The sequence below is a fragment of the Bacteroides sp. AM23-12 genome (genome assembly GCF_003434395.1).
GTDB lineage: Bacteria > Bacteroidota > Bacteroidia > Bacteroidales > Bacteroidaceae > Bacteroides > Bacteroides thetaiotaomicron.
In genome coordinates this window covers 173,015-288,357 of the sequence record NZ_QTLF01000003.1, presented here as the reverse complement: position 1 = coordinate 288,357, position 115,343 = coordinate 173,015, and the positions used below count along the sequence as shown (strand labels likewise).

The 115,343-nt window shown below is 43.7% G+C and carries 64 protein-coding genes (2 of these 64 running past the window's edge); 28 read left to right on the top strand and 36 right to left on the bottom strand.

The window, feature by feature from the left end:
• The 8 genes from DW640_RS04880 to DW640_RS04845 form a co-directional block, all read left to right on the top strand.
• Positions 1-1,377 carry the 3' portion of a zinc-dependent metalloprotease gene (locus tag DW640_RS04880; RefSeq protein ID WP_117577517.1) on the top strand. 1,206 nt of this gene lie to the left of the window's left edge, so 1,377 of the gene's 2,583 nt are visible here — the last part of the coding sequence; its start codon lies beyond the left edge, outside the window; the stop codon is at positions 1,375-1,377.
• Positions 1,378-1,385: 8 nt separating this feature from the next.
• Positions 1,386-3,992, top strand: coding sequence for a zinc-dependent metalloprotease (locus tag DW640_RS04875; protein ID WP_117577516.1), 2,607 nt, complete (start codon positions 1,386-1,388; stop codon positions 3,990-3,992).
• Between the two features lie 262 nt (positions 3,993-4,254).
• Positions 4,255-4,824: an RNA polymerase sigma-70 factor gene (locus tag DW640_RS04870; RefSeq protein ID WP_011108735.1), complete on the top strand. Its 570-nt coding sequence runs from the start codon at positions 4,255-4,257 to the stop codon at positions 4,822-4,824.
• 198 nt (positions 4,825-5,022) lie between these two features.
• Complete coding sequence (locus DW640_RS04865; protein WP_117577477.1) at positions 5,023-6,207, top strand: FecR family protein; 1,185 nt, start codon at positions 5,023-5,025, stop codon at positions 6,205-6,207.
• Positions 6,208-6,240: 33 nt separating this feature from the next.
• Complete coding sequence (locus DW640_RS04860) at positions 6,241-9,789, top strand: TonB-dependent receptor (protein ID WP_011108737.1); 3,549 nt, start codon at positions 6,241-6,243, stop codon at positions 9,787-9,789.
• A 12-nt stretch (positions 9,790-9,801) separates the two neighbouring features.
• Entirely contained in the window at positions 9,802-11,268 is a 1,467-nt protein-coding gene (locus DW640_RS04855; RefSeq protein ID WP_016269236.1) for a RagB/SusD family nutrient uptake outer membrane protein, read from the top strand.
• Positions 11,269-11,274: 6 nt separating this feature from the next.
• Positions 11,275-12,174 (top strand): hypothetical protein, encoded by a 900-nt coding sequence (locus DW640_RS04850; protein ID WP_008762888.1) that lies wholly within the window; start codon positions 11,275-11,277, stop codon positions 12,172-12,174.
• 19 nt (positions 12,175-12,193) lie between these two features.
• A complete protein-coding gene (locus DW640_RS04845; RefSeq protein WP_008767505.1) occupies positions 12,194-14,743 on the top strand; it encodes a zinc-dependent metalloprotease in 2,550 nt (849 codons plus the stop codon).
• A 93-nt stretch (positions 14,744-14,836) separates the two neighbouring features.
• On the opposite strand, the gene ybeY is transcribed toward DW640_RS04845, so the two are convergent.
• Positions 14,837-15,250 (bottom strand): rRNA maturation RNase YbeY, encoded by a 414-nt coding sequence (gene ybeY / locus DW640_RS04840; protein WP_117577475.1) that lies wholly within the window; start codon positions 15,248-15,250, stop codon positions 14,837-14,839.
• 15 nt (positions 15,251-15,265) lie between these two features.
• Positions 15,266-16,498 (bottom strand): nucleoside recognition domain-containing protein, encoded by a 1,233-nt coding sequence (locus DW640_RS04835; RefSeq protein WP_022471721.1) that lies wholly within the window; start codon positions 16,496-16,498, stop codon positions 15,266-15,268.
• A 611-nt stretch (positions 16,499-17,109) separates the two neighbouring features.
• Here DW640_RS04835 and ruvB point away from each other — a divergent pair.
• The 5 genes from ruvB (at position 17,110) to DW640_RS04810 (ending at position 24,045) form a co-directional block, all read left to right on the top strand.
• Positions 17,110-18,141 carry a Holliday junction branch migration DNA helicase RuvB gene (gene ruvB / locus DW640_RS04830; RefSeq protein ID WP_008762892.1) on the top strand — a complete coding sequence of 344 codons (1,032 nt, stop codon included), beginning with the start codon at positions 17,110-17,112 and terminating at the stop codon, positions 18,139-18,141.
• Positions 18,142-18,247: 106 nt separating this feature from the next.
• Complete coding sequence (locus DW640_RS04825) at positions 18,248-19,015, top strand: dienelactone hydrolase family protein (RefSeq protein ID WP_022471720.1); 768 nt, start codon at positions 18,248-18,250, stop codon at positions 19,013-19,015.
• A gap of 35 nt (positions 19,016-19,050) precedes the next feature.
• Positions 19,051-20,499: a lipopolysaccharide biosynthesis protein gene (locus DW640_RS04820; RefSeq protein ID WP_055219223.1), complete on the top strand. Its 1,449-nt coding sequence runs from the start codon at positions 19,051-19,053 to the stop codon at positions 20,497-20,499.
• A gap of 2 nt (positions 20,500-20,501) precedes the next feature.
• Positions 20,502-21,857 carry a TIGR00341 family protein gene (locus DW640_RS04815; protein WP_008762895.1) on the top strand — a complete coding sequence of 452 codons (1,356 nt, stop codon included), beginning with the start codon at positions 20,502-20,504 and terminating at the stop codon, positions 21,855-21,857.
• A 46-nt stretch (positions 21,858-21,903) separates the two neighbouring features.
• The gene (locus DW640_RS04810; protein WP_117577473.1) at positions 21,904-24,045 is read left to right on the top strand and encodes a S46 family peptidase; all 2,142 of its coding nucleotides are present in this window, start codon (positions 21,904-21,906) and stop codon (positions 24,043-24,045) included.
• A 31-nt stretch (positions 24,046-24,076) separates the two neighbouring features.
• On the opposite strand, the gene DW640_RS04805 is transcribed toward DW640_RS04810, so the two are convergent.
• On the bottom strand, positions 24,077-24,943 hold the full coding sequence (locus DW640_RS04805; RefSeq protein ID WP_016269238.1) for a DMT family transporter: 867 nt from the start codon (positions 24,941-24,943) through the stop codon (positions 24,077-24,079).
• A 283-nt stretch (positions 24,944-25,226) separates the two neighbouring features.
• Here DW640_RS04805 and DW640_RS04800 point away from each other — a divergent pair, with 283 nt between their 5' ends.
• Positions 25,227-27,431 carry a S41 family peptidase gene (locus DW640_RS04800; RefSeq protein ID WP_229109609.1) on the top strand — a complete coding sequence of 735 codons (2,205 nt, stop codon included), beginning with the start codon at positions 25,227-25,229 and terminating at the stop codon, positions 27,429-27,431.
• 92 nt (positions 27,432-27,523) lie between these two features.
• Here the strand turns inward: DW640_RS04800 and DW640_RS04795 are convergent, their stop codons facing one another.
• Complete coding sequence (locus tag DW640_RS04795; RefSeq protein WP_117577472.1) at positions 27,524-29,299, bottom strand: glycoside hydrolase family 2 protein; 1,776 nt, start codon at positions 29,297-29,299, stop codon at positions 27,524-27,526.
• Between the two features lie 267 nt (positions 29,300-29,566).
• On the opposite strand from DW640_RS04795, the gene DW640_RS04790 reads away from it, so the two are divergent.
• Positions 29,567-33,832 (top strand): glycoside hydrolase family 2 TIM barrel-domain containing protein, encoded by a 4,266-nt coding sequence (locus tag DW640_RS04790; protein WP_117577470.1) that lies wholly within the window; start codon positions 29,567-29,569, stop codon positions 33,830-33,832.
• 102 nt (positions 33,833-33,934) lie between these two features.
• Here the strand turns inward: DW640_RS04790 and DW640_RS04785 are convergent, their stop codons facing one another.
• From DW640_RS04785 to DW640_RS04745, 9 genes are all read right to left on the bottom strand, one after another.
• Positions 33,935-35,887 (bottom strand): glycoside hydrolase family 97 protein, encoded by a 1,953-nt coding sequence (locus tag DW640_RS04785; protein WP_117577468.1) that lies wholly within the window; start codon positions 35,885-35,887, stop codon positions 33,935-33,937.
• Between the two features lie 267 nt (positions 35,888-36,154).
• Positions 36,155-38,395: a GH92 family glycosyl hydrolase gene (locus DW640_RS04780; RefSeq protein WP_022471716.1), complete on the bottom strand. Its 2,241-nt coding sequence runs from the start codon at positions 38,393-38,395 to the stop codon at positions 36,155-36,157.
• A gap of 27 nt (positions 38,396-38,422) precedes the next feature.
• Positions 38,423-39,967: a glycoside hydrolase family 76 protein gene (locus DW640_RS04775; protein WP_055229120.1), complete on the bottom strand. Its 1,545-nt coding sequence runs from the start codon at positions 39,965-39,967 to the stop codon at positions 38,423-38,425.
• Between the two features lie 13 nt (positions 39,968-39,980).
• Entirely contained in the window at positions 39,981-40,985 is a 1,005-nt protein-coding gene (locus DW640_RS04770) for a DUF4973 domain-containing protein (protein ID WP_055229119.1), read from the bottom strand.
• A 19-nt stretch (positions 40,986-41,004) separates the two neighbouring features.
• Entirely contained in the window at positions 41,005-43,035 is a 2,031-nt protein-coding gene (locus tag DW640_RS04765) for a RagB/SusD family nutrient uptake outer membrane protein (protein ID WP_117577466.1), read from the bottom strand.
• Between the two features lie 11 nt (positions 43,036-43,046).
• Complete coding sequence (locus tag DW640_RS04760) at positions 43,047-46,136, bottom strand: TonB-dependent receptor (protein WP_117577464.1); 3,090 nt, start codon at positions 46,134-46,136, stop codon at positions 43,047-43,049.
• A 19-nt stretch (positions 46,137-46,155) separates the two neighbouring features.
• Complete coding sequence (locus tag DW640_RS04755; RefSeq protein ID WP_062695848.1) at positions 46,156-47,574, bottom strand: IPT/TIG domain-containing protein; 1,419 nt, start codon at positions 47,572-47,574, stop codon at positions 46,156-46,158.
• Positions 47,575-47,647: 73 nt separating this feature from the next.
• Positions 47,648-49,801 (bottom strand): TIM-barrel domain-containing protein, encoded by a 2,154-nt coding sequence (locus DW640_RS04750; RefSeq protein ID WP_178309540.1) that lies wholly within the window; start codon positions 49,799-49,801, stop codon positions 47,648-47,650.
• 37 nt (positions 49,802-49,838) lie between these two features.
• Positions 49,839-51,026: a glycoside hydrolase family 76 protein gene (locus tag DW640_RS04745; protein WP_022471709.1), complete on the bottom strand. Its 1,188-nt coding sequence runs from the start codon at positions 51,024-51,026 to the stop codon at positions 49,839-49,841.
• A 369-nt stretch (positions 51,027-51,395) separates the two neighbouring features.
• On the opposite strand from DW640_RS04745, the gene DW640_RS04740 reads away from it, so the two are divergent.
• Positions 51,396-55,496, top strand: a complete 4,101-nt coding sequence (locus DW640_RS04740; protein WP_016269244.1) for a two-component regulator propeller domain-containing protein — start codon at positions 51,396-51,398, stop codon at positions 55,494-55,496.
• A 486-nt stretch (positions 55,497-55,982) separates the two neighbouring features.
• Here the strand turns inward: DW640_RS04740 and DW640_RS04735 are convergent, their stop codons facing one another.
• From DW640_RS04735 to DW640_RS04715, 5 genes are all read right to left on the bottom strand, one after another.
• Complete coding sequence (locus DW640_RS04735; protein WP_008762906.1) at positions 55,983-57,926, bottom strand: DEAD/DEAH box helicase; 1,944 nt, start codon at positions 57,924-57,926, stop codon at positions 55,983-55,985.
• Between the two features lie 111 nt (positions 57,927-58,037).
• A complete protein-coding gene (locus DW640_RS04730; RefSeq protein WP_117577462.1) occupies positions 58,038-59,108 on the bottom strand; it encodes a tyrosine-protein phosphatase in 1,071 nt (356 codons plus the stop codon).
• Between the two features lie 118 nt (positions 59,109-59,226).
• Positions 59,227-60,153 (bottom strand): carbohydrate kinase, encoded by a 927-nt coding sequence (locus tag DW640_RS04725; protein ID WP_117577460.1) that lies wholly within the window; start codon positions 60,151-60,153, stop codon positions 59,227-59,229.
• The gene (locus tag DW640_RS04720; protein ID WP_008762908.1) at positions 60,141-60,746 is read right to left on the bottom strand and encodes an SIS domain-containing protein; all 606 of its coding nucleotides are present in this window, start codon (positions 60,744-60,746) and stop codon (positions 60,141-60,143) included. Before DW640_RS04720 ends, DW640_RS04725 begins: the two co-directional genes overlap by 13 nt.
• 4 nt (positions 60,747-60,750) lie before the next feature.
• The gene (locus tag DW640_RS04715; RefSeq protein ID WP_008762909.1) at positions 60,751-61,284 is read right to left on the bottom strand and encodes a TIGR00730 family Rossman fold protein; all 534 of its coding nucleotides are present in this window, start codon (positions 61,282-61,284) and stop codon (positions 60,751-60,753) included.
• A 105-nt stretch (positions 61,285-61,389) separates the two neighbouring features.
• On the opposite strand from DW640_RS04715, the gene DW640_RS04710 reads away from it, so the two are divergent.
• The 8 genes from DW640_RS04710 (at position 61,390) to DW640_RS04670 (ending at position 75,855) form a co-directional block, all read left to right on the top strand.
• Positions 61,390-62,610, top strand: a complete 1,221-nt coding sequence (locus DW640_RS04710; RefSeq protein WP_016269249.1) for a pitrilysin family protein — start codon at positions 61,390-61,392, stop codon at positions 62,608-62,610.
• A 48-nt stretch (positions 62,611-62,658) separates the two neighbouring features.
• Positions 62,659-64,299 carry a DUF6377 domain-containing protein gene (locus DW640_RS04705; protein WP_117577458.1) on the top strand — a complete coding sequence of 547 codons (1,641 nt, stop codon included), beginning with the start codon at positions 62,659-62,661 and terminating at the stop codon, positions 64,297-64,299.
• A 209-nt stretch (positions 64,300-64,508) separates the two neighbouring features.
• Entirely contained in the window at positions 64,509-67,514 is a 3,006-nt protein-coding gene (locus DW640_RS04700; RefSeq protein WP_011108758.1) for a TonB-dependent receptor, read from the top strand.
• Positions 67,514-69,049 carry a RagB/SusD family nutrient uptake outer membrane protein gene (locus DW640_RS04695; RefSeq protein ID WP_008767524.1) on the top strand — a complete coding sequence of 512 codons (1,536 nt, stop codon included), beginning with the start codon at positions 67,514-67,516 and terminating at the stop codon, positions 69,047-69,049. Before DW640_RS04700 ends, DW640_RS04695 begins: the two co-directional genes overlap by 1 nt.
• A gap of 58 nt (positions 69,050-69,107) precedes the next feature.
• Positions 69,108-70,598, top strand: a complete 1,491-nt coding sequence (locus DW640_RS04690) for a glycoside hydrolase family 30 beta sandwich domain-containing protein (RefSeq protein WP_008762914.1) — start codon at positions 69,108-69,110, stop codon at positions 70,596-70,598.
• A gap of 22 nt (positions 70,599-70,620) precedes the next feature.
• On the top strand, positions 70,621-72,624 hold the full coding sequence (locus tag DW640_RS04685) for a DUF5125 domain-containing protein (protein WP_008767526.1): 2,004 nt from the start codon (positions 70,621-70,623) through the stop codon (positions 72,622-72,624).
• A 17-nt stretch (positions 72,625-72,641) separates the two neighbouring features.
• Positions 72,642-74,936 (top strand): glycoside hydrolase family 3 C-terminal domain-containing protein, encoded by a 2,295-nt coding sequence (locus DW640_RS04680; protein WP_117577456.1) that lies wholly within the window; start codon positions 72,642-72,644, stop codon positions 74,934-74,936.
• 466 nt (positions 74,937-75,402) lie between these two features.
• Positions 75,403-75,855: a hypothetical protein gene (locus DW640_RS04670; RefSeq protein ID WP_055229113.1), complete on the top strand. Its 453-nt coding sequence runs from the start codon at positions 75,403-75,405 to the stop codon at positions 75,853-75,855.
• Positions 75,856-76,362: 507 nt separating this feature from the next.
• On the opposite strand, the gene DW640_RS04665 is transcribed toward DW640_RS04670, so the two are convergent.
• The 4 genes from DW640_RS04665 to dapB are packed head-to-tail and all read right to left on the bottom strand — an operon-like array spanning position 76,363 to position 80,295.
• A complete protein-coding gene (locus tag DW640_RS04665) occupies positions 76,363-76,992 on the bottom strand; it encodes a WbqC family protein (protein WP_008762919.1) in 630 nt (209 codons plus the stop codon).
• Between the two features lie 42 nt (positions 76,993-77,034).
• Positions 77,035-77,973: a signal peptidase I gene (gene lepB, locus DW640_RS04660; RefSeq protein ID WP_054959237.1), complete on the bottom strand. Its 939-nt coding sequence runs from the start codon at positions 77,971-77,973 to the stop codon at positions 77,035-77,037.
• A gap of 42 nt (positions 77,974-78,015) precedes the next feature.
• Positions 78,016-79,497, bottom strand: a complete 1,482-nt coding sequence (gene lepB / locus DW640_RS04655) for a signal peptidase I (protein ID WP_008767531.1) — start codon at positions 79,495-79,497, stop codon at positions 78,016-78,018.
• Between the two features lie 33 nt (positions 79,498-79,530).
• Positions 79,531-80,295, bottom strand: a complete 765-nt coding sequence (gene dapB, locus DW640_RS04650) for a 4-hydroxy-tetrahydrodipicolinate reductase (protein ID WP_008762922.1) — start codon at positions 80,293-80,295, stop codon at positions 79,531-79,533.
• 83 nt (positions 80,296-80,378) lie between these two features.
• On the opposite strand from dapB, the gene DW640_RS04645 reads away from it, so the two are divergent.
• Positions 80,379-81,662 (top strand): DUF2851 family protein, encoded by a 1,284-nt coding sequence (locus DW640_RS04645; protein ID WP_016269258.1) that lies wholly within the window; start codon positions 80,379-80,381, stop codon positions 81,660-81,662.
• A gap of 5 nt (positions 81,663-81,667) precedes the next feature.
• Here DW640_RS04645 and DW640_RS04640 read toward each other — a convergent pair whose 3' ends face one another.
• The gene (locus DW640_RS04640; RefSeq protein ID WP_113747979.1) at positions 81,668-84,280 is read right to left on the bottom strand and encodes a TlpA family protein disulfide reductase; all 2,613 of its coding nucleotides are present in this window, start codon (positions 84,278-84,280) and stop codon (positions 81,668-81,670) included.
• Between the two features lie 183 nt (positions 84,281-84,463).
• Here DW640_RS04640 and DW640_RS04635 point away from each other — a divergent pair, with 183 nt between their 5' ends.
• The gene (locus DW640_RS04635) at positions 84,464-85,021 is read left to right on the top strand and encodes a hypothetical protein (RefSeq protein ID WP_008762925.1); all 558 of its coding nucleotides are present in this window, start codon (positions 84,464-84,466) and stop codon (positions 85,019-85,021) included.
• A 197-nt stretch (positions 85,022-85,218) separates the two neighbouring features.
• A complete protein-coding gene (locus DW640_RS04630; protein ID WP_199610229.1) occupies positions 85,219-88,296 on the top strand; it encodes a chondroitinase family polysaccharide lyase in 3,078 nt (1,025 codons plus the stop codon).
• Positions 88,297-89,056: 760 nt separating this feature from the next.
• On the opposite strand, the gene DW640_RS04625 is transcribed toward DW640_RS04630, so the two are convergent.
• The 9 genes from DW640_RS04625 to DW640_RS04585 form a co-directional block, all read right to left on the bottom strand.
• Positions 89,057-90,319 carry a DcaP family trimeric outer membrane transporter gene (locus DW640_RS04625; RefSeq protein ID WP_072066440.1) on the bottom strand — a complete coding sequence of 421 codons (1,263 nt, stop codon included), beginning with the start codon at positions 90,317-90,319 and terminating at the stop codon, positions 89,057-89,059.
• A gap of 54 nt (positions 90,320-90,373) precedes the next feature.
• A complete protein-coding gene (locus DW640_RS04620) occupies positions 90,374-91,318 on the bottom strand; it encodes a tRNA-dihydrouridine synthase family protein (RefSeq protein ID WP_113747978.1) in 945 nt (314 codons plus the stop codon).
• A 144-nt stretch (positions 91,319-91,462) separates the two neighbouring features.
• On the bottom strand, positions 91,463-94,069 hold the full coding sequence (locus DW640_RS04615; RefSeq protein WP_117577454.1) for a DUF4955 domain-containing protein: 2,607 nt from the start codon (positions 94,067-94,069) through the stop codon (positions 91,463-91,465).
• Between the two features lie 13 nt (positions 94,070-94,082).
• A complete protein-coding gene (locus DW640_RS04610; RefSeq protein ID WP_016269264.1) occupies positions 94,083-96,020 on the bottom strand; it encodes a PL29 family lyase N-terminal domain-containing protein in 1,938 nt (645 codons plus the stop codon).
• Positions 96,021-96,058: 38 nt separating this feature from the next.
• Positions 96,059-97,102, bottom strand: coding sequence for a DUF5017 domain-containing protein (locus tag DW640_RS04605; protein WP_011108772.1), 1,044 nt, complete (start codon positions 97,100-97,102; stop codon positions 96,059-96,061).
• Positions 97,103-97,135: 33 nt separating this feature from the next.
• The gene (locus tag DW640_RS04600; RefSeq protein WP_117577453.1) at positions 97,136-98,854 is read right to left on the bottom strand and encodes a RagB/SusD family nutrient uptake outer membrane protein; all 1,719 of its coding nucleotides are present in this window, start codon (positions 98,852-98,854) and stop codon (positions 97,136-97,138) included.
• A 40-nt stretch (positions 98,855-98,894) separates the two neighbouring features.
• Positions 98,895-102,056, bottom strand: coding sequence for a TonB-dependent receptor (locus DW640_RS04595; RefSeq protein WP_050581224.1), 3,162 nt, complete (start codon positions 102,054-102,056; stop codon positions 98,895-98,897).
• A gap of 159 nt (positions 102,057-102,215) precedes the next feature.
• The gene (locus DW640_RS04590) at positions 102,216-103,751 is read right to left on the bottom strand and encodes an arylsulfatase (protein ID WP_008767544.1); all 1,536 of its coding nucleotides are present in this window, start codon (positions 103,749-103,751) and stop codon (positions 102,216-102,218) included.
• Between the two features lie 233 nt (positions 103,752-103,984).
• On the bottom strand, positions 103,985-108,049 hold the full coding sequence (locus tag DW640_RS04585; protein WP_074857673.1) for a two-component regulator propeller domain-containing protein: 4,065 nt from the start codon (positions 108,047-108,049) through the stop codon (positions 103,985-103,987).
• Between the two features lie 111 nt (positions 108,050-108,160).
• Between DW640_RS04585 and DW640_RS04580 the strand changes: the two genes are divergently transcribed.
• Entirely contained in the window at positions 108,161-108,802 is a 642-nt protein-coding gene (locus tag DW640_RS04580; RefSeq protein WP_008762936.1) for a carbohydrate-binding family 9-like protein, read from the top strand.
• A gap of 60 nt (positions 108,803-108,862) precedes the next feature.
• Here the strand turns inward: DW640_RS04580 and lpxA are convergent, their stop codons facing one another.
• The 4 genes in view from lpxA to DW640_RS04560 are tightly spaced (at most 18 nt apart) and all read right to left on the bottom strand, a layout consistent with a single transcriptional unit that may run on beyond the window.
• Positions 108,863-109,633, bottom strand: coding sequence for an acyl-ACP--UDP-N-acetylglucosamine O-acyltransferase (lpxA, locus tag DW640_RS04575; protein WP_117577451.1), 771 nt, complete (start codon positions 109,631-109,633; stop codon positions 108,863-108,865).
• An 18-nt stretch (positions 109,634-109,651) separates the two neighbouring features.
• Complete coding sequence (locus DW640_RS04570) at positions 109,652-111,037, bottom strand: efflux transporter outer membrane subunit (protein WP_022471689.1); 1,386 nt, start codon at positions 111,035-111,037, stop codon at positions 109,652-109,654.
• A gap of 11 nt (positions 111,038-111,048) precedes the next feature.
• Complete coding sequence (locus DW640_RS04565; RefSeq protein ID WP_008767547.1) at positions 111,049-114,264, bottom strand: efflux RND transporter permease subunit; 3,216 nt, start codon at positions 114,262-114,264, stop codon at positions 111,049-111,051.
• A gap of 16 nt (positions 114,265-114,280) precedes the next feature.
• Positions 114,281-115,343, bottom strand: the 3' portion of a protein-coding gene (locus DW640_RS04560) for an efflux RND transporter periplasmic adaptor subunit (RefSeq protein ID WP_008762940.1). It continues 113 nt past the right edge of the window; the window shows 1,063 of its 1,176 coding nt (coding positions 114-1,176); its start codon lies beyond the right edge, outside the window — the gene reads right to left on this strand; the stop codon is at positions 114,281-114,283.

Sequence of the window (115,343 nt, the reverse complement as noted above, 5' to 3'; positions counted from 1 at the left end):
GCCCCTGCTGATGAGGAAGTGCGTGATGTTGTTTTGCGTGAAGACTTACTGGGAGATTGTATCGCTTATGTGCTCTCGCATGAGGTAGGACACACATTGTCATTGATGCACAATATGGCAGGTTCTTCTTCTATCCCTGTGGAATCTTTGCGTGATCCGAAGTTTACTCAGGAGTTTGGTACGACTTACTCTATTATGGACTATGCCCGTAACAATTATATTGCTCAACCGGGTGATAAAGAGAGAGGCGTGCGTTTGACTCCTCCGGAACTGGGAGCGTATGATTATTACGCTATCGCCTGGTTGTATTCACCGATCTTTGAGGCTAAAACGGCAGAGGAAGAAATTCCTATCTTGGATAAATGGATCAGTGAGAAGTCTGGAGATGTTAAATATCGCTATGGTAAACAACAATTCAGACGTCGTTTTGACCCAAGTTCAGTAGAGGAAGACTTGGGAGATGACCCGGTGAAAGCTTCTGAATATGGACGTCGCAACTTGCAATATCTGTTAAAGCATATCAATGATTGGGTAGCGGATAAGGATAAGGATTTTGAGTTCCGCACGGCTGTTTATGACGAAATTGTATATGCTTACGTACGTTATTTGACTTTCGTTTTGGGAGATATCGGTGGTATTTATCTGAACGAACGCTATGACGGTGATCAGCGTCCAAGCTTTAAAACTGTATCGAAGCAACAACAAAAAAAGGCTCTGAATTTCTTATTGAATGAACTGAAGGACCTTTCGTGGCTGGATGCACGCGAAACACTGAAAGAATTCCCTATCCGTACTTCTGTGGCCATGCAGATGGAAGATGCAATTATTGATGGTATCTTGTCTCGTTGTGGTGCGGTGGCTATCTGTTCGGGTAAGGCGACATCAGCTCCTTATACTCAGAAAGAATATCTTGCCGATATAGAACGTTTTGTATGGGCTCCTACCCGCGCCGGAAGAACCTTGACAGAAACAGAAATGCGTTTGCAGATGAATTATCTGACGAAGCTGATTGAAGGTTCGGTTGCAGGGGTTGCAAAGAATGCTACCCGTAAAGGTATCGCAGATATGTATGCTCACATTGAAGTGCCCGAATGGCTGAAAACTGCTTCGCGCGAACGTTTCGGAATCATCTCGGAGGAATTTATGGGATGTTTTAATAACAAGCCTCGTGAGATGCAGGCTGCCCGTTTGGAGGAAATCAGTGGATTTGATGATGATGTAGATCTGAAAGCACCGATCGAACCGATGGAACATATATACTACGGTGAGTTGAAGAAGGTTCGTAGTCTGGTTGCAGCAAGTGCTTCTACCGGTTCGGCTGATACACAACGCCACTACCGCTTATTGTTGTACAAAATTGACCAGGCATTAAAATGATAGGAAGTATGAGAAATAGATATAGTAAGATACTTTGTTTATTGCTTCTTTTTGCATGTTGCCTGCCACAGGAAGGAAATGCTTTCTGGCCTTTTAAAAAGAAGAAAAAAGAAGATAAGAAGGAAAATCTGACACCATATCAGAAGCTGTTCAAGAATAAGAAAGTTCAGACAGCACACGGGCTGATGACTATTCATAAGGTGGAAGGGAAAGTGTATGTGGAGTTCCCGGTTGCCATGTTAGGCCGTGAGATGCTGTTTGCTTCTTCTATTGAAAATACGAGTGACGGTGGTGAAGGAGCTCCCGGACAGTTAGGGGGTACCGATGTACGTTTCCGTTTTGAGATGATCGATTCAACTCTTGTGGCACGTATGCCTTTATTGAGTAAGCCGGTAAATACCAGTGGTGATGCTTATATCGCACGTGCGTTGGACAATGCGCATAATCCGGGTATTTTCAAAAGCTTTAAGGTATTGGCTTGCACTCCGGATAGTTCTGCACTTGTGGTAGATATGAAGGGATTATTTTTGGAGGGATCTGCTTTTACCAAACCTTTCCCTTCGACATCGGCTAACGGATACTATGGATTCGTGTCGCGCGATCATTCTCTGCAATCGGATAAATCTGCTATTTTGGGTGTATCGGCTTCAGAAAATCATATAAGTGTACGTGAAGAGTTGTCATATACTGTCGACCATACGCTGATGGGAGCATACAAAATGTACAAAGACGTACCTTTGACAGCGGTCGTCACTAAAATGCTTTGTATTCTGCCCGAGGAGCCGATGACTCCTCGCCTGGCTGACTCACGTTTGGGATTGACTACACAATTGAAAAGTGATTATTCAGGGGCAACTCAGGAAGTGAAGAGTATACGCTATGCAAAACGTTGGCGTATCGAGCCTTCCGACTCTGCTGCCTATCGCCGTGGCGAGCTGGTTCGGCCAGTCAAACAACTGGTGTTCTATATCGACAGTCTGATGCCTGTCAAATGGAATCCGTATATCAAGGCTGGTGCGGAATCGTGGAATAAGGCATTTGAGAAGATCGGCTTTAAAGATGTTATTTGTGTGAAAGAATTCCCGAAGAATGACACATTGTTCAATGCAAACAGCTTTGACTGTATGACAATACGTTATTCGGCTTCTTGGCTGAATTCGGCACAGACAACGATACACTCAGATACACGTACCGGTGAAATATTGAACGCGTCTATTCTGATTAATGCAAATATGATCAGTGTTCAGTATGCTGACCGTATAGGGGCCACTGTTGCTATTGATCCTCGTGTGCGTACTACTGTTTTCCCGCAGGAGATACAGGGTGAGTTGATTCAGGCTGCTATTGCTCAGGCTGTAGGAACCGGATTGGGACTTACAATGAACTGGGGAGCTTCCTGTGCTTATCCGGTGGATTCGTTGCGTTCGGCAAGCTTTACTCAAAAGTATGGTCTCGCTTCTTCTGTTATGGGAGGCGTAATCATTAATGACGTAGCTACGGAGGAGGATGTTCGTAATGGAGTGTGTCTGGTTAATGCAAAGCCTGGTCCATATGACGAACTGGTGATTAAATATTTATATCAACCTATCTATGCTTCTTCATTGCAGGAAGAAAAAGAGACATTGGATAGCTGGATTCGTGAACATACGGGAGATCCATATTATGCTTATATACGTAATCAGTCACGTTTTGATTCTGATCCTCGTAATAGTCGCGGAAGTCTGGGAGATGACCATTTGAAATCATTCGACTATATGCTTCCTAATGTTCGCAAAGGATTTGAGAACTATTATAGTTGGTTTGCCAAGGAAGACCGTGATTTTTTAATGCGCAGACGTGTACACTCTGCCCTTAGTGAAAGACTGAGCGGGCGTATTTATGCAATACTGAGTTATATTGGCGGTATTTACTTGAATGATATTCGCGAGAAGGATGCGATACCAAGTTACTCAATGGTAGATCGTGAGAAACAGAAAGCAGCTTTGAGTAAAGCATTGGAACTGGCAAAGAATCTGGATTGGGTGGACGATACCGCTCATTTGAATGAATTTGAAATTTCAGATAAGAAGGCTGACCGTTTACGTTTGGATATCTTTAATGGTATTTTCGGACGTCTGCCTTATGTCGAGGTTTGTACAGAACGCTTCCCGGGTGCAGCATATACTGCTTCGGAATATCTGGATGATATCTATGGAATTGTTTGGGAAGGTGTCTTGAAGCATCGTCCGTTGGAGAATTTCGAGAGAGCACTACAGACAGCGTTTCTGGAAAGTATTATTTCAACATCGACAGCAACTGCGCCTATTGGTAGTTTCAAAGCCTCAAAAACAGGATTTGCGGCTACAGGCAAACCGGGGATCAATCTGGCTGCTTTGAGAAATGGCGGAAAGGTGGATATGAAGATGCATTCATTGCAGAATGCAGAAGAAGTAGCAGGCTTCTCTTCAATTCCGCCGATCTATACCAACCAGACAAAAATAGCTGCTTACTATTTTGACTTGTTGATGCGTACGAAAGACATGCTCAAGAAAGCAATTTCGACGGCTCCTGAGGCAGATCGTTCTCATTATGACCTGTTGATCTACCGCATCAATAAAGCAACGGAAATTGAATAAATCTCTATTACATAAACTCTCTCTTAATTAATTTGTCTCTATGAAAACAATATTGTAAGAGATGTTTTTAAAGATTTCTTCTATGCAATATTGAGCATTTTTCACCCGGGTTTACATTGTCGAATGTAAATCCGGGTGAATCTTTTATAGGCGGATATCTTTTGGAAAGTACCATACAACTAGATTGTCCGAAAGAAAAATATCAGTCTTTCTGTATAGAACATTATTATTTAATTTGTATTTTTGGCGCAAAACTCCCGAAATGACTAACAATGAGATTTCCATAGAACAAATTAATAAGTTGGATGCGGCTGCTTTCCGACTGCTTTATAAGAACTATTATAAAGCATTGGTTTGCTATGCAATAACAATTGTCGGAGATTCAGAATCTGCAGAAGATATTGTCCAGGAGTTATTCTCCACTATTTGGGAGAAAAAGATGTTTTTCCGGTCTCTGGCTTCATTCAGGGTTTATCTGTATAACTCTGTCAGAAATGCTTCCTTGGATTATTTGAAACATAAGGATGTGGAAGGCAACTATCTTCAGAAGATGCTTGATAGTCATTCCACTACATTTAGGATGGAAGAGGAGGAAGAGGGCTTCTTTAGTGAAGAAGTCTATCGCCAGCTTCTTCAGACAATTGATGCGCTGCCGGATCGATGTAGGGAAGTTTTTTTGATGTATATGGAAGGCAAGAAGAACGAGGAGATTGCCACTGCACTCCATGTTTCTCTTGAAACTGTGAAGACTCAAAAGAAGAGAGCAATGTCCTTCCTTAGAAAAAAATTAGGCTCCTATCATTTTCTATTATTACAAATGTTACTTCCCTAAAAAGAAGCATAACACTCAATCCGCTTTACTTGTTAACACCTGTTTGCAATGAACAAAATGTTCGTTGTTTTTCTTGATTATTATACAAAAAGAACGGTCTTCTAAATAAATAAAGTATCTTTTGAATAAAAAAACTTCAGAATCCTGTCCCTCATTTTTTCTCCTTAGTCGTCTTTACTATAAATAACCTGAAATAATATGATAAAGCGTAAAAGAAGTATAAATTCTATTATCCATGATCAGTTGCTGGGATACGCTTCGGAAGAAGATAAAAAACAGTTGCAGTCATGGCTTGATAGTTCTCGAGAAAATAGAGAGAACTATGATCGTCTGATGCGTGAGGCTTGTTTGATTGACAGGTATAAACAGTTTGCCCAGGTAGATGAAGCACGTGCTTGGGAAAGGTTTCAGAAAAAGCATTTCTCTATTCGCTCTGCTCGTTGGATCAAAATAGGACGCTATGCTGCAATCTTCTTATTGCCGATAATCGGTTTTGCAATATGGTTTTGGACTTTGAGGCTGATGGATTCTCAGCCGGTGATTTCGGATGAAGTTCGTATTGCTATGATCCGGTCGGAGAAGATGGGTAAACAAAAGGCAACACTGGTTCTGGCAAATGGACAGAAGATGGATTTAAAATCAGTGCCTGCTAAGCCTTTACAGGATTCGGTGGAACAAGTGCCTGTTGCTCAGCCGTCTGTCCCTGAGACTGATGTGAACGAATCGGAAGAGGTCTCTGTTGTAGAAAATAATAAGTTGAGTACTTATGATGACAGTGAATTTTGGATGACGTTTGAAGACGGGACCAGAGTGCATCTGAATTATAATACGACATTAAAATATCCACCACATTTTGGTACTACCACTCGCACGGTCTATTTGGATGGGGAGGCCTATTTTCAGGTAGCCAAGGATAGCAAGCGTCCTTTCCGTGTCATTACGGCGAATGGAGTGGTCAAGCAGTACGGGACAACTTTCAATGTAAATACACATGTGCCCGGAATAACGAAAGTAGTGCTGGTGAAAGGTTCTGTAAGTGTGCTTCCTAATCAGGGAGGGGAATATAAAATAAAACCGGGGGAATTGGCGGTTCTTCAGGCTGATACGCAAGATGTACAAATTAGCGTAGTGGATATCGAGCCGTATATCGCATGGAACAGTGGACGTTTTGTTTTTGATAATTGTTCTTTGGAGAGTCTGATGAATGTAATATCACGTTGGTACAACAAAGATGTCGTATTCGAATCGGAAGATACCAAGAAGATACGTTTTACAGGAGATATTGATCGCTACGGCTCAATAGAGCCCATATTGAAAGCGATACAGCGGGTGACTCATCTGGAAATGGAAATACAGGGGAAGACCATAATTATAAAGAAATAAACATATTAACTACTATTAAAAAAGGAGGACGACATGCAAAAAAAGAGAGCTCGAGAACGCATTATCATGTTTCTCTGTATTATTTCCTTGTTGTTTACACCGGTGTTGGCTGCATCGCAATCTAATGCAATGAGGGTATCCTTAGATCTTAAATCTGCAACAGTTAAAGAATTTTTTGATGCTGTAAAAGTACAGACTGGCCTGAACTTTATTTATAGTACGGAGCAAGTGAAGAATATGCCTCGTATCACTATTCAGAGCAATAGTCAGCCTATCAGTGAGGTGTTGAACAAAGTGCTGGCAAATACCGGATACAGTTATGAGATAGAAGGAAATATTGTAACCATTGTATATCAGCAACCTAAAGAGAATGTCCGCACGGCTACGGGCGTTGTGGTTGATGAGGGAGGGTTGCCCTTGCCGGGAGCTTATATAAAACTCTCTAAAACGGAACATTCGACGATAACTGATAATGAAGGTAAGTTTTCTATTAATTTATTCCATCAGAAAGAGCCTGTCCTGATTGTCTCGTATTTGGGAATGATTGTACAGGAAGTAAAAGTTGCCGGTACTAAACCTATGACAATCGTGATGAAATCGGATGTAAAGTCAATCGATGAAGTTGTAGTAACAGGTTATCAGGAGATTGACAGACGGAAGTTGGCAAGCTCCATATCCTCTATAAAGGGAGCTGATCTGATTGGTGGGGAGTATCTGTCTATCGACAAAATGTTGCAGGGACGCCTGCCGGGTGTTGCCGTGATGAATATGTCATCTACTCCGGGAGCTGCTCCTAAGATTAGAATCAGGGGATCTTCCTCTATTACAGGAAATAGAGAACCGGTATGGGTAGTCGATGGAATTATTCTGGAAGAACCTGTCAATATCTCTACAGAGGAGTTGAACAGTCCGGATAAGATAAATCTGATCGGAAATGCCATCGGTTCGGTCAATCCGGAAGATATTGAACGTGTGGATATTCTGAAAGATGCCAGTGCTACTGCTATCTATGGTATCAAAGCGGCCAATGGAGTTATTGTGGTCACTACCAAGCAAGGAAAAAGCCAGAAACCGAGTATCTCGTATACCGCTACATTGGGGATAACAGCTCCTCCTACTTACGATAAAATGTTTCGGATGAATTCTGCCGACAGAATTGATATGTCTATCGAAATGCAGGAGAGGGGATTATCTTTCGGAAGTTACAAACCTTCGGATATTGGCTATGAAGGAGCATTGCAACATCTGTGGAATAAGGATATTACCTATCAGGAATTCTTAAACCAGGTGAAGACCCTGAAAGGATTAAATACCGACTGGTATGACTTGCTGTTCCGTACAGCATTTACACATCAGCATTCGGTATCCATTACAGGTGGAAATGACCGGAGTAATTATTATATGTCCATGGGATATGCGAATAATAACAGTGTGACGATAGGGGAAGGGTTAGAGCGCTATAACGTACTGGCTAAAATAAATACCAGAATTAACCGGAATATACATTTGGGATTAAAGGTTAGCGGTTCGCTTTCCAAAGCCGAACATCCTCATACTTCCATTGATGTGTATGAGTATGCTTATAATACTTCACGGGCTATTCCACTTCGGACAGCTTCTAATGAGTTGTATTTTTATGCGAATGAGGCTGGACGTAACGGAGTATTGTCTTACAATATCATGAACGAACTGAATCATACAGGAAACAAGAATGATAATTCCGCTATAGATGTAGCTGTCAATCTGGATTGGAAGGTTGCTTCATGGATGAGATTTTCATCTATATTAGGACTGTCCAGAAGCAACGTGACACAAGAAAACTGGGGTGATGAACAATCATATTATATTTCTTCTATGCGACAAAGTCCCTATGGGAAGATGTTGCCGAATCCCATTGAAGATTCTGAATTTGCAGAAAGATATTGTCTGCTTCCGTTTGGAGGAGAGTTGATGACGACCAATACACGTAATACTTCTTATACATGGAGAAATAGCCTGTCTTTGATGCAAAGTTTCGGAAAACATGAAGTTTCCGGAAGCATCGGACAAGAGGTCAGATCTTCAAAATATGACGGATTAAGCTCTACGCAATATGGTTATTTGCCCGAAAGAGGTAAAAAGTTTGTTGATATTGACCCGACAGTCTGGAAAAGATACGGTGCTTTGGTAAAGAGTCATCCGGATGTGGTGACCGATACAAAGAATAATGTGATTTCATTATATGCTACGGCTGCTTATGTTTATGACAGTCGCTATATTCTGAACTTCAATATACGTACTGACGGTTCTAATAAGTTCGGTCAGAGCAAGAGCGTTCGTTTTCTGCCAATATGGTCAGTGTCTACACGATGGAATGTTATCAATGAGAAGTTTATGAAGAACGTCGATTTCCTGAATGATCTGGCAATTCGTGCCTCATACGGTATACAAGGTAACGTGCATCCGGATCAGACCCCTAACTTGATTGCTAGTTTGGGGACATTGGAGTCAATGCCACAGGAGTATATTTCAACATTGTATAAGCTGCCGAATAATAAACTGAAGTGGGAAAAAACCAATTCGTATAATATTGCAATCGACTGGGCATTCTGGAATAACAGAATCTATGGATCGCTTGATGTATATTACAAAAAGGGAGTAGATCAGGTGGTTACGAAAAACGTAGCTCCTTCTACAGGTGCGTCAAGTGTCTCCATTAATGATGGTGATGTTGAGAATAAAGGTTGGGATTTGGCTGTTTCTTTTGTTCCGATTCAGACCCGGGACTGGATGTGGAGTTTATCATTCAATACAGGTAAAAACTACAATAAAGTGTTGAATGCCGGGAACTCAGCGATCACTTGGCAAGACTATATTGCAGGAACATTAGTGAGCAATGGCAATGCGATAAATAGTTTCTATTCTTATAAATTTGATAAGCTGGATGATCAGGGTTTTCCTACATTTAAGGATATTAATGAGAAAGATGAAGAAGGAAATGCTGTGGTTCATTCTTTGCAGGAGATGTATGACCGTGCTTTTGTTCTTTCCGGAAAACGTGAACCCGATCTGACCGGTGGATTCTCTACTTATTTAAAATATAAGAATATTACATTTAATGCGTTGTTCTCATTCAGCTTTGGCAATAAAATGCGCTTGAATGATTTGTATGAGTCCTCCGGACAGCGGCTTCCTTATCCGGACCAGAATATGTCCAGTGAATTTGTGAATCGTTGGAGAGAGCCGGGTGATGAAGACAGGACCATTATACCGGTTTTATCGGATAAGAGTTTGCAGATCAACGATAAGGATGTGACCTATCGTATTGCGGATAATGGATGGGATATGTATAATAAGAGTGATATCCGTGTAGTTTCAGGCAGTTTCCTCAGATGCCGTTCGATGTCTATTCGCTATGATTTTAAACGTGAATGGTTGAAACCTGTCTATCTGAAAGGAGCAAGTGTCAGCTTTGATATGGGTAATGTATTTGTCATTAAAGATAAAGCGCTGAAGGGCAGAGATCCTGAACAGATTGGATTTGGCTCAAGAAGTATACCACCGCAGCGTTCTTACTCACTTCGCTTTAATATTACTCTTTAATAATGAATGATGATGAAAAAGTACAATTTATATATCATATTGTTTATCTGCACATTATCGTCGTGCAGTGACTTTTTGGAAGAAAGTTCACAAGATTTGATGATACCCAGATCGGTGAAGGATTACAAGGAACTGTTCTTCGGTGAGGTAATGAAAACGAATGAAAAAGACATACCTCATCCTTATCTGGAATATATGACAGACGATGTGAAAGACCAATGTTACTATGGAACCAGACCACAAGTCATTTCTAATGATTTCAGAGAATATGTTTGGGCATATTATACGTGGCAGGGAAACCCGGAAGTGGGAATTTCAAATGAACTTACGCCGGATGTTGCATGGACAGTCTATTATCATAAGATATTGATGACTAATATCATACTGGACCAGCTTTATACCATGAACGGGACGGATATGGAACGTCAGGATTTAGCAGGTGAAGCTTATTTCATGCGGGCTTTCTCGTATTTTATGCTTGCTAATTTGTATGGAAAGCCTTATCATCCTGCAACGGCAAATGAAGACTTATGTGTACCGCTCAATAAAGAAATCGGCTTATCAGATAAGATGATGAAGCGGGCCACGAATGCAGCTGTTTATGCCCAAATGGAAGAAGACATTAATAAGGCTATCCAGTGTTTTAAGGCTATAGGAGGTGAGAAAACTATTTTCCGTCCTAACTTGCCGAGTGCTTATCTATTGGCATCACGTATTGCTCTTTTTCAGGAGAAATATGATGAGACCATTCTTTATTGTGACTCGGTCTTTAAGGTCGCGACTCAGCCACTTTACAAACTTCAGGAAAAAAAGGACCACTATTTCTTTTCTCTTGCTAACAAAGAAATCTTGTTATCCTACGGACTTACATCACTTGAGACGCATATGAAAGAAGATTTCAGGTATACGGGGAACTTGGTGGTTTCTGATGATTTACTAGCGCTATATTCGGAAGATGATTTGCGTCTTACGAATTATTTCAAGAATACAATCGGCAACCAGACCAGACCTACTAACAAACAGTATAGTGTCTATACACCTATTAAGTGGACTAAAAATTCTGCTACAGTCTATGCCAACGCCTTGCGTATTTCGGAAGCTTATCTGAATCGTGCTGAGGCTTTTGCTGAACTTGGCAATACGAACAAGGCTCTTGCTGACTTAAATGAGCTCCGTGAAAATCGTATGAAACCGGGAACTCCGCCGTTAGCTGTTGATGAAGACGGAATTGTAGCAACCGTACGTAAGGAACGCCGTAGAGAACTGGCGTTTGAAGGATTCCGCTGGTTTGATTTGCGCAGATATGGCTGCCCTCCTCTTACGCATACTTACAGTTCAAAGGAGAACGAGGGAGCAGGGGATGTCTTCGAACTGAAAGAGAAAGGCTCATACGTGTTGCCGATTCCTAAGAGCGAAAGAGAGAGAAATACGGAAATAGAAATATTCGACCGTCCGAATAGTGAACCTGTTAATAATTGATCGATTATGAAGAAACTTATATTATTAATTTGTATGTTGGCAGGTATGTCTTCTTGTTATCATGAAGATGCGTTAATCGTTCCTGAGCAACCGGATAAATATAACATTTTGACAGATGACCCGTCAGATCCGACACAGCATTTTATATACCAGTTTTATCAGAAATATCAGACTGTGATTATAACTAATCCGACTGAGGCTGATTATAAATTCAACTTTACAGCGAATAACGGAATTAAAATAACTGCTCCCGAACAAAAGCAGGAGATTATTGATGAAGGGATTGAGTTTTTGCAAAAGGTATTATTGAATTTGTACTCGGATAGTTTTTTAAAGAAGAATTTACCTTTTTCTATATTGTTATCTGAAGAGGTCCGGATGGCCTCTTATGGTGAGACAACCATCATGAATTGCTATGCTAGTAGCAGCTTTATAGCCTTAGGTAATGTATCATCTTCTCTGAAAACAATGACCGATGAGGAGTTTGTGAAAATCAGAGCAGATGTGAATGCCAGCTTTTGGGCAAAGTATATGTCGGAAGTCAGAGGATTGTTTACTATTTCAGATGCTTTTTATGAAGCTAGTGAAGAAGTTGAACCGAAATTGTACGACCCGAACTGGTATCGTTTTAAAGGAACGGACCCTAATGAAATCGATTTTTATAAGTATGGGGTGATTACTTATTCTGAGAACTCCTATATTGATGAAGATTGGCCGGATTTTAATTCCATTTATGCTCCTTTAAAGAGTGAAGACCTTGCGCAATGGATGAATTTCGTCTTTGAGAAAACTCCTGCCGAGATTCAGGAAATCTGCGATAAATATCCGGTAATGAAGAAGAAGTATGATGTGATTCGGGAAGCTATGCTTGAAAACGGATTCGATCTGTCCAAACTGGAACTATAGAACTTAAAAACAGCATGATATGAACAAAATTTTCACCTTATTACTTGTAGGAGCATTAACTGCCGGAGCGGTAACTGCTAATGCCGAAAGTCAGATTTTTAAAAAGAAAAAGAAGAAAGCAAAAGCGGAAACAGAGCAGCCGGCGGCAAAAGATTCCACAAAGAGTAGTATGACCGAATACAAAAAACTACTGAAAGGAGCCAAGACGATTGATGGCATGTTTAAGGTACACATCGTTAAGGATAAGTATTATTTCGAAATACCTAAAGACTTGATGGGACGCGATTTTATGATTGCGTCCAGAGTATCGAGTACCAGTAACAATAAAGATATAGCTGCCGGACAAATGCCACGCAATCCGGTACTGGTAACTTTCTCGGCAGATAAAAAGAAAATCTACATGCACAAAAAGATGGTGCGCAATTTGTGTGACACCACTTCCAATATGTATGCTGCTTTTCAGCGCAACTTCTCAGACCCTATTTGGGAAGCATATAAGATAGAAAGTCTTTCACCGGACTCTTCAGCATATGTCATCGATATGAGTTCGCTTTTCATAACGGATGTACCCGAATTCAGCCCGTTTCGTTCGGAAAATATAATGGATGTATTGATGAAGAGAAAAGCACTGAAGGGAAGTCTTGCTTCTTCCAAATCGACTATTCTGGGAATGAAGTGTTTTCCGCTGAATATAAACATCAAGACGCTGATGAGTTATACTGTTGACGGAGGACCGTTCACTGTAACCATGACGCGTAATATTATTTTGCTGCCGGAGGAAATTATGCGTCCTCGTTATGGAGACTCGCGTATCGGTTATTTTGATGAAAGCAAGCGGTTTTATACTGAAAAGAAAGATGGTTTGCAAGAACTGACTTACATCAACCGATGGGATTTGCAACCAAAACCAGAAGACTTGGAACGTTATAAGCAAGGTGAATTGGTGGAACCTCAGAAGCCGATTGTATATTACGTTGATACTGCTATCCCCGACAAGTGGAGAGATTACATAAAGAAAGGAATAGAAGACTGGCAGGTTGCGTTTGAGGAAATTGGATTTAAGAATGCGATTGTAGCGAAAGACTATCCGAAGGATGATCCGAACTTTGATCCGGATGATATTCGTTATAGCTGCTACCGAATGATTACCACTCCGATACAAAATTCAATGGGACCTTCCTGTGCCGATCCTCGTTCGGGTGAAATCATTCAGGGTGACGTCTTGTTTTATTCAAATATCATTAAGTTGTTGCATAACTGGCGGTTTGTTCAGACTGCTACTGTTGACCCCAAAGTGCGCAAGGCTGTGTTTGATGACGAGACGATGGGAAGCTCGTTACGTTATGTAGCAGCGCATGAGATCGGACATACCCTGGGACTGATGCATAACTTTGGTGCATCTTATTCGTATCCGGTAGATTCGCTCCGTTCGGCCACTTTCACTCAGAAGTATGGTACAACTCCGTCCATCATGGACTATACGCGCTATAATTATGTAGCTCAGCCGGAAGACAAAGGAGTTGCTCTGACTCCTCCGCTTTTGGGTGTATATGATAAGTTTGCCATCAAATGGGGATATAAACCTATATTTGATGCGGCATCTCCTGAAGATGAGAAAGCTACTTTAAACAAGTGGATCAAAGAGAAAGAGAATGATCCGATGTACAAATACGGTCCGCAGCCTTTTATTAATGAGGTCGATCCTTCTTGTAAATCTGAGGATTTGGGTGATAATGCCGTGAAGGCAGGAAGATATGGCTTAAAGAATCTGAAACTTATCATGAAAAACCTGCCGGAATGGACCTATGAAGATGATCATCAATATGAACGCTTGACGGAATCATATCAGGAAGTGATTATGCAGATGCAACGCTACTTACTGCATGCCATGGTGTCCATCGGTGGAATTTATTTTGATGAGCCGAGACGGGACAGCGAAAAGCCTGTTATCCGTTTTGTGCCGAAAGCTGAACAGAAGGAGGCATTGAAGTTTATTATGGAAACTATGATGGAACTACCCGAATGGGTACTTGACAAGAAGGTGATTGAGTATACCGGTCCGACTTATTCGCCAAGTACTTTGCAGTCAATCATTATGAATCGTTTGTTCTTCACATACATTACATCCAGTCTTGTTTTGTATGAGGAGTTATATCCCAAACAGGCTTATACTTTTGCTGAATATATGGATGATATTTATGATTTTGTGTGGAAGAAAACTATATCCGGTGCCCGGTTGAATATGTACGACCGTAACCTGCAAATTACTTATGTGGAAAAGTTGTTGAAAGAAGGAGGAATGCTGAAACAAAAATCTTCTCCATTCTCATTTAAAGACTTGAATGAAGTTGAGAAACAACTGCTTACGGATAATGTCGATTGGACGAAAGCCGGCTTTGAACTCAACCCGCTCGGAAGTGTGGATATGGTTAAGAATCCGGCTATTTATCAGAAGGTAATGGATAGCTATAGTTTGCTGCGAAGCAAAGTAAATACGGGTGATGCTACTACCCGGGCACATTATCAAAGTCTTGTCTTTAAAATAAAGCAAGCGTTAACGGAACAATAACTATCTCTCTTAGATACTTGGGGGCACCTCGTCGCAGTGATTGTGGCGGGGTGCTAATTTTATCCGGTCAATGGCTTTTTATTGCATCGCCAACTATCGCATTGCCAACGCCTTATTCTCCGCCTCTTCCATGATTTCCCTTTCCCCGAGACCTTTGTCATTGATACCGCAGAGATGAAGAATACCATGAATAATAACCCGGTGTAGTTCATCATCATAAGCTGCCCCGAATTGCTCGGCATTGGTGCGTATCGTATCCAGGCTGATAAACAGGTCGCCCGACAGACGATCACCTTCGCAATAATCGAAAGTAATGATATCCGTGTAATAATCGTGTTGCAGATATTGTCGGTTTACCTCCAGAATCTTTTCATCGGAGCAGAAGATATAAGCGATTTCACCGAGTCTTTTTCCATAAGAGGCAGCTACATTCTTTATCCATTCTGTTGTTTCCCGTTTTTTGATATCAGGCATCTTGACGCCTTCGGTTTGATAAGTTACAGCCATAATTGAGTCTATGATTTAAAAGAAAAATAAATAACTGATTAAGATGGCGGCTATAATACCGGAGAAGTCTGCAATCAAGCCGCAGGTGACTGCATTCCGGGTTTTACTGATTCCGACGCTGCCGAAGTAAACGGCAAGGATATAGAAAGTGGTGTCCGAAGCTCCGCGTACTACGCAACTCATTCGGCCTACAAACGAATCCGGTCCCATCTCTTTCATCGTGTCAATCATCAGCCCATTGGCACCGCTACCGCTGAGAGACTTCATCAGCGCTGTCGGCAATGCTCCCACAAAACTGGTATCCACTCCGCACAGATCGACTACATAACCAATGCCTCCCACAAGGAAATCCATCGCTCCCGAAGTACGGAATACGGCAATGCCTACAAGGAAGGCAACCAGATATGGAATGATTCGTACGGCTGTCGTGAAGCCTTCTTTGGCACCTTCTACAAAAGAATCATATACGTTAATCTTCTTCCGGACGCCTGTCAGAATAAACAGAATGATCACCCCGAACAGAAGAATATTTGCTATCAGCGTAGAGTAAGTACCCATTTCCTCACGCGAAATATTCAGAAACAGATAAATCAATCCGGAGAAGAAAAGGCAGATAACGCCCATCAATATCAGGATAGGCTTATTGATCAGATTGATCTTCTGGGCGATACTGACGGCTATGACGCCGACCAGAGTCGAGATAAAAGTACTCAGCAGGATAGGGATAAACACATCCGTAGGTTGGGCAGCCCCCATTTGCGCACGGTATACCATGATACTGATCGGGATGATGATGAGGCCGGAAGTGTTGATTACCAGAAACATGATCATCGGATTGGAAGCCGTATCTTTCTTCGGATTCAGTTCTTGCAGTTCTTTCATCGCTTTGAGTCCCAATGGGGTGGCAGCATTGTCGAGTCCGAGCATGTTGGCGGACATATTCATAAAGATGGAACCCAATACCGGATGCCCTTTGGGAATGTCCGGAAACAGGCGGCAGAGTACCGGACTCAGAAAGCGGGCGAGTGCATTGATCAGTCCGCTGTTCTCTCCGATTTTCATGATACCGAGCCAGAGGGCCAGTACTCCGGTCAGTCCCAGAGATATCTCGAAAGCGGTTTTCGAAGAGTCGAAAGTTGAGTTCATGATAGCTGTAAATATCTCCGTGTCTCCCAGAAAAATTACTTTTATCAGGGCGATAATGAAGGCGATAACGAAGAATGCTATCCAGATATAATTTAGAACCATAGTCGATTGCGTGTATATAGATGGTGCAAAAGTAGTTATTACGTTTTAAAAAAACTAATTGTTTTCGGGCAAAAGAGTAGAAGACCGAAACCGGTCTTGTGTACTTTTTCACTCTATTCTTCAATAGAATGATGCGTTATTTTAAAAAAAAGGGGTAAATACGGCACTTTTTAGGGATAATAGGCTTTTATGGTCATTAAATAACAGGGGGAAGCGGAAAGTAGCTAATTGTTATTGTGTTTATACACAGCCAAATGTAGGTTACTATATTCTCAGAGTATTCTCACCGCAATGAGAAAAAATTCTCACCACAGTGAGAAAAAATACTCATGCCTATGAGAATATTTTCTCATCGAAGTGAGAAGATTTTCTCATCACGGTGAGAATACTTTGGGAATTGAATCTATCAGAAAGTTATGCTTATGATCAGGGGATGAAGTTACTTAAAGAAGGCTGAATGGCATCTTGTCATTGTATCAATTTTGAGATTTATTCTTCATTATTCCTCTTGGAAAAGAGAAATGGATAGTGGGCGGAGGTTTTTATTATTCTTTCTTATATCGAAAATGAATGGATTTCTCTATCTTTGTCTCCTACATTTCAAGAAGAAAATGGAACAAGAAGATTTTAACATACGCGAACATCAGCTGACTTCACGGGAGCGGGATTTTGAAAATGCGCTCCGTCCGTTAAGCTTTGAAGACTTTAGCGGGCAGGATAAGGTGGTGGAAAACCTTCGCATCTTTGTGAAGGCGGCACGTCTGCGTGGCGAAGCACTCGACCACGTTCTGCTGCACGGGCCTCCCGGATTGGGTAAAACAACGCTTTCCAATATTATAGCTAACGAATTGGGAGTAGGCTTTAAAGTAACCTCCGGTCCGGTGCTCGACAAACCGGGCGATCTGGCAGGAGTTTTGACCAGCCTCGAACCGAACGACGTGCTCTTTATCGATGAAATTCACCGTTTATCGCCGGTGGTAGAGGAATATCTCTATTCGGCCATGGAAGATTACCGGATAGATATCATGATTGATAAGGGACCTTCGGCACGTAGCATTCAGATTGACCTGAATCCGTTTACGCTGGTCGGTGCAACTACCCGTAGCGGATTGCTGACGGCTCCACTTCGTGCCCGTTTTGGTATTAATCTGCATTTAGAGTACTATGACGATGATATTCTGAGTAATATCATCCGACGTTCAGCATCCATACTGGACGTGCCTTGTTCGGTGCGGGCGGCATCGGAGATTGCATCCCGAAGTCGTGGTACGCCCCGTATTGCCAATGCTTTGCTTCGTCGCGTACGCGATTTTGCACAGGTGAAAGGTTCCGGCTCTATCGATACGGAAATAGCTCAGTTTGCGCTGGAAGCGTTGAATATCGACAAGTATGGTTTGGATGAGATAGACAACAAGATACTTTGCACCATCATAGACAAGTTTAAAGGCGGTCCTGTCGGTCTGACAACCATTGCTACCGCTTTGGGCGAAGATGCGGGCACTATTGAGGAAGTGTATGAACCTTTCCTGATCAAGGAAGGTTTTATGAAACGGACTCCTCGTGGACGTGAAGTGACGGAACTTGCCTATAAGCATTTGGGAAGGAGCCTCTATAGCAGTCAGAAAACCTTGTTTAATGACTGATAGTTTGATCTGACGGCTGTCGGTATGGAGAGTGTTGGCGACAATTAAAAGCAGGCTTTTTGAGGAATGTTTAAACAGATAACTGATTTTATTGAATGATTGGAGTATGAAGCAGTGGAGTATCTTACTTGTATTTCTCTCTTTGAGTCTGTCATTATCAGCTCAACAAGGTTATGAGAAGGACGTATTTGTCTCTTCCACAGGAGATTCTTTGCCTTACCGGATGATTCGTCCCGAGTCAATGAAGGCGGGGAAGAAATATCCGCTGGTCCTGTTCCTGCATGGAGCCGGTGAGCGTGGAAATGACAATGAAAGACAACTGACGCATGGCGGACAGATGTTTCTGAATCCTGTCAACAGAGAGAAATATCCGGCTTTCGTACTTGTTCCTCAATGTCCGGCAGGTAGCTACTGGGCTTATACGGAACGTCCGAAATCACTGTTTCCGGCAGATATGCCTGCAGGACAGGAGATGAGTTCTCTTACCCGGACTCTCAAACAATTGCTGGATACTTATCTGGCCATGCCCGAAGTCGATAAAAAACGGATATATATTGTCGGATTGTCGATGGGAGCGATGGGGACGTATGATTTGGTGGTCCGTTATCCGGAGATTTTTGCGGCTGCCGTTCCCATTTGCGGATCGGTGAATCCGGACCGTTTGCCGGTTGCCAAAGAAGTGAAGTTCCGTATATTTCATGGGGATGCCGATGATGTGGTAACAGTTGAAGGGTCGCGTGAAGCGTACAAAGCACTGAAAGCTGCTGGAGCAAAGGTGGAATATATCGAATTCCCCGGTTGCAATCATGGCAGCTGGAATCCTGCATTTAATTATCCGGGTTTCATGGAGTGGCTGTTCAAACAAAAGAAATAATATTATTCATTGATAATAAAGAGATCTAAATAAACATGGCAGAACTAAAGTCATTGGCAAAGGACACTGCGATTTATGGTGCCAGCAGTATTATTGGTAAGTTTCTGAACTATTTTCTGGTACCGATTTATACTTTTTCACTTCCTGCTGCTTCCGGAGGATATGGAGTGATCACCAAGATGTATGCTATTGTGGCGTTATTGCTCGTGGTGCTAACCTTCGGAATGGAAACCGGCTTTTTCCGTTTTGCCAATAAAGGAGATGACGATCCGAAGAAGGTATATTCTGTTTCGTTATTGATGGTAGGGGGCGTATCGCTCCTGTTTTTGCTGTTGTGTCTGGTCTTCCTCAATCCTATTGCAGGGCTGATGGGATATAGTGAACATCCATGGTATCTGGGCATGATGCTGATTGTACTGGCTATGGATGCCATTCAGGCTATTCCGTTTGCTTATCTTCGTTATAAGAAACGTCCTATCAAGTTTGCCGGACTGAAACTCTTATTTATATTTGTCAGTATCTTGCTGAATATCCTTTATTTTGTTGTCATGAAAGGCGATGACGTAGGGGTAGCCTTTCTTATTAATCTGATCTGTTCTTTTGTTGTAATGCTCGGGCTGATACCTGAATTCCGTGAATTCCGCTATTGTCCTGACCGTTTGCTGATGAAGCGGATGTTATATTATTCATTCCCTATTCTGATATTAGGGGTGGCAGGCATTGTGAATCAGGTTGGAGACAAGATTATTTTTCCTTTTGTCTACCCCGATAAGGTGGAAGCGGATGTACAGTTGGGCATTTACAGTGCAGCTACTAAGATAGCCATGATAATGGCAATGATCACGCAGGCTTTCCGCTTCGCATACGAGCCTTTTGTCTTTGGCAAAAGTAAGGATAAGGATAATAAGCGAATCTATGCGCAGGCAATGAAGTTCTTCATCATCTTTACGCTGCTGGCTTTCCTGGCAGTCATGTTTTATCTGGATATTTTACGTTATATCATAGCAGAAGACTATTGGGAGGGACTCAAGGTAGTTCCCATCGTGATGATTGCGGAGATGTTTATGGGGATTTATTTTAATCTCTCGTTTTGGTATAAACTGACGGATGACACCAGATGGGGGGCATATTTCTCCATTATAGCCTGTCTGACTGTTGTTCTGATGAATATCTTCCTGATTCCTGTATATGGGTATGTAGCTTGCGCATGGGCGGGTTTTACCGGATATGCCATAGCTATGTTGCTTTCTTATTTTGTCGGTCAGAAGAAATATCCTATTGCTTATGATCTGCGTGGAATAGGTTGTTATGTAGGCTTAGCTATTATTCTGTATCTGATTGGTGAATGGACGCCGATTCATAATACAGTCTTGCTTCTTGCATTCCGCACAGTCCTTCTGCTACTATTTATTGCTTATATTATCAAACGGGACCTGCCTCTGAGTCAGATTCCTGTTATTAACCGGATTATAAAAAAGAAATGACTATGAAGACAGATGAACGGAATAAGTTTGCGATCAAGTCGTTCCTGGGTGAATACCTGGACTTGAAAAAGGATAAAGACAATGAAATGGAAACCGTTGACTCTATCCGAAAAGGAGTAGAATTCAAAGGAGCCAATTTGTGGATTCTTATTTTTGCTATCTTTATGGCTTCACTGGGATTGAATGTCAACTCTACGGCAGTGATTATCGGTGCCATGTTGATTTCACCGTTGATGGGACCTATCATGGGTGTCGGACTTTCTGTCGGTTTGAATGATTTCGAACTGATGAAACGTTCTTTGAAGAGCTTCCTCATCACGACTGCTTTCAGTGTGACGACGGCAACCATCTTCTTTCTTTTCACTCCTATTGCCGAAGCACAATCGGAGCTGTTGGCGCGTACTTCGCCTACGATTTATGACGTATTCATCGCACTTTTCGGTGGTTTGGCGGGAGTTGTCGCCCTGTCTACCAAAGAGAAGGGAAATGTGATTCCGGGAGTTGCCATTGCTACGGCGTTGATGCCTCCCCTTTGTACGGCAGGTTACGGCCTGGCATCGGGCAATCTGGTTTATTTTCTGGGTGCTTTCTACCTCTACTTTATCAACTCCGTATTTATCAGTCTGGCTACCTTCATCGGTGTGCGGGTGATGCACTTCCAGCGTAAGGAATTTGTGGATAAGGCACGCGAGAAGATGGTGCGTAAATACATCATTCTGATTGTTGTGCTGACGATGTGCCCGGCTGTTTATCTGACGTTTGGCATTATTAAAAGTACTTTTTATGAGACGGCAGCCAACCGGTTTATCAATGAGCAGTTGAACTTTGAGAATACGCAGGTACTTGATAAGAAGATCAGTTATGAGCATAAAGACATCCGCGTGGTTCTGATCGGTCCCGAAGTTCCGGATGCTTCGATATCCATTGCCCGTAGCAAACTCAAAGAATACAAGCTGGAAGAAACAAAGCTGACTGTACTGCAAGGGATGAATAATGAAGCGGTAGATGTCTCTTCCATTCGTGCCATGGTGATGGAGGACTTTTATAAAAACAGCGAACAACGCCTGCAGGAACAGCAGAAAAAGATAACCCGACTGGAAGAAAACCTCGCTCAATATAAAGAGTACGATACGATGGGGCGTACTTTAGTGCCCGAATTGAAGGTGCTTTATCCTTCCATCACTTCGCTTTCTATCGCCCACTCGCTGGAAACACGGGTAGACTCGATGAAAACGGATACAGTGACACTGGCTGTTTTGAAATTTGGCAAACATCCGTCAGTTGCCGAGAAGGAGAAAATCAGCGCATGGCTGAAAGCACGGGTGGGAGCGAAGAAGTTGAGGCTCATTACCGAATAATGGCCCCCGGATTGATCATAGAATATATAAATCTAAAAATAATAGCATGAAACTCAGACTAACCGCAATGATTCTCCTCTCCCTTTGCCTGTCACAGGCATTTGCTGACGAGGGAATGTGGCTATTGGGGAACCTTCGCAAGAACAAACAGGCGGAACGGGTGATGAAGGAACTCGGTTTGCAGATGCCTGTAAATAAACTGTATAATCCGAAGAAACCGGCTTTGGCAAATGCCGTTGTCAGTTTCGGTGGATTCTGTTCGGGAGTGGTGGTTTCCGAAGATGGTCTGGTATTTACCAATCATCACTGTGGTTTCAGCAGTATCCAGCAGCATTCTTCCGTAGAACATGATTATCTGAAGGATGGTTTTGTAGCCCGCAACCTTGGTGAAGAACTGCCGAATCCCGAATTATATGTCCGTTTCCTTCTTCGTACGGAGGATGTGACCAAGCGTGTGCTCTCGGCTGCCAAACATGCTCATACGGAAAGTGAACGTCGCGTAGTTGTCGACTCTGTCATGAATGTAATCGGCATGGAGGTATCAGAGAAGGACTCTACGCTGACGGGAATTGTCGATGCGTATTACGCCGGAAACGAGTTCTGGCTTTCTGTCTACCGTGATTTTAATGATGTCCGGTTGGTTTTTGCTCCTCCTTCTTCAGTCGGCAAGTTCGGGTGGGACACGGACAACTGGATGTGGCCTCGCCATACAGGTGACTTCAGCGTTTTCCGTATTTATGCCAACAAACAGAACGGACCGGCGGATTATTCACCTGAGAACGTCCCTTATCATCCGGAATACGTAGCTCCTATTTCATTGGATGGATATAAAGAAGGCTCTTTCTGTATGACTCTCGGCTATCCGGGCAGTACGGAGCGCTATCTCTCTTCGTATGGGATCGAAGAAATGATGAACGGCATTAATCAGGCAATGATCGATGTGCGCGGGGTAAAACAGGCTATTTGGAAGCGGGAAATGGATCGCCATCCGGATATCCGTATCAAGTATGCTTCTAAATACGATGAAAGTTCCAACTACTGGAAAAACAGCATAGGAATGAATAAAGCCATCCGGCACCTGAAAGTGCTGGAAAAGAAGCGCGCAGCAGAAGCAGCCCTCCGGGACTGGATTCAGTCTCATCCGGAAGAAAGGGAGAAACTGATTCGTCTGTTCTCTTCTCTGGAACTGAATTATAATAATCGTAGGGAAACAAACCGTGCCCTTGCTTATTTCGGGGAGTCGTTCATTAATGGTCCCGAATTGGTTCAATTGGCACTCGAAATACTGAATTTCGATTTTGAGGCCGAAGAGAAGTTGGTCGTTACCCGCATGAAAAAGTTACTGGAGAAATACGATAACCTGAATCTGTCTATTGATAAGGAAGTATTTGCGGCCATGCTCAAAGAATACCGGTCCAAAGTGGATAAGAAATACCTTCCGGCGATGTATCTGCAAATAGACACCTTGTATAACGGAAATGTCCAGACTTATGTAGACTCTTTGTATGCTATCTCTCAAATCACTTCTCCGAAGGGTCTGAAGCGCTTCCTTGAACGTGACACGACCTATAATCTCATCGAGGACCCTGCCATTTCTTTAAGCCTCGACCTGATAGTGAAATACTATGAGATGAATCAGAGCGTCTCGGAGGCTTCCGAACAAATAGAGCAGGATGAACGCCTGTTCAATGCCGCTATGCGTCGTATGTATGCCGACCGTAACTTCTATCCTGATGCTAATTCCACCATGCGCCTTAGTTTTGGTACAGTCTGCGGATATTCTCCTTTTGACGGGGCTACCTTCAGTTATTATACGACAGTAAAAGGCATTTTCGAGAAAGTAAAGGAACACGCAGGCGATATTGACTTTGCTGTTCAACCGGATCTTCTGGCTTTACTCTCTTCCGGTGATTTCGGTAGATATGCCGATGAAAAGGGAGATATGAACGTTTGTTTTATCTCGAATAATGATATTACGGGAGGAAACTCCGGCAGTGCCATGTTCAATGCGAAAGGGGAATTGCTTGGTCTTGCTTTTGACGGTAATTGGGAAGCGATGAGCAGTGATATCGTATTTGAACCGGACTTGCAGCGTTGTATCGGAGTAGATGTCCGCTATATGCTTTTCATTATGGAAAAGTATGGAAAGGCTGCTAATCTTATTGAAGAACTGAAATTAACCCGCTGAAACGGAAAACAATCTTATAAGAAGGCTGCTCTTATCGTTTCAGTATAATTACCATTACAGCAACGATAATCAGTGCAATGCCTACGCCAATACTTGTGGTGAATGCTTCTCCAAAGAGGAAGATGCCTACACATACGGCAGTTACCGGCTCCATAGCTCCCAATACAGAGGTGAGTGTGGAGCCGATGCTTTTTACTGCTCTGACCAGTGCAAGATTAGAAACGACGGTCGGGATCAATGCCAGCAAGATTAGATTTCCGGCAGTATGCCATTCTCTGATAGGCTGAAGATGGCTGATACTGCTGGTTCCGATAAAGAGAAAGATTCCTCCGAAAAGAAAGACATAGAAAGTGAGCAGTAATCCTTTCATCCGGCCGATCTTTAACTGGCTCATTGTGACAAGGTACAGTGCATATCCCAATGCTGATAAAAGAACGATGAAAAGGCCGAAAAATGAGAAACTTCCTGTCTCTGTATTTCCACCGGATAAGAAGTAGACACCTATCACGGCAGAGGCGATGGCGGCTATCCGCCAACCGGACTTTTTTTCTTTGAAGAATAGCATCATGACCAGGGTAGTCAGTACCGGATACATGAAGTGAATGGTGGTGGCTACACCGCTTGCCATAAACTTATATCCCCAGAACAGGAAGACGGCAGACATCAGATAAAGTATCGCAAGCAGGAGCAGGGAAGGAATGTCCCGTCTGCTGATTCGAAAGGATTGCCCGTTGATCAGTAGAATCCCGCCTAATGCCATACACGCAAACAGGAAGCGATAGAAGAGTATCGATTCGAATTGCATGCCCGCCTGCATGGCAGGAATGGTGAATAGGGGGATAAGCCCAAAAGAGGCCGACGAAAGCAGACCGTACAGGAAACCGTTGACTTTATTCATAGTTAAGTATATATTCGGAGTGCAAAGATACTCATAATAGATAAGATGATATTATGTTTGAATTATAAAATAGAGATTACGTCCGAAACGTATGAAGCTGTCTCTGTTTTCTTGTTGAGTATATCGAATTTTTCGCTAAAACATGTGTTTAGGGTTGAAATAAACAGATATTGCTAAATTATGAACAGATATTTTCTCTGGTAGTGTTTCTTTTTTCTGACCTTTGGTGTGTCCAGAGTACAAACCTGTAAATATTTGAATTGACAACAAAACTATGATACATATGAAAAACAGATTAGTTGGCTTATTAGTGTTCGCGTTGGTTGCTTTTAACTTATATGCGCAGTCTGATCAAAGTAAAAAGGGACTTCTTACTTTTACCGGTACGCGTATTATTTCCTTTGATCCAATGCGGGAAATGCCTAAGATGGCTTGGTATAGTGAAAATCAAGATATTCGGGTAGATGAAGAAGTGCTCTTTAATAATCAGTCGTCATTGTTGATTCCGTCTGTACGGGGAAAGAAAACAGAAGCTTATTTCGGCATGAATAACCGCGATATTACAGGTAAGACGATTGTGTTTAAAGGCAAATACAAATATCAGCAGGCAAATAATGCCAAAGTGAGTTTCGCAATTAAACTGGATACCCACCTTCAAAGAATAGACGAGAAGGCTATTGGTTTGGAATGTAACGGCAGTCAGGGCTGGAAAGACTTTTGTGTGGAAATGCCGTTTACACGTTCCAAGAAATTTTTCTTTCGAATACTCTGTGATGGGGAGGCCAGGCTTTGGGTGAACGACTGCCAGGTGCTGATAGATGGACAGTCACTTGATTTAATTAAGAATCCGGATGTTGAAGTGGACAAGGATCTGGAGTTCGCAGGAAATTCAGGAATATCGCTTGGAGACGTTGACGGGCAAACATTGGAAAATCTTGTGGTTTTGGGCAAGGTTTGGGGATTCCTTAAGTATTTTCATCCGCAGGTTGTGGTTGGAAAGTATAACTGGGATTTTGAATTGTTCAGAGTGATGCCCGGGATAGCAGCTGCGAAGAGCAAAAAGGAAAGGAACTCACTGTTAAACGAATGGATAGATAAGTACGGTAAAATCACGGAAACCGAGGAGTATGTAATCGGAGATTCGGCCCAATATCATCGTTTTGCACAGCTTGGCTGGCTGGAAGATCCGAATGTCTTCGATAAGAAACTGTCTGAAAAACTAGTGAGAATCAAGAATGCCAAACGTAATAGTGTATTGAACTACTATCTTCCGATATTAACCGGAAAGGAGGAGGTGGAATTTGCCAGAGACAAACCTTATCCTTCAATCGATTGGGAAGATCAGGGATATCGTATTCTTACGGTTTATAGATTGTGGAATGCCATCGAACATGGATATCCTTACGCCAACCTTACAGACCATAGATGGAGTACTCTGCTGGCGCAATATCTGCCTGAATTTATTTATGCCTCTTCGGAAAAAGATTTGGACCATTCTATACGAAAACTGGCTGCTGAAATCAATGATTCACATGGAGGGCTTGAATTTCCGAATCATGCTCCCCGATTGTATGGTCTTCCATTGGGATTGACTCAGACAACGGACGGTAAGCTTGTAGTAGAATCAACTGCATTAAAGCAGATTGAGCGTGGATCGGTCATACTGGCTGTAAATGATAAACCGATTTCGGAAATAATCGACAATTACCGTTCTATATTGCCTTCTTCAAATGAGCATGGTTTACTGAGGAATGTCGCATTCAGACTATTTGTTACATCGGAGAATGAAATGAAAGTCACAGTGGAGAATCAAGGGCAGTCCTATGAATATGCGATACCCATGCAGTCTTTTGAAAGAGCATCTTTTAAAGGTCGGAAGAGTCCGTCAGATTACGGACTGGATGCCAGAAAGATTCTTTATGTAGATGCAGGTATAATGGGGCTTCCGGAACTGGATCAGATGATGAAAACAAATTTGAATGCCAAAGGAATGATATTGGATATGCGTAAGTATCCGAGATGGGATATTATGGAAGTACTTGGAAAATACCTTTATCCTCAACCAACTACATTTATGTGGTATTCCATTAATTCGAAGAAATTTCCGGGTAACTTTGGTCTTGATATAATTGGAAAAATTGGTTTTAAAGAAAATCCTGATTATTTCAAAGGTAAGATTGCTATTCTTGTAAATGAGATGACTCAGAGTTTTGGAGAGCTAATGTCTGTCGCTTATAGAGTGGCACCCAAAAGTGCGGTTATCGGTACGCAAACTGCCGGTGCGAACGGTCATGTCGGATATTTATATTTGCCTCGGGGAATTAAATTCACCTATACAATGGCGGGAGCATTCTATCCTGAATGGAAATTAAATCAACGGGATGGAGTGACTATTGATATTCCGGTGGAACAGACTGTAGAAGATATAGCTGCAGGAGAAGATATGTGGATTAGAAAAGCGATTGAATATATTGAGAGTAAACGGTAAGGTTGCACCCTGATTAAAGGGATATTCAGCCCGTCGATATAATTCGATTTGAATATATTGACGGGCTGAATTATACTATTAGCAAGCTGAACTTATTTCTTTATCGGTCTGCTTGGAATCTTTTCAAAGATAGATCTAATCCGTTCCATATCAAATTTAGGCTGTCGGTCGTAAGTGTAGATACCGTTTTTCTCTTGTTCGATATCTGAAAACTGTGTATAGCAGAGTCCGCTGATGATTCCGGAGGATTGAATCGCATTGATGAGTTTTTCGATGCGTTCGAAGAGGGCATCTTCGTTGGTAAATGTTCCTCCATGTCCCCATGTGTCTTCCTTGGTTCTGGATGTCTCCCATACAATACCACCGAATTCACCGATGATAAAAGGTTGGTTGGCATAAGCTGCCTGGTTCTTGTCCGGCTTTAAGCTTAGTGCGAAACGTGTTGCATCCGGTTCGTAAGTACTGATGCTCCAGATATCTGTCAGGAAATGGAATCCACTGCCGGTAAGGTCGTTGAACGGGCGACTGGGATCGATTGCTTTTGTCAGTTTTTGCAGGTCAAATACCAAGCGTGCAAATGTACCGGATGTAACATTGCTCAATGGTACGGTAAGAGGTGCCCATGTGATGATAGAAGGGTGATTACGGTCTCGTTCGAGTATCTCTATCCATTCACTGAGAAGATTTCTTGATGCGATCTCGTCATCGGGATTCATTCCCCAGTTAGGAGACTCTCCCCAAGTGATAAATCCCAGCTTATCTGCCCAGTAATGGAATCGTTCTTCAAAAAACTTTTGATGAAGCCGTGCCCCGTTGAAGCCGGCTTTCTTACTTAGTAAAATATCATTTTTAAGGGCTTCATCGGTAGGTGCAGTCCAGATTCCATCAGGATAATACCCCTGATTCATAACCAGACGCTGGAAATAAGGCTCGTTATTCAAGTAAAATTTGCTATTGGCTATATGCACTTTGCGCATACCTACATATGATTTTACCTCATCGATGATCTGCCCTTTGGCATCTTTGACGCAGTAACTGATATCGTAAAGGTGGGGAGTTTCGGGGCTCCAGAGCTTGATATTCTTTATCGGTAAGATCAGGTTACTGCCATTGGCACATTTTGATGTCATTTGAGCGATTTTTTTCTCGCTGTCATAGATCGTAACTTCCAGTGTCTGGTCATTGGATATCTGATAGAATTCCGGAGTAATGATCAATTGATTATTGTCGATATCTGGATAGGTATTTGCCGATTTCAGTCCACAGGGAGAGAGCGCTTCCATCCACACCGTTTGCCAGATACCTGTGACACGGGTATAAAAACAGGCAAAGGAGTTCTTCTCCGGAGACTGTTTGCCGCATGCCTGACGGCCCGATTTTGCATCATCGGACACGGATACTACCAGATTGTGACTATTCCCGGGTTTGGCTATGCGACTGATATCTATTACAAAAGGAGAGCTCCCGCCGTTATGAAAACCGACAAGGCGTCCGTCTATATAAATCTCTGCTAAATAGTCGACAGCGCCGAAATGGAGTAAAATCTTCTTGTTGCTCCAGTCAGCAGGTATCGGCAGAGAACGTTGATACCACATTTTTTTTATAAAGTCCGTGTGATTAACTCCGGATAGTTTGCTTTCCGGGCAGAAAGGAACCGTAATTGTTTTGCTAAGCTCCTTTGCCGTAGGTAAGTTACGCTTTTTCCCGGAATCATCAAGATCGAATTCATATGTCCACGTACCATTTAAATTAACCCAGGTAGTTCTTTCAAATTGTGGGCGGGGATATTCCGGCCGGGGAATATCATTGGTTGCGTTTGCTGCAAAAGAGAGTAGTAAACCAACTAGCATCAGATGTGCTTTTCTCATGTTTTGTAATTTTTGTTATTGTATAATTTAAGTGCCTTAGCTGATTGTAAAAATAGAGATTTAAAAGAAGAAAAGGTGTAAACGATTGTTCAAATTAGGAAATAATCTGATCATAGTGAAGATTATTCGGTTATATTTGATAAATGTGTATAATAATGTCACAAATTTATGGTATGAAATAGGTAAAAGCCGCTACATTTGTAATCGAATGAATTTTAGGAATATATTATAGAAGAACATTTAAACTAAATAACTCAATCAATTATTATGAAACTACGAATCATGCGAAGTGCATGGATTGCACTTTTGTTTATGTCTTTATCTGTAACAGCACAAACCACGGATAAGCCGGAGTGGAGCAATGAGTATGTCTCGGGAGTCAATAAGGAAGAAGCAGTTCAGATTGCTATTCCTTTTACCGATGAACAACAAGCAATGAATCTGACTATTGAAGAGTCACCTTATTACAAAACGCTGAATGGAATATGGAAATTTCATTGGGTGGCTGACCCGAAAGACCGACCGCAGGATTTCTGTAAACCGGAATATGATGTAAGCCAATGGGATAATATTAAAGTCCCTGCAACCTGGCAGATAGAGGCCGTAAGACATAATAAAAACTGGGATAAGCCCTTATATTGCAATGTGATTTATCCTTTTTGTGAGTGGGATTGGAAAAAGATTCAGTGGCCTAATGTAATTCAACCTCGTCCGTCTAACTATACTTTTGCGACGATGCCTAATCCTGTCGGTAGTTATCGCAGGGAGTTTATATTGCCTGATTCATGGAAAGGACGTGACATCTTTATTCGTTTTAATGGGGTAGAAGCCGGTTTTTATATTTGGGTGAATGGTAAAAAGGTCGGCTATTCGGAGGACAGCTACCTGCCTGCCGAATTTAATCTGACTCCTTATCTGAAAGCTGGAAAGAATGTTCTTGCTGTCGAGGTGTATCGCTTTACAGATGGTAGCTTTCTGGAGTGTCAGGATTTCTGGCGTTTCAGCGGTATATTCAGAGATGTATTTCTGTGGTCGGCTCCTAAAACGCAAATCAGAGACTTCTTCTTCCGTACGGATTTAGACAAGGAGTATAAAAATGCATCCGTCTCTCTGGATATAGATATTACAGGTAAAAGAAGTAATAACGAGATTCAAGTGAAGGTGACGGATCAGAATGGTAAAGAGATTGCTACCCAAAATGCGCGTGCTGTAACGGGAACGAATAAACTTCAGTTTGAGGTTGTGAATCCTTTGAAATGGACGGCAGAAACGCCCAACCTTTATAATCTCACTATTCTTTTAAAGCAAAAAGGGAAAACTGTAGATATTCGTAGTGTCAAGGTCGGTTTTCGTAAGATTGAACTGGCGCAAGATGGTCGGCTGTTGATTAATGGAAAATCAACTTTGTTTAAGGGAGTTGACAGACACGACCATAGTTCGGAGAATGGTCGTACGGTATCTAAAGAAGAAATGGAAAAAGATGTACAGTTGATGAAGTCATTGAATATTAATGCTGTACGTACTTCTCATTATCCTAATAATCCTTATTTCTATGATTTATGTGACAGATATGGTATATATGTTCTTTCCGAAGCCAATGTAGAATGCCATGGTCTTATGGCATTGTCCTCTGAACCTTCATGGGTGAAAGCATTTACGGAACGCAGTGAGAATATGGTGCGACGCTATAAAAATCATGCTTCTATAGTCATGTGGTCGTTGGGCAACGAATCCGGTAATGGCATTAACTTTAAATCTGCTGCAGAGGCTGTTAAGAAGCTCGATGATACCCGTCCTACTCACTATGAAGGTAATAGCTCTTATTGCGATGTAACCAGTTCTATGTACCCCGATGTGCAATGGCTGGAAAGCGTAGGGAAGGAGCGTTTACAGAAATTCCAGAATGGAGAAACGGTCAAACCTCATGTGGTTTGTGAATATGCTCATGCGATGGGTAATTCAATCGGGAATTTCAAGGAATATTGGGAAACTTACGAGCGCTATCCTGCACTTGTCGGTGGCTTTATCTGGGACTGGGTAGATCAAAGTATTAAGATGCCTGCTCCGGATGATTCCGGTTATTATATGGCCTTCGGAGGAGATTTTGGAGATACACCGAATGACGGTAATTTTTGCACGAATGGCGTAATCTTTTCCGATCGTACATACTCTGCCAAGGCATACGAGGTGAAAAAAATACATCAGCCTGTATGGGTTGAGGCTATGGGAAATGGGACGTATAAACTGACTAATAAGAGATTTCATGCAGGGTTGGATGACTTATATGGAAGGTATGAGATTGAAGAGGATGGAAAAGTTGTATTCTCGGCTAATCTGGAAGAATTGTCCTTGAACGCACAGGACAGTAAGGTCATTACTATAGCTGATAATCAGATCAATAAAATTCCGGGAGCCGAATACTTTATAAAGTTCCGCTTCTGTCAAAAGCAAGATACTGAATGGGAAAAGGCTGGATATGAGGTAGCATCAGAGCAATTCAAACTTTCTGATAGTGCGAAGCCTGTATTTAAAGCAGGAGAAGGTAGTATTGATCTGATAGAGACTGATGATGCATATCTGGTAAAAGGCTCGCAGTTTGAAGCGTCTTTTTCAAAGCAGCAGGGAACGATCTCTTCTTATACATTAAATGAATTGCCCATGATTAGTAAAGGGTTGGAATTGAATGCTTTCCGTGCTCCTACTGATAATGATAAGCAAGTGGATGGTGACTGGTATCAGAAAGGCTTGTATCAGATGACTCTTGAACCTGGACATTGGAATGTGCGGAAAGAAGATAATAAGGTAACTCTGCAGATAGAGAATCTATATCGGGGAAAAACGGGTTTTGATTATCGAACTAATATAGAATATACGGTGGCTGCCGATGGTTCTATTTTGGTTAATAGCACTATTATTCCTTCAACAAAAGGTGTAATTATTCCCCGTATTGGTTATCGTATGGAACTTCCGGAAGGCTTTGAACGCATGCGTTGGTATGGTCGCGGACCGTTGGAAAACTATGTTGACCGAAAAGATGCCACTTACGTAGGCGTGTATGATGAGTTAGTATCTGATCAATGGGTGAACTATGTCAGAGCACAGGAAATGGGTAATCGCGAGGATCTGCGTTGGATTTCAATAACCAATCCTGATGGAATAGGCTTTGTCTTTATTGCAGGTGATAAGATGTCTGCTTCTGCTTTGCATGCAACAGCGCAGGATATGGTTGACTCTGCCAATCATCGTAGGTTGCTTCATAAGTATGAAGTACCGATGCGTAAAGAAACTGTTCTTTGTCTGGATGCTAATCAGCGTCCGCTTGGTAATGCCAGTTGTGGTCCTGGCCCGATGCAAAAGTATGAACTTCGTTCCCAGCCTACTGTTTTCAGTTTTATCATACTACCTTTGGAGAGAAGTTATTCGACAGAAGAACTTATAAAGAAGGCACGCGTACAGATGCCCGTATGTATGCCTGTATTGATAGAAAGAGATAACAATGGTTATTTGAATTTAAAGACTAATACTCCCGGAGCTACTGTTCATTATAGTCTGAATGGCGGAGAAGAGAAGATATATACTGAACCTTTCGAATTTATTTCTGGTGGTCATGTGGAAGCATATGCCGTTTCAGAACAATTAGGAAAAAGTGCGGGAACTTCAGCTGAATTTCCGATATATGTGGATCGTTCACTGTGGAAAATTGTATCAGTTAGTAGTGAGAATGGGGGTGAAGAGGCCCGTAACGCAATCGATGGTGATCTGAATACTATCTGGCATAGTCGGTGGAATGATCCTGTGGCTAAACATCCCCACGAAATAGTAGTGGATATGTCTTCATCACTTGAGATTGATAAGTTTATTTATCAACCTCGTAACTCTGAGAACGGACGTATCAAGGACTATGAGCTCTATTTCAGTAAAGATGGAAAGAACTGGGAAAACAAGACTAAAGGTCGTTTTGAAAATTCATCTTCTGCACAGTTTGTAACATTGGAGAAACCAATTGTGGCACGTTACTTTAAATTGATTGCTTTATCTGAAATTTATGGTCGGGATTGGGCTTCGGCAGCAGAATTAAATGTCAATGCAGTCCGTAATTTATCGGGTGCATCTGAAGAGAGACAGAAGGTTGTATATGTGGATAGTGATGCTGATGGAAGTATGAAATTGGCTGCGGATGGTGATATTAATACATTCTGGCATACGGTACATAACCAGTTCTATCTGGCTCCTTATCCTCATGAGATACAGGTTGCATTAGCTAAAGAAACTACAGTAAAAGGTCTTAAATATACACCTCGTCAGGATTCTTCGGAAGGTAGAATCGGTAAATATGAAGTGTATATCAGCCATGATGGCAAGGAGTGGGGAAAAGCTGTGGCTTCTGGTACATTTGCCGATTCAAAGGAAGTACAGACTGTTGAATTTAATCCATGTAAAGCACGTTATGTAAAACTTCAGGCTCTGTCTGCTGTCATTAAAGAGGCTAAGATGGCTGCTGTGGCAGAGTTAGAGGTTCTCTTGGCTGAATAGGAAAAGCGATAAAGAGTGTTATGAAAAAGAGAGACTGCCTCATTTTTTGATTGGAGGCAGTCTCTTTTTTATGGGAGATATCTTGATTTCTACAGTATAGGCTTATTCGAGAACAGCTGCAAACCCACCATTTCTAGCCATTTTGACAGAAAGCTTTTGATTCTTATTCATTGTTGCCGATTTCATACGGTAATCCATTGCCTGATATCCTGCATTTATTCCATCCTCAAACGAGGTTACACGGTAGGTCTTGCCATCTTTCAGGAAGTCGAGATTTATTTCAAATTCTCTTTCATTTTCCTTATCATTAGTCATCCCACCAATAAACCATTTCTCTCCTTTACGCTTCGCAACGATTACATATTCACCTACTTTGGCTTCCAGAACAACTGTTTCATCCCATGTTACAGGTACTTGGGTAATGAAACGAGTGCAATCTTCATTGCGGTAATATAAGGTCGGATTGTCTGCCAACATTTGTAAACCGCTTTCGAATATGACGAATAAAGCCATTTGGTATGCACGGGTACCGATACTTGCAGAGTTAGGACGTTCGGAACGATAGATATTCGGTTGCATACTGATCATAGCTCCAGGAGTGTAATCCATAGGGCCTACCGCATTTCTCATGAAAGGCAAGTAGATGCTATTCTCCGGCTTACAGCCTCCCATTTGTTCCATGCCTCTGACCCCTTCATAGGATAATACATTGGGATACTTGTATTCCAGTCCGGCCGGCTTGAATGATCCATGGAAGTCAACAAATAAATGATGTCTGGCTGCTTCTTGGGCTACTCGTTCGTAGTAGTTAACCATCCATTGATCGCTGCGGTCCATGAAGTCTATTTTTACTCCCTTTATTCCCCATTCATTGAATGTTTTGAAAAGGTCAAAATTCTTTTCTACTGTTAACCAAGTCAGCCAAAGGACAATACCCACATTCTTTTCTTTTCCATAACGAATCAGCTCATGAAGGTCTACGTCCGGATTAGGAGTGTAAGGATCGCGTGTACTCTTGGCCCATCCTTCATCCATAATAATGTAAGGGATTCCGAACTTGGATGCGAAATCAATGAAGTATTTGTATGTTTCCAAATTACAACCAGCTTTAAAGGTTACATCTTGCCCATACGGGGTTGCTCCGTTCCACCATTCCCAACTTACTTGCCCTGGTTTTATCCATGACACATCTTCTAACTGATTCTTATCAGCCAGTTTATAGGTCATAGTGTTCTCAACTAATTGCTTGTCTTCCTTGGTAATGACAAAGTAGCGCCATGGAAAGTTCCTTTTTCCACTTGTTTTAGCGATATATTCCGCTTCTTTTTCGATTTTGAGGCTGCGGTCTCCGTCTTCACCAAATGCAAGGGGGACTTTTGGAAAAATGGAGGATATGCCATTGGTCCCGTTTCCTTTCAGAAACATGCAAGGATAGTCCGACAGATCAGATTCACTGATTAGTATCTTATATGATTTACGTGTATCAATGAGAACTGGAAGTACGGACATTTTATCCGATGGTTTCCATGAGTGACTGGAAATGTGTGTGTACGGCTCTTCATAAGCTGTTTTGAACCCTCCCGGCTGTTGGAGATGTAATAAATAGTCTGTCGGGAACTGCAATGAAAGGTCTTCTCCCAATACTTCGATTTCTCTTTTTTGGCGGGTGATAAAACGATAGGCTATTCCATCGTTAAAAGCACGGAATTCTACTGAGTAGTTTCCTTTAAAATTGAGTAGAAGTTGGTTATATTCGTTATTGATCGTTGAAAATTTCAGTGGAATGACAGGGGTTAAGGTTTCTTTTATTTTGTTCTGTTTTTGTCCGGACAGTTTGGGATGTTCGCCCAATATTTTATCTTTTAGTTTAAGTTGGAGATAATTGTCTTTCAACAGAACTTCATCATTACAGGCTACGTCATAGTAGATTTTGTCGGTGAGGCGGACGGATACTTGTATTTCTCCGTTCGGGGAACTTAACTTTATTTTTTCTTGTGCTTGTACATTGGATACTAAATAATAAACAAGCAAGGGTAAAAGAAAATACTTTTTCATTTTTCTTAAATAGTTATGTTGTCGTTTAATGTATTGATTACTAATATTGAGCAAATATAAACAAATTGAAATAGATAATAGTATACTAAATAAAATAGTTTTCTGCTTGGGTAATATGAGGGTATGCTTTTATTTAATCAAAGAGCAAATACAGGAAGTGAAGTATTGACTTGAATGTTTAGTTGTGAAAATAAATAAGCTGTTCATCAACTTCTGCAAAGTCATTGATGAACAGCTTATTTATTTTTCTAAGAATTAGTAAGATTATTATTTATCGGACATAGATGGAGGTAATTCTCCTGTTCTTGACCATTTTGACGGTTTCGATCCCATTACAAATTCTAGTGTACCTCCTTCACATATGTCTTTATGACAGAACCAGTTTTTGTTAAGTGGTTTGCCATTCAAGGTCGCTGATTGAATGTAGATATTTTTGTCGTTATTCTTTTTTGTTATAACCTTCAGGGTTTTACCATTTTCAAGATGTATAGTAACTGTATTAAATACAGGGCTTGAAATAAGATATGTGTCCTGGCCTGCATTAGGATAAAATCCTATAGAATGAAAAGCATACCAGGCAGACATAGAACCGGAATCATCGTTACCCGGTATTCCGTCACGTGTCGTTTTATATCTATTTTTTAAAATATACCGTACAATCTCGGCTGTTTTGTCTTGCCTGTTTACATAATTGTATAATGACGGAATTAAGAATCCTGGTTCATTGGCTATTTGGAATAATCCTATGTGATAACGTTGGTCCCATATCTTGTGGGTAAAAAAGGTATCTAGTCTTTGAGTGAAAATCTCTTCTCCGCCGCACTTTTGGATTAAACTTTTCATATCATGGGGTACATAGAATGACAACTCAAAAGAGAAAGTCTCATAAGTAGGTTCTCCCCAATTACCGCTTTTTAAGGTACTGAAATGCTCTTTATCCCAGTACTTTCCCTCTTCGTTTCTTGGCCATGCAAAGCCCGAAAATCCCAAACTTGTTATCCTATCATTCCATGTGTTTTGCCAGTTAGATGCATTTTTATAGTATTTATTGGCAATATCTTGTTTCCCTAAACGATCGGCTACCGTAGCGATAGCAAAATCACAATTAGAGTATTCAAAAGTACGTGTCAAGCATCTTTCATAAGCTGAAGAAACATAACCTAATGAGTTATAGTCTGCTAAACCTCCACGGCCTTCTTTTCTTTCATCTCCTCCGGGAGCTACTTCTGCATTTTTCAACATAGCTTGTAAGCCTGCTCCATAATCAATCCCTTGTAGATTCTTTACCATTGCATCGGCAATCAGAATATCACAATTACTTCCTCCTTGAACACGACCATTATCATTACCACTACGTGCATCAGGCATGTACCCTTCATTGCGGTATATGTCAATAAGTGAACGTACCATATTTGATTGGACGGAAGGGGTAAGCAATGTAAATAATGGATGGGTAGCACGGAAGGTATCCCAAATGGCATAGAAATCATCAAAGTTCGGTTCTGTTGATATCCATTTCGGATTTTCTCCGGTCTTGTCTACTGGCTGGAGATAGCAATGATACAAAGCTGTGTATAGTTTAATTTTGTCTTCTTCTTTTCCTGTGACTTCTATTTTATTTAAGATATTATTCCATTCGGACACAGCCTGAGTATGTACTTTGTTGAAGTCCCAAGTTGTTATCTGCTTCAGGTTTTCTTTAGCTTTGCCACAACTGATATAGGAGATACCGACACGTACGTTGATTTTTTGGTTTTCAGAGGTCGAATAGCTCAAATAAGCACCTGTTTTTTCGCCTGAATCGAATTGTTCGTTAATATTCGGCATTAAAGTATTTCCTTTCCATGTGCCGAAGCTTTCTGCCGGTGTATCTGTTTCTGCATAGAAATAGACTGTATAGGCTTCTCCTTCATTCCAGCCTCCGCGTACACGGGTGTATCCTTCTATTGTTGAGTTGGAAAGTATGCGTACTTCCGAACCTACAATTCTTTGAGTTTCGCATATTTGTAAGGCTAGACAACTGCCTAGATCAAAAAGAATTTTGGAGTCTTTGCTTGAGGGGAAAGTATATTCATGAAAACCGGCTTTGCTCAATGCTGTCAGCCGGGCTGCCGTGCGATAACGCGGCAACTCAACTTTGTATTCTCCTAAAACGGTATTCTCGTTGGCACGGGGGGAAGAATAGTCTTCTAAATGTATATCTCCGGTCAGAGGTAACATTAATACGTTGCCATATTTGCATCCTCCGCCTGTTCCGCTTACATGAGTATGGCTGAAGCCGTGTATATTGCCGTCAGGATTCCATCCGGCGTTCCAATCTTTATTGCCGCAATCGGGACCTAATTTTACCATTCCAAACGGAGTACATACTCCCGGAAAAACATTGCCGCCTCCATCTACGCCGATGAAAGGGTCTACATAGCGTGCATTGCCTGTCACGGTTTGTGCTCCGGCACTTGTTACTGCCATCCATGTAGCAATACAAATTAATAGTTTTGTTTTTAACATATCTATTCGCTTTTGATTATTTTCAAATTACAATAAGACGGTCTGGTCTTTGCCAGACTCCCAGATAGCCAAAAGGGCATATAACTCAACGAGTGACGCTTGCCTCAGAATCTCCCATTTATTCATTGAAACAGCTCCGCTTAAATCCTCGTCATTGATTAGACCACTAATGTGATGTGCCTTACCAAACCATGCGTGCAACATTGTGTTGCGCACATCTTCCAGATATGAGGGATTCTTATCAATGGAATAAAGTTCGAAGAATCCGCGGCACATGACGGTGTTAAACCAGGCATGCCCCGGTGCCAGAATATTAAAATCACGTTGCAGAACTTCTGAATGATAGGAAGTAAACCACTTTTTGTGGCAAGCTTCCGCAATTTGATGTGCTGCTGTCAAATACGACTCATTCTTGGTTATTTTATAAAGAAGGCAGGCTAATTGCAATGGTTGTCCTGAATTATAAGAATATTTATTCGTCTCCATACGCCCAGGTTGGGTGGGGTCTTCTGGATCAGGAGAAACATTGTCGTAATACAGATGGTCGCTAGGGTCCTGCATATAGGCTTGCAGCCAGTTGAAGCATTCAATAGCTTTATCCAGGTATTTCTGCTCATGGGTTAGTTGATAGAGCTTACAACTCAATACACCCGTCGGGGCAGTTGAACAAGTGTGCTTTGACTTGCTCGGTTCATTCAGCTCTTTCCAATGAACTCCGCCACCGCAAGTATTGTCCCATCCGTATTGTGATAGATAGTCCCAGACGGCTTTGGCTTGATTTAAATAGCGCACATCTTTAGATATGGCATACCATTTTGCCATATCCAGTCCTATCCATACATTGTCATCATAAAAACGGTCGTTTCCCGAATCCGGATATACACTATATGCTGTGCGTCCATGGTCTGTTACCCAAAAATGTTGGATTCCCTTGAACATATCATCTTCTAAAGAACGATAATATTCTTCCTGTTCCGTGTCTACGGATGCTTCTCTCAAGGCAACAAATGCGGATAATCCTCCCCCTTGTCCCCATACGACTGCATCTCCGTCCCAATATCCTTGTTCTTTAGGATAATATGTTTGCCAACATGTCCTAGGTCCTTTATGATAATAGTATTTTATGACACATGTCATCATAGAGTGGGCGCAGTCGAACATACTTGTCTTTACATACTCGAATGTGCTCGCAAGTTGGCTTTTGCTTTCCGAGCGTAGCTCATTGGCTCCTATCAAGGTGATTGCAACCTCATATGTCCCTTCTGCAGGAACTTGCAATAAGTAATTTCCTCCATACTTATAGTTGTCACCATTCAGCACAATAGTAGTCCATTCTCCGTTTTCTCCAGACTCCGTATTCCGATAAGCTATTTCTATCTGTATGTCTTTCACATAATTTGTTCTTATGAATTTCACCAGAATTTCTTTTTCCCGGCTTGTTTTGTATACTTCCAGTTGTCCCACCGGATCAATCTTCTGGATATCTTTGTCTTCCACAGAATCGTCACTGCAAGATAGTACTGTGCATACCATGGCTAATAAAGATATAAAAATGATGTTTAATCTCTTCATAAACAAATTCTTTTTACCATTGGATTGCCTGGTCCTGATCCGGTATTGTTATATTAATCTTACGTTCCATAGTTAATGAACCTTCCGCTCGATAAGAAGTAGGTACATTTGACGTAGTTATGTCATCATATGTATATTTGATATATAATACATAATAACGATGCATCAGGTAGGGTTGATTGGTATCCATTTCATCCCAAATCTCGTAGGTCGGATGCTCTGTGAGCTGGAAGTTTATTGAAGAATTTGCCGCCGTTATTGTCAGATTCCCTTTCTTTTTAGTCTCCGTAACCTCTGAAGGTTCTTCAAATTTTACATTGATTTTATAAGTTTCCCTATCTATTGCATTATCTTCTTTCGTACCTGCATAGAAGAATACAGTGTTTTCGTCTACGACATGTGCTCTACGATTGTCTACTACCAATGGATCATTGCTCGAATTGGCAAAATAGATGTTCATGGCAGTTGCCGAGTAATTTCCTGAATAATCATTGAATGGTAATACATGAAGCAGGGCTTTTCGCCATCCTTTCCGTTTGTTGGTAATGTACGAGGGGTCCTCCTCAATTGTCAATGGCAACACCCACTCTTTCGAAAGGTTCATTTCTGAAAACTTAAACTTGATAGGGAATAGTTCCTTTCTTGAACCTGCCGGAATATGGCAGGTGGCGGAAGGAAATTCGTAATTCTCCTGTGGTAGTAAGTTATACCATAAGTCTTTTCTGAGTTCGTGAAAGTTGGCTTCGTTCATGGCGTTCAACGTATCCGGGTCTACGGCAATCCGTACATCGAGATCCTTATCCAATGGAGTAGAACCACTGACTAGCACCGGAAGGTTGTAGATAACCTCACCATTAGGCTTGTAGCGGACGTAGATACTTGAAACCTCTCCATCATTAATTGGAGCTTTTAGTGAAACCATGTGAACATAAAGTTCGTCTTTCCATTCGTCATTGCATGCACTGAACGAAAGCAATGCGATAAACAATGTGGCTATATAAATATGTCTTTTTTTCATTCTTATTGTATATTTTAGATTAATCAAAAGTTTCCCATCCCGGCGCCTGTGTCATTTTGCGGTTTCTTTTTAATTCATTTTGTGGCATAGGCCAAAAGTACATCTTACGTGAGAAGTTTGCTTGTAGATTTTCTACTCGTATACGTTCATAAAAGCGTTCTTTTTTGCTTTCAGTCATCAGTACGTTATAGCCATAGATTTGTTCGGACTCTTCTACCGGAGCAAGCTTCCAGCGACGCAGGTCGTAGTAACGTTGATTCTCGCCCATGAATTCTACCTGACGTTCATGTATTAGTTTCTTACGGAACAATGTTTGGTCATTATATGTCTCCTCGTTGTAATCAGGAACTCCAGCACGCATCCTGACAGGCAAGACAGCTTTGCGGATTTCTTCTGTATTTCGCGAAACTGTAATTGGTTCTCCTTCCCAAGTTGTTACTTCGTAGCTACTACTCGGAGTCAATTCGTTTAGGGCTTCCGCATACATCAGCAGGATGTCGGTATAGCGAAGTGGTATGTCTACTTTATCATAGATTCTTCCGTTGTTCGTGTTGCAGTCGTTAGGGCTGACAAATTTCATGACACCTATTCCTGTAGGAATCCAGTAGTCGGAACTGTTTTTTCTTCCGTTATCGCTACCTCTGTAGTACCATACCTGTTGGTTGCGTCTATCTCCATCTTGCGCACTTGCCAATGCCCAAAAAGCACCGTTGAATGCTACGCTGGCATAGAAACGCGGTTCGCGGTTCGCATATTCTTTCCATACTCTCGGACGTATCTGCGGGTAAAGTCCGCGGTTGTATTCATCTTCCGAGACGAAACGTTTGTCTACTTCGCAAGTGTCTAGGAATGTTTCTAGATTGAAGCTACTTCCGTCTGCCATATCATAGGCATCACACTGTTTGATTGTCAGTCCGTGGCGGTTTCTTCCTCCGGCATTTGTGGGTAAATGATCGAGAACAAGATCTCTGACTTGATCATTTAATGCATTGTTTCCTCGTGTAAATATCAATTCCGGATTTTCGGTAGCATACAAGTCTCCATTGAAAATAGAGCGATAAGAGGCGAACGGGTCAATGTCAGCCCATCCTTCCGGGAAATCTTTGTTGGAGTATACAGAGTGATAGGGAGGTCTTACGGTTGCCGGATAAGCGTTATCTCCTTTAGATTGATAGGGAGCGGTGTATAGCTTGTATACACCGGTTGCGTTGGCTAGGTCAATGACATCTTTAGCCGCTGCCGCTGCTCTAGCCCACTTGCTTTCGTCATACGTCTGAGACATTAGCATGCGTCCTTGCCAATCAGTAAAATCAGAGAACTTATCGGAGTCACCGGGACGTGGGTTATTTATCGGACTTGCTGTATATAGAAGTACCTTTGCGCGTACCGCCAAGGCAGCTCCTTTCGTACTGCGATTGACATTCTGTCTGTCTCGTTTCTCAGGCAGTGATCGGGCCGCCAGTGCCATTTCCTCACTGATGTAGTTCACTACTTCATCGTAGCTACTGCGTGGATAGGACATGTCCATATAATCTTCATCAATACTGATTGTCTCTTCAGGAATTAGAGGAACTGGTCCGTATTTTCTTAGTAATAACCAATAAAAATAGCTTCTTAAAAAGCGGGCCTGTGCTTTATAGTCTGCAATTTCTACTTCTGACAGTTCTTCATTAATATCTATATTGTTGATTAAGATAGAAGCCTGGCGAATACCTTCGTAGCAACGGATGTATGAATTGTTTGTCCAGGTATTGTCATATTGTCCGAATTTGAAAGCATTGTAAGTTACGGCTCCGTCACTTTCATTAAAAATCATATCGTCTGCAAAATTAGTTGTGGAATAGCCGATACGTGTGATTTCTAAATTTGTTTCTAACAGACAGTTGTAGCATTTGGCCAGCCATTGTTCCGTAAAATTCTTGCTCTTGAAAATTTTCTCTTCACTTTGACGATCTTTAAAAAAACGTTCCACGCTCAAATAGTCTGAACAAGAAGAAATACCCAGCCCAATGACTAAAATGGCTATTGCGGATAATATATGTTTTTTCATCTGTTTTTGAATTAAATGTTAATTGTAAGTCCTAAGGTATATGATCTTGATAATGGATAAGCCTGACCGTTGGTGCTGCCCAGTTCCGGATCCCATAACTTAAAATTGGAGAATGTTATCAAGTTAGTTCCCATGAAGTATAAACGAACGTTGTTCAAGTGGATCTTATTGATAAGACTCTTCGGAATATTATATCCGATTTCTAGGTTTTTCAAGCGCAGATAAGAACCATTGCGAAGCCAATATGTAGACGGACGGTAGTTGTTACTATTGCCTCCATAGCTTAAACGCGGGTATTCTGCGTTCGGGTTTTCATTTTCACCTAATATCCAGCGGTTGGAGTTCGCCATGTCGGTGAGAATATTTCCCCAATCACCATTCTTGAAAGGATATACAGTAGGACCTTCGATACAGAAAGTTGATTTGCCTGCACCTTGGAAGAGGATGTTGATGTCAAATCCTTTCCATTCTGTGGAAAGACCGAAACCATAAATAAGATTTGGGCGATTGGTTGCACCGATAGGAACTTCGTCATTTTCATCTATCTTTCCGTCTCCGTTGACATCCGCATACTTGATATCACCTGGCATTACGTCGCCCCAGCTCTGTTTCGGACTGTCACGAATGTCATCATAATCTTTGAATAATCCTAGTGAAATAAGTCCGCGGGTTTGGTTAACACGGAAACCTTGTTGGCTTTTATAAGGGTAATTACTGAATTCTTCGTCATATTTCAGGATTTCACTCTTACTGTATGTAAAGTTACCTCGCAGTGTCAGATTCACATCTCCAATACGTTGTTTATATCCCACATTACCGTCGAATCCTTTGGAAACTACCGAGCCAATATTGGTAGATAACTTCATGCCTGTTCCTGTACCGTACATACCAACGGAGAGAGGGATATAGTTACGCTCTTGGTAAATACCGTCACGTTGTTCGTGAAAGTAGTCAATTGTACCGGTCAGCTTGTCATTGAACAATGCGAAGTCGATACCTATGTCATGCTTGGTTGCTATTTCCCAAGTGACAGCATTAGTTGCATAGTAAGTATAGGTCAATCCGTCGAACTGATAGCTTTGTCCTAGGTCTGCATAGTTGTAATTGTTGCTTGCTCCGAAAGTAGACAAGTAGGGAAAGCGTCTATCCATATTGTCATTACCTACTTTTCCGTAAGAATAACGTACTTTAAACATATTGATCCACGGTGATTTTTCTTTAATGAAAGACTCTTCTGCCATGTTCCAGGCTACAGAGTAAGCGGGGAAGAAACCGAACTGATGACCTGTTGCAAAGTTCTCGGATCCATTGTAACCAAAGTTAAAGTCAACGAAGTAACGGTACTTCCAACCATAGGTGAAACGTCCGGAAAGTCCTTGATGACGTCTGTCAATACCTTGCATAATGTCATCTTCCTTTTTTACAGAGGCATTGATTGTCTTATCTTGTGTATATTTCATTACGGCTCCCACCATGTGATTACCAAAGGTACGGTCGTAGTGCAACTCTGCTTCTAAATATTCTTTTCGTTCACCGGTTGAGTTAGCTTCTTGTGACATCAATTGTTCATCTCTGACTTTTCTCATCACAAGACTACCATCAGAAGCGCGGTTCTGTTCCGCTCTCCATAATTCTGGTATTTTTTTACGGTTGATCCACTGATAATTGTTAGTGTCGAATCCATAGCGTCCGATGAATTTTAGACCTTTGGTGATAAAACTGAAATCTTGTTCGAGAGTGATATTGGTCTGCAATTTATTATTCCATGTTTCTTGATAGCCGGTTTGTGTAGCAATGGTCCAAGGATTGATTTGTTCATCGTCCGAACCGAAAGCGGGCGTATATCCATTGGAATACATGATTGGTACTGAGACCGGGTTATAATTCATAGCAGAAGCCCAGATATTGCTTGACATACCCGGTTCGTTCTTTTTGTCTAATGAACCGGATACACCGACTTTTAGCAGTGTGGTTTTGGTGATATCCATATCCACGTTCAGACGGTAGTTCCAACGGCGATAGTTGGCGTTGGTATTATAGTCTTTTAGCCCTTTGTCTACTTTATACATACCACCTTCATCTACATAGCTTGCAGATACATAATAGCGTGCCAATGAACCACCGCCGTTCATGTTGATAGTGGCACGATAAGTAGGTGCTCCTTTTTTCAGGAGTACATCCATCCAGTCTACATTGGGATATAAGTCCTGGTCCAGTCCGTTACGGAGTATATACAATTTGTCTTCAGGGAAGAAAGGTTCTTGGTTACGAGTAGTACGTGCTTCATTCATCATTGAAGCATATGTATATCCGTCAATGAGGTCTGGGGTTATGGTACGTGTGTTGTAGGTTGTTTCTACTTTTGCATCGATTTGTACTTTTCCTCCTTTACCACGTTTAGTTGTTATTAATACTACACCATTGGCGCCACGCGAACCGTAGATTGCTGTGGCAGAAGCATCTTTGAGTACAGTGAAGGATTCTATATCCTCAATATTGAGTTCATTCATACTGCGTTCAAATCCGTCGACTAAAATCAAGGCACTTGAACCTGCTCCGAATGTCGAGATACCGCGAATCCAGAATTCGGAAATATTATTTCCGGGCTGTCCGGAAGTTTGGCGAGCCATTACACCTGCTATGTTACCTGCCAAAGCATTAGTAATGCTTGATGTGGAAGTCTTCAGTGTATTTATATCCACATTGGTAACGGCACCGGTCATCGTTATTTTTTTCTGTGCACCAGTACCTGTTACCACTACTTCATCCAAAGCAGTGGCAGTGGCTTCTTTCATTATGACCTTGATTGTTCTTTGTTCTTTTATCAGGACTTCCTGTTTTTCGAAACCGATGAAAGAGAAAACGAGTCTGTGGTAGGGTTCCATCTTGATTTTGAACTTGCCGTCTATGTCGGTGATGGCACCTAATCCCGGGATGTCTTTGATGATTACGTTGACACCAATTAATGGTTCTTTGGACTCGTCTGTCACGAGACCTTCAACCTCTATTCTGTTTGTTTGTACCTCTACCGAACTGTTTTGAGCATACACGCTGCATGTGCAACAGAACAGGAGGAGCAAGTTAAAAATATATTTTTTCATTCGGAATGTGTTTTTATAGTTATTCTATAGAAATGGTACGGATGCTGTGATTTTCTCTATCGGCGATGTAGAAAGTCTGTGTTTCTTCATCGTAAGCGATGCCGCATGGATTATCAAAGCGTGCTTCCGTTTTTAATTCTCCGTCAATATTGCCAGATACCTTGTTGTCAGAAGAGACACTGCCTCTTCCTGCAAAAAGAGATACGTTACCGTCGGGAGTAATTTTAAAGATGCAATGGTTTCCTCTGTCGCATATATAATAATCATAAATGTTTCCGTCCGGACGAGGATTTTTTATATATTCTTCATTCTTCACAAATGTGCCTTGGTAAGGTTCCTGAAAACGGGCACTCGGACCGGGCGAGGGACTGTACCCGGCTTCTCCTTCTCTACCGGCAAATGTGGTTGGCTTCTGAAATTCATTGGTTACTTTATTATATTGGGATACCAAAATACAGTTACGGCCTGTGATATACATAAATCTTCCATCCGGATGGATACACATAAAAGTACCGGAATCACTATTTTCGTATACACCAAATAATTCTACTCCTTTTTTGCCACCGGTCGTAGGATCGTGAACAGCTTTTTGAAGTCCTCCTTTCCAATAGGTGTTGTAGTAAAGTGATTTATTTAGGGCGCAGTAAACATTGTTATATCCTGTGCGGTCATAAACATAGGGGTGGGCTTTTCTGAATTCTTCAGATCGCAGAATGTAAGCAATTTCACGGTTGTCTTTACTGCTGCTTCCATGGTCATCTGATACGAAAAGAGTGTCTCCGGTTGCATCGAAAGACATGAATTGCATATTCCTAAATCCTCCCTGGCCATTAGTAAGAAGAGTTGAGACTTCTTTTGCTTCCAGATTGATTCGACGTATAGGACCGCCTTGACCATTAATAATTAAGCATTTCTCAATACCAAATGTGTCCATTAATAGCCATTGAGGATTTCCGAATCTTGCTTTTTCAAAGTTTCCGTCTACGTCAGATGAATTTCCATTTTCGTCTTCGCTACCAACAAGAGTACTCACTGAAGGCTGTAGAGTATAATTGAACTTCTTTTCAAATTCATATTCTATAGGAGAGGTTTTTCCGTCGGCACTTTCGATTTTTATTTTAATATTACCATCGAAAGCTTTCGGCGGGACTATACAGTAAATTTCGGTGTTGGTGCAGCCGATAGTTGTCGTGTATTGTCCACCTATTGTGATGTGGATTTTTGAGGGATCAGTCCCAAAATTATCTCCATAAATATGGATTTGAGTACGAAGACTCCCATGATCGGGGGTAAAGTCTGAGAAAACAACCGGTTTAGACGGGTCGTATCCATTGGAACCAATTTTGTCGTCCTGACAGCCGATAAGGCATACGGTCAGAATCAACACCAGTGCCTTATACCAATAGAGGCATCTTTTTTCATGTGTTTTTCTTTTCATATAGTTTTTTTAATTAAGAGTAAAATATTAATATTTTTTATTTTAGAGCTCATATAATGAGGAGAGCGTTAGTTTATAAGTTCACCTCGATACCTTCCACAAGATTGCCACTAGCTTGGCAAACGCCTTGGTCTGTGAGAACTTTGACAATAGCCATATCTTTGTTTTCTGTTTTAAATTTGCCTTTTTCGCTAGTCAACTTTACTATAACTTTGTCGCCTTGTTTTTCGGCTTTGAAGGTTTGTTGGCTGTAATCTCCCTTCTTGAATGCCCAGCCATCTCCTGCATCCCAGTACATTGATCCATCGGCTTTTCCTTGTTCATCCAGACAAACCAATAATGTGAGCGGATCTAATGAGTTTTCTGTGGTATTTTGAATGATCTTTCCGGTAGGAATAATCGAACCGCCACGTATCTTCATCTTTGCTTGATATTTATCACTGTTGTCACCTTTAACTAGTGATAGTTCTTTCCAAATGCCTTTCGGCAGTGCAGGCTGCTTAGCGTATGCCGGAATAATAAGCAGGTTGTTACCAATCAGGAATGCTTCTTCTTCGGCACGCAACGACAAGTCTTTAGGGTCGGCGAAAAAAACAGGTCGCATGATGGGCATACCATTTGTTGAGGCTTCGTGCAGCAGAGTATAATAATAGGGGAGAAGGATGTATCGACGTTCTAATGCTATTCGTGCGGCATTTTCTACTTCTTGCCCAAATGCCCATGGCTCCTTGTTGTTTGTTCCTGCACAAGCGTGACCACGTGAGAATGGATAGAAAGCACCTACACCAATCCAGTTGCCGAATAAATCGGCATCAGCATTAAATAGAAAGCCACCGATATCCGAACCGCTGAATGGTTGGCCGGATAATCCCAAAGTTAAAGACATGGGTATTGACATTTTCAGATGGTCCCACCAGGAGCCATTATCACCGGTCCAAGTGGCTGCATAGCGCTGACCACCTAAGAAATTAGAACGAGTAAGAATAAACGGTCGCCTTTCGGGGCGGGTTTCCAGTATGCCTTCTCTGGATGCTTTAACCATTAGAAAACCATAAACATTATGATATTGTAGATGTGTTCCTGCAGGCAATTTACCTCCTCCGCGGTGGAGATTATCTTCCGGCATTGTTTTGTTGGGAGTGTCATTGATTTGTGGCTCATTTACATCGTTCCAAACACCGTCTACTCCTTGTGCCATGAAATCTTTATATAAGTTCCTCCACCATTTATTTACTTTAGGGCATGTGAAGTCTGGGAACGCTGCCGCTCCTGGCCAGGCATCACCATGAAAGTTCTTTCCGTCTGCAGTTTTTACCCAAACGTCATTTTCAGTTCCTGATTTATAAACGAAGTAGTTGGGGTCAACTTTTGCTCCAGGATCAATCATCCATGCAGAATGGAAGCCGCGTATATGTAAATCGCGATTAACAGCCTTAGGATTGGGAAAACTTTGTGGGTTAAATGTGAAAATACGATATCCATCCATGTAGTCAATGTCCATCCAGATAACATCGCATGGTATTCTTTTGTGTCTGAAAGTGTCTGCAATCTCAATTACGCGACTGTCTGGTGAATAAGAGAAGCGACTTTGTTGATAACCTAATGCCCAGCGGGGAATCATCGGCATAGTGCCTGTTAGTTCCGATAGTCCGCGAACTACAGCTTGTGGAGATTCTCTGTCAATAATAAACACCCGAAAAGGTTCTCCCTCACTTCTTAGTTCAATTTTCTCATTTGTACTACTTAATTCAGCTTTCCATGTGGTATCGAATAAAATACCGAAAGCTGTTCCGTCTTTTCTAACTCCCATCATCCAAGGATGTGATTGATATAGGCGTGTACCATTATCTACACCGTAGGCACCGGAATCTGTATTCCAGAGCTTGATTGTTTTACCATTTCTTAGAAGAGAACCGGTTACTTCACCACCTCCGTAGATACTTGTGCCTTCCGGTATTGTAAGTGATGCATTAGCTTTACCATCTGTGAGGGAGAATTCGGGAATAAGTATCCAATCGGCAGGGAGTATGCCTCTCTCACGTGGTTCTTTTTCAATTGCGAACGAAGGTACTTTCTTTGCGTCAAAACCTTCTGGGATAAACTTGGCAATGCCGTCTCCAACCAATACGCTTTGTTTGATGGATACTTTCTGTGTTGCTGCGTCTGCCAATAGAGGCAAAGCAGTGAGCAAATATATTGCTACTGTTTTAATAAGGGTATATTTCATGTTTTAATAATTTTAGTTGTCATTCTTTCTAGAAAAATTATTGGATAGTGGCAAGGCGGGCGTACATTTCTATCATGGCAGCTTGTGTTAACAACCATTTTTTGTCATCTTTGCTTTTGCCGCTTAAATCTGTATTAAATAATCCTTTATCATCCCGGGCGTACATCCAAGCATGGTTTAAACTTTTATCGAAAGCGTTGATATATGTTTTATTCTTATCTATATGATAGAGTTCGATAAAGCCTCTTAACATTACCGCAGTAAACCAGATATCTCCTTGCTTTAGCATTTTAAAGCTTTCTCCTGTAGTTGTTGTAAAGTCTGTGAAAAAATAGTTATAGCATTCTTTAGCTATATTTTGTGCATCTTTCAGGTAGAGAGGATTTCTTGTCAGTTGATAGAGCAGGGCGGCTGATTGCATCATTTGCCCGCTGTTATAGGCGTATTTGGCTTTTCCTATCTTTCTGTCAAGACCGATATTGTCAAAATAGAGGTAATCAGTGGAGTCTTGTAGATTCTTTTGCGTCCATTCATATAATTCTTTTCCTTGTCTGAAGTAGATGCTGTCATTAGTTGCTTTAAATAGTTTAAGGGCGAGTACAGAGCCAGGAGCATTTGAACAAGTATTTTTAGACTCTTTCTTTTGCTCACACCAGTAAATGCCTCCTCCCAACAGGCTATCAGTACCACTTTCTATAAATTTCCATATTAATTGTGCTTTATCCAGATATCTTTTCTCTTGTGTTATTTGGTAGATGTCGGTGAAGTCAATGCCTAACCATACATTGTCGTCATAAAAACGATCGGATGTCGGTGCTGTTTGTATGTACGATGAGTAAGCGTTAGGAGTTCTTTGGATATCGAAATATTCTTCCAGACCAGGTAATACCCGTTTATCTAATAATTTCTGGTATTTCTTGTCATGAGTCGCTTCGAATAGTGCATTTACTGCAGAGAAAGTACCCGAATATGGCCATAAATAGGAGAACTGATTAGGCGTGTTTGCTTGGTCTTCCGATGCCAGATAAGTGACTTTGTGTTGTTCGTCAAAGGGATAGCTTTCCCGAAGCAGATAAGAGTCCTTTGCTGAGTAATGTTGATAAAGGGAATCCAATGTCTGCTGGGCTTTTCCCAAACTTGAATCTGAGTCTGCCTGCTTTGTTGAGGCACAACCAGTCAAAGAGAGGGTGCAAACTATGATTAGTAAAATACACGGTGATTTCATTCTATATAATATTATATTCATTATTAACTAAAGATTTTCCTTCCAAAATACAGGTAGCTGAATATGCTACCTGTTTGTGGATTACCTATTTCAAACTACAATCCTTTTTATTTTGCTTTTTACCTTATTCCGTTGTCTGATGCTGCAAAGTTATTATGGTTAGTATAAGATGATGTACGGACCCATGACATAAATGTCTCTTCTCGATGAAATGTCGCAAAAATATATATATGTGTCGTAAAAGCGTACTCCTGTTATGTTAATTTTCAGATGATCAGAATGTTTTTTGTGCAGTTCTTGGACGTTTTCCCGATTTTCCATATCTTTCCATCGATTTTTGTGTCTTGATTTAAAACAAGAGAATGCTATATGAAAAAACACAATGAATGGACGAAGAGAACTACTCTTTTAAGAAGAGTTCTGCTGATACTGGTTTCTTTTCTTTTGATAGGAGTAGACATAAATGCTTCGTATAGTCTCCGGCAATTTTCCAGTAAGAACGGATTATCCAATAGTGCTATTCTTTCGATGTGTCAGGATAGGCATGGCGTGATATGGATCGGTTCATGCGATGGGCTGAATATCTACGACGGCACTTATCTGGGATTGTACAAACCAACCAATGTGCACCATAGTTTCTCCGGTAATCTCATCGAACGGATTATCGAGGCGGACAACGATGTGCTTTGGATACAGACTAATTATGGGCTCGACCGCTTTGATACACGCAGACAGACCATACAAAGCTTCAAAGACTTTAAATACATAAACCGTATGGCGATAAGTCCCGAAGATGATTTCTTTATTATTAAGGATGATGGCTACATTTATTATTATCAGCCGGAGCAGAAGGACTTCTGTAAACTTGATGTGAAAAAGATACATTTTGAGGAAGTACAACAAATGGCTATTGATAACTTTGGAGTACTTTGGATATTCTCTTCGGATAATGATAACCGGAGTTATATAATAGAGAAAAACGGAAATCAAGTGAAGCTGGTTCCCAGTAATTGCCTGAATCATTCGGAAAAGTTGTTGTGGACGTTTGTAGATGGCGATTTTCTCTATTTCATAGACAGTACTTATGCACTTTATGAATACGATCTGAATAATCATAAAGCGTATTTTATAGCAGATATGGAGGCAGAGATACTTCGTCGGGGTGAGGTTTCTTCCATTATAAAACAGAAAACTGATTATTTTATCGGCTTTAAGAGTAGTGGATTAATCCAATTAAAGTATATGCCGGATTCAAAGGTAAAATATAGCCTCCAGTCCATAAATGTTCAGTCCGGTATCTTTTGTCTTATGAAAGACCGGTTTCAGGATATAATCTGGGTGGGCGCTGACGGTCAAGGGCTTTATATGTATTTTACAGATGAATTTTCTATTGACAACATCATGTTGGATGTACCGGAGTATCGGGTAGATAATCCGGTTCGTGCTCTATATCAGGATCAGGATCAGACATTGTGGATAGGTACGAAGGGAGGGGGAATATTAAAGATGTTTGATTTCCATCCTGATATGGAAACTTTGCCTCGGGCAGAAAGGATCCTGGCAAGTAATAGTCCGTTGATGGACAACTCGGTGTATAGTTTTGCTCCCAGCCGGAGGAAACTCTTATGGATTGGAACGGAGAGCGGACTTAATTACTACTCCTATTCACAAAAGCGGATACAGGAATTTCCGGTCATGGCAGATGGCAAGATGGTGAAGTATGTACATTCTGTCCGTGAGACAAATGATAGTACGTTGTGGGTGGTTTCTGCCGGTGAAGGTATTGTGAAAATCATTCTGGATGCTACTTCACTTTTACCTAAAGTGAAGTCTGCCCGTCGCTTTACACTGGATGGCGGAAAGAGAAACTCCAATTATTTCTTTGTCTCTTTTCAGGAGAATGATTCGGTTATTTGGTTTGGTAACCGTGGATATGGTGCGTATAAAATGAATACGCATACCAATCAACTAACTCCCTGCCGCATTGACGATGTAGTGAAGAATCAGACTGTAAATGATATTTTTGCTATTCATAAGAATGACGAAGGATACTGGTTTGGTACGAGTTTCGGATTGACCCGGCTTTATCAGGGCGAATATAGGGTATATAACGAGACTGACGGCTTTCCCAACAATACGATTCACGGCATATTGGAAGGAAGGGACAATAACTTGTGGCTTAGCACCAATCAAGGGTTGGTGAGGTTTAATGTCCGCGAAAACACAGTTCAGACGTATCGGCAGCAGGGCGACCTGGAAGTGATTGAGTTTAGTGACGGTGCTTTCTTCAAGGATCAGCAGACGGGGACATTATTTTTTGGTGGTACGAACGGATTCATTACGATTAGCGAGAATGATCAACTTTCGGAAGAATACATGCCTCCTTTGCATTTCAATCGCCTCTCTATTTTTGGTAAAGAGTGCAATATTTATGATTTTCTGCAAGGCGCTACGAAGCAAGAAACTTTGGTGCTGGACTATAGTCAGAACTTCTTTAACCTTTCATTTATTGCTGTCGATTACATTAACGGGAACAATTATACTTACTCTTATAAGATAGACGGTTTGAGCGATAGTTGGATTGAGAACGGATTGTCTACGGTGGCGGTTTTCTCTAATCTATCTCCTGGAGAATACACCTTGCTAGTGAAGTACCGAAGTAATATAACAGGGAAAGAGAGTGAACCTTATTCATTATTGATCCGTATCACTCCTCCCTGGTATATGACTACTTGTGCTTATATTGTCTATTTCTTATTATTAGCCGGGGTAATTGCAGGAGCTATCCGGATGGTGATAAAACGTTATCGCAGAAAGCGGAATGTTATGATCGAGGAAATGAACCGCCAGCAGCGCGAAGAACTGTATGAATCGAAATTGCGTTTCTTTACTAACATTACCCATGAATTTTGTACTCCGTTGACATTGATCAACGGTCCGTGTGAAAAAATCCTTTCCTATAGCCGGGTAGACAGTTATGTCCGGAAGTATGCTTCCATGATTCAGCAGAATGCGTTGAAACTGAATGCGCTGATATTGGAACTGATTGAGTTCCGCCGACTGGAGACGGGGAACAAGATTTTGAAGATAAAACATGTTCCTGTCACAGAACAGATACGGACTATTGCCGAATCATTCGGAGAGCTGGCGGAAAGCCGGAAACTGAACTATCGATTGCAGATAGAAGATGGAGTTTTTTGGAATACGGATGTCAGCTGTCTGAGTAAAATTGTAAATAACCTGATTTCTAACGCTTTCAAATATACTCCGGAGAATGGTTCCATTACGGTAGAGCTGCGTATTGAAGGAGAACAACTTTGCATTCGGGTATCTAATACGGGAAAAGGAATCAAGGAGGCTGATCTCACGAAAATATTCGACCGTTATAAGATTCTGGATAATTTCGAAGTGCAGAACAAGAATGGGATTTCTCCGCGAAATGGATTGGGACTGGCCATTTGTCACAGTATGGTAAATCTGTTGAATGGACAGATTCAGGTATCCAGTATTCCTAATGAGGTGACTACTTTTGATGTATGGCTGCCTGTTATGGAGGTTACGGTGGATAATGAAGATGAAAAAGTAGCTGAAGAATTGGTTTTGTCATCAGATGAGCAAGCAGTCGAACTCAAGAATTCGTCGGTTGAATTTGATAAGAACAAGCAGACGATTATGATTATTGACGATGACCCTTCTATGTTATGGTTTGTTACGGAGATATTTGTCGGGGCATACAATGTTGTCTCTTTAGGCAGCGCAGAGGAAGCCTTGAAGCAGTTGGGCATTCAGTTACCGGATTTGATTATTTCGGATGTAATGATGCCCGGTATGGATGGAATGTCGTTTGCCAAAAAGATAAAGTCGGATAAACTGTTGAGCCGTATCCCGTTAATACTGCTTTCGGCACTGAATAATATTGACGAGCAGACGAGGGGAATTGAATCCGGCGCGGAAGCATATATCACGAAACCTTTCAATGTGGAATATCTCGAGAAAGTCGTTAGAAGGCTGTTACAGCGCGAAGAGGACCTGAAAGAGTATTATAGCTCTGTTCTAAGTGCTTTTGAACTGGATGATGGTCATTTTCTGCATAAAGAGGATAAATCCTTCTTCGAGAAGATGATGCAGATTATTGATAGTCATATACAGAATACGGATTTATCAGTGGAATTGTTGAGTAGTTCATTAGGATACAGTACCCGGCAGTTCTATCGGAAGCTGAAAAATGTCACGGAGAAGACTCCTGCCGACATCATCAGAGAGTATCGCCTGACGATTGTAGAACGCTTGTTGCTGACAACGCAACTTTCCATTGAAGAGATTATGGATAAAACCGGATTCTCGAACAGGGGGACTTTCTATAAAGCATTTGCCCAGAAGTTCGAGATGACGCCCAAGCAGTACAGGAATATCAAGACGAAGGATGTTCATGATGCTTCTGAGGAAGGAGGAGGAACTATGAACGTATAAAACTCCTGAAGACTTGACAAACGGCTTTTAATGTTGTATATTTGTATCCTTACAATAAATGAATTAAAACTTAGACCAATGAGAATATCTTACCTTATACTGCATTTGTTGTGCTGATATAGTATAATATGACAACATTTTAACCGATAATGCCTTGCTTCGGAAGGCTTTTCGGTAGCTTGTATATAAGAAACAGGCTGCAAACTTTTGAGAGGTTTGCAGCCTGTTTTGTTATATAAATTCGGATAAATGCTATCGAAAAGCCATGTAATCGTTTCTAATAAACTTGGATACCGTTTCTAATAAACGATCAAGAAGTTTATTAAAAACTGAAATATAGATTAGGCATAACAGGTCAGTATTTTTCAGCAGAGTCGGATAGAGAATAAATATGTTACGTCAATATCGGTTATGAATAGGTAAACTATATCAACGCCTTAAATCTTCTTCTTTTCCAACATCACCTTATAATGGCTGTTTTGCCTGTTACTTCTTTTTCGGCTTTCTGCGTGCCCATCCTTCCTCGCTGAAGTCAGGCTCTTTATCTTTAAAGAACTGTTGCCAGTCGTCTGTCTTTTTAGGACCACGTGCTCCGTAACCCCGTTCTTCGCGGCTGGGCTTGTCGCTTCTTTTTTTCTTGTCGGTCTTGTCACTGCCTTTAGTCGCTCTGTCAGCTCGCGGTGCTCTGTCCGATCTTTCGGAACGTGAGTTGCGGCTACTGTCACCACGCTTTTCGGAAGAACTTCCGAAAGGACGTTTTCCTCCTCTGCGTTCGGCAGAACCACTGCCTCTCCGACCTTCTCCTGCTTCCTCACCGGCAACTTCTACAGATACTTTGCGGCCGTTCCAGTTAGCGCGGTTCAACGCCTTCACTACGTTTTGTGCTTCTTTCTCTTCTACTTCGAAGAAGGAGAAATTTTTCATCAAGTCAATGCGTCCCAACTCGATTCGTCCACGTGTATTGCTGTTCAGCAAGCTGATCAGCTCGCTTGGGAAGAAACTGTCCATTTTTCCCAGATTGATGAATAAGCGGGTGAAACCCGGCGCTGCCTTGCGGCTGCCTCTTTCACGGCTGTCACGTGTGTTACGTTCGCGGCTGTCGGTCGGAGTCTCGATCTCTTCACGGTCGCGGTAGTAGTCCAGAAAACGATTGAACTCATGCGATACCATGCGTTTGATCAGATCCTCTTTGCTCAGCCATTCCAGCTTACGATAAATCTCCGGCATGAAGTCCGTGATTTCTTCTTCGTTTACCTTCACCTTTTCCAGTTCATCAATCACTTTGATAAGCTGTTTTTCGCAGATCTGCTTGCCTGTCGGCATTTCTCCGGCAATAAACTTCTTGCCGATGATGCGCTCTATCTCACGCAGCTTTCCTTTTTCGCGCAGGTTGATGATAGCGATGGAAGTACCTGTCTTTCCGGCACGTCCGGTACGTCCGCTACGATGTGTGTAGCTTTCCGTATCATCGGGCAGGCCGTAGTTGATCACGTGTGTCAGGTCGTCTACGTCCAGTCCGCGTGCGGCAACGTCCGTAGCAACCAGTAATTGCAGGTTGCGGATGCGGAATTTCTGCATCACGGCATCGCGCTGAGCCTGTGACAGTTCTCCGTGCAGTGAATCTGCGTTATAGCCTTCCTGCATCAATTTATCGGCTATTTCCTGCGTTTCTTTACGGGTACGGCAGAAAATGATACCATATATTTGCGGGTAATAGTCAACAATGCGTTTCAGGGCTGCATATTTGTCTTTGGCTTGTACGGTATAAGCTACGTGTTTCACGTTGCTTGTACTTTCGTTCTTGCGTCCGATGGTAATCTCCTTGGCATTCTGCAAGTAGTTCTTGGAGATGCGGGCGATTTCGGGGCTCATGGTTGCCGAGAAGAGCAAGGTGTTCCGTTCTTTGGGGACATCGGCAAGGATAGCGTTGATGCTGTCGGTGAATCCCATATTCAGCATTTCGTCCGCTTCGTCCATCACTATGTTGTGAACGGTCGATAAAGATACGGTTTTGCGCTCCATCAGGTCGAGCAGTCGTCCCGGTGTGGCCACGATGATATGTACGCCGCGTTTCAGGCTGCGTATCTGGCTGTCGATGGAAGAACCGCCGTAAACTGGCAGTACTTTCAGTCCGTCAATGTATTTTGAGTAATCGTTCAGATCGCCCGCTATCTGGAGGCATAGCTCACGGGTGGGGCAAAGTATTAGTGACTGGGGAACCCTGTTCTTTACGTCAATCTGTTGGAGCAGAGGCAGGCCGAATGCGGCTGTTTTACCTGTTCCAGTTTGTGCAAGAGCTACTACATCATTATTTTCTCCTAAAAGGTACGGAATCACTTCCTCTTGTACCGGCATGGGATTCTCATATCCCATCTCTTCAATTGCTTTACGTATCTCCGGAGAAACGCCAAGCTCTTCAAATGTCTTCATTAAATCTCTGTATATCTTTTATTTCGGGCGCAAAGATAGAGAAAAATAATGAATAATGAATAATGGATAATGGATAATTATTGCTGCCTGCATAGCATTCTCCATTTTCCATTAACCATTATCTATTAATAAAATGCTGCGCAACCGTTCGATTTCTTCTGCCGAGAGTCCTATTCCTTTTTTCAGATATGCCTGTACGCTGCCGTATTCCGCATCAATCTGTTCTTTGGCTGCATTCAGGAAGTCTTCCTTGGCAGAGTAGATTGTAGTGATGGCTTCCTGCGAGTTGATAGGGAGTTTATACGCGTATCTGGAGGCTTTGGGGATGTTGAAATAGTCATTACTCAGGCGATAGTCTTTCATGATGGCTTCTTCATTGACTCCCAAAGCGGCAAGTACCAGTGCTGAAACAATGCCCGTACGTCCTTTGCCTGAAGTACAGTGGATGACGACGGGGTAATTGTTGCGGTCGAGCAGGAGTGTGAACAGTTCTTTGTATTCCTTGCGGTAGTTGGTGACCAGTTGACGGTTCATCCGCTCTACTAAACGATAGATCGTATCCGTTTCTATTTTCTTATCACGTATGTCTTGCAGGATGTGTTCCATGTTTCCTGTTGCAATGGGGAGGTGCAGGACGTTAAAGTCTTCATCATGAAGCTGTGGATAGTTATGGCGTTCTTCTTCCGAACGCAAATCGATGATAGTCCTTATGCCCATGTTTTTCAATTCCCGGCGGGAGCAGAATGGAATGCTGTCAATCTGTGCGGAACGGTACAGCATTCCCCAGCGGGTATCTTTGCCTGTTTCTGCAGACTTGTATCCTCCCAGGTCACGGAAGTTCTGAATGCCGGGAATATTGACGTTACGGGCAGCTACCCTCACCCGGTATCTGTTGTTGAATACCATCAGGTAGTAATAGCGCTGAGACGGATCATTGGTCACGATGGTCTTTTTCCCTTTCGCAATGTTGATGGTGACTACGGGATTTTCTTCGGGAATGAAGTCGGGAGAAGTGGAAGCATATACTTTTACCTGTCCTTTCAGTATAGGTGCTGTTTCCCATTTGATAATGGCGTTTCCTACATTGTTCTCTTCACACACTACGGATATAGTGGGCGAAGTGCCGGAACATGACGGAAGTACCAGTAGGATGGTCAGCCAGTTTAACAGGTTTCTGTACATAGTTTCTTTGTCTGATGAATCATGTACTGCAAAGATAGGAATTACCGTTAGATGTGGTAATTCCTTTGCGATTATTAGCCAAAGTTAATAGTAATTTAGGGGATGGTTGTATCCGTAATTACTTCGATGCGTACTGTCCGGCAAACTCCACCGATACTGAATTACTGAAACTACGGCATACTTCGGCGGCAAAGTCTTTCCCGCACTGAACTACTTTGTCCCAGACTTCTTCATTCAGATTATTAAGGTCACGGTATCGTACATCATATTTAAGCAATCCGTAGATCAATCCCGCATTGAAATTATCTCCGGCACCGATGGTGCTGACTGCTTCCAGCGGTTCTATCGGATATTCTTTGCTGACCAGATTGGTGCGAAGTGATACTTTGTCCCCACCGGCCGTGCATATAAACCGCGGGCAGTAGAATTTAATCTTGTCTTTATATATCTTGTCCACGTCTTGCAAGTCATACATATAGAAGAAATCTTCCAGCGATCCCCGTACAATATCGGCGTATTCCAGATTCTCGATAATCGTAGGAGCCAGTTTCATTGCTTCGTTCTTATGTGAAGAGCGGAAGTTCGGGTCGTAGTAGATGATTGCTTTCTTCTCGCGTGCCTGGTCCAGCAGTTCCAGAATCTTCTCCCTGAGTACCGGGTTCAGCGCATAGTAAGAGCCTACCATGACGATATCGTCTTCCTCTAACTTAGGATAAAGCACATCCAGACGTTGCTTGGGATAATCCTTATAGAAGATATATTCAGCATCGCTCTGTTCATTGAGGAATGCCAGTGATACAGGTGATTTACCATCCGGGAAGACATTTACGTGATCCGTCGGAATATTATTTTCACGCATGAATTGCAGAATGATATTTCCTACCCGGTCATTACCTGTTTCACTGATAAAACCTACCTTGATCCCCATTCGTCCGAGGGATACGATGCCGTTGAATACAGAGCCTCCCGGTACGGCTGCGGAAGGCTGGTTTCCCCGAAAGATGATATCGAGGATTGTTTCTCCGATACCGATTACTTTTCGCATAGCGATCTTGATTTTTCGCCCAAATAACCACCGTGATGGCGTTTTGAGTATTCTTCGATGGTGAATCCTGTCTTCTTCATTGTCTGTACTACCAGTATGTCACCGATGACGGTCATGGCGGTAGTCGATGTAGTAGGAGTCATGCCTAACGTACAAACTTCGGCAGGTTTACCGGTGCTCAGACAGACGTTTGATTCGTTGGCCAGCGGGCTGTCGGGATTTCCGGTGATAACGATAAACTTCAGTTCCGGGTCCAGATTATGTGCCAGTCGGGTCAGTTCCACGATTTCGCGTGTTTTGCCGGAGTTGGAGATAAGCAGGAGCAAATCGTTTTTTTGTAAGATGCCGAGGTCGCCGTGCTGCGCTTCACTGGGGTGCAGGAAGACCGATGGAATGCCGGTGGAGCAGAAGGTTGTGGCGATGTTCATGGCAATCTGTCCGGCTTTTCCCATGCCGGAAGTTACTAATTTCCCTTTTTTCTGATGTATCTGTTCTACAATCAGTTGTACTGCTTTCTCGTAAGCGTCTGTTACAGGGATATTGAGCACTGCTTGTGCCTCTTGTTGCAAGAGTTGTTTGATGGAGTCTATCATATAATCAGTTTATTTTTTCTTTTAATTCATCCAGATTGTTTGCTGTTTCATAATAGGTAGAGAAAGATTGTCGGGCGAAGCCCTTATCCTCTAACGTCTTAAGTGCAGCCAGAAGTTCATTGTAAAAACCGTATTCGTTATAGAAGATCACCTTTTTCTGATGATATCCGATAGAGGCGGCGGCTATGACGTGGAAAATCTCGTCGAGTGTACCTACACCACCGGGCAATGCGACCAATATCTCCGACTTCTCTGTTATCACATCTTTCCGGTCGCTCAGGTTACGGGTATGAATCACCTCGTCCAGTAATGTGCTCACACTACCTTTTTCTTCCAGTTTGGCAGGAACTACTCCGATGACCGTACCTCCATTCTCTTTCACGGCGCGGGCTACGCATTCCATCAGTCCGAGATTGGCTCCTCCATAAATCAACGTTTTGCCTGCTTTTCCCATCCATTCTCCGATTTGACGGGCACTGTCAAAGTACATTTTGTCAATGTTTTCCGAGGCAGAACAGAATATTCCTATCTTTTTCATACACGTTGTTGCTAATATAGTCTACAAATATCTGCAATTTTCTATAAACGACAATAAGTTTTATTGTATTTTTGCGGCATTAATTCAATAAGGAAGTAGAAAACAATGCATTACAACGAATATACATTGCCGAATGGCCTGCGCATAATTCATGAACCGACTCTCTCGAAAGTAGCTTATTGTGGTTTTGCCATCGATGCCGGAACGCGCGATGAGGCTGAGGATGAGCAGGGGATGGCTCATTTCGTGGAACATCTTATTTTTAAAGGGACGGAGAAGCGGAAAGCGTGGCATATCCTTAACCGCATGGAGAATGTGGGCGGCGATCTGAATGCCTATACGAATAAAGAGGAGACGGTTGTCTATGCCGCCTTCCTGACCGGGCATCTGGAACGTGCCCTCGAATTGCTCGGAGATATTGTATTCCATTCTACTTTCCCGCAGCATGAAATAGAAAAGGAGACGGAAGTGATCATTGACGAAATCCAGTCTTATGAGGATAATCCTTCGGAGTTGATCTTCGATGATTTTGAAGATATGATTTTCCGTAACCATCCGTTGGGAAGGAACATTCTCGGTAAGCCGGAACTGCTGCGGAGTTTCCGTACGGAGGATGTTCTCTCGTTTACCCGTCGCTTTTATCAACCGGGGAATATGGTATTCTTTGTTCAGGGACAATATGATTTCAAGAAGATTATCCGTCTGGCGGAAAAGCATTTGTCCGATATCCCGGCAGTGACGGTGGATAATCAGCGTATGCCTCCTCCTCTTTATGTGCCCGAACGGTTGGTAGTGCCTAAAGATACTCATCAGGCGCATGTAATGATTGGTAGCCGGGGATACAATGCGTATGATGATAAGCGTACGGCACTTTATCTGCTGAATAATGTGCTTGGCGGTCCGGGCATGAACAGTAAGCTGAATGTATCGCTTCGCGAGCGGAGGGGATTGGTGTATAATGTAGAGTCCAATCTGACTTCTTATACCGATACAGGAGCTTTCTGTATCTATTTCGGTACGGATATCGAAGATATGGATACCTGTCTGAAACTGACCTATAAAGAACTGAAGCGAATGCGGGATGTGAAGATGACATCTTCTCAGCTGGCGGCAGCGAAGAAGCAACTGATAGGCCAGATCGGCGTGGCATCTGATAATTTCGAGAATAATGCGCTAGGTATGGCGAAAACATATCTGCACTATCATAAGTATGAATCGTCAGAATCAGTGTTCCATCGTATTGAGGCGTTGACGGCAGAACAACTGCTGGAGGTTGCCAATGAGATGTTTGCGGAGGAATATTTGTCGACGCTGATTTATAAGTGAAACCTTGAGTGAAGAATGTCATATTTCCTACAAAACTTTAATACTCTAATGAAAAATAAATGTTTGCTGTTGTTGTTTGCTTCTTTTCCGATTTTCTCATGGGCTGATGAAACTCTTGATTCACTATTGCATGTCCTTGATCAGACAATCTTGGCACATGACACTTATGTGGTACAGCGCGAATCGCGGATACGGCATCTGAAAGAGCTTGCCGGAGACGTGGCTCCTAATTCCATAGAACGCTATAATCTGAATAATCAGATCTATAAGGAATATAAAGCCTTTATTTGCGATTCCGCTATTTACTATTTAAATGAGAATGTTCGTATCGCGGGTAATCTGGGAGATACTGACCGGGAAATAGAAAGTAAGCTGCAACTTTCTCTTTTGCTTTCTTCTACGGGTATGTATACCGAATCAATTGATGTCCTGAAGTCAGTAGACCGACAGAAGGTAACTTCACATCTGATACTTGATTATTATACATGTTTCGATCATGTGTATGGTGAGATGGGATTTTATACACAAGATCAGACGTTATCTGCTTATTATCGGGAAATATCGTCAGCATATAAAGATTCATTATATGCGATATTATCTCCTCAATCGGAAGAATTTATGGTCATGCGCGAAACGTTGTTTCGTGACCGGCACAAGTATGATGAGGCCTTGGAGATAAACGACCGTCGTCTGATGGCAGCAGAGCCCGATACGCCTCAATATGCACTTGTAACTTACCATCGCTCACTTATTTATAAATATCTTGGAGATAAAATAAGAGAGAAACAGAATCTTTGCCTTTCTGCTATCTCTGATATTCGTTCTGCTATTAAAGATCATGCTTCTTTGTGGATGTTGGCTCAGTTGCTCTATGAGAATGGCGATATGGAGAGAGCTTACCAATATATGCGTTTCTCGTGGAATGCTACCAAATTCTATAATGCTCGTCTTCGAAGTTGGCAGAGTGCCGATGTGCTTTCTTTGATTGATAAAACTTATCAGGCGATGATTGAGAAACAGAACGACCGCCTTCAGCAGTATTTAGTGCTGATTACGGCATTGCTGGTGCTGCTGATTGGTGCGTTGGGCTATATATACCGGCAGATGAAGAAATTGGCTGTTGCAAGGAATCATCTGCAGACAGCCAATCATCAATTGAATCAATTGAATGAAGAATTACAGCAAATGAATGCCTGTTTGACATCTACCAATGCAGAACTGTCTGAATCTAACCAGATTAAGGAAGAATATATTGCCCGTTTTATTAAACTCTGCTCTACTTATATCAATCGGCTCGATGCATATCGTCGTATGGTAAATAAGAAAGTATCTGCTGGTCAGATAGCAGAATTACTTAAAATCACCCGCTCACAGGATGCCCTTGATGAGGAATTGGAAGAACTATATGCCAACTTTGATACTGCTTTCCTGCATTTATTTCCCGATTTTGTGAAGAAGTTCAATGCATTGTTGCAAGACAATGAACAAATCATTCTGAAGAAAGATGAATTATTGAATACCGAACTGAGAATTTTTGCATTAATACGTCTTGGTATTGAAGATAGTTCACAAATAGCAGAGTTTCTCCGTTATTCGGTGAATACAATTTATAATTATCGGGCGAAAGTAAAAAACAAAGCTCGTGGTTCCAGAGAAGATTTCGAAGATTTAGTTCGGAAAATACGTTGATCGATGTTGTAACCTATCCACTTTTTAGGCCTCTTTGGTCGATATTAACTTGCTGTTTATTAGTGGTTTGTCTGTTTGTATAATCCACTTATTATACCCTCATTGTCAAATCACTTCAGTTTCTTTATACTTTTGACCTGTGCTTCTGAAATAGTGGCGAAAGTCCTGTCAAGCACATACCTTAATTATAAACTTTAAAATTAATACGCATGAAAAAGAACAGGCGAAAAATCCTTTCGGGGAGTCGCAAGATTCTCTTTGCTATCTTAGCAGTATTTTTTTCTCTGAGTGCATCCGCACAACAATTTACTGCATCCGGTCAGGTACTGGATGCACAGAAAGAACCGCTTATCGGTGTAAGTGTACAGGAAAAGGGGACAACTAACGGAGCGATAACTGATTTAGACGGTAACTTTACATTGACGGTCCAGTCCAATGCTACTTTAATATTCTCTTATGTAGGATATAAATCGCAGGAACAGAAAGCATCCCGACAGATGAAAGTTACACTTCAGGAAGACAATGAAGTACTTGAAGAAGTAGTTGTGATCGGCTATGGTTCGGTAAAACGTAAAGATGTTACGACAGCCATTTCCACTGTGTCTACTAAAGATCTTGATGTACGTCCCATCGTTTCTGCCGGACAGGCTATTCAGGGTAAGGCAGCCGGTATCTCCGTAATTCAGCCTAGCGGTACGCCGGGAGGAGAGATGTCTATCCGTGTGCGTGGTACTACTTCTATGAACGGAAGTAACGATCCGCTATATGTAGTGGATGGTGTTCCTGTGGATAACATTAAGTTTTTATCTCCGAATGATATTGAAAGCATGCAGATTCTGAAAGATGCCTCTTCGGCTTCTATTTATGGTTCGCGTGCTGCCAATGGTGTAATTCTGATTACAACAAAGGCCGGAGCGACCGGAAAGGCAAAAGTCTCTCTGACAGCACAGTTTGGCTTGAACAAGGTGGCGGATAAGGTAGAATCTCTGAATGCTGCGCAGTATAAAGAGTTACAGGATGAAATCGGACTGGTATCCTTGCCTGATGGACTGCCCGACCGTACTGATTGGTTTGACGAAACATATAAGACCGGAAAGATGCAAAACTATCAGGTAGCAGTATCTAACGGTAATGAAAAGATGAAATACTATCTTTCTGCCGGATATCTCGATGAAAAGGGAATACTGGATATCTCTTATTACAAGCGTTATAATTTCCGGGTGAATCTTGAAAATCAGATTCGTAGCTGGTTGACAGTAAGTGCTAATATCTCCTACTCGGACTATACCAGTAACGGAGGGGGAGCGATGGGAACAGGAGCGAATCGTGGTGGCGTTGTATTGGCTGTTATCAATACGCCGACATATGCTCCGATCTGGGATGCTTTAAATCCGAACCAGTATTACAATAACTTCTATGGAGTTGGAAATATCACCAACCCGTTGGAGAACATGGCACGTGCAAAGAATAATAAAGATAAGGAAAACCGTTTGCTGGCATCGGGCAACGTGTTGCTTACCTTGCTGCCGGAGTTGAAGTTTAAATCAACTCTAACACTTGACCGTCGCAATGCTGTAAATACTACTTTTCTTGATCCGATTTCTACTGCCTGGGGACGTAACCAGTATGGTGAAGCCTCCGACAACCGGAATATGAATACGGTATTGACATTCGACAATGTATTTACTTACAATAAGAACTTCAAGAGACATGGCCTGGAGGTAATGGCAGGGTCATCGTGGACGGATTCAGACTACTCTAACAGCTGGATAAACGGTTCACACTACCGCAATGATCTGATACAGACCTTGAATGCCGCGAACAAGATTGCCTGGGATAATACCGGTACAGGTGCTTCTCAATGGGGAATTATGTCATTTTTCGGACGTGTAGCTTACAATTTTGATAGTAAGTACCTGTTGACGGCTAACCTGCGTGCCGACGGTTCTTCTAAGTTGCATCCTGATCATCGTTGGGGGGTATTCCCATCGTTCTCAGCTGCCTGGCGTGTATCTTCCGAGAAGTTTATGGCTGATCTGACGTGGATTGATGATTTTAAAATACGTGGAGGCTGGGGACAGACAGGTAATCAGTCTGGTATTGGTGACTATGCTTATTTGCAACGTTATAATATCGGTCGTATTGAATGGTTTAAGGTAGCGGCTGAAGGTGATACAACAGATTATGCGAATGCGGTACCGACTATCAGCCAGGCCAATTTACGGACGTCTGACCTTACTTGGGAAACGACTACTCAGACCAATATTGGTCTGGACCTGACAGTATTGAATGGACGTTTGACTTTTAACATGGACTACTATTACAAGAAGACCAAGAACATGCTGATGAACGTATCACTGCCTGCCGGTGCTGCTGCAGCTACTTCTATCGCCCGTAATGAAGGTGAAATGACTAATAAAGGTTTTGAGCTTACCATTAGTTCGAAGAACTTCCGGGGGGGAGCATTTACCTGGGATACGGACTTCAATATTTCCTTCAACCGGAACAAATTGACGAAACTTGAATTGCAGAAAGTGTACTATGATGCCAAAACTGCGGATGTAGTCAACGATTATGTAGTGCGTAATGAGCCGGGACGTGCTTTAGGAGGCTTTTACGGATATATCAGTGACGGTGTAGATCCTGAGACAGGTGAATTAATGTATCGTGACCTGAGTGGTGATGGTAAAATCTCGACTTCCGACCGTACTTATATCGGCGACCCGAATCCGGACTTTACTTATGGTCTGACCAACACTTTCTCATGGAAAGGATTTAATTTGAGTGTGTTTATCCAAGGCTCTTACGGAAATGATATCTTCAATGCTTCCCGTATAGAAACAGAAGGGATGTACGATGGAAAGAATCAGTCTACCAAAGTACTGAACCGCTGGAAGATACCTGGACAGATAACCAATGTGCCGAAAGCTAATTTCAAGTTGCTGAACTCTACTTACTTTATTGAAGATGGCAGTTACCTGAGATTGAAAGACGTTTCCTTGTCGTACAACTTTAAGGGCAAATTACTGCAGAAATGGGGAATCACCCGTCTGCAACCTTACTTTACCGCTACCAATCTGCTGACATGGACAAGCTACTCCGGCATGGACCCGGAAGTAAACCAATGGGGCAACAGCGGTACGGTGCAAGGCATCGACTGGGGTACATACCCGCATTCTAGATCATACGTGTTTGGTATTAATGTTGAATTCTAATGAAAGGAAAGACTATGAAACTAAGATATATATTTTATGGACTCACTTCCGGTTTGCTGTTCGGACTTTCTTCCTGCTCACTGAATTACGATCCGATCGATACTTATTCGGATGTGACCGAAGGTGTGACGGATACCGGTACAAAGGTGGTATTTAAAGATAAAGCGGCTGTAGAAAGTCACCTGACGACTATCTACAATCAAATGCGCGACCGTCAGGAACACTGGTATGTGGACTTGTTGCTCATATCAGATTCGCATGCGGATAATGCGTACGCAGGAACTACGGGAGCTGAGGTACTTCCGTTTGAGAACAATTCCATCGAAGGTTCCAACTCTGTGCTCGAACGTGACTGGAACCGTTATCTGGAAGACGTTGCCCGTGCCAATAAATTGATATGTAATATTGACTTGGTGACCGATAACTCTTTGACTACTGCCGAACGTGCGCAGTATAAGGCGGAAGCAATGATATTCCGTGCCATGGTCATGTTCGATATGGTACGTCTGTGGGGGGATTTCCCGGTTATTACAACAGTAGCTGATGATATTACTTCAGAAAATATCGAAGATGTGTATGAACAATATTTCCCGGCACAAAACACAGAACTGGAAGCTTATCAGCAGATAGAGAAAGATTTGCTGGCTGCCATCCAGCATGCGCCGGATAATACGGCAGGCAACAAAACTCTGTTTACAAAATCCGTAGCCCGTACTCTTCTTGCAAAGATCTATGCAGAGAAACCGTTGCGTGACTATTCAAAAGTAATCCGTTACTGTGACGAGGTGAAGGCTGATGGTTTTGAGCTTGTGAAGGACTTTAGCGATTTGTTCGGCATGAATGCTGCCGGAACGGATGCAAAAGCCCGTAATACTAAAGAATCTATACTGGAAGCTCAGTTTACTCCCGGTTCGGGTAACTGGTGTACATGGATGTTCGGACGTGACCTTGTAAACTGGAATAATAACTTCACTTGGGCAAAATGGGTAACTCCGTCACGTGATTTGATCAATGCTTTCAAGAAAGAAGGAGATCAGATTCGCTTTCAGGAATCCGTAGTTTACTATGATTGTAATTGGAGCAACTATTATCCGTCGGACAATTATCCTTTCATGTACAAATGCCGTTCGGCTAATAGCAGCATTATTAAATACCGCTATGCTGATGTGCTGTTATTGAAGGCAGAAGCATTGATCATGCAGGATACGCCGGATCTGGAAGCGGCAGCTAAGATCATCGACGAAGTACGTGAACGTGCCGGATTGGGCGAATTGTCTTCATCCGTACGTAAAGACCGGGATGCGATGATTACCGCATTGCTCAACGAACGTCGGCTGGAACTGGCATTCGAAGGACAACGCTGGTTTGATCTGGTTCGTCTGGATAAGGTAGAAGAGGTGATGAACGCCGTATATGCGAAAGATTCAGGTCGCAAGTCACAGGTTTACGCCTTTGATAAGAACTCTTATCGCCTGCCTATCCCACAATCGGTAATCGATGCCAATGACAAGATTGAACAGAACCCCGGATATTAATAGAGCCGGAGATAACATCGCTTATAATGTATTTAAATAGAAAAAGAAACTAACGATTATGATAAACATGAGAAATATAGCACTGACCTTTTTAGGATGCTTCACCATATTAGCGGCTTGTAGTAATAGTGATGATGCGGAAAAACCGGTAGTACCTGTCCCCACCGGAGATGTAGCCATTTATACGACAACCAGCAGTCTGACCCGTGATTTGGCCCGTGACGCGGTTAACTTCAGCCCGAAAGACAATCTGGCTCCGACCACAATAACTTTGAATCCTGCGGAACAGTACCAGACGATGGATGGTTTCGGAGCAGCTATCACAGGTTCTACCTGTTACAACCTGTTACTGATGAAACCGGCTGACCGTCATGCTTTCCTGACGGAAACATTCTCCGACAAAGATGGTTTCGGATTCAGTTACATCCGTATTTCCATCGGTTGTTCGGACTTCTCGTTAAGCGAATATACCTGCTGTGATACGAAAGGGATCGAAAACTTTGCTTTGCAGAGCGAAGAAAAGGACTATATCCTTCCGATCCTGAAAGAGATTCTGGCCATTAACCCTTCTATCAAGGTAATTGCTGCTCCTTGGACCTGTCCGAAATGGATGAAAGTGAAAAGCCTGACAGACCGTACACCATTGGATTCGTGGACGAACGGACAATTGAACCCGGATTATTATCAGGATTATGCTACTTATTTTGTGAAATGGATACAGGCATTTAAAGCCGAAGGCATTGACATTTATGCAGTAACTCCGCAAAATGAACCTTTGAACCGTGGCAACTCCGCTTCGCTCTATATGGAATGGGAAGAACAAAGAGACTTCGTGAAAACAGCGCTCGGTCCTCAGATGAAAGCTGCCGGACTGTCTACCAAGATTTATGCTTTCGACCATAACTACAATTATGACAATATCGAATCGCAGAAGAACTATCCGGGCAAGATTTACGAAGATGCTGCTGCTTCTCAGTATCTGGCAGGTGCTGCTTACCATAACTATGGCGGCAACCGTGAAGAATTGCTGAATATACATCAGGCATATCCTGAGAAAGAACTTCTGTTTACAGAAACTTCTATCGGCACATGGAACAGCGGACGTGACTTGTCGAAGCGTCTGATGGAAGATATGGAAGAGGTAGCATTGGGAACAATCAATAATTGGTGTAAGGGCGTAATTGTCTGGAATCTGATGCTCGATAACGACCGTGGTCCGAATCGTGAAGGTGGTTGTCAGACTTGCTATGGTGCGGTAGATATCAATAACAGTGATTATAAGACAATCATACGTAACTCTCACTACTATATCATTGCTCATCTTTCAAGTGTTGTGAAGCCGGGAGCTGTGCGTATCGCCACTACCGGTTATACGGACAACGGTATTACCTGTTCTGCTTTCGAAAATACGGACGGAACGTATGCCTTTGTTCTGATAAACAACAATGAGAAGTCGAAGAAGATAACTGTCAGCGACGGCCAACGTCATTTCGCTTATGACGTTCCCGGTAAATCAGTAACTTCATACCGTTGGGCAAAGTCAAAGTAAGAACCTTAAAAGTATAAAGACAATGAAAAAAAGTATCTATATAACATTGGCATTGGCGGGAATCTTATCCATGAATTCCTGTAATGATGACGAGTTCCTTCCCGGTAATCCGAGTATGGAGATCAAGGCGGAGAATGCGGATGCCCTTTTCGGCGACAGCCTTCCGTTTACGATCAAGGCTTCGGATGTAGACGTTCCTCTTTCTACTTTGAAAGCGCAGCTTTTCTATGGAGAAGAACAGGTATCTGAAACGGTGATCCGAACAAAGACAAGTGGAAGCGACTATACTGGAAAGATTTATATTCCTTATTATGCTAATATTCCTAACGGAAAGGCGACATTGAAGTATATCCTTCAGAATATTCACTTTACTACGACGGAACAGGAAACGGAACTTACGTTGGCACGCCCGGACTTTCCTTATCTGACCCTGGTAGATGAAGAAGGGCAGGAGTACCGGATGGACAGGCAATCGATGTATCATTATAGCGTATCGGGAGACTTTTCGCAGAAGATGAAAGTGTATATCAAAACTCCGAAAGTAGGGGAGCACGGCAACGAGCTAACTTTTGGCTGGGAAGACAATACGATTGCAGTAGGCTCTACTACGTCTATCCCGTTCTCCAATACAGAGCCGGGCAATTATACGATTCAGTTTAATACTTTCAACTATGAAGCGAGTCCGTTTGCCAAATTATTGTTGAACGGAAAAGAAATGGAACTGGTAGAAAACGATGTATATGCTGTTAAATTGTCGTTAAAGCAGAATGACATTCTGACGTTCGAAGGAGTGCCTGCTTATGATGAATGGTGGATTGATCCGGACTTCTTTGAAAAGCAGGAGGATGGAACACTGAAGTTCCTGCCGATTGACGGAAGCTATCAGATTACAGCAAACGGTAAGAGACAGTACTTCTCTGTCATAGCTTTAAAAGACGGTGAAGCAGCTAAATTGCAGGATGACGGAACAGGAGCTATCTGGGCTATCGGAAATGGAATTGGCAAGCCGTCGGTATCTTTGTACGAAGTGGGATGGACGCCGGAGAATGGTTTGTGTATGCCGCAACTTACGGCAAAGAAGTATCAGCTTACGTTTACTGCCGGTGTGACTATGAAAACAAGTGATATTGACTTTAAATTCTTCCACATAAACAAGTGGGATAATGGTGAATTTAAGGGAGATGCCATCTCTACTACAAGCGACCTTGTTGAAATAACAGAGTCGGGTAACTTGAAGTTGCAGGAAGGTCAGAAATTTGAGAGAGGTGGTGTTTATAAGTTTACGGTAGATGTAACGAAAGGTAATACCAAAGCAGTACTGACTGTAGAGAAAGTAGGACAGGTAGACTTGCCGCGACCGGACATTACAATCAATGGAATGAAGCTGGAAGAAGGCAGTTCCGATATGTATCAATTGCAGATGTCTTTGACGCAGAACCAGACACTCGAAATAGGTGGCATCGAAGATCTAAATGATTGGTATGTTGATCCGGATTATCTGGTGAAGACCGGAGATAATCACTTGAAGTTCTTGCCGGTTGCCGGTAGCTACAGGGTGATGGTAAATGCTACACGTAAATACTTTGCAGTAGTACGTATGAATGGCAATAGTGAAGCCGGACTGGATGCTGACGGGCATGGTGCCGTATGGTTGTTGGGCTATGGTATGGGCTCTCCGTCTATTAAGGACGAATTTAACTGGGACTTTTCGACTGCTTATTGTGTGGCGGAAATCAGTCCGAAAGTTTATCAGTTTACTGGGAAGACTGGTGCTGAAGGCAGTACGGTTATTGGTGAACGCATACGATACGATTATATCAGTGTTAAATATCTGGGTGGAAAGTCTTGGGATCAGCAATTTCATCAAAAGAACCTGCAAATGGATCAGGCTACCCGGAACTTATTCAATGTTGATGAGGAAAATCTTGTATTGGCCTCTCCGTTAGAACAGGGAGTTACTTATGTGTTTACGTTAGATTTCACTCAGGGGATAGATAAAGGAATTCTTTCTGTTGTGAAGAAGTAAAAATACAGAAATCATTTATGAACATGAAATTTAAAGCAACGTTACTTGGCTTGTCTATAGCCGCCGTTTTACCGACTATGAATATGGCGCAGACACCAGTATATCTGGACACGAGCAAGCCTATCGAAGAACGGGTGAAAGATGCGCTGAGCCGTATGACACTTGAAGAGAAGGTGAAGATGACTCATGCGCAGTCTAAATTTAGTTCACCGGGAGTCCCCCGCTTAGGGATTCCCGAAGTATGGGCAACCGATGGCCCTCACGGCATCCGTCCCGAAGTATTATGGGATGAGTGGGATCAGGCAGGATGGACAAACGATTCCTGTATAGCCTATCCTGCATTGACTTGCCTTTCTGCAACATGGAATCCCGAAATGTCTTACCTTTATGGGAAGAGCATTGGCGAAGAAGCCCGTTACCGGAAAAAAGATATTCTCCTGGGGCCCGGTGTCAACATCTACCGCACCCCGTTGAATGGGCGTAATTTTGAATATATGGGCGAAGATCCGTACCTGTCTTCCATGATGGTAGTTCCTTATATTAAGGGAGTACAGGAAAACGGTGTTGCTGCTTGTGTGAAGCATTACGCATTAAACAATCAGGAGTTCAACCGTCACACCACCAATGTTCATTTGAGCGACCGTGCTCTTTATGAGATTTATCTTCCGGCTTTCAAAGCGGCCGTTCAGGAAGGTGGTGCTTGGGCGATAATGGGAGCTTACAACCTTTATTCGTTTAGTGAAGATACCGACTCCGGTAAGCTCTATAAGACTCAGCATGCGTGCCATAATAAGCGATTACTGCAAGATATTCTGCGTAAGGAATGGGGCTTTGATGGTGTCGTCGTTTCAGATTGGGGCGGAGTACATGATACTTTCCAGGCCATTTCGAATGGTCTGGACATGGAGTTCGGTTCATGGACAAACGGACTTTCTGCCGGGACAAGGAATGCTTATGACAATTACTATTTGGCACATCCTTACCTGAAACTGATCCAGGACGGAACAGTCGGAACCAAAGAACTGGACGAAAAGGTGAGTAATATCCTCCGTCTGATCTTCCGCACTTCGATGAACCCGCATAAACCTTTCGGTTCTCTGGCTTCGCCCGAGCATGGACAAGCCGGACGAAAAATCGGTGAAGAAGGAATTGTACTGTTACAGAATAAGGATAATGTATTGCCTATTGACTTGAAGAAAGCCAGGAAGATTGCTGTTATCGGTGAAAACGCCATTAAGATGATGACTGTAGGCGGTGGCAGTTCTTCTCTGAAAGTGAAATATGAGATATCTCCTTTGGACGGCTTGAAGAACCGCGTAGGTTCACAGACGGAAGTTTTGTATGCCCGTGGATACGTTGGTGACCCGACAGGGGAATATAATGGAGTACAGACCGGACAAGATTTGAAAGACGACCGTTCGGAGGATGAACTTCTTGCTGAGGCTGTAGAAGTGTCTAAAGATGCGGATTACGTAATTTTCTTCGGTGGACTGAACAAGAGCAATCATCAGGATTGCGAAGATTCGGACCGTGCATCCCTTGGGTTGCCGTATGCGCAGGACAGAGTGATTGGCGAGTTGGCAAAAGTAAATAAGAACTTGATTGTCGTAAACATCTCCGGTAATGCGGTTGCCATGCCTTGGGTAAATGAAGTGCCCGCTATTGTTCAGGGTTGGTTCTTAGGTTCGGAAGCCGGAACAGCTCTTGCTTCGGTACTGCTAGGAGATGCTAATCCGTCGGGGAAACTTCCTTTTACTTTTCCTGCAAGACTGGAAGACGTAGGCGCACATACACTGGGTGAATATCCGGGGAATAAAGAAGAACTGGCACACTCCAAGAACAATGGTGATACCATAAACGAAATCTATCGTGAAGATATTTTTGTAGGCTATCGCTGGGCAGACAAAGAAAAGATCAAACCGCTTTTCCCGTTCGGACACGGATTGAGCTATACTACTTTCGCTTACGGGAAACCTTCGGCTAACAAAAAGGTGATGACTGCCGATGATACCATCTCTTTCACGATCAACGTAAAGAATACAGGTACTCGTGAAGGTCAGGAAGTTATCCAGCTTTATGTCAGCGATAAGAAATCCTCTCTGCCTCGTCCTGTCAAGGAATTGAAGGGTTTCAAAAAAGTAAAACTGGCTCCGGGTGAGGAGAAGGCTGTAACGCTGACGATTGATAAAAAAGCCCTGAGCTTCTTCGATGATGTCAAACACGAGTGGATGGCAGAACCGGGTAAGTTTGAAGCAGTCATCGGAACATCATCCAGAGACATTAAAGGAATTGTACCATTTGAGTTGAGATAGGTATCCGTTTGGTAAAACTGGGGTCCTCCCCCGGTAAAACAGATTGCTGGGAGAATGTTGTTATCTTATAAAAGAGAGAGTCACAACATTCTCCTTTTTCTTTGAAACGAGTTTGGCTTGTGATTAGAAATAAGGCTTATACCTTGCATTTTACTGTGGTATATGCAATTTAGAATGAATTTCTTTTTCCTATTCTGATTTATGTCCTATCTTTGTAGTGCTCTTTTTTCAAAATCACACAAGGCTGGAAACCTGCCTTGTAATTGTGGCAGGCATTTTTATGCCTGTCCGGTTCATTCTATATGGGCGGTTTCGCACCCCCATGTAGAGTGTTAATGCACCTGCTGCCTTGTGTGAACGAGAAAAGAGCAATGGGACAGGCGGAACCGCTTCTTTTATTATCTAAAACCACCTTTCTGTTTAGCCCCGTTGAACTTAATTTATTCACCATTTAATTTAAATTCTTATGAAGGAGGTTTTAAACAACCAGCAGATTGTTTGTCCGGGGGACGCAACACAATTCATGCATGCCATTTTTTCTTCAGATCATGAAATGATGACCTTTTATCTTACGCTCAATCGTTTTATAAATCCAGCCAGTTATTTGGTGGAACGCTCGGATCGGCAAAGACTGGAAGATTTAGAGAATGTTCTTTTTGGTAATGTAGCAGCCTTCGAGGCAGTTCATCATTTTAAGAAAATTAGTGTAAAAGATGTGATTAAAGGATTTGGTATGCATATGATGAATATGCAGGTTTCAAATGCCAATCGTATGCAAAGTGCCAATATAATGGGCTCTTTTATAGATTGTATTATCGATACTACTAAAAATAGTTGGCAATATAAACAGATGTACCGGGTCAATCATTTACATCTTGAGAATGTCAGATATTTGCTGAATCGACTGAATGAAGAGTAATCTGTTGAAGGAAATAATAGTGACCTGGTGATTATAATTTGTCTCTTTCTACAGAGTTAAAAACGTTATTCTTATTGTCACTTGTCACTTTTCAGACTTAATGTGCTGGAATTTAGCGTGATAAGGGTGATAATAGGTGGTGACAATAGGGTGATAATAGAGAAAAATCGCTTTTCTATTGTCACCTTCATAAGAGATTCTGCCTTCCTGATTCAGGTAAGCCGGTTCATTTAATAGTTTGTGCTACGTTTATTAAGCTGTTTTCAACGTTAGATTAATGTAGTACGGTCATTACATTTCTTCGTTTCACGTCTGTAATCTCATGAGTTCATGTACGTGAACCGATGGGATCACGTACGCAGTCCCAACGGTTTACGTACGTGGAACGAAAACAGGAAGCGGACAAAAGATATTAATCAAGGCTTGTCCGCCTGTTAACCTTACCGGGATGTATGATAAGATACGTAGTGTCAGGACGTTTGATGTCTTTGTCTGGCTATTATAATGTTATTTACTTGTTAATACCAATAAACTCTCCGGTCCCATATTGAAAAGCAGGTCAATAATACTCAGATTAGGGAGAAAACCGAGTTTGGAATCAAAGACTTGGTAATAGGGATGCGGAATAAATTCTGGATCAGCTATCTGGAAATCTTTCTTAGGATGAATAATCTCGCGGAAATCTGTTTCTTCTGTTGTGAATTCCGTTTTATATTCTGAAGTTCGTTCAATGCAGGGTTGAATGTCTATCAACTTACAGACCAGCTGGCAGAGTTCCTCGTTGAAATCGGCTAAAAACTCGTATTTCTTTTCGTAGAAAGGGCGGAAGTCGTCTTTGTAATATTCAAAGTAAGGAGTACTGTTGTAGGCTGATTCGATGGCATTCCAATGCAGATGGCGCCAGTTACCGTGATCGGAAATACGTATATCCTTCATTGGACATTTCAGCGTATCCGGTTTGACGGTTGGAATGGAGAGTGCCAGTTCGCCGTCAGGTCCGGCAATCGTACAACGGTTGCGATAGGTTTGCTTTATATAATGATCGTGTTGTTCGACATATATTTTATCATATTCCAATAGTTTGGTATAATATTCTACCGGAGCAAGGTAGGCAGATGATAAATAAGCTATTCTCATTATTTTATGTACAGATGTTATGTTGAAAACTATGCATGTGAATTATTTTACAGACTGAAAGAAGCGATTCCATCGGTATCCGTCAAAGATTCCCGTTCCTTTTTCTTTAGAGAACCAGATTAGTGATGCTTTCCCGATAATATGGTCTTGCGGAACGAATCCGAACAGACGTGAATCGGACAGATTGACACTATTGTTGGAAGCCATCCAGTAGTAATCTTTGGTAAAAAAACAATGCTGTGTGGGTTTTCCGTCGATATAAAGCGTATCATTCTTTATTTCCGCCTGTTTGCCTTCGTGCATCACGAGGGTATTTCGCAGCAATGTGATATTCCACGGATATACTCGTAGTGCTTTCCCTTTGCCGGGAACGATGAGCGGTTTAAGCTCTTTTTCGCTTTTTTCCGTCAAAGGCTGAATCCAGTTCTGATCGCTGATCGCTTGTTCCAGTAAGTAATATTCATAGCGGCTGAAACTGCGGACATGAGTACTGTCATTACTCCCCATTAGTCCGTCGTTGGTGATGGAAAGGGTTTGCATAAGCGAAGTGATCAACTGCTCTTTGGCAGCGGGATAGGTGTAGAGCCTTTTCTTGTCCGGATTGAGTTGCGCTTCGGGAGAGGATACGGAGAAAAGGGAATCGACAAGCAGGGTATCACCGGGAGTACCGATACAACGGCTGATATAGATTTCTCTTCGGTCAATAGTCGGTTGCCCGATGGCGGCGGGATTATTAAAGACTACAACATCTTGCTTCCGGACAGATCGCTCGCACCAGCGGTGATATGAGAACAGCGACATCAGCGGAAGCCGCAGGCCGTAGCTCCATTTGTTGACCAGAATACGTTCACCCTGAAAAAGTGAATTCTCCATACCGGTGGAAGGGATAAGGCAGGATGTAAAAGCGAATCCCCGGAGCAGAAGCACGACGGCTATTGCTCCGGCGAATGCGAATATCCATTTGAATTTACGAATGTTCATCAATTTCTATCACCTTATCACTCTATCACGTCTGTATCCTTATCAGTCTACCCACTTGAAGAGGCGGTTCCAACGGATTTTTCCGTCAAACCATCCGCGGTCTTTGTCAAGTGACAGCCATACAACGATAGGTTTACCTACTACATGGTCTTCAGGAACAAATCCCCAATAGCGGGAGTCCGCAGAATTGTGGCGGTTGTCGCCCATCATCCAGTAATAGTCCATCTTAAAGGTATATTGATCGGTTTTCTCGCCGTTGATATAAATACCGTCCGGCTTGATTTCCAGCTTATTTCCTTCGTAAGCGACAATACAACGTTCGTAGATAGGCAGGTTATCTTCAGTCAGAGTGATAGTAGCACCTTTGGCGGGAATCCAGATCGGACCGTAGTTGTTACGGTTCCATTTGGTATGTAAGTTGAGCGGGTACATCTGTCCGGCATACTCTTCCGGTTCCATGACGATCTTGCTGATGAGCTTTTTGTTGCCGGATAATGTTTCGTACATTTTCTTCGTCAGCGGAAGATGATAAATAGGAGCCATCTTTCCTTGTGCATTCCGATTGTCCAGTCCGATCTGTCTGAAGGTTTCTTCCCATGAAGAATCATCATACAATGTCTGGTCTGCCTTGCTGATGCCTAATTCACGGAACATATCTTCCGTGATATACGGGCCTGTGGTCTGTACGAAGTAGTTGAACTGCAGATTTTCGGGATTCTCGATAGCCTTGCCGTCAATCATGACCTGACCGTCTACGATCTGCAGCGTATCTCCGGGCAGACCGACACAGCGTTTTACATAGTTTTCACGGCGGTCTACCGGACGATAAACGACCTCTCCGTAAACACGCGGATTCGATAGAATTTGCTGGCGACCGGCATTATAATACAAATCGTAAACAGCACGTTGCTGCTGGCGTGTCAGACTGTCCATCTCTATCTGCTTGGGATACAGGCGCTGACCTTCACCGTAGGCTATAGAGTAGAAATCTGTTTGCTGATTGTTGAGCGCTACCGTATCACCGGCAGGAAAGTTGAAGACAACAATGTCATTGAGTTTCACTTTTCCGAACCCGGGAACTCTTTTATATTTCCACTGAGGCCATTCGATATATGATTTGGTATTTAAAATAGGCAGCGTATGTTGCGCCAACGGCATGGAAAGCGGCGTATTCGGCACACGTGGCCCGTAGCTCATCTTGCTGACGTACAGGAAGTCGCCTACCAGCAATGACTTTTCCAAAGACGAGGAAGGAATCTGATAGTTTTGGAAAATGTAGATATTGACAAAGTAGACAGCAACCAATGCAAAGACAATGGCATCTACCCAACTCATAACATTACGAACGGTAGGATTCTTCGATTTCTTCCAGAATGACCAGGGTATTTTCTTGGTGATATAAATATCGAAGATGAAAGGAACGACAATCAGCCCCCACCAACTGCGTACCCAGATGAGGAAGGCGAGATAAAGGAGAATAGCAATGGTGCATTTGATCCATTGTGTGCGTGTGGCTTGTCTCATAATCTATATTCGTTTGATAGTGGCTTTGAAGCCTTATTCGTTTAAGAATGGGAATAAATCACTCATGCCCAGATATCCCTCATGTTGGGCCGTGTATTCGGCAGCAAGGATGGCTCCCAATACAAAGCCGCCGCGATTCTTAGCATCGTGCGTGATGGAAATGCTGTCTACTTCTGACTCGTAGCGGATGGTATGGATGCCGAAAACCTCTCCTTCACGGATCGAGTCGATAGGAAACTCGTTGGAGGCGCAGGCGTCGGTGCCGCTGACGGTACCGTCCGGTGCAAGGAGCGTTCCTTTTACCCATTTGTCTTTGCGGTCCATGTTTTCCAGTATGCCTTCAGCCAGTGTGATGGCAGTGCCGCTGGGTGCATCCAGTTTATGGATATGATGAGTCTCGCTCATGGTGACGTCATAACCGGGGAATTGATTCATTATTTTTGCCAGATACTTGTTGACAGATGAGAAGATGGCTACTCCAAGACTGAAGTTGGACGACCAGAAAAGGGTTTTTCCTCCTTCGGTACATAGCTTTTTGATTTCTTCGCCATGTTCCGCCATCCATCCTGTACTGCCTGATACTAATTTGACTCCGGCTTTGAAAGCTTTCATATAATTGCTGTAGGCTACCATCGGATTGGTGAACTCAATGGCTACGTCGGCGGACTTGAATGCTTCCGACTCAAAGTCTTCCTGATTATCAACATCAATAATGCAGACAATTTCGTGTCCGCGACTAAGGGCTGCCTTTTCAAGTTCCTTGCCCATTTTTCCATAACCGATCAACGCTATTTTCATTGTTTTCTGACTTATATTCAAAATAATAGTCGCAAAGATAAGATTTTTATTACATTTGCAGTGCACATTAACTTTCTGTTAACATGGAACACCTTCTCCACTATGTGTGGAAACATAAATTATTCCCTCTCAAAATACTGCAAACCACCAAAGGCTTACTGGTAGAAATTATCGATTCCGGACTGCAGAACCCTGATGCCGGTCCCGACTTCTTTAATGCGAAGCTGAAGATAGACGGTACATTGTGGGTGGGAAATATAGAGATACATACTCATTCTTCAGACTGGTACCGTCACGGTCACGACCATGATAAAGCATACGATTCTGTGATTCTGCATGTGGTGGCCGAGGCAGATGCCGAAGTAACCCGTTCCAACGGTGAGCAAATCCCCCAACTGCTATTGACCTGTCCCGAGAATGTACAAACCCATTATCATGAACTCTGCATTGCCGACCAATATCCTGCCTGCTACTCCATCATAGGGTCCTTATCCAAATTAACGATTCACTCCTGGCTGACGGCTCTTCAGACCGAACGACTGGAGCAAAAAGCAAGGCAAATTGCCGATCGGCTGGAACGATGTGACCGTCATTGGGAAGATGCCTTCTTTATCACTCTTGCCCGTAATTTCGGTTTCGGCTTGAATGGCGATGCTTTTGAGACGTGGGCAGGACTGCTTCCGTTCCGGGCGATAGACAAGCATCGGAATGATCTGTTCCAGATAGAGGCTTTTTTCTTCGGGCAGGCCGGTTTGCTGGAGGAGGCGTTTTTAAAGAAGGAGCAGGAAGATGAGTATAGTCTCCGGCTTCGTAAAGAATTTCGCTATCTGCAACGGAAGTTTGAAATAACTCAGGTGATGGATGCCGGTTTATGGCGTTTTTTGAGGCTTCGTCCGGAAAACTTCCCCCATATCCGGTTAGCACAGTTGGCCTACTTGTATCAGAAAGTTGATAAGCTTTTTTCGCAGATGATGGAGGCAGAAACCTTGCCGGAAGTGCGTCAACTACTGTCTACTCATGCTTCTGCTTATTGGGATAATCATTATATATTCGGCCGGCCTTCTTCGCAGAAAGAGAAATCGATGGGAGAGAGGTCACAGGACTTGATTGTGATTAATACCGTTGTTCCTTTCTTATATGCTTATGGTCTGCATAGAACCGATGAGCGGATGTGTGATCGTGCCGGACGTTTTCTGGAAGAGTTGAAAGCGGAGAATAATCATATTATCCGGTCGTGGGGAGATGCCGGGCTACCGGTCGGTTCGGCGGCAGATAGCCAGGCATTGATACAGCTCCGCAAAGAGTATTGTGATAAACGGAAATGTCTCTTTTGCCGTTTCGGATACGAGTATTTGCGGAAGAAATGAGTCGTTTATTTCTCTAATAACTTATAGACTGCATTAAGAAGGTCATTTTCCCTGTTGGGTCTGGGGGCGTCACGGTCTACGATGTTTCCTTCCTTGTCTATCAATATATAGGTGGGGAAGGAGCGGACCTGCAGAAACTTCTCAATAGCACTTTGCTGCTCATCGGGCAGGTTATAGTGGACGGCAATTTTGCCGGTCAGTCCATATTCCTTGATAATGTTTTTCCACGATTTGTCCGAGGAATGGTTGCAGAGATACAAGAATATCACGTCTTTTCCCTCAAACAGCTTCTTGGCACTTCCTGCATATTGCATCATGTCCTTGCACGGACCGCACCAGGTGCCCCATACATCCAGATAAACCACTTTCCCTTTATAAGGCTCGATGATTTTGCGGAATAATTGTTCTCCGTCTGTGATCTCTGCCAGAGGTTCGTTAGGCATCAGGCTTTCGGGATATTCGATGGCCTTATGGGATATTTCTTCGTATATCCCTTGTTGGTTTAATACATAAGCCTGTAGGGAAGGATTAGAAACTTCTGCTTTGAATTTACTGATGAGGCTGTCCGGCAATTCTTTGTGAGTCTGCTGCAACATCTCATAATAGCAATTTGCCTTTAGTATCTCCTTTAATTTTTCGTCCATTTGCAGGGAGTCAATGATAGCAAGGGTACGATTGATGGAATTAGCGAGCAAGTTTCCCATCATATAGTCATTGAAAATTTCGTCTCTGCCTACGAGGCTCTGTATTGTTTTGATGCTCGGTTCCATCTTTTTGTTGTAGGCAGCCATTGTCAGCGAGTCAGCAGTATTCGCAGCTTTCATTTTTTCAATTTCTTTTTCGAAGTTACTGAAGGCGTGTAATGCGTCTTTTTCTTCTTGTGATAGCTGAATCTTTCCGTCCCTTTCAAATTTAAGATAGAGCATTTCCATCTTTTGAGGAGTTACGGTCAATCTGTTTGAAGAAGCGGGAGCAATGTCCGTTATGTATCCGACGTAATCCCGCAGGAAAGAACCATAATCTCTGAGAAGCGTATAAGGCTCTACCGGACGGGGATATAGTGCCGAGTCTACATAACTCATAAATTCCGGTTGCAGATGCTCCTGCTTGTTACGGTCTACCGAAAAGCGGCGTTGCATCAGGTCGCGTGCAGCGTTGTAGCGGATTTCCTGTTCTGTGTAATAGCGGAATTTGTGCGAGAGAAGCGGATGATCATTGAGCATCTTTGCGCGATATTCTGATTTATGACGGATGATATCCTGCGTCTTTTGCAAATATTCCATATTACCCATCTTTTTCCCTTCGTCGTAGCCGATATATTCACTGAGCCCTTCGTGGCTCAGCAGTTCGTTGAGGATACGTGCCTTTTCTCCCATCACTAATTTCTTTTTGTCAGCGAAGTCCACATAGAGGAAATAGCTCTCTCCCGGCTCTACGGATGTCCAGATAGTGGTACGTCCCCAATCGATGAACACGTTGTGGCTGTTCAATACAGGGAAACGAAGGGTAAATCTTCCCAGTGAGTCGATGGCGGTGGTATATTTTTCTTCTCTATCGGTGATCATATCCGGCACGGAAACTTCGAAAGGACGTGTCGAAGGCAGGTTACGCAGGTATCCGATGAGAGTCACGCTATCCGTTTGATAACCATTGTCGACGAAAGGAGTGGTGTCAGCTACCGGATAATCGGGTAGATACTTGTCGTTACAAAGAACATATGTCTGTGCCTTTTCTTTTCCGACAGACAGGGTGCAGGATGTTTCATCTTTACGAGTTAAACGCACTTTCAGTTGTTCCGTTCCATTTTTCAGGATGATGGTGGTTCGATTCTTTTGGATGCTTATCGACTCATAATCCCAAAATTGACATTGGTAGACAGCAAAGTCTTCGAAGAATCCGATGCGCCAGTCTCCGGTCGCTTGATTTATCCAACATCCGGCGAAAGCATATATTTCAGGGCGTGAGGCGATGGGAGAGACTTTTTCATTTTGCAGTTCAGCGGCTACGTTCATTGTTTTCGGCAGGGGGAAGCTGAGGTAAAGCAGTTTGTATGATTCTCCGCTTTTGACGAGCAGCCGATATTCTTTATTGAGAAAATATCCGGCCGATAAGATATCCCATGTTTTTCCGTCATAGAGCAGTTTTCCGTCACGGGTGAATTCGTAGATTACTTTTCCGGATAATCCTTTCACCCATTTCTGATAAACACGGTCGGGCAATGTAAGGGGAGTGAGCGGTTCCGTGTGGTCGGGGACTTGCTTGCGGATACAGTTCTTCGGCTCTTTCCAGCCTTTGTACCAGATGGTGGCGGCGTCATTGCCGGTAGGTGTGATACGGAATTCCGTCGTATCTCCTTTCTGATTGCGTAAATGGAAGAAGTAGCTGCCGTCAGCTTCCTGTTTTATCTGTTCGGCATAAAAAACGACATAATAGTTCTCTACGAAATTCTCTCCGATGAGCGGACCGTTCCAGTCAGACACATTGTCTGCTTTAAATTGCCAGTAACCTCGCAAAGATTCGGGAATTGTCTGATAAGTGCCGGATTGGGCGAAAGCGATAGTCTGTGTACTGCATAAAAGCAAAAGACCTATCAGGAGAAAACAGTAGGGGGGTCTCATGGTGTGTTTTTATTTAAGTTAGTATTTCGATTTATGACAAAGGTATTTTAATACCGGAATAATGAGGTGTGGTAAGTCTATTATTTGTAGTAGTTTAACTATTTTCTTCCCGATTCGTATCAAGATATTGAACTTGTCATTATCTTTGCAGCGTTATTTTAAACTCTTAATTTATATCGTGTTATGAGAGCTAAGAAGTTTGCATGCTGTTTGATGGTCATGTCATTGCTGGCAGGTATTTCATTTATTTCCTGTGGCAATAGCTCCAGGGCGAAAGTAGAAAGTGAAGCAGCACAGACAGGAGAAGATTTCAAGTCGTTTCTGGATAAGTTTACTTCCAGTGCGGCGTTTCAGTATACTCGTGTCAAGTTTCCGTTGAAAACGCCGGTTACTTTATTGGCGGATGACGGGGAAACTGAGAAAACGTTCCCTTTTACGAAGGAAAAGTGGCCGTTGCTGGACAGTGAAACGCTGAAAGAAGAACGTATCACTCAGGAAGAGGGCGGTGTTTATGTATCTAAGTTTACGCTGAACGAACCGGCGCATAAGGTATTTGAGGCGGGATACGAAGAATCGGAGATCGACTTACGTGTGGAGTTCGAATTGCTGCCCGATGGAAAATGGTATGTAGTAGATTGTTATACCGGCTGGTATGGATATGATTTGCCGATTGCAGAGCTGAAACAAACCATTCAGCACGTGCAGGAAGAGAATGCGGCTTTTAAAGAACTTCACCCTTAAAAGCAGGACCGGCAGAGAGCATATCGGTCATTATCTATAAGATATAGCACATAATTTGAACTATTTTGTACGATTTGAACCCCTCTTTCCAACAAAAGAGGGGTTTCTTTGCATTCGGGAGATGAACAGGTGATCTTCTCTGTAAATACCGGCTAATGATAAACCGATTTACCATCGGACCTAAAACGATATATTCTATGATAAAGCAATCTTTTACTCTGTCAGTGACAATGCTGATATTGTCTTTTCTCTGTCCGGCATTCCTCAATGCGCAGATAGTTACGGATGAGCGGATGTTCTCTTTTGAAGAGCCGCAGTTACCTGCCTGTATAACCGGTGTTCAGTCTCAGTTAGGCATATCCGGTGCACATTATAAAGACGGGAAACATTCGTTGGAATGGACCTTCGAACCGAACGGGAGACTGGAACTCCGGAAAGACCTGAAGTTTGAAAAGAAGGACCCGACAGGGAAAGACCTGTATCTTTCCGCTTTCATCGTATGGATATACAATGAGCAGCCTCAGGACGCTGCTATCGAGTTTGAATTTCTGAAAGACGGCCGTAAGTGCGCTTCTTTTCCTTTCGGCATCAATTTCAAAGGTTGGCGTGCGGCATGGGTCTGCTATGAACGCGATATGCAAGGCACGCCGGAAGAAGGAATGAACGAGCTCCGCATCGTGGCTCCCGATGCAAAAGGACGCCTTTTCATCGATCATCTGATCACTGCGACAAAGGTGGATGCCCGTCAGCAGACAGCCGATCTGCAAGTCCCCTTTGTCAATGCCGGCACTACCAATCACTGGCTGGTACTCTACAAACACTCCCTGCTGAAACCGGACATCGAACTGACTCCCGTAAGCGACAAGCAGCGGCAGGAAATGAAACTGCTGGAAAAGCGTTTCCGTGACATGATCTATACCAAAGGGAAGGTGACGGAGAAAGAAGCCGAAACCATCCGTAAGAAATACGACCTCTATCAGATAACCTATAAGGACGGGCAAGTGTCCGGAGTGCCCGTTTTCATGGTGCGTGCTTCCGAAGCCTACGAACGGATGATTCCGGACTGGGACAAGGATATGCTGACCAAGATGGGAATAGAGATGCGTGCCTATTTTGACTTAATGAAACGGATTGCCGTGGCTTACAATAACAGTGAGGCAGGATCACCGATCCGCAAGGAGATGAGGCGGAAATTTCTTGCGATGTACGACCATATCACCGATCAGGGAGTGGCTTACGGTAGTTGCTGGGGCAATATTCATCATTACGGATATAGCGTGCGCGGACTTTATCCGGCTTATTTCCTGATGAAAGATGTATTGCGGGAAGAAGGAAAACTGCTCGAAGCGGAGCGTACGTTGCGTTGGTATGCCATCACCAACGAAGTATATCCCAAGCCGGAAGGCAACGGAATCGACATGGATTCTTTCAATACACAAACCACCGGGCGTATCGCAAGCATTCTGATGATGGAAGACACACCGGAGAAGCTGCAATACTTGAAATCCTTCTCCCGATGGATTGACTACGGTTGCCGTCCTGCACCGGGACTGGCCGGTTCTTTCAAAGTGGACGGAGGAGCTTTCCATCACCGTAATAACTATCCTGCCTATGCCGTTGGAGGACTGGACGGGGCAACGAATATGATATATCTTTTCAGTCGGACAAGCCTTGCCGTTTCCGAATTGGCACACCGGACGGTCAAAGATGTCCTGCTTGCCATGCGTTTCTACTGCAATAAACTGAACTTTCCCTTGTCTATGTCCGGGCGCCATCCCGATGGAAAGGGGAAATTAGTTCCCATGCACTATGCGATAATGGCAATTGCCGGAACTCCCGATGGAAAGGGCGATTTTGATAAAGAGATGGCATCCGCCTACCTGCGTCTCGTATCTTCCGATTCCTCTTCTGCGGAACAGGCACCGGAATATATGCCGAAAGTTTCGAACGCTCAGGAGCGTAAGATTGCCAAACGACTGGTAGAGAACGGTTTTCGTGCCGAACCCGATCCACAGGGTAATCTCTCGCTAGGCTATGGCTGTGTATCTGTGCAACGGCGTGAAAACTGGTCGGCTGTGGCACGCGGACATTCACGCTACCTTTGGGCAGCCGAACATTATCTGGGACACAACCTCTATGGACGTTATCTGGCACATGGAAGTCTCCAGATACTGACAGCACCTCCGGGACAGACAGTGACTCCCACCACCAGCGGATGGCAGCAGGAAGGTTTCGACTGGAACCGCATTCCGGGAGTGACTTCCATCCATCTCCCGCTGGACCTGCTCAAAGCCAACGTGCTGAATGTAGATACATTCTCCGGAATGGAAGAGATGCTTTATTCGGATGAAGCCTTTGCCGGCGGCCTGTCACAAGGAAAGATGAATGGTAACTTCGGAATGAAACTGCACGAACACGATAAGTATAACGGAACGCATCGTGCACGAAAATCCTTCCATTTCATCGATGGAATGATCGTTTGTCTGGGCTCGGATATCGAGAATACAAACATGGATTATCCAACGGAGACGACCATCTTTCAACTGGCGGTGACAGATAAAGCGGCACATGACTATTGGAAGAATAATGCGGGTGAAGGAAAAGTATGGATGGATCATCTGGGTACCGGATATTATGTGCCGGTTGCTGCAAGATTCGAGAAAAACTTTCCGCAATACTCCCGTATGCAGGATACAGGCAAAGAAACGAAAGGAGACTGGGTATCATTGATTATCGACCATGGGAAAGCACCGAAAGCGGGAAGCTACGAATATGCCATTCTGCCGGGAACCGACCGGAAGACGATGACTGCCTTTGCAAAGAAGCCTGCCTACAGCGTATTACAGCAAGACCGGAATGCACATATCCTTGAATCGACTTCGGATAAGATAACTTCTTATGTGCTTTTTGAAACTCCCCAGTCACTGCTTCCCGGTGGATTATTGCAGCGTACGGATACGTCCTGCTTAGTGATGGTCCGTAAGGAATCTGCTGATAAAGTATTATTGACTGTAGCTCAACCGGATTTGGCATTGTATCGTGGTCCGAGTGATGAGGCTTTCGATAAAGACGGAAAACGTATGGAGCGCAGCATCTATTCCCGCCCGTGGATTGACAATGAAAGCGGTGAGATTCCTGTGACGGTGACTCTGAAAGGCAGGTGGAAGGTAGTGGAGACCCCTTACTGCAAGGTGGTATCCGAGGATAAAAAACAAACGGTGCTTCGCTTCCTCTGTAAGGATGGAGCCAGCTATGAGGTAGAACTGGAGAAATAATCTTTTGTTCTGTGGCATGCTATCTGAATAATCAGATCCCCCAAGAGCATTTACGGCCAAAGGAATCGGCTGTAATAGCAGCAATGAAAGCTGAGGAGCCTACATATCGGTCAGGCTCTCCACAGTGATTTGATAGCCGTTTTGCTCTCATGCTCTAACAAATGGTCTGTATCCTTTTATTCATCGTGGTTTTCGGTGTGGTAGCAACTGTGGTGGCAGGTATGAGAGCAAACGGTTGCTCTCACTCTGTCTCATCCTGATCTGTCTCATTTCTACAATGTTATCTTTTGACTTACAGGATGTTAATAGCTGATTTCTCAACTGTTAACGTTTGATCTCTCAGCCATTAATAATTGAGAAATCAGCTATTAATGACTGAGAGATCATCCATTATTGACTAATAAATGATTTAATGCTTCCTAAAAGAACAGGGCAATTGAAACAACTGATACGGTTGAGTTAATCGGATCGGGCGGTCAAATCATCCTAATCGAGTATTTCTCCTGATTGTTTCATGGGGCGAAACTTTTGGTTTCATGCCTTGAAACCTTTAGTTTCAAGTAATGAAACCAATGGTTTCAACCTTTGAAACTAAAAGTTTCAAGCGTCTGAAACTTTTTGAAACAAATTGAGACTGACTAATAAGTCAATAGTATCATTAATTCCCTTCCCGAAGGAGGAGATTTAAGATACCACCGACTTTTTAGTCGGCCTTAAAATGATGTAGGAACTTAAATTCTGTTGAATGATCTTCTGCAAATTAGAACATGAACATAGCGACTGCTACAATACGGTTGTTGCTGACGGAGTGGGTGTCTATGATTTTACCATCCGATTTATCCAGCTTGCCGTACCATGCCGAACTCAATGTATACTCAACTCCGAACTTCCAGTGAGGAACGTTGTAGGTAAGTTCAGCTCCGGCAGTTACCAGTTTATCGAGGTTGGTTCCTGTTCCATAGAGTTTTTCAGAGACTAATTCGTCGCTTGTTCCTAAGTTTTTGGCGTATCCTACAAAGATTCCCGGTTTCCATTTTTGTCCGTAGACTACATTCAGCCAGGAACTGGAGAAGCGTATCGGAGTGTACTCCTGTTCTTTTGTCTTGTTGTCTATGTGCTTAATTCCAAATCCTCCCAAACCGGATGCTTGTGTCAGGTTGGAACCTAATACGCTTTTGGCGCCGATGAACCAATTTTTATTGGTATATTTTACATGGGCCTCATAAGAGAGGGTAGTGATACGTTCGTCTACTTTGTACGTATGTGGGATTGATATAGTACTATTGGTGGTCGGATCAAGCGTCGTTTCTTCCCATGAAGATTGAGTACGTGGCTTTAATGAAATCATTTCAATGCCGGCACCCGCCAGAAATCCTCCGTTTTTGTAATCTGCTCCGACATAAATCTCAGGGATATTGCTCTTCTTTATGTATTCCTGACTTTTACCGGCAGGTCCTTGTGACAGATACTGAGACTGCCATACCAATGCTCCGGTCAACTGAAGGTGTTTGTTGTTGAAGCGATAACGAATCTGCGGTGCACGGCTGAACGGCTGGAACGGTGCTCCTACGGAAAGATTAAGAATCTGAGGAGAAACATCACCGAACAACGGATGCCATGTCTGACCTACCAGCACAGCCGACTTTCCCCAGTCCAAATTAAAGTATGCATGGCGCAGACGAATGGTGGAGTAAGAAGTTCCCGACCCGCGGAAGTCCACTTCCACTTTGGCGGATGTCTTGGCTGTTCCCAACTTCGGGCCTGCCACATCCAGTCCCAAACGGGAATATAATGTATAGAAATTACTGTTCGATGTAGCGTTCAGGTCTTCACCATTGCCGTCGAGCAATTCATCTTTGGGATACATGTAGAACAATCCGTCTACAGTTTCCTCGTTGGCACGGCTGTTATAGTAGAAGTCCGTGCGAATCTGTCCGTAGAATTTGAATTTAAAATCCTTTAATTGTGCGAAACTACTTGATAGTGTCATCAAGCAGAGAGATAATAGAATGTATTTTTTCATAATGTGCTTGTTAATAAACGGGCGCAAAATTACATAAAATAACTGATTATCAATCTACCGTTGATTAAAAAAGGCACCGACAGCCTGATAATATTTGCTGATATTCGTACTTTTATGAATCGCTTTCAGTACTTTTCTGTCGGCTTGGGGTGCCAGGTATTCCCAAAAAGTCTTCATTTTAGTCAGTAGCTGTCCCTCTCCTCCTTCCAATAGCACGTCGTAATTGTTGTACACGCTTTTGTGCATGGATTTCAGTCTATCCCTCATTTCATCGGGCGCAAGCGTACGGTTTTCTTTGTATTCCAGTGCTAAGGCCGGATTTGCCAGTAGTCCGCGTCCTATCATGATTCCCGCCAGGGAGGGGAATTGTGCGCTGATGCGTTGAATATCTTCCAAATTATGAATGTCTCCATTGTAGACAAGCGGAAGTCGGCAGACCTCCCGGAAAGCTGAGAATCCTTGCAAGTCAACTTCTCCTTTGTAACCTTGTTTGCCCAGACGGGGGTGCATGGTGATCTGGCGCAGAGGCAGGTCATTCAGTATGGGGGCGAGTGCCAGGCATTCATCCGGCTGTTCCCATCCCAGTCTCATTTTGACGGAGAAGCTGATCTGCGGATATCGGGTGACAATGCTGAGCAATGCTTTCACCTCTTCGGGATAAGGAAGGATGCCGGAGCCGTTATGACGTTTCGCCAGAAGCGGGAACGGACAGCCTAGGTTTATATCCACTTCCTGATATCCTTTTTCGATGAAAAGGGATAAAATCACTTCTGCTTTCTCTGCCGAAGAGGCTATCAACTGAGGAATCAGGTGGGTTACCCCATTGTTCTCGGGTTCGATTCCCCGGACATCTCTGCGGCGAAAGTTCCCTTTTTCCAATCGTACGAACGGAGTATAATAGGTGTCTACACCGCCGAAGAAGGCGTCATGTGCATTGCGGTAAATTGCTTCGGTGTAACCTTGCAGCGGAGCAAAATGGATGGGTAGTGTATCTTGCATATCTTTTAATTTGCTGCAAAGATACGGAAAAGTAAAAGAGAGGAACCTCACGGCCCCTCTCTTTTGGGTGTTAAATTGATTAAAGTCTGATTTTTATATACGTTTTTAACTGAAGGTTAGAAAAATCGTGCGGGTGATTGGTTGTTATTTAAGGGCGTTGAGCCATCCGGGTACATAGCCTAGACGTTCCCGCAATTGTGCCTCGTACAAAGATTCGGGGGATACCTTCATACCGGTACTTTCTTCGTATGTGACTTGTTGCTGCTCTTTACTGGGAAATTTCACATTCATACCATGTGTACCGACTACGATAGGCGGGAAAATCTTCCACCATGTATCGCTGTCGCTCCACCATGCGAAGTTAGAAGCGTGAGAGTCCGTTCCGGTCACATTCAGATTCCACAGGGTGAGGTCGCCCAGGTGATTGGGGACTTCATTTTCGTCGCCTCCTGCGCGGTAGTATACAAGTCCGCCGCTGCAATTGTCTATCAGCGTGGCACGGGGCTGTGTGGCGTGGGATTCGAAACAGGCGTCATTGCCCCAGGTTACGTTCCATAATACGGTTCCTACACTTGGCTTCGATACGCCGCAGCCGTGGAACTGCCCTTGACAACTCTTTCCGTATACGTCATTTCCTGCGCTTTCATCGCGGACTTTGCCGATAAAGACGCGTGAAGAACCTTGCGAACGTACGGCTGAATGTCCGCGTTTTCCACTGATACGGATATCGTATGCCGAGCTGTTGGCAGATTCGGCAAAAGTAAGCGCTTCGCTGACACTCTCGAAGTGGACGTTGCGTACCCATGAATTGACTACACGTTGCAGCAGCAGCGGTTTATAGGCTCCGTCGTATTGCCAGCCTACTTTAGCCTGTTCGGCGTGTCCTTCTCCGTGATGGGCGTAGCCGTCCAATGCGTTTCCTACGAAGCTGAGGTCTTCTACACCGACATTCTCCAGATATTTGTACGTGCGGATTTCCCATCCTTCCGTATCGTTATATTTGATGTCGATGTCGTGCATGATCGGTTCGTAGAAAGTGATCTTGCCGTTTGAGGCGGATTTCACCTGATGAAACTCGGTGATTTTTACTCCGTACAGGTCGTCGGAGCTTTGGTTGATGGAGATAGGGGCTTTCGCTATCGCCCAGTTCTCGTTGAGGGCAATCGGACCGATCTCTTTCTTTACCAGTTCCCTGTCTCCGCTGCGCAAGCGCAACTGTACCCACTGTCCGGAGGAGATTCCGGTGGTTCCGCTGACTTTCACGGTAAAGTCTCCGCGCTTGGCATTCTCGGTTACGGAAGCGAGCTTGGGGGAGTTACCGGCATTGTTCGGACCGTTGGTGTGCTTGATTGCCAACAGTATAGGTGATGAACTGAGGTTACTGATACTTGTCGGCAGATTAGGCGTTTCCATGATCAGACGCGTCTTGTCGGGACCGTCGCCTTTGATCACAAAGTTACCGCCATAGATTTCAATGCCACTGCTGACATTGTTGTTTTTCGAGTCAACGGCGTCCTTCTGCTTGCTTTCGTCGCGGGTGTTGTCGTCATCGTTGTGAAGAACGTAGTCGCCTGCGGGGAAATAGATTACAATCTTCGCGTTGGCGTTCAGCTTGTTGGTTCCGTTTACTCTTGTCATACCTTTCTCTTGCAGGATGCTGATCAGCGCTTCACGGGCGGTCATGTTCTTGGCGGTCATGCGCTCTTTTACGTTGATCACTTGGTATCCTAAAGAAAATGCGCCTTGCGGCGCACTTTCTCCATGATTATATCCGGCATACGAATAGTCGGGCAGCACATTGTTTTCTCCTGTCTTGAAGTGTTGCCAGGCTATTGCCGAGTTGGCATCTATCTTCGTGGTCAGCAGTTTTACCGGAAGTTTTACTACCCGGCAGTAACCTTCTTTCGAGAATATCTTGATGTAAATCTGTTCTTCGTATTCTTTCCCTTGCACGTTTGTTTTGGGGGCGGTGACGATCAGTTTGTTTTCCGTCAGTTTCACGCCCCATGTCTGGTTTTCGATGGTGGCTGTTTCCACGTTGGCTTGTTCTACCACGAACTCCTGCTTTTGTCCCAGACCGAAAGTGGCTGTGCCTTCATACTTGATTGTCAGGTAGAAGTCTTTTCCGTAGATGGGGACTTTTACTTGGCTGTTGTCGGCACGGATGGTAAAGGTGATCTGCCCGGTCGCTTCGTCGATGGTCACGTTGCTGAACAGGGAACTTGCGTTGGCAACGGCTTGCGTTCCGTCGGCAATCTGGTTGTTGCCCAGTTTGTTCCAGGTGCTTCCGTTGTCAATAGAGATCAGCCAGAAACCGTTTGCATCTACTTTCAGTTTCGGGGTGACGCCTGCTGTTCCCGCTTCGGGGATGGCGCTTACCGGTTTGTCGTTAACGAGCAGTTCGGTGGTCATGTCGTTGATGGTATATGCCCAGTGACCTGACGCGTTGACGCTGAACAAAGGCATGTCGTTCATGTCTACTTTGCCGCTGTATATGGTTACAGTTTCGCCGTTACTCAGTTCGATGGTATAGTTGTCCTGTTCATCCTTGCTATATCCCACCACCAGAATCTTACCTTCAACCATCTGCTGATAGTTGCTGATGTCCGAGTTCATCTGTTCTATGCTCGCTTCCAGATTGGCTACCCGTTCTTTCAGGTTGTCAATGTCGGAGCGCAGATCATCCCGTTCGTCGCACGAGTAAAGTGCGACGAGGAGGGTGATACATATGATTGATATTACTTTTTTCATACGTTAGTCGATATTAGTTGGTTGCACCGTATTCGGCATATTCTGCATTCGGAACGAAGATACCGTTGGCGAGGTCGAAGGTGCCGCCGTCGAACGGATTGGATGTTAATGCTTTCAGTTCTTCTGCTCCTTCAAACGGTAGTTTGCCTCCATAGAACATTTGCCAGTTATAGGTCATAGTTTTGTAAAGGAGGTTATCTGCGCAAATATCTCCTGTTGGGGATGTTATCTGAGGACGAATGATGACTACATTACCTGTTCCGTCTGTATTTGTCCAGAAGATATTATTTTTAATAGAGGTTTTCGCCAGATTGCCTATGTTTACGTAGCCACCGGTATTTGTTTCCAAGTTTATAAATGTATTGTTTTCTATGGTCAGATTGGCTATACCTGAAGCTGAACCATTGAATAAAACCAATTGATTTACTTTACCTGACGGACAATAGAATGTGTTGTTTCTAAAGATGACATTGCCATAATCCTGATTCTTATTACTGCTGGTATTGATAATAAACTGTTGTGTAACAGCTGTTATCTTGATTGTACTATTTTCCATGCTGAAATTGGCAATACTCCTTTTGTCGTTAGTAATGGCACTTACAGGTTTGCCATTGAGTGCAATCTGACATTGATCAAAAGCTACGTTAGCAAATGACTCGTCTGCATAAACAGTAAACAGATAATTAGTGAATCCTTCGGCTGCTTTAAATACAATGTTTTTACACAAGAAATGTCCAGTTTCGGTATTTTGTCTGAGTCTGATATAATTTCCTGTAATTGCCACTGTACTGATGTTTTGTGAATCATCTCCGATGAAAAGCAAATTAGCGGCATTTGTGGTGCTGTTATAGTTGACTGTAACTCCTCCTTTGATAAAATAGATGCCTGGAGTAGTGATTGTCTGATCAGTATCAATGTATGTTGCATTCTCGAATTTAGTATTATTTACTTCAATTCCATTTACCGTAAATGTGGCTCCGCTATTATATAAAGCATAGTAGCTGTCAACTACCTCTACAGCCTTCACCTGAATCTTGGCAACCGCCCAACTGGCACCCTTATTAACCTGCACTGTTACGTCGGAACCGTTATCCGCCGTTGCACGTGTACTCATTGCGTTTGCCGGAGCTGTAATGCTCAATGTAGCTACATTGGTCGTTTCATCCGCTTCGCTCACAGTAGCCACCCATCCGGCAGGAGCAGTAACGATAATGTTTTCACCTTTCACTTTTACAGTCGTAGTGGCAGTCTTGCCATAGCCTATTTCCCAGTATCCGTTCTTCATTCCGGTTTCCGGTTCGGTGATTTCGCAAAGCAAGTCTTTTACGATAGGGATAGAGATGGCTTCCGTCTGTCCTTTCAGTTTGACAACGAAGAATTCCCCGGTTGAATCTACGTATACTTCCTCAAAGAAAGAGTCTGCACTGCTTCCTCCGGAACCATCGCTGACTGCGGATACCTTTTGACCGTCTGTGTCGAGTACGTCTTCCCAGCTGGTTCCGTTATCATAACTTACCTGCCAGAAACTTCCCTCGTCCGTAATCCGGAACTTGGGAGCTATACCATCCTTACCGGGAGTGCCCACAGCCTGAACAGGTATGCCATTCTGCATCAATACCTCACCGTTCACTACCCATTGGCCCTCATCATTGACAGTAATCTCAGGATAAGCTACTTCTCCCTTCGAGCCTTGTGTCAGTGAGATGGTTTCTCCGTTACTCAGTTTCAGTTTATATGTACCGTCTGTATTCGTCACTTCTGTGATAGTCTGACCACCTTCAAGCAGTCGCTTGATAGCTGTCATGTTATCGTTCAATAGACTGACTTGTGCTTCCAAAGACTCTACGCGGTCTTTCAGATTGTCAACATCGTCTCTCAAGTCGTCTGTATCGCACGCTGCCAATGCAAACAGCGCAAATGCGGTTAACATGATTGATTTAAAGTAATTCATAGATATAATGTATTAGTTATTATTTTATTCGTTTATTGTTATTCCACTACGTTTACCACCATGTGGTAAGTAGTCGTGGAGGAATGATCGATATTGGCATTACGAGCGAGGAATGTCACGTTGTAGATACCAATTTGATTGTAGGTATATGTGTACTTATCCAGACGCTGGGTAATATCCTTTACTTTCGTTCCCTGATCGGGGCTGCAAGAGTTAACGGTAATCAGATCGGAAACCAGCCAGCTGTATTTCAGCGGATCGTTGGCATTGGTACTATGGATGAAGAAGGAGCCGCCGCCTACACCTGTCAGGTTCCAGATACCGGATACGTTATTGGTAACTGTCCCGTATTCACGGTCTTTGGTCATGCTGGTCTGATCCTTCAGATTCCATTTGTTCTTCATATTGATCGGAGTAAAGCCGAAAGAACCGGCAGAATATTCTGCTTCCTGTCCGCTCGTCATCACATTATTGATGCGCATCCGCTCAAAGTACATCTTGGATTGTGCCACTGTATTGTCAATGCCACGGTAGCAGATAGCGATTGCAATCCGTTTGCCCATGTATTCTTTCATATCAAAACTGTATGGAGTGGCAAGATCGGCATTGCCTACCGCCGCTGTCGGGAATGCGGACTGCGGAACCAGTTCTTTCCATTTACCGTCTTTCTCAAATTGCTCTACAAGCAAAGAGTCAGCTTCGAAATTATCCTTGTATAATCCGGTGAATTCGTCGGAGATATATACGTGTTTCTCCAATGTCGTGCTCGGGTTACCGTACTGGAACCAGATAGAGAAGTTCAGCATAGACGACTTGATCTGTGAAGGATCAATCGTTTCGCGTTCGCGATATTCGTATTTGCTGCCCGCTTCTCCACTGAAGAATGTCAGGAAGTCCGGATCGCCCGAAAGGATGAACTCTATCGGAGTACCTTTTTTGGCAGTAATGATCTGTCCGTCGAAGCTTACATTCTCGTTGGTCGCTACTTTTACGTGCAGACCTACCGCTTCGTCCAGCCCGTCGCTGCAAGCCCCGAAGAAGAGGCTTGCTATACAGATGGCTATGAGTTTATATGTTTTCATAATCTATGATGCTTTTATCGATGAATACTGTGATTACCAACCCGGATTGTTCTGTGTGATATCTTTGTTCACACTCATTTCCGCATCCGGAATCGGGAAGTAGTTGTAGGTGCTGGAGATGTTGAAGTAGGTATATACGTTGGTAGGTCCCTGCGTCCAGTTGTTGCCGGATTGTGCTTCGGTTACCAATGCTCTCATATTTTTCACATACTCACCCCAGCGGATCAGGTCGAAACGGCGGGTGTATTCGAAACAAAGTTCCATGGCACGTTCGTCTTTCACGGTCTGGCGGAATTCTTCCTGCATCATGTCGGGAAGCTCGTTCAGTCCGGCACGTTCTCTTACTTCCTTCATACATTGGTAAGCCAGAGTGGTAGGACCGTTGTTCGCTTCGTTTTCCGCTTCTGCGATCATCAGCAGTACGTCAGCATAGCGCAGGATCGGGAAGTTGATAGATGTATAGTTCTTGTCTTTCTTATCCGCTTCGTATTCACGGCGGTATTTGCCGCACATACGGCTGAAGTTCTTGGTGGCTGTGGTCTTTTCTGTGTCATCTGCGTACTGGTAAGTTCCGCGTTGCTGACCGTATTGGGACATTACTTCAGCAAGTTTGCCCTGCTCAAATTCACGGTGGGTAACGCCTGTATTCTTGCCTCCGGCTTCTTTGTATTCAAACGGAGCGATACTCCAGTTGAAACGTTTGGTATCACCGTTGTTCACATAAAGGTTGTACAGTTTCGGAGTGCTGTAGATAAAGGCATAGCCATATCCGGGGTCTTTGGCTCCCGTTACATCGCTTTTGGAGGACAGATCCGGACCGGCCAGTCCGATGATGTTACCGATACGGCCTTCGGCTTGTGTATCCGAAGTGTTGTTGCCGGCAAATTCGGCTTCCCAGATGCTTTCGTTGGCAGTGGTGTTATACTTGTCGGAACACATATCGATGAAAGGGTCCCAGTAGTTGGCAGCCAGTTTGTGACCGGCAGTCATTACTTTCTGGGCATAGAAGCTGGCTCTTTCGAAATAGTCTTTCTTTTCGGCCTGTGTGGCATTGCGACCTTCACGGTAATGCTCGCCTGCACGGAACAGATATACACGTGCCAGTATGCCCCATGCGGTAGACTGAGAGATACGTCCCGGCTTGTAAGCAAGATCGGAGGCCGATTTCAGACCAGTCTCGGCGGCATCTGCCATTTCGGAGATGATGAAGTCATAGATTTCCTGCTTGTCCGTACGCGGGATATTCAGGTTGGTAACGCTTTGGGTTGAAACTGTTTTGAAAGGAACATCTCCCCAGCACTCTACCAGATTGAAATAATAGAATGCACGCAGGAAGCGGGCTTCGGCGATGTACTGTTCTTTGACGCCTGCATCGAAACCGTTTACTTTGTCGATGTTTTCGAGGAACATATTGGCACGGTTGATGCCTGAATAGAGGGCATACCAGAAGGCAGTCACGGCGTTGTCACTGGTGGTGGCGTTGTTGCAGATCAGTCCGGTAGATGCGGGACCGCGTCCGCTGCCTCCGTAGTGGGATAAGTCGTCACCGGCTACGAGGTACATATAGTCACCGCCGTAGAAAGTAGGTTGCGACAGTATGGCGTAGATGCCTGTCAGGAAGGAGTTGGCTTCAGCGGGGGTGTTGAAGTAGTTCTCCGGCGTCAGTTTGGTAGGTTCTTTGTCCAGAAAGTCACAGGATACCATGCTGAAACCTGCCAATAGAGCTATGATTGTTATTTTTAATGCTTTCATAATCGAATTCTTTTTTCTAACTGTTACTATCATTATCCGTTTAGAATCCCAGGCTTACACCGAAGCTGATAGAGTATGCTCTCGGATAGGAAGAGTAGTCCAGACCGGGAGTGAGTGCACTGTTGCGTACAGATACTTCCGGATCATAACCGGAATAACCGGTACATGTCCACAGGTTTTGTGCGGCAACGTAAACACGTGCTTTGTCTATCTTCCATTTCTTCACCAGCTTGGCGGGGAAGGTATAGCCTACTGTTACGTTCTTCAGACGCAGGTACGAACCGTCTTCGATGATGCGTGAAGAGATCACACGGTTGGAAGAGGAGTTAGTAGCCGCAGGGATGTCACTGGTCGGATTTTCCGGTGTCCAGCGGTTGGCATAGCTGGCGAACTGGTTCAATTCGCGTGAACGGTTGTTGGAGCTTTCAAAGAACAGGCGGTTGGCATTCATGATATCGTTGCCGTATGACCACTGGAAGAAGATGCTCAGATCGATGCCTTTATATTCAAAGTTGTTGGTGAAACCACCTGTATGTATCGGAAGTCCGCGTCCGATAATCGTACGGTCGTTGGAGTCAACTACTCCGTCTCCGTTAAGGTCGGCATATTTGGGCATACCCGGCTGAGTGTTGGTCTCAGTAGAGTAGTGGGGCACTCCCGGTTTCAGGCTGTATGAGTTACCCGATTTGTTGAAGTCGTCGTACTTGTATGTACCTTCATAGACATAACCATACATCAGTCCCATCGGCAGACCGACTTTGGCGATGTAGCTGGACTGACCGTTGTAGTTCTGGTCGAATTGCGCGGCAGTCAGCAAGGCTGTCTGATTCTCCGACAATGCCAGTACTTTATTCTTATTGAATGAAATGTTGAAGTTAGTCGTCCACTTGAAGGCGCGTGTCTGGAAGTTGACGGTGTTCAGACTAAGTTCCAGACCATCGTTACGTACTTTACCGATATTCTTGGTAGCGCTGTAATAACCCGAAGAAAAAGGCAGGGAAGCGTCCAGCAACAGGTCGCGGGTGGTCTTCCGGTAAATATCCATCGTTATACCGATGCGTTCGTCGAAGAATCCGAGGTCGAGACCTGCGTTCCATTGTTCGGTTGTTTCCCATTTCAAATCCTTGTTGGGCAGAGAAGTAGGAACAACACCTGCATTCGTCGCATCATTGTCGAATGGATAGACGCCGCTTGGGAGGGAGTTTGTCGATGTATACGAGCCGACTCTTGATTTCAATACCGCCAGGAGCGCATAATAATCATATTCGCCGATACGGTTGTTACCCGTGAGTCCCCAGCTCAAACGAACCTTACCACTGGACAGTACACTTTTCAACGGCTTCATAAATTCTTCTTCCGAGAAGCTCCATGCGAGAGAACCGGAAGGGAAGTATCCGTAACGGTTGTCCTTGTTGAACTTGGAAGAACCGTCGGCACGGAAAGAAACGGTAGCGTAATATTTAGACATATAGTTGTAAGTCACACGTCCGAGGTATGATAACATCGCCCATGAAGACTTTGCCGAAGTGGTAGTACCTGCCTGTCCTTCGCTCATGCCTGCCATACCGAGTGATTCGTTGGGGATGTGCGTTGTGCGGAATGAATAAATCTCATAGTCCGAGTTCTGGAACGTGATACCTCCCAATACATTGAGGAAGTGTTTCTTTTTGATGTTAGTCTGATAAGTCAGGGTGTTTTCGTTCAGCCATGTCAGGCGTTCCTGACGGGTTACCTGGGCATTCACTTTATCTGTAGAGGTAGGACCTCCGTAGCGGGTATTCGAGTTGTTGAACTGATCCTGCTTGCGTGAATCATAAGTATATCCGGCGGAAACTTTCAGTTTCAGTCCTTTCAGTACTTCGTATTCTGCGAATCCGTTCATTTGAAGATTGTTGGTGTAGCTCTTCCGGTATTCGTTCTTCTGTGATTTGATCGGGTTGAAACGGTAGTCGTTGCTTGAATCTACGGCGTTGTCCGTTGAACTGTCCATCAGGAAGCTGAGCGGAGTGTCGGGGGAAGTCACCGGACGGTATCCCCATACGCTATAGAAAAGGTTGTTCATACCACTGTAAGAGGTGGATGATGGAGTACTACCTGTTTGGATAGAGCGTGAATAGTTGGTGGTCAGGCTCATGTTCAGTTTGCCGCGACGGACTACTGTGTTCATACGTCCTTGCATACGTTTGTAACCGGTTTCTATCAGCGTACCGTCCTGATCGAAGTAAGATAAGGAAGCATTGTAGCGTACACCTTCCGTACCACCGGCAAGTCTGACCGTATGATTCTGCTGCCAGGCAGTCTTGAATATCTCGTCCTGCCAGTTATATTGCGGTATGTCTTTATAATCGTCCAGTGTCCATTGCTTGCCTTCGTAGTTCATCAGGTATGAGCCGGCAACGACGGTAGGATACATTTCATTCTGTAGCTTGACAAACTCATAAGCATCCATCATCGGAATAGTGCGGGTGACGTGCTGCACACCGAAACTACCGTCATAGGACAACTGTGCCCGTCCTACCTTACCTTTCTTGGTGGTGATGATGACAACACCGTTGGCACCGCGCGCACCGTAAATGGCCGTAGCCGACGCATCTTTGAGGAAGTCGAGCGACTCGATATCGGAAGGGTTCAGCGTGCTGGCTGCCGATGAATCTTCTATCGGGAAACCGTCGATAACGAACAGCGGCGAGTTTTCTTGTGTCAGTGAGTTGTTACCACGGATCACGATGCTCATGTTGCCGCCCGGCATACCTTCGCCCGAAGTTACGTTTACTCCGGCGATACGTCCGCCGAGTGCCTGGTCGAATGAAGCGACGGGAGCGGTAAGTACATCCGCCATGTTGGCTTTCGCCACGGAACCTGTAAGGTCGCGGCGGCGTACTTCCTGATAGCCGACAACCACTACTTCGTCCAGTGTTTTAGTATCTTCTTTTAATGTGATGACCATTGGTTTTTGCGAGTCCGCCTTTTGTTCTACGGTGACGTAGCCGATAAAGGAAATAACCAAGGTAGCGTTCTTTTGGGGGATGTTAAGAGTGAATTTACCGTCAAGGTCGGTGATCGTTCCCTGCGAAGTGCCTTTTACCTGAACACTGGCTCCGGGAACACCTTCTCCTAGATTATCCTTCACAGTACCTTTGACAAGTACTTGTGCAAGCACAAATGGAACAGAAAGCAGGAGCATTCCCAAAATGGAGAGCATCCTTTTTCTTGTCTGGTTGGATAGATGTTTTTTCATATATTAAAAATTAAGTGATTTTGTTGAATTTACGATGGCAAAGATATACGCATTGATTGTTCTCATATGGATAGAATTATTCAAGATTGATACAAAATAATACAAATCTGCTATTCTCATTGGTTATCTTGTCTTTACCGATTCAAGCAGTTCGGACAGCTCTCTGACAACTTCCGGATGCTGTTTCGCTACATTGTTTTTCTCCGATGGATCGGCGGATAAATCGTACAGCTGGGGATGCCTGTCATTGCCCAGTTCCATTTTTGTCCAGTATTCGATGGCGGGGGCGTCACTCGGTTCGATGTACTTCCATTGTCCTTTCACGATGGCGAGTGTATTATTGAGATTTTGCTGTACGATGTATTCACGACTGGTGTAGTCTTTTCCCAGAAGCGTGTTCAGATGTTCCTGACTGTCAGGAGCTGCGCCTTCCGGAAGCGGTTGTTTCAGTAAAGCGGCAAGTGAGGCAAAGATATCGATTTGTGAGAAGAGAGCCTGTTGCTTGTTCGGCTTCACTTTGGCAGGCCAGCGGACGATGAACGGAATGCGGGTTCCGGCTTCGTAAGCGCTGTACTTTCCACCACGGTAAATACCCATCGGGGTATGTCCGTTGAGGCGTTCAAAGGCTTGGTCCTGGTAGCCGTCGTCGATGACGGGGCCATTGTCGCTGGTGAATATCAGGATGGTGTTGTCCGTCAGCTGGAGGCTGTCGAGGGTGTTCATGATCTCTCCGATGGTCCAGTCGAGTTGCAGGATTACGTCTCCGCGGGTTCCCAGACCGCTTTTCCCGGCGAAGCGGGGATGTGGGACGCGCGGTACGTGTACGTCCTGCGTGCCCATATATAAGAAGAAAGGTTCTTCCTTATGGGAGACGATGAAGCTTTTTGCTTTATTGGTGATGATGTCGGCGATGTCCTCGTCTTTCCAGAGAGCGGACTTACCTCCGGTCATCCAGCCGATGCGGGGGATGCCGTTGATTATCGTATTGTTATGTCCCTGACTGGGTTTTAGTTTTACGAGCTCCGGGTTCTCTTCACCTGTAGGCCAGTCGCCTACTTTATGCTCGTAGTTCACTGTGATCGGGTCGTTCGGGTCGAGTCCTACCACGTGTCCGTTCTCGACGAATACACAGGGGACACGGTCTACGGTTGCTGGAATCACGAACTCGTAGTCGAAGCCGATACTTTGGGCGTTGGGGGTGATGTGGCCGTTGAAGTCGGTGCCTCCTTTCGGACCGAGTCCAAGATGCCATTTGCCGACAACTCCGGTGGCGTAACCTGCTTCTTTCAGCATATCGGCCATGGTGACGCAGGCGGTGTCGATGATTAGTTCCGAGTTTCCGGGGGCGATGCCTGTGTTCTCCTGTCGCCACGGGTACATGCCTGTCAGGAGTCCGAAGCGGGAAGGGGTACTGGTGGCGGAAGTTGCATAGGCGTTGGTGAACTGTACGCCCTGTCCGGCAAGGCGGTCGATATGGGGAGTACTGACCTTCGTTGCTCCATAGCAGCTAAGGTCACCTATGCCAAGGTCGTCCGCGAATATATAAATAATGTTAGGCTTTTGTGAGTTTTGTCCGTTGTCTTTTTGTACTTTCTGATTGCATCCGGTCAGCAGGGCTATACCGGGCAATAGCGGTAGTAAACGTGAGACATTCTTCATAATGTTGATCTTTTATGGAGTGATTACTGAATACAAAGATAAGAGGATTGGCGGAAATGAGTGAGCAGGAATGTACAGGTGTGATACAAAATAGTCCATTCTAAAGGGTTAAATGTTTCGGGGCTACGGATGCCTTTTCCTGACATCGTAGCCCGGATCTTGTGCCAACAGGAGGGAACTACTTTGGCATAGGTTCTCCTGTTACAAATGCTACTTGCTTACCTGTTTATGGGTTATTGATCCGTTTCTTCGTTCCCTTCTTCCTCTTTTTCTTCACCCTTGCGGTAGGCAAGCGGACTGACGTGGTAAATCTCCTTAAAGCATTTACTGAAATAGCGGGAAGAAGAGAAACCGATGCGGTCGGAAATCTCCGTAATGTTCAGCTCCGGATTGTTCCGCAGCATGACGGCTCCTTTCTTGAGACGGATACTTAATATAAAGTCGTTCGGTGTCTGACCGGTGACGGCTTTCAGCTTCGTGAACAGATTGGTACGTGCCATCCCCATTTCACGGGCGAAGATGTTGACATTAAAGTCCGTATTATCCAAGTGCTGTTCGATGATGGCCATGGCACGGTCCAGCATTTCTTTATCCATCGGGTTAGTGGCAAGCATCTGGGCAAAAGCCTGTGGCTGTTTGCTGAATTTCTCCTGTAGCAACCGCCGTGAGTTCACCAGATTGTTGCAACGGGAGATCAGGAGATTGGTATTGAACGGCTTGGTGATATAATCGTCCGCGCCGATCTTTAATCCTTCAATGTTGTGTTCCACGGCTGTGCGTGCCGTCAGTAGTACTACCGGGATGTGACAGGTGTTGAAGTCCGTTTTGATTTGCTTACAGAGTTCCGTACCCGACATACGTGGCATGACAACGTCACTCAGTATGATGCTTGGCATATCTTTCTGTATGATATCCAGTGCCTCTACACCGTCGGAAGCGGTGGTGACCTGATAGAACGTTTCGAAGATACCTGCCAGCATTTGCTTGATGGATTCGTTGTCTTCCACTATCAGCATTTTCGCATCTTCGATGCGTTTGTTGTCTTCCTCCTTCCATTCGGAATCGGGCAGTATTTCTACGGTTGGAACGATTGTTTCCGGTTGTTGCTGAATGTTGGTGTCGGTGTTGTCCCGTATGATTTGTTCCTCAGTAAAGTGCTGGTTGCCCGATTTCAACGTAATGATAAAACGGCTTCCCTTGCCCGGTTCGCTCTCTACACGGATGGTTCCGTGATGAAGTTCGATGATACCTTTTGTCAACGCCAGTCCGATGCCTGTGCCGGCTCCGGTATTCAGCGAGTCGAGGCGTTCGGTCTGGTAGAAACGGTCGAATATCTTGTCGATCTCGGCGGCGGCAATGCCTGTTCCCGTGTCTTTGATCTCGATAATGACGTATTTATCCTCCTGCGATACGTTGATGGAGATGGTATCTTCCGCTTTCGTATGCTTCAATGCGTTGGACAGCAGATTGTTCACTACCTTCTGCATCTGCTTCTGGTCGTACCATACTTCAATATCATCCGACTGTTTGTTGAACTTGAAATTGATTTGCTTGCTGCTGGCGTATTCAAGGAATAACAGATAATTCTCGTACAGGAAGTTCACCAGATTATGTCGGCTGACTTTGATTTTCATGTGCCCTTGTTCCTGCTTGCGGAAGTCGAGCAGTTCCGTAATTAGTTCACGCAGTTGGAGGCTGTTTTTGTAAATTCCCAATATCTTGTGATAAATATTAGGTGTGAATGTCTGTACTTGCAACAGCGTTTCTACCTGTCCCACGATCAACGTCAGCGGAGTGCGGAATTCGTGAGAGATGTTGGTAAAGAAGCGCAGCTTGGATTGGTTTAATGCTTCGAGGTCTTCGATGTGCTTCTTTTCATATTTCAGTGACTCACGCAGTTTGATGCGGGAATTGTAGTTCTGAATGAGATACCATAACAGACTGACGGTACAAATGGTGTAAATCAGATAAGCCCACCATGTCTCATACCAAGGCGGTAATACACGGATCAGTAGTCGGGCTTCTTCGATACCGTCTCCGTCCGACTTGATGACGAGCGTATATTTGCCCGGATTCAGGTTGGTATAAGTGATAAGCGTCTGTTTGCGGTCGGTGTGATTCCATTCGTCGGAGAAACCTTCGAGGCGGTAGACGATTTCATTCCTGTTGGCAGGGATGAAGTTGGAAGTGGCGTATTCTATGCTGAACATGGATTGGTCGGCTTTCAGGCTGATTTCCGGTGTATAGGCGATGGACTGTTCCAAGATGCCGGTGTCGTCTCCGGCAGTGATCTCCTTTCCGTTGACCAGCAGGCGGGAAAGGATGATGCTGTAGGACTTGGGCGTAAAGTGCAGTTTCTTTTCCCAGAAAGAAATCATGCCTTGGATGCCGCCTAGAAATACTTCTCCGTCATGCGTTACGAACAATGCGTTTTCGTTGACGGCAGTCAGCGGGAATCCGTTCTCTGTACCGTAGTTGTAAAACTTCTTTTGCGGATAGTCAAACTGGGAGAATCCCTGATTGGTAATCAGCAGCAAGTCTCCCTTTTGTATGGACGACTCGAATACTTCGTAGATACAGTCGCTGGATAGTCCGTCTTTCTGCATATCGAAGTTTTCGAAGTCGTTGCTCTCCTTGCGGTAACGGTCGAGCCCGCTTCCGGAAGTGGAGAACCACAGGTTGCCGTTGCTGTCTTGCATGATGTTGTTGACATTGTTGTTGCTGAGAGTGTTCGGAATGGAGGGATTGTGTGCATAGTGGGTGAGCTTGCCGGTGTCGAAGCGGTAAGAATATACGCCCTCTCCGGTAGCGGAAACCCATAGCGTTTCGTCCTTGTCGATGTAGAGGCTGGCCACCATACCGATATTTCTGCCTTCTTTGGTATCCTTGAAAAGATGTTCGCAGGTGCCTGTTGCCGGATTGAAAAGGCAGACTCCGTTTTGTGTGGCGATGATCAGTTTGTCTTCGTAGGGCACGATGTCGCGTACAATGTCCGAGGGCAGTGTGGTCGGGTCGCCCGCTTTCATCCGGTAAACGGTAAAGCGGTTGGTGCGCAGGTCGAGTTTGTTCAGTCCTCCCAAGTGTGTGCCGATCCACATAATCTCCTCTGTCCGGTCGTAATAGATTGCCTTGACGTTGTTGTGCGAGATACTGTTTCTGCCTTCTTCATGGCGGTACCAGCGATAAGTATTGTTTTTCCGGTTGTAGACGTTCACGCCACCGCCTTCGGTGCAGATCCATAAGTTACCGTCTTTGTCTTCCGTCATTCTGCCGACGATGGGACTGCTTAATCCTTCTTTCTCCGTGTCTCCCACTTTATAGCGGGTATAGATTTCATATTCCGGATTGAAGTAGTTGACGCCGCCAAAGTAAGTTCCCAGCCATAGGGTTCCCTGTTCGTCTTTCACGATACACCAGATGGAAGAGTGGGTGAGTCCGTCGGGTTTGTTGTCATTGGCGGTATAAAGTTGGAACTGTCCTGTGCTTTTGTCGTAGCGGTTCAAGCCGTGGAAAGTTCCGATCCATAGATTTCCCAGATTATCTTCACAGCAGCTTCTGACAAAATCGGAACATATACTGTTCGGATTCTTCGGGTCGTGGCGGAAGTTGTCGATAGTGCCGTTTGTGCGGATACGGTAGAGCCCTTCCTCCCAGCTGCCAATCCACAGTTCTTTGGATGAGTCTTCGTAGATGCTGGCTATGTTTCCTTTCGTGATGGGCTGAGAGAGTTGCTTGTCGTCCGACAGGCAGTAAACACCATTGCTGGTGGTTCCCATCCACAGGTTTTTCTTCTCGTCCAGATGGAGGCAGGATAGGTTAATGTCTTTCCCGGCAAGGTGGTAGTAAAGGTCGAAGTTGTTCGTGTTCTCGTTAAAAACGAATACTTCTTCTCTTTTTCCGATATATAGTTTTTCGTTGTAGTAGATAGCGTCCACATTGCCTTGCAGTAGGGTTTTGAATCGTTGAGTGGTCATGTCAAATTCGGCTACACCGTCGGTGCAAAGCAGGTAAACCTTCCCGTTCTTATTACCTGTGATACGGAGTACGGTATTGCTGAACAGACTGTTCGGATCATTCTTCTTGAGCTTGAAACTTTTGATATCGTTACCGTTATAACGGTTCAGTCCTTCGCGCGTACCTATCCATATAATGCCCCGTTCGTCAATGTACAGGCTGTTGACGGAAAACTGGGAAAGTCCGTCATCTGTGGTCAAATGGCTGAAAGTAATATTTTGTCCTAACGTACGGACAGCAGTTACGCTTAAAAATAGCAGAAATAAAAGGATTGTTTTTCTCACTAATTCGGTTGTTTAGGGTATTACTAATGGCAAATATATTGTTTTTATTTGATTTTCGGGAACCTTATTAGGAGAAAGTAACTATATTTGTATCCTCCAAACGAAAGATATATGAAAGTAAAGAAAATTAGTTCTGCTAATGTAGAGGCTTGTTCGCTTCCTAAATTATTTGATGAGGAAAAGATAGATTTCCAGCCGGTTCAGTGTGTCAACTGGGCTGAATATCCTTACAAGCCAAAAGTAAGTTTCCGGATTGCGCATACCAAAGATTCTATTCTGTTGCACTTCAAAGTCAGAGAAGAAAGTGTACGTGCCAAGTATGGAGAAGACAATGGATCTGTATGGACTGATTCCTGTGTGGAGTTTTTCTCTGTTCCGGCCAGTGACGGAATCTATTATAATATAGAATGTAACTGCATCGGAACGATTCTGATCGGTGCCGGACCAGCCCGTAACGGTCGGGAACACGCTCCGAAAGAAGTGACGGCTCTCGTGCAGCGTTGGTCCAGTCTGGGCAATGAACCCTTCGAAGAACGTGTGGACGATACGACTTGGGAAGTAGCCTTGATTATTCCTTATGCTGCATTCTTCAAGCATCAGATACAGTCACTGGATGGAAAGGAAGTTAAAGCGAATTTCTATAAATGCGGGGATGAACTGCAAACCCCTCACTTCCTGTCATGGAATCCGATAAAGATTGAGAAACCGGACTTCCATCGTCCCGACTTCTTCGGTACGCTGGAGTTTGAATAAATAAGAAGGGTGATGTCCGTAAAAAGACATCACCCTTTCTCTATGAAAAGTGTATTTTGTCTATTTCACAATCCCACGTTCCGAACCTTTTACGAAATTCACGATATTCTCGATTTCTTCACTCATCGGAACCTGATCGATAATCTTCTGGACAGCATCCTGAACACTGAAATTACCTTGATAGATCAACCGGTAAGCATTGGCAATATGACGAAGGATTCTTTCCGACGTATTGTGATGCTGTGACAGAACGACTGCATTCACTCCATGATAGGCAACAGGATTACCGGACATAATTACGTAGGGAGGAACATCTTTGGAGATGCGGCATCCGCTTTGTACAAGTGTCCAGCTACCAATGTGACAATATTGGTGCAACGTTACGTTGCCGCTTAGGATCACACAATTATCTAATGAGCATTCTCCTGCAATTGTAGTACCTATTCCTACCACACAATTATTGCTGATCTGCACATCATGGCAAAGGTGTACCTTATCCATCAGGTAGTTCCCGTTTCCAATTCTGGTAGCATTTCCTGCAAAAGTGGCACGGCTGATTACTACATTCTCACGGATATCGTTATTGTCTCCGATGATCAGACTGCTTTCTTCCCCTGTATAGTGAAAGTCTTGCGGTTCTGCTCCCAGGACAGCATTCTGATGTATTTTGTTTCCTTTCCCCATTTTTGTACCTTTCAGGATACTGGCGTATGACATGATGGTACAGTCATCGCCGATTTCCACATCTTTCTCGATGTAGGCGAAAGGCAAGACAGTTACATTCTTGCCTAATTTCGCTTCGGGGTCTACGTAAGCTAACGGACTAATCATAATAGTATATGTTTAAAGTTAATCTTCTCTTCCACCGCCTAATGCCTGGTAGAGGCTGACCACAGCCTGCATCTTGTCGAAACAGTCGGAAACCTGAGAAATCTGTGCGCTCAGATAAGATTGCTGTGCCGACAATACTTCCAGATAGGTTGACGTCCCTAAGTTAAACAATTCTTTTGTATCTTCCGAAGCTTTCTTGGCAGATTCTACCTGCATTTGGCGGGATTCAGCCTTTTTACTGGTGTTTTGGTATAAACTTAGCGCATTGCTGACTTCGCTTCCGGCATTGTACAACGTTTGCTGGAAAGATAATTTAGCTTGTTCTTCCTGTGCTTTCGCTGCTTTCAGGCGGGCAATATTCGTACCACGGTAGAACAATGGCTGAGTCAGTGAACCGATAGCGGAAGCCAGTAACTTACCCGGATTGATAATGGCGGAACCTGCACTGTTCGTCCATCCGGCAGAACCGCTGAGAGTGATCTGCGGATAGAAAGCGGCACGGGCAGAGTTCGTATTATAATAGCAGCTTGCCAAGGACATTTCGGCTGCTTTTACGTCCGGACGGTTAGATAACAACTGCAAAGGAATCCCTGCGGAAAGTTCCTCAGGAAGTGCCTGTGCTTCCAGTACACCACGTTTGATCGCGTGCGGAGCTTCTCCCAGGAAGGTAGACAGGGCATTTTCCGTTTCGCGGATGCTCTGCTCGATGTCGGGGATGGAAGCCACTACTTGTGCATAGGCAGCTTTGCTTTGTGCTAAAGCGGCAGATGTGTAGGTCGATCTTTCCGAAAGTGCCTGTACGGTTTCAGCATTACGTTTCAGTACCTCAGCCGTAGCCTGAGTGATCTCCAGCTGGCGGTCGAGCATAAGCAAGGTATAATACATGTTGGCAATGTTGGCAATAACTTGTGTCTGTACAGCCTGGCGATAAGCCTTTGTCTGTTTCAGGGTGACTTGTGCATTTCGTTTGGAGTTCAGCAGTTGCCCGAACAGGTCTACTTGCCAACTGGCAGTAACCGGCAATGAGTACGTTTTAGTTGCTGCGTTCTTGTCAAAACTGCTGATTGTTCCCTGTGGAGACAAACCGATGGACGGTGCATAAGCCAGTCGGGCTGACATCAGAGACGCTTCTGCCGCTTTGACGTTCAATGCAGCGGAAAGGAGGTCAGTGTTTTGTTTCAGTCCCTGTTCGATGAGAGACTGGAGCTGTGGGTCGGTGAAGACTTCTCTCCACGGCAGGTTACCGAAGTTGGTGGTATCCGAAGCTAATGTATCATTGTCCGCTGCCGGATCACGATACAGGCCGGAAGCGGTAATATCTTCGGGTCTGTCATACGACTTATAGATGTGGCAGCTGCTCAGGAGAGCAGTTGCACACACCATATATAGAATCTGTTTCTTCATATCGAATTTCATTATTTAGCGTATTGTTCAATCTCAGTTACGGCATCCGTATTGTCGATGTCTTCCCATTCCATCGGTTTAACCTTCTCTTGCAGGTACTGGAAGATAACGAACAAAGCAGGAACGATGAAGATCTGGCAGATCATACCGATCAACATACCACCAATAGAAGCTGTTCCCAGTGTACGGTTACCGTGGGCACCTACACCGAATGCGAACATCAACGGAAGCAGACCGACTACCATAGCCAATGAGGTCATCAGGATCGGGCGGAGACGGGCACCAGCACCCAGAACGGCTGCCCATGTGATGCTCATACCCATCTTACGACGGTCGAGGGCAAACTCTACAATCAGGATCGCGTTCTTTGCCAACAGACCCATCAACATGATCAACGCAATCTGCATATAGATATTGTTGGACATGGTACCGAGTATCATTTTCAAGGCCGATATACTACCGATCGCGCTCATTCCGTTGACGAACAGGAAGCTGCCTAGCAAACCGAACGGAATGGATAACAATACGGCCAGCGGAAGAATATAACTTTCGTACTGAGCACTCAACAGCAAATAAACGAATACGAAACAAAGGATAAAGATCAAACCAGTCGTACTGCCGCTACTTTGTGCTTCCTCACGAGCCATACCTCCTAGTTCATAAGTGTAACCTGCCGGAAGGTTTTCTTTGGCCACTTCTGCCAGTGCAGCCAGTGCCTGACCGGAAGTATAACCGGAAGCCGGAGCTACCATCACCTTCATGGAAGTATACAAGTTGAAACGGCTGATAATATCAGGTCCGTATACCTTCTCTACAGAGATGAACTGGGAAATCGGAGCCATTTCGCCTTGGTTGTTACGAACCTTGACATTATTCAGTGATTCCAGATTCTTGCGTGATAACGGGTCCGACTGAATCATTACGCGGTACATCTTACCGAAACGGTTGAAGTTGGATGCGTACAAACCTCCGTAATATCCCTGCATCGTGCTAAGAATATCGCTTGGGCTGATACCTGCCTTCTTACAAGCTGCCGCATCAATATCAATCATATATTGCGGGAAGTTCGGGTTGAAGGTCGTTTTTGCAGAGTTAATTTCCGGACGCGCCTCCAATGCTGCGGTGTAGTTGTTGGCTACATCAAAGAATTTGTTCAGGTCACCACCTGTCTTGTCCTGCATGTTCACCTCGATATCCGTAGATGCCGAGTAACCGGGGATCATAGGAGGAGCGAAGAACAATACCTGTGCTTCCTTGATAATCTTCTGCGCACGCATGTATAAAGAACCGACGATAACGTCTGAGTTCTGAATCATGGAGCGTTCATCCCAGTCTTTCAGTTTGATAATGAAAGAACCGTAAGACGGTCCCTGACCACCAATGAAACTGAAACCGGAGATCAATGTACGTGAAGCTACGGCAGGGTCCGCAGCAATCAGACTGTCTACACGTGCCAGTATTTGTTCCGAGCGGTCTTGTGATGTACCCGGAGGTAGTGTTACAGCTCCCATCAGCGTACCGGTATCTTCATTAGGGACCATACCTGTCGGAGTAGTGTTCATAAAGAAGATCAGCAATACGATAGAGAGAACCACCAGTCCCATTGACAACCACTTTTTCTGGATAAAGAAGAGTACGCGTTTCTTATACCTCTTTAATATAGAGTCATAAGCGGCATTGAAAGAAGTGTGGAAGCGAGAAACAAGTGTTTGTTTCTTATCTCCATGATCAGTATGCGGTTTCAGAAGAACGGCACACAATGCCGGACTCAGTGTCAAGGCGTTCAATGCGGACAGACCGATAGCGATAGCCATTGTCAAACCGAATTGGCGATAGAACGTACCTGCCGTACCACCCATGAAACTTACCGGAATAAACACGGACATCATGACCAGTGTGATAGATACGATGGCACCACCCAATTCGTTCATCGCATCGATAGATGCCAGACGGGCGGATGTATATCCCTGATCGAGCTTGGCATGTACACCCTCAACAACCACAATCGCATCATCGACCACAATCGCAATGGCAAGCACAAGGGCACACAGGGTCAGCAAGTTCAAACTGAATCCGATCAGTGACAGTACGAAGAATGTACCGATAAGGGCTACCGGAATAGCAATGGTCGGAATCAAGGTAGAACGCAAATCCTGCAAGAAGATATATACTACGATAAATACCAGAATAAATGCCTCGATCAATGTCTTCAACACTTCGTGGATAGAAGCGAACAAGAAGTCGTTGGCGTTCATAGAAACGTTAATCTTCAATCCCGAAGGCAGTGTTGTGGATGCTTCATCCAATAATTTCTGGATATCAGTGATGGTTTGCGTAGCATTTGTACCAGCCATCTGATAAACGATACAGGTTACAGCTTTGTGTCCGTTTACACGGTTGGTAAAGTTATATCCCAGACGGTCCAGCTGAATCTCCGCAATATCATTCAGTCGAAGTACCTCACCGTTAGGCAGAGACTTGATGACAATGTTCTCAAACTCTTCCGGCTGTTGCAGACGTCCTTTGTAACGAATGGTATATTGGAAAGTCTGGTTACTACGTTCACCGAATTGTCCCGGAGCCGCTTCTATATTCTGTTCAGCCAAAGCGGTAGATACGTCGTTGGGGATCAGTTTATACTGAGCCATTACGTCCGGTCTCAGCCAGATACGCATGGAGTAGTCCTGACCCATCACACTGGCATCACCTACACCCTGTACACGTTGAACCTGAGGAATCAGGTTGATTTTTGCATAGTTCTCGATGAAAGCATCTGTATATGTATCGGTTTCATCGTAAAGAGAGAATACTACCAGCATGGATGTCTGACGTTTCTGAGTAGTCACACCAATTCTGGTAACTTCGGCAGGTAGCAAACCTTGTGCCATGGAAACACGGTTCTGTACGTTAACGGCAGCCATATCCGGATCAGTTCCTTGTTTGAAGTAGATCGAGATATCACCGGAACCGGTATTGGATGCGTTGGAAGTCATGTACATCATGTTTTCTACACCGTTGATCTGCTCTTCCAGAGGGGCAATTACAGAGTTCAATACGGTCGATGCACTGGCACCCGTATATGTGGCTCTTACCGATACGGTAGGAGGCGCAATGTCCGGATACTGTGTGATAGGCAGTGTTGCCAATCCGATAGCACCTAGGATAACTATCAAAATGGAAATAACTGTTGATAGTACCGGACGGTTAATGAATTTATCTAATTTCATACGATTATCTAAATTATTAGTTGAAAGCTGTAGCTAAATTTCCGTCGTGCTGGTCTTTCAAATGCTGTTGATAGTTCGCTTCTTTTTGAGCCGGCGTGATTGGTTGTATTTTTTGGCCGTCCTTCAGGCTCTGTACACCTTCGACTACGATTTTATCGCCGGGGTTCAGTCCGGAAGTTACCAGATATTCTTTTCCGTTGTCCAGGTTGAATATACCGATCTCGGTATATTTCACCGTGTTGTCCGGCTGCAGAACGTAAACGAACTTTTTGTCCTGGATTTCTACAGTAGCCGATTGTGGGATGCTGATAACGTTCTCCATATTATAAGGGATCAGAACGTTGGCAGTTCCACCACTACGAAGCATATGTTCCTTGTTAGGGAAGATAGCACGCATGCTAACAGAACCGGTTGACTGGTCGATCACTCCTGTGATAGCGTCTACCTTTCCTTCTGCATCATATGTTGTGCCGTCAATCAATTGTAGTTTGATGGCTGGTATTTTACTGATTTCTTCTTTGATGGTTCCTCCGGTTTTGGTCATAGCCAGCAGTTCTTTTTCAGTTGTAGAGAAGTATACATATACTTCATCTATTTCAGATACTGTAGTCATTGGCGTAGCCATAGAGGGGCTTACGAGTGCTCCCAAACGATAAGGAATGTCGTTGATAACGCCGTCTGAAGGACTCTTTACTTGTGTGAAAGAGTAATTTTGTTGTGCTGTGGTCAGCTGTGCTTTAGCCTGGGCGAGTTGTGCCTGAGCCTGTGCCAGTGAGTTCTTCGCCATTGACAAGTCATAATCGCTGATAATCTGTTTCTTGTTCAGTTCGATCTTATTGTCAACAGTCATTTGTTGTGTATTCACGGCTGCTTCTGCTGTTGCAACTGAAGCTTTTGCTGTGCGTACTGCTGCTTCATACTGAGTAGGGTCTATGATGAATAAGAGCTGTCCTTTGCGAACGGTTGCTCCTTCATCTACACATAACTTTGTGATGAATCCCGATACCTGCGGGCGGATTTCTACGTCTTGTCTACCTTTGATAGTAGCCGGATAAGCTTTCATTAGATCTGCAGTTGTC

Bases quoted from the DNA above. Each gene is read 5' to 3' on its own strand.
- DW640_RS04695 (WP_008767524.1), top strand. From the start codon at position 67,514: ATGAAAGGAAAGACTATGAAACTAAGATATATATTTTATGGACTCACT.
- ybeY (WP_117577475.1), bottom strand. From the start codon at position 15,250: ATGGCTGTAACTTATCAAACCGAAGGCGTCAAGATGCCTGATATCAAA.
- DW640_RS04645 (WP_016269258.1), top strand. From the start codon at position 80,379: ATGGAACACCTTCTCCACTATGTGTGGAAACATAAATTATTCCCTCTC.
- DW640_RS04845 (WP_008767505.1), top strand. From the start codon at position 12,194: ATGAACAAAATTTTCACCTTATTACTTGTAGGAGCATTAACTGCCGGA.
- DW640_RS04730 (WP_117577462.1), bottom strand. From the start codon at position 59,108: ATGTACAGAAACCTGTTAAACTGGCTGACCATCCTACTGGTACTTCCG.
- DW640_RS04755 (WP_062695848.1), bottom strand. From the start codon at position 47,574: ATGAAAAGAAAAACACATGAAAAAAGATGCCTCTATTGGTATAAGGCA.
- DW640_RS04785 (WP_117577468.1), bottom strand. From the start codon at position 35,887: ATGAAAAAGTATTTTCTTTTACCCTTGCTTGTTTATTATTTAGTATCC.
- DW640_RS04825 (WP_022471720.1), top strand. From the start codon at position 18,248: ATGAAGCAGTGGAGTATCTTACTTGTATTTCTCTCTTTGAGTCTGTCA.
- DW640_RS04580 (WP_008762936.1), top strand. From the start codon at position 108,161: ATGAAAGTAAAGAAAATTAGTTCTGCTAATGTAGAGGCTTGTTCGCTT.
- DW640_RS04605 (WP_011108772.1), bottom strand. From the start codon at position 97,102: ATGAAAACATATAAACTCATAGCCATCTGTATAGCAAGCCTCTTCTTC.
- DW640_RS04810 (WP_117577473.1), top strand. From the start codon at position 21,904: ATGAAACTCAGACTAACCGCAATGATTCTCCTCTCCCTTTGCCTGTCA.
- DW640_RS04625 (WP_072066440.1), bottom strand. From the start codon at position 90,319: ATGAAAAAATACATTCTATTATCTCTCTGCTTGATGACACTATCAAGT.
- DW640_RS04680 (WP_117577456.1), top strand. From the start codon at position 72,642: ATGAACATGAAATTTAAAGCAACGTTACTTGGCTTGTCTATAGCCGCC.
- DW640_RS04805 (WP_016269238.1), bottom strand. From the start codon at position 24,943: ATGAATAAAGTCAACGGTTTCCTGTACGGTCTGCTTTCGTCGGCCTCT.
- DW640_RS04630 (WP_199610229.1), top strand. From the start codon at position 85,219: ATGATAAAGCAATCTTTTACTCTGTCAGTGACAATGCTGATATTGTCT.
- DW640_RS04570 (WP_022471689.1), bottom strand. From the start codon at position 111,037: ATGAAGAAACAGATTCTATATATGGTGTGTGCAACTGCTCTCCTGAGC.
- DW640_RS04595 (WP_050581224.1), bottom strand. From the start codon at position 102,056: ATGCTCTCCATTTTGGGAATGCTCCTGCTTTCTGTTCCATTTGTGCTT.
- DW640_RS04815 (WP_008762895.1), top strand. From the start codon at position 20,502: ATGAAGACAGATGAACGGAATAAGTTTGCGATCAAGTCGTTCCTGGGT.
- DW640_RS04590 (WP_008767544.1), bottom strand. From the start codon at position 103,751: ATGAAGAATGTCTCACGTTTACTACCGCTATTGCCCGGTATAGCCCTG.
- dapB (WP_008762922.1), bottom strand. From the start codon at position 80,295: ATGAAAATAGCGTTGATCGGTTATGGAAAAATGGGCAAGGAACTTGAA.
- DW640_RS04640 (WP_113747979.1), bottom strand. From the start codon at position 84,280: ATGAGACCCCCCTACTGTTTTCTCCTGATAGGTCTTTTGCTTTTATGC.
- DW640_RS04725 (WP_117577460.1), bottom strand. From the start codon at position 60,153: ATGCGAAAAGTAATCGGTATCGGAGAAACAATCCTCGATATCATCTTT.
- DW640_RS04670 (WP_055229113.1), top strand. From the start codon at position 75,403: ATGAAGGAGGTTTTAAACAACCAGCAGATTGTTTGTCCGGGGGACGCA.
- DW640_RS04820 (WP_055219223.1), top strand. From the start codon at position 19,051: ATGGCAGAACTAAAGTCATTGGCAAAGGACACTGCGATTTATGGTGCC.
- DW640_RS04745 (WP_022471709.1), bottom strand. From the start codon at position 51,026: ATGAAATCACCGTGTATTTTACTAATCATAGTTTGCACCCTCTCTTTG.
- DW640_RS04850 (WP_008762888.1), top strand. From the start codon at position 11,275: ATGAAGAAACTTATATTATTAATTTGTATGTTGGCAGGTATGTCTTCT.
- DW640_RS04665 (WP_008762919.1), bottom strand. From the start codon at position 76,992: ATGAGAATAGCTTATTTATCATCTGCCTACCTTGCTCCGGTAGAATAT.
- DW640_RS04835 (WP_022471721.1), bottom strand. From the start codon at position 16,498: ATGGTTCTAAATTATATCTGGATAGCATTCTTCGTTATCGCCTTCATT.
- DW640_RS04705 (WP_117577458.1), top strand. From the start codon at position 62,659: ATGAAAAATAAATGTTTGCTGTTGTTGTTTGCTTCTTTTCCGATTTTC.
- DW640_RS04690 (WP_008762914.1), top strand. From the start codon at position 69,108: ATGATAAACATGAGAAATATAGCACTGACCTTTTTAGGATGCTTCACC.
- DW640_RS04860 (WP_011108737.1), top strand. From the start codon at position 6,241: ATGCAAAAAAAGAGAGCTCGAGAACGCATTATCATGTTTCTCTGTATT.
- DW640_RS04635 (WP_008762925.1), top strand. From the start codon at position 84,464: ATGAGAGCTAAGAAGTTTGCATGCTGTTTGATGGTCATGTCATTGCTG.
- ruvB (WP_008762892.1), top strand. From the start codon at position 17,110: ATGGAACAAGAAGATTTTAACATACGCGAACATCAGCTGACTTCACGG.
- DW640_RS04750 (WP_178309540.1), bottom strand. From the start codon at position 49,801: ATGAAATATACCCTTATTAAAACAGTAGCAATATATTTGCTCACTGCT.
- DW640_RS04715 (WP_008762909.1), bottom strand. From the start codon at position 61,284: ATGAAAAAGATAGGAATATTCTGTTCTGCCTCGGAAAACATTGACAAA.
- DW640_RS04620 (WP_113747978.1), bottom strand. From the start codon at position 91,318: ATGCAAGATACACTACCCATCCATTTTGCTCCGCTGCAAGGTTACACC.
- DW640_RS04610 (WP_016269264.1), bottom strand. From the start codon at position 96,020: ATGAATTACTTTAAATCAATCATGTTAACCGCATTTGCGCTGTTTGCA.
- DW640_RS04700 (WP_011108758.1), top strand. From the start codon at position 64,509: ATGAAAAAGAACAGGCGAAAAATCCTTTCGGGGAGTCGCAAGATTCTC.
- DW640_RS04720 (WP_008762908.1), bottom strand. From the start codon at position 60,746: ATGATAGACTCCATCAAACAACTCTTGCAACAAGAGGCACAAGCAGTG.
- DW640_RS04875 (WP_117577516.1), top strand. From the start codon at position 1,386: ATGAGAAATAGATATAGTAAGATACTTTGTTTATTGCTTCTTTTTGCA.
- DW640_RS04790 (WP_117577470.1), top strand. From the start codon at position 29,567: ATGAAACTACGAATCATGCGAAGTGCATGGATTGCACTTTTGTTTATG.
- DW640_RS04865 (WP_117577477.1), top strand. From the start codon at position 5,023: ATGATAAAGCGTAAAAGAAGTATAAATTCTATTATCCATGATCAGTTG.
- DW640_RS04565 (WP_008767547.1), bottom strand. From the start codon at position 114,264: ATGAAATTAGATAAATTCATTAACCGTCCGGTACTATCAACAGTTATT.
- DW640_RS04795 (WP_117577472.1), bottom strand. From the start codon at position 29,299: ATGAGAAAAGCACATCTGATGCTAGTTGGTTTACTACTCTCTTTTGCA.
- DW640_RS04685 (WP_008767526.1), top strand. From the start codon at position 70,621: ATGAAAAAAAGTATCTATATAACATTGGCATTGGCGGGAATCTTATCC.
- DW640_RS04870 (WP_011108735.1), top strand. From the start codon at position 4,255: ATGACTAACAATGAGATTTCCATAGAACAAATTAATAAGTTGGATGCG.
- DW640_RS04615 (WP_117577454.1), bottom strand. From the start codon at position 94,069: ATGAAAAAAGTAATATCAATCATATGTATCACCCTCCTCGTCGCACTT.
- DW640_RS04760 (WP_117577464.1), bottom strand. From the start codon at position 46,136: ATGAAAAAATATATTTTTAACTTGCTCCTCCTGTTCTGTTGCACATGC.
- DW640_RS04600 (WP_117577453.1), bottom strand. From the start codon at position 98,854: ATGAAAGCATTAAAAATAACAATCATAGCTCTATTGGCAGGTTTCAGC.
- DW640_RS04710 (WP_016269249.1), top strand. From the start codon at position 61,390: ATGCATTACAACGAATATACATTGCCGAATGGCCTGCGCATAATTCAT.
- DW640_RS04855 (WP_016269236.1), top strand. From the start codon at position 9,802: ATGAAAAAGTACAATTTATATATCATATTGTTTATCTGCACATTATCG.
- lpxA (WP_117577451.1), bottom strand. From the start codon at position 109,633: ATGATTAGTCCGTTAGCTTACGTAGACCCCGAAGCGAAATTAGGCAAG.
- DW640_RS04780 (WP_022471716.1), bottom strand. From the start codon at position 38,395: ATGTTAAAAACAAAACTATTAATTTGTATTGCTACATGGATGGCAGTA.
- DW640_RS04740 (WP_016269244.1), top strand. From the start codon at position 51,396: ATGAAAAAACACAATGAATGGACGAAGAGAACTACTCTTTTAAGAAGA.
- lepB (WP_008767531.1), bottom strand. From the start codon at position 79,497: ATGAGACAAGCCACACGCACACAATGGATCAAATGCACCATTGCTATT.
- DW640_RS04800 (WP_229109609.1), top strand. From the start codon at position 25,227: ATGAAAAACAGATTAGTTGGCTTATTAGTGTTCGCGTTGGTTGCTTTT.
- DW640_RS04735 (WP_008762906.1), bottom strand. From the start codon at position 57,926: ATGAAGACATTTGAAGAGCTTGGCGTTTCTCCGGAGATACGTAAAGCA.
- lepB (WP_054959237.1), bottom strand. From the start codon at position 77,973: ATGAACATTCGTAAATTCAAATGGATATTCGCATTCGCCGGAGCAATA.
- DW640_RS04775 (WP_055229120.1), bottom strand. From the start codon at position 39,967: ATGAAGAGATTAAACATCATTTTTATATCTTTATTAGCCATGGTATGC.
- DW640_RS04770 (WP_055229119.1), bottom strand. From the start codon at position 40,985: ATGAAAAAAAGACATATTTATATAGCCACATTGTTTATCGCATTGCTT.
- DW640_RS04765 (WP_117577466.1), bottom strand. From the start codon at position 43,035: ATGAAAAAACATATATTATCCGCAATAGCCATTTTAGTCATTGGGCTG.